Annotated in this window: 100 protein-coding genes and 2 pseudogenes (2 of these 102 only partly in view); 55 read left to right on the top strand and 47 right to left on the bottom strand. The window is 72.1% G+C overall.

The features are described 5' to 3' along the window. Both DWB77_RS05675 and DWB77_RS05670 read left to right on the top strand, forming a co-directional pair. Positions 1-484, top strand: partial view of an IclR family transcriptional regulator gene (locus DWB77_RS05675; RefSeq protein WP_120727403.1) — the 3' portion only. 287 nt of this gene lie to the left of the window's left edge; the window shows 484 of its 771 coding nt (coding positions 288-771); its start codon lies beyond the left edge, outside the window; it ends in the stop codon at positions 482-484. Then, a complete protein-coding gene (locus tag DWB77_RS05670; protein WP_120720194.1) occupies positions 478-1350 on the top strand; it encodes an SMP-30/gluconolactonase/LRE family protein in 873 nt (290 codons plus the stop codon). The genes DWB77_RS05675 and DWB77_RS05670 overlap by 7 nt, the downstream gene beginning before the upstream one ends. A gap of 84 nt (positions 1351-1434) precedes the next feature. Here DWB77_RS05670 and DWB77_RS05665 read toward each other — a convergent pair whose 3' ends face one another. The 7 genes from DWB77_RS05665 to DWB77_RS05635 all read right to left on the bottom strand — a co-directional run bounded on the left by DWB77_RS05665 (position 1435) and on the right by DWB77_RS05635 (position 9883). Continuing rightward, entirely contained in the window at positions 1435-2595 is a 1161-nt protein-coding gene (locus tag DWB77_RS05665) for an aldose epimerase family protein (protein WP_120720193.1), read from the bottom strand. A gap of 37 nt (positions 2596-2632) precedes the next feature. Then, the gene (mmsB, locus tag DWB77_RS05660) at positions 2633-3871 is read right to left on the bottom strand and encodes a multiple monosaccharide ABC transporter permease (protein ID WP_120720192.1); all 1239 of its coding nucleotides are present in this window, start codon (positions 3869-3871) and stop codon (positions 2633-2635) included. Positions 3872-3876: 5 nt separating this feature from the next. Further along, positions 3877-5397 carry a multiple monosaccharide ABC transporter ATP-binding protein gene (gene mmsA, locus DWB77_RS05655; protein WP_120720191.1) on the bottom strand — a complete coding sequence of 507 codons (1521 nt, stop codon included), beginning with the start codon at positions 5395-5397 and terminating at the stop codon, positions 3877-3879. A gap of 95 nt (positions 5398-5492) precedes the next feature. Continuing rightward, positions 5493-6602: a multiple monosaccharide ABC transporter substrate-binding protein gene (chvE, locus tag DWB77_RS05650; RefSeq protein ID WP_359835526.1), complete on the bottom strand. Its 1110-nt coding sequence runs from the start codon at positions 6600-6602 to the stop codon at positions 5493-5495. A gap of 5 nt (positions 6603-6607) precedes the next feature. Continuing rightward, on the bottom strand, positions 6608-7591 hold the full coding sequence (locus DWB77_RS05645) for a hypothetical protein (RefSeq protein ID WP_120720189.1): 984 nt from the start codon (positions 7589-7591) through the stop codon (positions 6608-6610). A gap of 121 nt (positions 7592-7712) precedes the next feature. Continuing rightward, positions 7713-8726, bottom strand: coding sequence for a zinc-dependent alcohol dehydrogenase (locus DWB77_RS05640; RefSeq protein ID WP_120720188.1), 1014 nt, complete (start codon positions 8724-8726; stop codon positions 7713-7715). Then, a complete protein-coding gene (locus DWB77_RS05635) occupies positions 8723-9883 on the bottom strand; it encodes a mandelate racemase/muconate lactonizing enzyme family protein (protein WP_120720187.1) in 1161 nt (386 codons plus the stop codon). Before DWB77_RS05635 ends, DWB77_RS05640 begins: the two co-directional genes overlap by 4 nt. Positions 9884-10118: 235 nt before the next feature. Between DWB77_RS05635 and DWB77_RS05630 the strand changes: the two genes are divergently transcribed. Both DWB77_RS05630 and DWB77_RS05625 read left to right on the top strand, forming a co-directional pair. Continuing rightward, a complete protein-coding gene (locus DWB77_RS05630; protein WP_120720186.1) occupies positions 10119-12704 on the top strand; it encodes a LamG-like jellyroll fold domain-containing protein in 2586 nt (861 codons plus the stop codon). A gap of 123 nt (positions 12705-12827) precedes the next feature. After that, a complete protein-coding gene (locus tag DWB77_RS05625) occupies positions 12828-16019 on the top strand; it encodes an amidohydrolase family protein (RefSeq protein WP_120720185.1) in 3192 nt (1063 codons plus the stop codon). Positions 16020-16073: 54 nt separating this feature from the next. On the opposite strand, the gene DWB77_RS05620 is transcribed toward DWB77_RS05625, so the two are convergent. After that, entirely contained in the window at positions 16074-16364 is a 291-nt protein-coding gene (locus DWB77_RS05620) for a DUF3303 family protein (protein ID WP_120720184.1), read from the bottom strand. A gap of 159 nt (positions 16365-16523) precedes the next feature. Here DWB77_RS05620 and DWB77_RS05615 point away from each other — a divergent pair, with 159 nt between their 5' ends. The 3 genes from DWB77_RS05615 to DWB77_RS05605 are packed head-to-tail and all read left to right on the top strand — an operon-like array spanning position 16524 to position 18810. Next, positions 16524-17204, top strand: a complete 681-nt coding sequence (locus DWB77_RS05615; protein ID WP_120720183.1) for an ABC transporter permease — start codon at positions 16524-16526, stop codon at positions 17202-17204. Then, complete coding sequence (locus DWB77_RS05610; protein ID WP_120720182.1) at positions 17201-17875, top strand: ABC transporter permease; 675 nt, start codon at positions 17201-17203, stop codon at positions 17873-17875. The genes DWB77_RS05615 and DWB77_RS05610 overlap by 4 nt, the downstream gene beginning before the upstream one ends. Next, complete coding sequence (locus DWB77_RS05605; protein WP_120720181.1) at positions 17872-18810, top strand: ABC transporter substrate-binding protein; 939 nt, start codon at positions 17872-17874, stop codon at positions 18808-18810. Before DWB77_RS05610 ends, DWB77_RS05605 begins: the two co-directional genes overlap by 4 nt. 17 nt (positions 18811-18827) lie before the next feature. Here DWB77_RS05605 and DWB77_RS05600 read toward each other — a convergent pair whose 3' ends face one another. The 10 genes from DWB77_RS05600 to DWB77_RS05555 all read right to left on the bottom strand — a co-directional run bounded on the left by DWB77_RS05600 (position 18828) and on the right by DWB77_RS05555 (position 30092). After that, positions 18828-19517, bottom strand: a complete 690-nt coding sequence (locus DWB77_RS05600) for an esterase/lipase family protein (protein WP_120720180.1) — start codon at positions 19515-19517, stop codon at positions 18828-18830. A gap of 396 nt (positions 19518-19913) precedes the next feature. After that, positions 19914-21074: an ABC transporter ATP-binding protein gene (locus DWB77_RS05595; RefSeq protein WP_120720179.1), complete on the bottom strand. Its 1161-nt coding sequence runs from the start codon at positions 21072-21074 to the stop codon at positions 19914-19916. A 67-nt stretch (positions 21075-21141) separates the two neighbouring features. Then, on the bottom strand, positions 21142-22635 hold the full coding sequence (locus DWB77_RS05590; RefSeq protein ID WP_120720178.1) for a sensor histidine kinase: 1494 nt from the start codon (positions 22633-22635) through the stop codon (positions 21142-21144). Positions 22636-22645: 10 nt separating this feature from the next. Further along, entirely contained in the window at positions 22646-23380 is a 735-nt protein-coding gene (locus DWB77_RS05585) for a response regulator transcription factor (protein WP_120720177.1), read from the bottom strand. 40 nt (positions 23381-23420) lie between these two features. Next, positions 23421-24026 carry a DUF5666 domain-containing protein gene (locus tag DWB77_RS05580; protein WP_120720176.1) on the bottom strand — a complete coding sequence of 202 codons (606 nt, stop codon included), beginning with the start codon at positions 24024-24026 and terminating at the stop codon, positions 23421-23423. Positions 24027-24055: 29 nt separating this feature from the next. Next, on the bottom strand, positions 24056-25264 hold the full coding sequence (locus DWB77_RS05575) for an ABC transporter permease (RefSeq protein WP_120720175.1): 1209 nt from the start codon (positions 25262-25264) through the stop codon (positions 24056-24058). Further along, positions 25261-26064, bottom strand: a complete 804-nt coding sequence (locus tag DWB77_RS05570) for an ABC transporter ATP-binding protein (protein ID WP_246033423.1) — start codon at positions 26062-26064, stop codon at positions 25261-25263. Before DWB77_RS05570 ends, DWB77_RS05575 begins: the two co-directional genes overlap by 4 nt. A 56-nt stretch (positions 26065-26120) precedes the next feature. Next, positions 26121-27482 carry an efflux RND transporter periplasmic adaptor subunit gene (locus tag DWB77_RS05565; RefSeq protein WP_162952445.1) on the bottom strand — a complete coding sequence of 454 codons (1362 nt, stop codon included), beginning with the start codon at positions 27480-27482 and terminating at the stop codon, positions 26121-26123. 203 nt (positions 27483-27685) lie between these two features. Continuing rightward, on the bottom strand, positions 27686-27925 hold the full coding sequence (locus DWB77_RS05560) for a hypothetical protein (RefSeq protein ID WP_120720172.1): 240 nt from the start codon (positions 27923-27925) through the stop codon (positions 27686-27688). Between the two features lie 739 nt (positions 27926-28664). After that, positions 28665-30092, bottom strand: coding sequence for an alkaline phosphatase family protein (locus DWB77_RS05555; RefSeq protein WP_120720171.1), 1428 nt, complete (start codon positions 30090-30092; stop codon positions 28665-28667). 258 nt (positions 30093-30350) lie between these two features. On the opposite strand from DWB77_RS05555, the gene DWB77_RS05550 reads away from it, so the two are divergent. Then, entirely contained in the window at positions 30351-31187 is an 837-nt protein-coding gene (locus DWB77_RS05550) for an enoyl-CoA hydratase/isomerase family protein (protein WP_120727401.1), read from the top strand. 51 nt (positions 31188-31238) lie between these two features. Here DWB77_RS05550 and DWB77_RS05545 read toward each other — a convergent pair whose 3' ends face one another. Continuing rightward, complete coding sequence (locus DWB77_RS05545) at positions 31239-32153, bottom strand: SDR family oxidoreductase (protein WP_120720170.1); 915 nt, start codon at positions 32151-32153, stop codon at positions 31239-31241. A gap of 185 nt (positions 32154-32338) precedes the next feature. Between DWB77_RS05545 and DWB77_RS05540 the strand changes: the two genes are divergently transcribed. The 7 genes from DWB77_RS05540 to DWB77_RS05510 all read left to right on the top strand — a co-directional run bounded on the left by DWB77_RS05540 (position 32339) and on the right by DWB77_RS05510 (position 39291). Beyond that, positions 32339-33307 carry an NADPH:quinone oxidoreductase family protein gene (locus tag DWB77_RS05540; RefSeq protein WP_120720169.1) on the top strand — a complete coding sequence of 323 codons (969 nt, stop codon included), beginning with the start codon at positions 32339-32341 and terminating at the stop codon, positions 33305-33307. Then, positions 33304-34485: an acyl-CoA dehydrogenase family protein gene (locus DWB77_RS05535; RefSeq protein ID WP_120720168.1), complete on the top strand. Its 1182-nt coding sequence runs from the start codon at positions 33304-33306 to the stop codon at positions 34483-34485. Before DWB77_RS05540 ends, DWB77_RS05535 begins: the two co-directional genes overlap by 4 nt. Then, on the top strand, positions 34482-35600 hold the full coding sequence (locus tag DWB77_RS05530) for an acyl-CoA dehydrogenase family protein (RefSeq protein ID WP_120720167.1): 1119 nt from the start codon (positions 34482-34484) through the stop codon (positions 35598-35600). Before DWB77_RS05535 ends, DWB77_RS05530 begins: the two co-directional genes overlap by 4 nt. 469 nt (positions 35601-36069) lie before the next feature. Beyond that, on the top strand, positions 36070-36744 hold the full coding sequence (locus DWB77_RS05525) for an ABC transporter ATP-binding protein (protein ID WP_120720166.1): 675 nt from the start codon (positions 36070-36072) through the stop codon (positions 36742-36744). Positions 36745-36928: 184 nt separating this feature from the next. Beyond that, a complete protein-coding gene (locus DWB77_RS05520; protein ID WP_120720165.1) occupies positions 36929-37798 on the top strand; it encodes a phosphatidylinositol-specific phospholipase C/glycerophosphodiester phosphodiesterase family protein in 870 nt (289 codons plus the stop codon). A 126-nt stretch (positions 37799-37924) separates the two neighbouring features. Beyond that, positions 37925-38119 carry a hypothetical protein gene (locus DWB77_RS05515; RefSeq protein ID WP_120720164.1) on the top strand — a complete coding sequence of 65 codons (195 nt, stop codon included), beginning with the start codon at positions 37925-37927 and terminating at the stop codon, positions 38117-38119. Next, the gene (locus DWB77_RS05510; RefSeq protein ID WP_120720163.1) at positions 38116-39291 is read left to right on the top strand and encodes a winged helix DNA-binding domain-containing protein; all 1176 of its coding nucleotides are present in this window, start codon (positions 38116-38118) and stop codon (positions 39289-39291) included. Before DWB77_RS05515 ends, DWB77_RS05510 begins: the two co-directional genes overlap by 4 nt. Before the next feature lie 10 nt (positions 39292-39301). On the opposite strand, the gene DWB77_RS05505 is transcribed toward DWB77_RS05510, so the two are convergent. From DWB77_RS05505 to DWB77_RS05495, 3 genes and pseudogenes are all read right to left on the bottom strand, one after another. Then, positions 39302-39706, bottom strand: a complete 405-nt coding sequence (locus DWB77_RS05505; RefSeq protein WP_120720162.1) for a DUF779 domain-containing protein — start codon at positions 39704-39706, stop codon at positions 39302-39304. A 203-nt stretch (positions 39707-39909) separates the two neighbouring features. Beyond that, entirely contained in the window at positions 39910-41361 is a 1452-nt protein-coding gene (locus DWB77_RS05500; RefSeq protein WP_120727400.1) for an amino acid permease, read from the bottom strand. A 156-nt stretch (positions 41362-41517) separates the two neighbouring features. Then, positions 41518-42473: pseudogene (locus DWB77_RS05495) on the bottom strand (hypothetical protein). A 494-nt stretch (positions 42474-42967) separates the two neighbouring features. Between DWB77_RS05495 and DWB77_RS05490 the strand changes: the two are divergent. From DWB77_RS05490 to DWB77_RS05480, 3 genes are all read left to right on the top strand, one after another. Further along, entirely contained in the window at positions 42968-45175 is a 2208-nt protein-coding gene (locus tag DWB77_RS05490; protein WP_342777916.1) for an RICIN domain-containing protein, read from the top strand. 76 nt (positions 45176-45251) lie between these two features. Further along, positions 45252-46697: a glyceraldehyde-3-phosphate dehydrogenase gene (locus tag DWB77_RS05485; protein WP_120720160.1), complete on the top strand. Its 1446-nt coding sequence runs from the start codon at positions 45252-45254 to the stop codon at positions 46695-46697. A gap of 184 nt (positions 46698-46881) precedes the next feature. After that, the gene (locus DWB77_RS05480; RefSeq protein ID WP_120720159.1) at positions 46882-48117 is read left to right on the top strand and encodes a PP2C family protein-serine/threonine phosphatase; all 1236 of its coding nucleotides are present in this window, start codon (positions 46882-46884) and stop codon (positions 48115-48117) included. Between the two features lie 103 nt (positions 48118-48220). On the opposite strand, the gene DWB77_RS37625 is transcribed toward DWB77_RS05480, so the two are convergent. From DWB77_RS37625 to DWB77_RS05465, 4 genes are all read right to left on the bottom strand, one after another. Beyond that, positions 48221-48376, bottom strand: a complete 156-nt coding sequence (locus DWB77_RS37625) for a DUF6131 family protein (protein WP_162952444.1) — start codon at positions 48374-48376, stop codon at positions 48221-48223. Between the two features lie 105 nt (positions 48377-48481). Continuing rightward, the gene (locus tag DWB77_RS05475) at positions 48482-48874 is read right to left on the bottom strand and encodes a hypothetical protein (RefSeq protein ID WP_246033422.1); all 393 of its coding nucleotides are present in this window, start codon (positions 48872-48874) and stop codon (positions 48482-48484) included. A 104-nt stretch (positions 48875-48978) separates the two neighbouring features. Then, positions 48979-49350: a VOC family protein gene (locus DWB77_RS05470; RefSeq protein WP_120727396.1), complete on the bottom strand. Its 372-nt coding sequence runs from the start codon at positions 49348-49350 to the stop codon at positions 48979-48981. 26 nt (positions 49351-49376) lie between these two features. After that, positions 49377-50342 carry an LLM class F420-dependent oxidoreductase gene (locus DWB77_RS05465; protein ID WP_120720158.1) on the bottom strand — a complete coding sequence of 322 codons (966 nt, stop codon included), beginning with the start codon at positions 50340-50342 and terminating at the stop codon, positions 49377-49379. A gap of 185 nt (positions 50343-50527) precedes the next feature. Here DWB77_RS05465 and DWB77_RS05460 point away from each other — a divergent pair, with 185 nt between their 5' ends. Together DWB77_RS05460 and DWB77_RS05455 are read left to right on the top strand one after the other, a co-directional pair. Then, complete coding sequence (locus DWB77_RS05460) at positions 50528-50800, top strand: hypothetical protein (protein WP_162952443.1); 273 nt, start codon at positions 50528-50530, stop codon at positions 50798-50800. 127 nt (positions 50801-50927) lie between these two features. Further along, entirely contained in the window at positions 50928-51602 is a 675-nt protein-coding gene (locus tag DWB77_RS05455; RefSeq protein ID WP_120720156.1) for an HAD family hydrolase, read from the top strand. A gap of 170 nt (positions 51603-51772) precedes the next feature. On the opposite strand, the gene DWB77_RS05450 is transcribed toward DWB77_RS05455, so the two are convergent. After that, positions 51773-51970 carry a hypothetical protein gene (locus DWB77_RS05450; protein ID WP_120720155.1) on the bottom strand — a complete coding sequence of 66 codons (198 nt, stop codon included), beginning with the start codon at positions 51968-51970 and terminating at the stop codon, positions 51773-51775. Positions 51971-52005: 35 nt separating this feature from the next. After that, on the bottom strand, positions 52006-52959 hold the full coding sequence (locus tag DWB77_RS05445) for an LLM class F420-dependent oxidoreductase (protein ID WP_120720154.1): 954 nt from the start codon (positions 52957-52959) through the stop codon (positions 52006-52008). A gap of 271 nt (positions 52960-53230) precedes the next feature. On the opposite strand from DWB77_RS05445, the gene DWB77_RS05440 reads away from it, so the two are divergent. From DWB77_RS05440 to DWB77_RS05420, 5 genes are read left to right on the top strand one after another with little or no spacing between them, the layout of a single operon-like run. Continuing rightward, entirely contained in the window at positions 53231-56413 is a 3183-nt protein-coding gene (locus tag DWB77_RS05440) for an FAD-binding and (Fe-S)-binding domain-containing protein (RefSeq protein ID WP_246033421.1), read from the top strand. Between the two features lie 60 nt (positions 56414-56473). Then, positions 56474-58291, top strand: a complete 1818-nt coding sequence (locus DWB77_RS05435; RefSeq protein ID WP_174248507.1) for a thiamine pyrophosphate-requiring protein — start codon at positions 56474-56476, stop codon at positions 58289-58291. Next, complete coding sequence (locus tag DWB77_RS05430) at positions 58288-59415, top strand: enolase C-terminal domain-like protein (RefSeq protein ID WP_120720153.1); 1128 nt, start codon at positions 58288-58290, stop codon at positions 59413-59415. Before DWB77_RS05435 ends, DWB77_RS05430 begins: the two co-directional genes overlap by 4 nt. 49 nt (positions 59416-59464) lie before the next feature. Further along, entirely contained in the window at positions 59465-60475 is a 1011-nt protein-coding gene (locus DWB77_RS05425) for an SDR family oxidoreductase (protein WP_120720152.1), read from the top strand. Between the two features lie 44 nt (positions 60476-60519). Then, the gene (locus DWB77_RS05420; RefSeq protein ID WP_120720151.1) at positions 60520-61053 is read left to right on the top strand and encodes a type 1 glutamine amidotransferase domain-containing protein; all 534 of its coding nucleotides are present in this window, start codon (positions 60520-60522) and stop codon (positions 61051-61053) included. Positions 61054-61269: 216 nt separating this feature from the next. Here DWB77_RS05420 and DWB77_RS05415 read toward each other — a convergent pair whose 3' ends face one another. Together DWB77_RS05415 and DWB77_RS05410 are read right to left on the bottom strand one after the other, a co-directional pair. Then, complete coding sequence (locus tag DWB77_RS05415; protein ID WP_120720150.1) at positions 61270-62364, bottom strand: carboxylate-amine ligase; 1095 nt, start codon at positions 62362-62364, stop codon at positions 61270-61272. A gap of 76 nt (positions 62365-62440) precedes the next feature. Further along, entirely contained in the window at positions 62441-62977 is a 537-nt protein-coding gene (locus tag DWB77_RS05410) for an ATP-binding protein (RefSeq protein WP_246033420.1), read from the bottom strand. Between the two features lie 289 nt (positions 62978-63266). Between DWB77_RS05410 and DWB77_RS05405 the strand changes: the two genes are divergently transcribed. Continuing rightward, on the top strand, positions 63267-64070 hold the full coding sequence (locus DWB77_RS05405; RefSeq protein ID WP_120720149.1) for a VOC family protein: 804 nt from the start codon (positions 63267-63269) through the stop codon (positions 64068-64070). Positions 64071-64170: 100 nt separating this feature from the next. Further along, positions 64171-65043 (top strand): class II glutamine amidotransferase, encoded by an 873-nt coding sequence (locus tag DWB77_RS05400; protein WP_120720148.1) that lies wholly within the window; start codon positions 64171-64173, stop codon positions 65041-65043. A gap of 7 nt (positions 65044-65050) precedes the next feature. Here the strand turns inward: DWB77_RS05400 and DWB77_RS05395 are convergent, their stop codons facing one another. Then, the gene (locus DWB77_RS05395) at positions 65051-65377 is read right to left on the bottom strand and encodes a plasmid stabilization protein (RefSeq protein WP_120720147.1); all 327 of its coding nucleotides are present in this window, start codon (positions 65375-65377) and stop codon (positions 65051-65053) included. A 163-nt stretch (positions 65378-65540) separates the two neighbouring features. Beyond that, the gene (locus DWB77_RS05390) at positions 65541-65762 is read right to left on the bottom strand and encodes a DUF6479 family protein (protein WP_120720146.1); all 222 of its coding nucleotides are present in this window, start codon (positions 65760-65762) and stop codon (positions 65541-65543) included. A 172-nt stretch (positions 65763-65934) separates the two neighbouring features. On the opposite strand from DWB77_RS05390, the gene DWB77_RS05385 reads away from it, so the two are divergent. Beyond that, a complete protein-coding gene (locus DWB77_RS05385; protein WP_120720145.1) occupies positions 65935-66117 on the top strand; it encodes a DUF6381 family protein in 183 nt (60 codons plus the stop codon). A 36-nt stretch (positions 66118-66153) separates the two neighbouring features. On the opposite strand, the pseudogene DWB77_RS38240 reads toward DWB77_RS05385, so the two are convergent. Continuing rightward, positions 66154-67291: pseudogene (locus DWB77_RS38240) on the bottom strand (proton-conducting transporter membrane subunit); the annotation flags it as partial. Between the two features lie 247 nt (positions 67292-67538). On the opposite strand from DWB77_RS38240, the gene DWB77_RS05375 reads away from it, so the two are divergent. Beyond that, complete coding sequence (locus tag DWB77_RS05375) at positions 67539-68669, top strand: AI-2E family transporter (protein WP_120720144.1); 1131 nt, start codon at positions 67539-67541, stop codon at positions 68667-68669. Positions 68670-68718: 49 nt separating this feature from the next. On the opposite strand, the gene DWB77_RS05370 is transcribed toward DWB77_RS05375, so the two are convergent. After that, positions 68719-69093 carry a hypothetical protein gene (locus tag DWB77_RS05370; RefSeq protein ID WP_246033419.1) on the bottom strand — a complete coding sequence of 125 codons (375 nt, stop codon included), beginning with the start codon at positions 69091-69093 and terminating at the stop codon, positions 68719-68721. Between the two features lie 236 nt (positions 69094-69329). On the opposite strand from DWB77_RS05370, the gene DWB77_RS05365 reads away from it, so the two are divergent. Next, on the top strand, positions 69330-70430 hold the full coding sequence (locus tag DWB77_RS05365) for a M20/M25/M40 family metallo-hydrolase (RefSeq protein WP_120720143.1): 1101 nt from the start codon (positions 69330-69332) through the stop codon (positions 70428-70430). A 69-nt stretch (positions 70431-70499) separates the two neighbouring features. Here the strand turns inward: DWB77_RS05365 and DWB77_RS05360 are convergent, their stop codons facing one another. Both DWB77_RS05360 and xylB read right to left on the bottom strand, forming a co-directional pair. After that, positions 70500-70886 (bottom strand): STAS domain-containing protein, encoded by a 387-nt coding sequence (locus DWB77_RS05360; protein WP_162952442.1) that lies wholly within the window; start codon positions 70884-70886, stop codon positions 70500-70502. 231 nt (positions 70887-71117) lie between these two features. Continuing rightward, positions 71118-72623 carry a xylulokinase gene (xylB, locus tag DWB77_RS05355; protein WP_120720141.1) on the bottom strand — a complete coding sequence of 502 codons (1506 nt, stop codon included), beginning with the start codon at positions 72621-72623 and terminating at the stop codon, positions 71118-71120. A gap of 201 nt (positions 72624-72824) precedes the next feature. Between xylB and xylA the strand changes: the two genes are divergently transcribed. Continuing rightward, a complete protein-coding gene (gene xylA / locus DWB77_RS05350; RefSeq protein ID WP_120720140.1) occupies positions 72825-73994 on the top strand; it encodes a xylose isomerase in 1170 nt (389 codons plus the stop codon). Between the two features lie 56 nt (positions 73995-74050). Here xylA and DWB77_RS05345 read toward each other — a convergent pair whose 3' ends face one another. The 3 genes from DWB77_RS05345 to thpR form a co-directional block, all read right to left on the bottom strand. Further along, positions 74051-74890 carry a helix-turn-helix domain-containing protein gene (locus DWB77_RS05345; RefSeq protein ID WP_120720139.1) on the bottom strand — a complete coding sequence of 280 codons (840 nt, stop codon included), beginning with the start codon at positions 74888-74890 and terminating at the stop codon, positions 74051-74053. A gap of 66 nt (positions 74891-74956) precedes the next feature. Next, positions 74957-75583, bottom strand: coding sequence for an ATP-binding protein (locus DWB77_RS05340; RefSeq protein ID WP_120720138.1), 627 nt, complete (start codon positions 75581-75583; stop codon positions 74957-74959). 94 nt (positions 75584-75677) lie between these two features. Continuing rightward, positions 75678-76262 (bottom strand): RNA 2',3'-cyclic phosphodiesterase, encoded by a 585-nt coding sequence (thpR, locus tag DWB77_RS05335; protein WP_246033418.1) that lies wholly within the window; start codon positions 76260-76262, stop codon positions 75678-75680. A 193-nt stretch (positions 76263-76455) separates the two neighbouring features. Between thpR and DWB77_RS05330 the strand changes: the two genes are divergently transcribed. Continuing rightward, entirely contained in the window at positions 76456-77769 is a 1314-nt protein-coding gene (locus DWB77_RS05330) for an alpha/beta fold hydrolase (protein ID WP_120720136.1), read from the top strand. A 35-nt stretch (positions 77770-77804) separates the two neighbouring features. Here the strand turns inward: DWB77_RS05330 and DWB77_RS05325 are convergent, their stop codons facing one another. Further along, positions 77805-78755: an RNA polymerase sigma-70 factor gene (locus DWB77_RS05325; protein ID WP_428985102.1), complete on the bottom strand. Its 951-nt coding sequence runs from the start codon at positions 78753-78755 to the stop codon at positions 77805-77807. 196 nt (positions 78756-78951) lie between these two features. Between DWB77_RS05325 and DWB77_RS05320 the strand changes: the two genes are divergently transcribed. Continuing rightward, on the top strand, positions 78952-79437 hold the full coding sequence (locus tag DWB77_RS05320; RefSeq protein ID WP_120727386.1) for a carboxymuconolactone decarboxylase family protein: 486 nt from the start codon (positions 78952-78954) through the stop codon (positions 79435-79437). A gap of 194 nt (positions 79438-79631) precedes the next feature. After that, positions 79632-80210 (top strand): hypothetical protein, encoded by a 579-nt coding sequence (locus tag DWB77_RS05315; protein WP_120720134.1) that lies wholly within the window; start codon positions 79632-79634, stop codon positions 80208-80210. A 28-nt stretch (positions 80211-80238) separates the two neighbouring features. Here DWB77_RS05315 and DWB77_RS05310 read toward each other — a convergent pair whose 3' ends face one another. From DWB77_RS05310 to DWB77_RS05290, 5 genes are all read right to left on the bottom strand, one after another. After that, the gene (locus DWB77_RS05310) at positions 80239-81234 is read right to left on the bottom strand and encodes an iron-containing redox enzyme family protein (RefSeq protein ID WP_174248677.1); all 996 of its coding nucleotides are present in this window, start codon (positions 81232-81234) and stop codon (positions 80239-80241) included. Positions 81235-81239: 5 nt separating this feature from the next. Then, complete coding sequence (locus DWB77_RS05305) at positions 81240-81482, bottom strand: CDGSH iron-sulfur domain-containing protein (protein ID WP_246033416.1); 243 nt, start codon at positions 81480-81482, stop codon at positions 81240-81242. Further along, positions 81466-82164: a HemK2/MTQ2 family protein methyltransferase gene (locus tag DWB77_RS05300; RefSeq protein ID WP_120720132.1), complete on the bottom strand. Its 699-nt coding sequence runs from the start codon at positions 82162-82164 to the stop codon at positions 81466-81468. The genes DWB77_RS05305 and DWB77_RS05300 overlap by 17 nt, the downstream gene beginning before the upstream one ends. Before the next feature lie 263 nt (positions 82165-82427). Further along, positions 82428-83387 (bottom strand): sensor histidine kinase, encoded by a 960-nt coding sequence (locus DWB77_RS05295; RefSeq protein ID WP_120720131.1) that lies wholly within the window; start codon positions 83385-83387, stop codon positions 82428-82430. Next, positions 83384-84250: an MEDS domain-containing protein gene (locus DWB77_RS05290; protein ID WP_162952441.1), complete on the bottom strand. Its 867-nt coding sequence runs from the start codon at positions 84248-84250 to the stop codon at positions 83384-83386. The genes DWB77_RS05295 and DWB77_RS05290 overlap by 4 nt, the downstream gene beginning before the upstream one ends. A gap of 253 nt (positions 84251-84503) precedes the next feature. On the opposite strand from DWB77_RS05290, the gene DWB77_RS05285 reads away from it, so the two are divergent. After that, a complete protein-coding gene (locus DWB77_RS05285; protein WP_120720129.1) occupies positions 84504-89084 on the top strand; it encodes a HAMP domain-containing protein in 4581 nt (1526 codons plus the stop codon). 51 nt (positions 89085-89135) lie between these two features. Then, on the top strand, positions 89136-91703 hold the full coding sequence (locus DWB77_RS05280) for a SpoIIE family protein phosphatase (protein WP_428985101.1): 2568 nt from the start codon (positions 89136-89138) through the stop codon (positions 91701-91703). A 213-nt stretch (positions 91704-91916) separates the two neighbouring features. Here the strand turns inward: DWB77_RS05280 and DWB77_RS05275 are convergent, their stop codons facing one another. After that, complete coding sequence (locus DWB77_RS05275) at positions 91917-93275, bottom strand: cryptochrome/photolyase family protein (protein ID WP_120720128.1); 1359 nt, start codon at positions 93273-93275, stop codon at positions 91917-91919. 339 nt (positions 93276-93614) lie between these two features. Here DWB77_RS05275 and DWB77_RS05270 point away from each other — a divergent pair, with 339 nt between their 5' ends. The 19 genes from DWB77_RS05270 to DWB77_RS05180 all read left to right on the top strand — a co-directional run bounded on the left by DWB77_RS05270 (position 93615) and on the right by DWB77_RS05180 (position 115077). Further along, a complete protein-coding gene (locus DWB77_RS05270) occupies positions 93615-95468 on the top strand; it encodes a transketolase (protein WP_120720127.1) in 1854 nt (617 codons plus the stop codon). A 148-nt stretch (positions 95469-95616) separates the two neighbouring features. Beyond that, a complete protein-coding gene (locus DWB77_RS05265; protein ID WP_120720126.1) occupies positions 95617-97158 on the top strand; it encodes an SDR family oxidoreductase in 1542 nt (513 codons plus the stop codon). A gap of 121 nt (positions 97159-97279) precedes the next feature. Further along, positions 97280-97690, top strand: coding sequence for an ATP-binding protein (locus DWB77_RS05260; RefSeq protein ID WP_120720125.1), 411 nt, complete (start codon positions 97280-97282; stop codon positions 97688-97690). Between the two features lie 126 nt (positions 97691-97816). Continuing rightward, complete coding sequence (locus DWB77_RS05255; RefSeq protein ID WP_120720124.1) at positions 97817-98725, top strand: RNA polymerase sigma factor SigF; 909 nt, start codon at positions 97817-97819, stop codon at positions 98723-98725. A 108-nt stretch (positions 98726-98833) separates the two neighbouring features. Beyond that, complete coding sequence (locus tag DWB77_RS05250) at positions 98834-99253, top strand: SsgA family sporulation/cell division regulator (protein ID WP_120720123.1); 420 nt, start codon at positions 98834-98836, stop codon at positions 99251-99253. Between the two features lie 79 nt (positions 99254-99332). Next, entirely contained in the window at positions 99333-99506 is a 174-nt protein-coding gene (locus DWB77_RS05245; protein ID WP_120720122.1) for a CsbD family protein, read from the top strand. Positions 99507-99611: 105 nt separating this feature from the next. Continuing rightward, positions 99612-99962, top strand: a complete 351-nt coding sequence (locus tag DWB77_RS05240) for a PRC-barrel domain containing protein (protein WP_120720121.1) — start codon at positions 99612-99614, stop codon at positions 99960-99962. A gap of 162 nt (positions 99963-100124) precedes the next feature. Next, the gene (locus DWB77_RS05235; protein WP_120720120.1) at positions 100125-100595 is read left to right on the top strand and encodes a Dps family protein; all 471 of its coding nucleotides are present in this window, start codon (positions 100125-100127) and stop codon (positions 100593-100595) included. 145 nt (positions 100596-100740) lie between these two features. Beyond that, the gene (locus DWB77_RS05230) at positions 100741-101355 is read left to right on the top strand and encodes a (2Fe-2S)-binding protein (protein ID WP_120720119.1); all 615 of its coding nucleotides are present in this window, start codon (positions 100741-100743) and stop codon (positions 101353-101355) included. Continuing rightward, the gene (locus tag DWB77_RS05225; protein ID WP_120720118.1) at positions 101352-102338 is read left to right on the top strand and encodes an FAD binding domain-containing protein; all 987 of its coding nucleotides are present in this window, start codon (positions 101352-101354) and stop codon (positions 102336-102338) included. The genes DWB77_RS05230 and DWB77_RS05225 overlap by 4 nt, the downstream gene beginning before the upstream one ends. Positions 102339-102393: 55 nt before the next feature. Further along, positions 102394-104487, top strand: a complete 2094-nt coding sequence (locus DWB77_RS05220) for a xanthine dehydrogenase family protein molybdopterin-binding subunit (RefSeq protein WP_120720117.1) — start codon at positions 102394-102396, stop codon at positions 104485-104487. 174 nt (positions 104488-104661) lie between these two features. Continuing rightward, positions 104662-105882, top strand: a complete 1221-nt coding sequence (locus tag DWB77_RS05215) for a PP2C family protein-serine/threonine phosphatase (protein ID WP_120720116.1) — start codon at positions 104662-104664, stop codon at positions 105880-105882. A 112-nt stretch (positions 105883-105994) separates the two neighbouring features. Then, positions 105995-106639 (top strand): flavodoxin family protein, encoded by a 645-nt coding sequence (locus tag DWB77_RS05210; protein WP_120720115.1) that lies wholly within the window; start codon positions 105995-105997, stop codon positions 106637-106639. A gap of 171 nt (positions 106640-106810) precedes the next feature. Further along, positions 106811-107389 carry a DUF4142 domain-containing protein gene (locus DWB77_RS05205; RefSeq protein WP_162952440.1) on the top strand — a complete coding sequence of 193 codons (579 nt, stop codon included), beginning with the start codon at positions 106811-106813 and terminating at the stop codon, positions 107387-107389. A gap of 249 nt (positions 107390-107638) precedes the next feature. Next, positions 107639-108439, top strand: coding sequence for a SigB/SigF/SigG family RNA polymerase sigma factor (locus DWB77_RS05200; RefSeq protein WP_120720113.1), 801 nt, complete (start codon positions 107639-107641; stop codon positions 108437-108439). A gap of 627 nt (positions 108440-109066) precedes the next feature. Then, on the top strand, positions 109067-110350 hold the full coding sequence (locus DWB77_RS05195; protein WP_120720112.1) for an MFS transporter: 1284 nt from the start codon (positions 109067-109069) through the stop codon (positions 110348-110350). After that, positions 110347-112224 carry a S9 family peptidase gene (locus DWB77_RS05190; protein ID WP_120720111.1) on the top strand — a complete coding sequence of 626 codons (1878 nt, stop codon included), beginning with the start codon at positions 110347-110349 and terminating at the stop codon, positions 112222-112224. The genes DWB77_RS05195 and DWB77_RS05190 overlap by 4 nt, the downstream gene beginning before the upstream one ends. Positions 112225-112427: 203 nt before the next feature. Continuing rightward, positions 112428-114362, top strand: a complete 1935-nt coding sequence (locus DWB77_RS05185; RefSeq protein ID WP_120720110.1) for a RiPP maturation radical SAM C-methyltransferase — start codon at positions 112428-112430, stop codon at positions 114360-114362. 37 nt (positions 114363-114399) lie between these two features. Then, entirely contained in the window at positions 114400-115077 is a 678-nt protein-coding gene (locus DWB77_RS05180; protein WP_120720109.1) for a DUF5825 family protein, read from the top strand. Positions 115078-115140: 63 nt separating this feature from the next. Here the strand turns inward: DWB77_RS05180 and DWB77_RS05175 are convergent, their stop codons facing one another. Beyond that, a protein-coding gene (locus DWB77_RS05175) for a YihY/virulence factor BrkB family protein (protein ID WP_120727380.1) crosses the window boundary here: on the bottom strand, positions 115141-115343 show its final stretch. The gene runs 868 nt beyond the window's last position; the window shows 203 of its 1071 coding nt (coding positions 869-1071); its start codon lies off the right edge, out of view — the gene reads right to left on this strand; its stop codon occupies positions 115141-115143.

Genomic DNA, 115343 nt, shown 5'->3' with positions numbered 1-115343 from the left:
GACCTGTGACGAGACCGTGCACGTCGCGATCCTGGAGGACACCGACGTCATCTACATCGCCAAGGTCGACTCCACCCACGCCGTCCGCATGGTCTCGGCGGCCGGCCGCAGACTGCCCGCGCACTGCACCTCGGTCGGCAAGATGCTGCTCGCGGCCCTGCCCGAGGCCGAGCTCGACGCCCGCCTCGAAGGCCGCGAGCTCCCCGCCATGACCCCGGACAGCATCACCGACCCGGCCGCCCTGCGCGCCGCGCTCGCCGAGATCCGGGCCCGCGGCACCGCGGTCGAACACCGCGAGTCCAACCCGGACGTGAGCTGTGTCGCGGCCCCCGTCAGGGACGGCACCGGCCGGGTCGTCGCCGCGCTCTCCATCTCCGTACCCATGATCCGCTGGAGCGGCGAGCGAGAGAGCGAGCTGGCGGAACTGGCCCAGAAGGGCGCCGGAGACCTCTCCGTACGGCTCGGCCACCGGGGCGCGTGGTGAGGTGGGAACTCGCGGTACGGGAGTGGGCCGAGCTCGGCGAAGGCCCGACCTGGGACGCGGCGAGCGCACGGCTGATCTGGGTGGACATCCTCTCCTCGCGGATCCACACCTACGATCCGGCCGACGGGCGCCGCACCGTCCTCGCCACCGAGCAGCACGTCGGCGCCGCCAAGCCGAGGGCCGGGGGCGGCCTGGTGGTCAACCTCCGGGACGGCGTCGCGCTGTACGGGCCCGAACACGGTGGCGGTAGCCAACTAGACGGCGGCGGGTTCCGCTGGCTGCTGCGCGAGCCCGTGGCCGGACGGCGCGCCAACGACGCGGCCGTCGCTCCCGACGGATCGCTGTGGGCCGGGACGATGCGGTACGACGAGGCGCCCGGCGGCGGCACGCTGACGCGGATCGCCCCGGACGGCACGGCGACCCCGGTCCTCGGCGCGGTGAGCGTCAGCAACGGCATCGGCTGGAGCCCCGACGGGCGCCTGATGTACTACGTCGACAGCCCGACCCGGACCGTCGACGTCCTCGACTTCGACGGCCAACTCGCCCACAACCGCCGGGAGTTCATTCGCCTGGACCCCGATGCGGGATTCCCCGACGGGCTCACCGTGGACGCGGAGGGCGGGGTCTGGGTCGCGCTGTGGGACGGCGCGGCCGTGCGACGGTACGCGGCCGACGGCACCCTCGACCAGATCGTGGCGCTGCCCGTGCGGCGCCCCACGGCGTGCGCCTTCGGCGGCCCCGGCCTGACCGATCTCTACATCACCTCCGCCCGCGTCGGGCAGGCCGCGCCGCACCCCCTCGCCGGCTCGGTGCTCGTCGTTCCCGGCGCCGGACGCGGAGTGCCGGGGCACGCTTTCGCGGGTTGACGACACGCCAGATGCCCTGTGGCCCAAGGTAGTTGGGGCCACAGGGCATCGACGGGTGGGAGTGGGTGATGGGCCGATGGGTGATCAGCGGGTCGTGAAGGAGTGGATCGTGGAGGTGCGGTACGTCGTTCCCGGGCGCAGCACCGTGGACGGGAACGCGGGGTGGTTGGGGGAGTCCGGGAAGTGCTGGGTCTCCAGGGCGACCGCGTCGCCCTGGCGGTAGGCGCGCCCGGAGCTGCCCACCAGGGTGCCGTCCAGGAAGTTGCCGCTGTAGAACTGGAGGCCCGGCTCGGTCGTGTGCATCCGCATCACCCGCCCCGACGACGGGTCGGCCAGCGTGAGCGCGTAACCGGGGGAGGCCGTGATCCCCTTGTCCAGAACCCAGTTGTGGTCGAACCCCTTGGCGCGGACCAGCTGCTCGCCGCCGGCCCGGATGTCGCGGCCGATCGGCTTGGCCCGCCGGAAATCGAAGGGCGTGCCCGCCACCCGGGACAGTTCACCGGTCGGGATGAGACCCGCGTCGACAGGTGTGTAGCGCCCGGCGGCCAGCTCCAGGGTGTGGTCGTAGATGGTGCCGCTGCCCTCCCCGGCCAGGTTGAAGTACGTATGGCTGGTGAGGTTGACGATCGTGGGCCGGTCCGTCGTCGCCTCGTAGTCGATCCGCCAGGCACCCCGCGCGGTCAGGGTGTAGGTGACGCGGACCTTCAGGGTGCCGGGGTAGCCCATCTCGCCGTCCGGGGAGACCCGGCTGAGAACGAGCCCGGTGTCCGAACCGCGCGTGAAGGGATCGATGTGCCACATCCGCTTGTCGAAGCCCTGGGTGCCGCCGTGCAGGCTGTTCTCCCCGTCGTTGAGCGGGAGTTGGTAGGTGTGACCGTCCAGGGTGAAGCGGCCCGCCGCTATGCGGTTGCCGTATCTGCCGATCAGACCGCCGAAGTACGGGCTTTTGGCGACGTAGTCGGCGAGGTTGTCGAAGCCGAGCGAGACATTCGCCAAGTTGCCTTGGCGGTCCGGGAGTTCGAGGGAGTGGACGATGCCGCCGTACGACAGGACCTTCAGGCGGGTGCCGCCGTTGGCGACGGTCCACACGTCGACCGCGGTGCCGTCGGCCAGGGCGCCGAAGTGCCGCTTCGAGGGGGCGTGGCGGGAGGCGGCCGCCGCGGTGCCGGTGGCGGTGGTGAGCGTCGTCGCGGCGAGGCCCGCCGCCGCGCCGGCCGCCAGGACCGTACGTCTGCTGGTGTTCATGGAGCGACTCCTTCGAAGAGGGGAGAACCCGAGGAACTCACGAACCGACCTTGCGTTTGTTGTAGACGTCGAAGCCGACCGCGGCCAGCAGCACCAACCCCTTGATGACCTGCTGGTAGTCGGTGCCGATGCCCACCAGGGACATGCCGTTGTTGAGGACGCCGAGCACGAGCCCGCCGATGATGGCGCCGAACACCGTGCCCACGCCCCCGCTCATCGAGGCACCACCGATGAACGAGGCGGCGATGGCCTCCAGTTCGAAGTTGACGCCCGCGTTGGGGGTGCCCGCGTTCAGCCGGGCCGCGAAGACCACACCGGCCAGGGCCGCGAGCACGCCCATGGTGACGAAGACCTGGAAGGTGATCCGCTTGTCCTTGACGCCGGAGAGCTTCGCCGCCGCCTGGTTGCCGCCGAGCGCGTACACATGGCGTCCGACGACCGCGTTGCGCATCACGAAGCCGAGGCCGATGAGCAGCGCCGCGAGCAGGAGCAGCACCACCGGGACGCCCCGGTAACTGGCCAGGGTCAGGGTGAAGGCGAGGACGGCGGCGACCATCGCCACACACTTGGCGACGAACAGACCGCGCGGCAGCACATCGAGCTCGTACTCCCGCTGGCGACGCCGGGAGCGCACCTCCTGGACCAGCACCACCGCGATCAGGGCGAGCCCCAACAGCAGCGTCGGATTGTGGTAGTTGGTGTTCGGGCCGAAGGCCGGGAGATAGCCGGTGGAGATCTTCTGGAAGCCCTCGGGGAACGGGCCGAGCGAACGCGAGCCGAGCAGGATCTGGGTGCCGCCGCGGAACAGCAGCATCCCGGCCAGCGTGACGATGAACGACGGTATGCCGACGTAGGCGATCCAGAACCCCTGCCAGGCGCCCGCGACCGCCCCGATGACGAGCGCCACCACCAGGGCGAGCACCCACGGCACATGGTGCTCGACCATCATCACGGCGCACGCCGCCGACACGAAGGCCGCGAGCGAGCCGACCGACAGGTCGATGTGGCCCGCGATGATCACGATCATCATGCCGATGGCGAGGACCAGGATGTAACTGTTCTGGAGCACCAGGTTGGTGACGTTGTTCGGCTTGAGCAGCACCCCGCCGGTCCAGATCTGGAACAGCACGACGATCAGGCCGAGCGCGACGAGCATCCCGTACTGGCGCATATTGCGCCGGGCCGCGCCGAGCAGCAGCGCGGTGGGCGTCGCCGGACGCGGCGAGCTGGGCGCCGACGGGGCGCTCCTGGGGGTGTCGGTGGTGACCGGAGCCATGGCGACTACCTCTTGTCCGTGGTCATGTGGCGCATCAGCACTTCTTGCGTCGCCTCGGCCCGCGAGACCTCACCGGTGAGCCGGCCGGCCGCCATCGTGTAGATGCGGTCGCACATGCCGAGCAGTTCGGGGAGTTCCGAGGAGATGAAGACGACCGCCTTGCCTTGGGCCGCGAGCTGGTCGATGACGGTGTAGATCTCGTACTTGGCACCCACGTCGATGCCGCGGGTCGGCTCGTCGAGGATCAGCACATCGGGACCCGCGAAGATCCACTTGCTGAGCACGACCTTCTGCTGGTTGCCGCCGGACAACCGTCCGACCTGCTCGAAGACCGTGGGTGTCTTGATGTTCATGGAGCGGCGGTAGGACTCGGCGACCCGCCGCTCCTCGTGCTCGTCGACCACCCCGCGCCGTGACACCTTGCCGAGCGCGGCGGTGGTGATGTTCCGGGCGATGCTGTCGATGAGGTTGAGGCCGTACTGCTTGCGGTCCTCGGTGACGTACGCGATGCCGTGGCCCACCGCCTCGGGCACGGTCCGCGTCCGGATCTCCCGGCCGTCCTTGTGGACCGAACCGCTGATGTTGCGCCCGTAGGAGCGGCCGAACAGGCTCATCGCGAGTTCGGTGCGCCCGGCGCCCATCAGACCGGCGATCCCGACGATCTCGCCCCGCCGTACCCGCAAGGAGACGTCGTCGACGACCTTGCGCTGCTGGTCGATGGGGTGGTGCACGGTCCAGCCGCGCACCTCCAGGGCAGGCTCCGCGCCCGGGTCGCCGGGGTGGGGCGTGCGGTCGGGGAAGCGGTGGTCGAGATCGCGGCCGACCATGGCGCGGATGATGCGGTCCTCGCTCGTCGCCGGGTCCCGCACGTCGAGGGTCTCGATGGTGCGGCCGTCGCGGATGACGGTGACGGAGTCGGCGACCGCCGCGATCTCGTTCAGCTTGTGCGAGATGACGATCGAGGTGATGCCCTGCTCCTTCAACTCCAGGATCAGATCGAGGAGATGGGCGCTGTCGTCGTCGTTGAGCGCGGCCGTCGGCTCGTCCAGGATGAGCAGCTTCACCTCCTTGGACAGGGCCTTGGCGATCTCCACCAGCTGCTGCTTGCCGACCCCGATGTCCGCGACCCGGGTCCCCGGATGCTCGCTCAGACCCACCCGCTTCAGGAGCCGGGAGGCGTGCAGAAGCGTCTCGTGCCAGCTGATGACGCCCCGGGTGGCGTGCTCGTTGCCGAGGAAGATGTTCTCGGCGATCGACAGATAGGGCACCAGGGCGAGCTCCTGGTGGATGATGACGATCCCGCGCGCCTCGCTCGCCCGGATGTCCTTGAAGGCGCACGGCTCGCCCTGGAAGAGGACCTCACCCTCGTAACTCCCGTGCGGATGCACCCCGCTGAGGACCTTCATCAGGGTGGACTTGCCCGCGCCGTTCTCGCCGCAGATCGCGTGGACCTCGCCCCGCGCCACCGTGAGCGACACGTCGGACAGGGCGCGCACCCCCGGGAACGTCTTGACGATGGAGCGCATCTCCAGAACGGGCGCCCCCGGATCGGGCACCTTCGGAGGGGGCGCCGCCTTCGGATGGGGCGCCCCCGGATCGGGCGCCGCGTGGAACCGGTCGCTCACGTCAGGTCACTCGCCTTGATGTAGCCCGAATCGACCAGTACGGAGCGGTAGTTGGACTTGTCGACGCTCACCGGGTCGAGGAGGAAGGCGGGCACGACCTTCTTCTCGTTGTTGTATGTCTTGACGTCGTTGACCTGGGGCGTCTTGTTGTTCAGGACGGCGTCGGCCATCTGCACGGCCTGTTTGGCGAGCGCCCGGGTGTCCTTGTAGACCGTCTGCGTCTGGTTGCCCGCGACGATCGACTTCACCGATGCCACCTCGGCGTCCTGCCCGGTCACCACGGGGTACGGCTTGGCGCCGGTCCCGTAACCTCCGGAGCGCAACGCCGACAGGACGCCGATGGAAATGCCGTCGTACGGCGAGAGCACCGCGTCGACGCGGGCCGAGGAGTACGCCTTGGTCAGCAGGTCGTCCATGCGCTTCTGGGCGGTCGCGCCGTCCCAGCGCAAGGTGGTGACCTGGTTGAGCTCGGTCTGGCCGCTGCGGACCACCAGCTGCTTCTTGTCGAGGTAGGGCTTGAGCGTCTTGAGGGCGCCCTGGAAGAAGTACCGGGTGTTGTTGTCGTCGGGCGAGCCGGCGAAGAGCTCGATGTTGAAGGGACCCTTGGCGCCGCCGTTCTTCAGCCCCAACTTCTCGATGATGTACGAGGCTTGGAGCACGCCCACCTTCTCGTTGTCGAACGACGCGTAGTAGTCGACGTTCGGCGAGCCGAGGATGAGCCGGTCGTAGGCGATGACCTTGATGTGCTGATCGGCGGCCTGCTTGAGGACGTCGCTCAGGGCCCGGCCGTCGATGGCGGCGACCACCAGCACGTCCACGCCCTTGGTGATCATGTTCTCGATCTGGGCCACCTGCTGGTCGACGTTGTCCTCGCCGTACTGGAGCTCGGTCTTGTATCCGAGGTCCTGGAACTGCTTGACCATGTTGTTGCCGTCGTTGATCCACCGCTCGGACGACTTGGTCGGCATGGCGATGCCGATGGTGGAACCCTTGCCACCCTTCTTGGCGTCCTTGCTGCCGCCCTCGCTGCTCTGCCCGCAGGCGGCGAGGGCGAGCGCGAGGGATCCTGCGACGAGGGCGAGTGCTGCTCTGCGGGTGCGGCGCATGGTCATCAGTCCTTCAGGGAGAAGCGGTTGAGGGTGCCGGGGAGGCGGGAGCCGAGCGGGGACATGCCGCCGTCGGCGTCGTGCCGGGCCAGCAGATCCAGCACGAGGCGGCCCCGCCGCACCCGCTCACGCGCGGTGTCCAGGGCGACGTCCCGCAGATGAGCGCCGTAGGGGTAGATCCCGGGCGCCCTGGACAGGCCGAACTTGAGGTAGAGCGGCGCGGCCCGACGGATCAGCTCGGCCGCCTCGTACATCCGCACATAGCCGCCGAGGTCGTCCGGTGCCTCGATGTACAGGTCCAGCGGGACGCCCGACACCCGCCGGATCTCGGTGAAGTGAGCCGGCGTCAGATCCGAGGGAACGTTGACGGAATCCGCGCCGAGCCGCTCGTACACCGCGACGGAAGCCGGGTTGACGGGGCCGATCAGCGCCGAGACCTTGAAGGTGGTGTCCGCCGGCAGCAGGCCCTGTTCGCGCAGCCGGTGCAGGGTCCACAGCACGCCCTCGTCGGCCACGAGCAGACATCGCACGCCCAACTCCGTTGCGCGCAGGGCGTCTTCGACGCATCCCGCGAGCGCGTCATGGCCCCGGGCGCGCAGGCCCGCGCCGCCCGACGCGCTACGGGTGGAGCCGCCGGTGTCCCAGGTGCCGCGCGGCCCGGTGAAGAGACAGAGCTCGATCGCGTGGGCGTCGCAGGCCTCGGTCATCTCGGTGATCTCGGCGTCGGAGAGCATCCAGACGCCGCTGCCCTGGCTGACGCGGTGGACGGGGACGTCCAGGCGCGCGGACTCCGTGAGGACGACGAAGAGCGCTTCGGGCCCCTCGACCGAGGGGACTTCGGTGCGCCAGGCGCCGCAGTCGGGGAAGGCGTGGGGGGAGGAGTCGGCGGGGTCCTCGGCGGGCGCGGCCAGGCCGAGCCCCGACAGGGCCCGCTCGCCGGGACGGCGTGACACCGGGGGTGTGCGGAAGGGGGCAGAGGTATCGGTCACAGGCGGGGTTCCTTGCGTGAGCGGGCCTTCGGGGCATTCGATGTTCGGTATCTCGAACGAGGTTCGGGTCATGGGGTACGGAGCGGTCGCCTCCGCCGACGCGGGTGGGGAAACCGTGGCGCTAGGGCCGCAGTAGGACCTTCCCGGTCGTGGGGTCGCCGCCGCCGACCAGGGCGAGCGCGTCGGCGTACCGCTCCAGGGGGAATTCGTGGGTGATCAGGGCCGCCGGATCGATCCGCCCGGCGGCGTACGCCCGCACGGCGAACGACCAGGCGGCCGAGGAGGCGCCGAAGACGCTGCGCACGGTGAGCTGGTTCAGCGAGAGGTGCACCGGGTCGATGCCGGTCGCGCCCGGGGCGAACATTCCGGTCAGGACGACCCGGCCGCCGCGCCGGGCGAGCAGGGTCGCGTCCGCGGCCGTGGAGGGCGCGCCGGCCGTCTCGACCACGAGATCGAAGCGGCCGCGCTCCGCGTGCGACGCCTCGGGGGTGAGGGACTCGGTGGCCCCCATCCCCAGGGCCAGGTCGGCCCGTTCCAGGCGGGGGTCGATCACCGTGAGCTCGCGGGGCGAGTAGCCCGAGACGAGCTGGACGGCGAGCAGCCCCAAGGTGCCCGCGCCCACCACGGCGATCCGCTCACCCGGCTCGGGAGCGCCGGCCCGCACCGCGGCGGCGACCACCGCGGCCGGTTCGAGCAGGGCCGCGGCACGCAGATCGGCGTCATCGGCCAGGAGGTGCAGCAGCCGGGCCGGGACCACCACGTGGTCGGCGAAGCCCCCGGCGTGTGTGAACCCGGTTTCGGCGTACGGGCCCGCGCACAGCGAGGTCTCGCCGTGCCGGCACCGCTCGCACCTGCCGCAGGCGCGGAAGCCCTCGGCGACGGTCCGGCGTCCGACGAGCGCGGGGTCGACGCCGGGCCCGGCCGCCTCAACCGTCCCGGCCCACTCATGGCCTGGCGTCAGCGGATAGCGGACGTACCCCGAGTCGCGACGGCCGTCGTACACCTCGCGGTCGCTCAGGCAGATGCCCGCGGCAGCCACCCGCACGACCACCTCGTCCGGCCCCGGTTCCGGGCGCTCGCCGGTGACCAGGCGGTGGGCGCCCGGTGCGTCGACGACGATCGCGCGGCTGCTCATCCCCGGGTCCCCGAGGGGTCGCGCTTCTCCCAGCCTTCCGCCCACAGGTCGAACCGGGCCTGCTGCTGCGGGAATTCGGCCGCCGCGTCCACGTCGAGCTCGACGCCGAGGCCGGGGGCGTCGGACAGCTCGAAGTAGCCGTCCACCACCTGCGGCGCGCCCTTGACGACCTTCTTGATGTCGGCGTCCGCGAAGTCGTTGAAGTGCTCCAGGATCTTGAAGTTCGGTGTGCAGCCCGCCACTTGGAGGGAGGCGGCGGTGAGCACCGAGCCTCCCACGTTGTGCGGCGCGACCAGGGTGTAGTGGGTCTCGGCGGTCGCGGCGAGCTTCCTGGTCTCCAGGATGCCGCCGATGTGGCCGACGTCCGGCTGGATGATGTCGACGGCCCCCGACTCGAAGAGTTCGCGGAACTCGATCCGGTCGTGGATGCGTTCACCGGTCGCGACCGGGATGTCGACCTTGGACGCGACCTTCGACAGGGCCTTGAGGTTCTCCGGCGGCACCGGCTCCTCCAGCCACGCCGGGTCGAACGGCGCGAGCTCGTGGGCCAGGCGTACGGCGGTGGCCGGCGAGAAGCGGCCGTGCATCTCCAGCATCAGCTCGGTGTCCGGACCGATCGCGTCCCGCACCGCCTCGATCAACGAGACGGCGTACAGGGACTGTTGCCGGTCGAGCTCGAAGTGTCCGGTGCCGAACGGGTCGATCTTCAGCGCCCGGTAGCCGCGCTCGACGACCGCGTGGGCGGCCTTGTGGTAGGCCTCCGGGGTCCGCTCGGTGGTGTACCAGCCGTTCGCGTACGCCTTGACGCGGTCGGTCACCCGGCCGCCGAGCAGCTGCCACACCGGGACGCCGAGGGCCTTGCCCTTAATGTCCCAACAGGCCATCTCCACCACGGCGATGCCCGACATCACGATCTCGCCGGCCCGGCCGTAGTCGCCGTACTTCATCCGCCGCACCAGGTCCTCGATCGCGAACGGGTCGGACCCGGCGATGTGGTTGACCTCCGCCTCGCGGAGATAGCCCATCAGCGCGTCGGTGCGGCCGAGCATCCGGGTCTCGCCGACGCCTGTGAGGCCCTCGTCGGTGTGGACCTGGACATAGCTGAGGTTTCGCCAGGGGGTCCCGACGACGTGGGTGGTGATTCCCGTGATTCGCAAGGCAGTTGCTCCTGGGGCTGCTGTCCGTGACGTTCGATATTTCGTCATGCGTTCGAAATGCTGGCGTGACGGTAATGACGTGCGGCCGGAGGTGTCAATGGGTCGCGCAGGAACGGTTTTCGGGTGATCCGGAGGTGTTGACGCCGGGGTGGACGAGACGGAATGCTCCCCGTCGTCGACATGCAGAACGTCGTCCGAAATCTCGAACCCCCAGCGAGAGTTGAGGAGCACCCGCATGACACGACCCACCCCGCACCCGGCCTCCGGCCCCAGTCGCAGAGCGATCGTGGCCGCGCTCGGCGCGCTGCCCCTGGCCGGCGCGGCCGGCCCCGCCTTCGCCGCCTCCCGCACCGGGACCGCAGCGTCCGCGCTTCCCTCGCCCGTCGCCCACTGGTCCTTCGACGAAGCCGCCGGGACGACGGCCGCCGACGGTTCGGGGCACGGGCACACCCTCACGCTCGTCGACGGGGCGAAGTGGGGCGCGGCCAAATCCGGTGCGGCCGCCCTCGACGTCTCGGCGGGCGGCAGCGCGACGACACCCGGCCCGGTGGTGGACACCGCCAGGAGCTTCAGCGTCGCGGCATGGGTGCGGCTCACCGGCACCACCGGATACCAGACCTTCGTCTCCGTCGACGGGGCCGCGGTGAGCGGCTTCTACCTCCAACTCCGGGACGACACCGGCACGTTCGCGTTCACCCGCCTCGCCTCGGACGCGACCTCCGCCAACGGCGGAGCGGCCGTCGCCGGAGCAGCGTCGGCGCCCGTGACCGGTGCCTGGTACCACCTGCTCGGCGTCGACGACACGGCGGCCGGCGTCGTCCGGCTCTACGTCAACGGCGTCCTGGAGGGCGAGGCGCCCTACGCCGGGGGCTGGCGCGCCACCGGCGCGACCGCCGTCGGCCGGGGCCTGTTCGGCGGTGCCCGCGTCGACCAGGCCCATGCCCTCATCGACGACGTCCAGATCTTCGACACCGCCCTCACCGCCACCGACGCGGCCACCCTCGCGGGCGTGCCCATCGACTCCACCCAGCCCCTCCTGACCGTCGACACCACCCACCCCGGCCCCGGGGTCAGCACCGAACTCGGCGGGATCTTCTTCGAGGACATCAACCACAGCGGCGAGGGCGGCCTGTACGCCGAACTCGTCAACAACCGCAGCTTCATGGCCGCCGCCACCCCGCTCCACTGGAGCGCCGTCGGCGCCGCCACCCTCACCATCGACACGGCCCAGCCACTCAACTCCGCCCTCACCCAGTCCCTGCGGGTGAACGTCACGCAGGCCGGCGGCGGCGTCGCCAACGAGGGTTTCTGGGGCATCCCGGTCCGCCCCTCCACCACCTACCGGGCCTCCCTCTACGCCAAGTCGACCGGGGGAACCGGCGGCCTGACGGTGTCCCTCACCGGAACAGACGGCCGGGTGTACGCCACCGGAACCACCGGCCCCCTGACCGGTTCCTGGCACAAACACGAACTCACCCTGCGCACCGCCCCCGGCGCCCCCACCACCGCCGATGCCCGCCTCACCGTCACCTCGCCCGCGCCCGGCACGCTCTGGCTGAGCCAGGTCTCCCTCTTCCCGCCCACCTACAAGAACCGTCCCAACGGGCTGCGCGTCGACCTGATGGAGAAGCTCGCCGCCCTGCAACCGGCCTTCCTGCGCTTCCCCGGCGGCAACTACCTCGAAGGCAACGTCGTGGCGGACCGCTTCGACTGGAAGAAGACCATCGGACCCGTCGAACAGCGCCCCGGGCACTCCAACTCCGCCTGGGGCTACTGGTCCACGGACGGCCTCGGCCTGCCCGAATACCTCCAGATGACCGAGGACCTCGGGTGCATGCCGCTGCTGTGCGTCTACGCCGGATACTCCCTGCGGGGCGACCACGTCACCGGCGACGCGCTCAAGCCCTTCGTGCAGGACGCCGTCGACCAGATCGAGTACATCACCGGCCCCACCACCTCCCCCTGGGGCGCCCGCCGCGCCGCCGACGGCCACCCCGCGCCGTTCCCGTTGCAGTACGTCGAGATAGGCAACGAGGACTGGTTCGACCGGTCCGGCTCCTACGAGGAGCGCTACGCCGCCTTCCACGACGCGATCAAGGCCCGCTTCCCCGCGCTGAAGCTGATCGCCACGACGCCGGTGGCATCACGCCCGTACGACCTGATCGACGAGCACTACTACCAGTCCGCCGCCGCCTTCCAGGCCGGCTCCCACAAGTACGACCGGCGCGACCGCACCGGCCCCAAGGTGTTCGTCGGGGAGTGGGCCGCGCAGGAGGGCCGGCCCACGCCCGACCTCAACGCCGCACTCGGCGACGCCTCCTGGCTCGTGGGTCTCATCCGCAACTCCGACCAGGTCCTGATGGAGTCCTACGCCCCGCTGTTCAGCCACGTACGGGACAACACCTGGGCCACCAACCTCATCGCCTATGACGCGCTGACCAGTTACAACTCGCCGAGCTACTACGCTCAGCAACTCCTTTTGACACGGCGCGGAACGGTCGTCCTGCCGACCGCGGTGCGCGCCCTGCCGGGGCTCAACGTCGTCACCACCCACGACCCGGCCACCCGCCGCATCCTCCTCGCGGTGGTCAACACCTCGGGCTCCGCGCGGCGAACCACCATCACCCTGCGAGGCGTCGCCCGTACCGAGGCCTCCGCGAGCGTGGTCGTGCTCGCCGGGGCGAGTCCCCAGGCCACCAACACGCTGACCGATCCCCTCGCTGTGCTGCCGCGCGGAGGCACCGTGAATGGCGTGGCTCCCACCTTCACCGCCACCTTCGGCCCGTACTCGGTCACGGTCCTGGAGGTGCGCACCCTCTGACCGGCGTTCAACGACCGGCGTCCAACGGCATGGATCCGCAAGGGGTTTGCCCCGAGATCGTACCCATCTGGCGGGAATGGCGGTGTTGCCCCTGCGCCGTGCGATGCGCGAGCGTGCGGTGTCATGGACCGTGACACCACCGCCACCCCCCTCTCCTCCCTCTCCCGCCGTCAACTCCTCGCCGCCGCGGGCGCCGCCGGGGCGCTCACCGCCGTGGGCGTCGTGCCGGCGCCCGCCCTCGCGGCGCCCCGCGCCGGGCACTCCCTGTCGTTCACGGCCTCCACCAACGGCGCCGCGAGCCTCTCGCCCACAGGGGACCGGCTGATCGCCGAGGTGCAGGACGTGCTGTGGTCGCTGCCCCGCTCCGGCGGCAGGGCCGAACCGCTGACCCCCGCCGACCTCGAACCCACCCGGCCCGTATACGCCCCCGACGGCGCGCTCATCGCGTTCTGCGCCTACCGGGGCGGCGGCTACCACCTGTGGACCATGCGGCCCGACGGGTCCGAGCTGCTCCGGCGCACCGACGGCCCCTGGGACGACCGGGGCCCCGCCTGGTCGCCCGACGGCACCCGCCTCGTCTTCTCCTCCGAACGCGGCGGCGACCCCGTGGCAGGCAGCCCGTACCGCATTCACGTACTCGACCTGCGCACCGGCGCGCTGTCCCGCCTCACCGGACGGCCGGGCCAGGACGGCCCGCTCCAGGACGCCCCCTGGGAGGACTTCGACCCGAGCTGGTCTCCCGACGGCACACGCATCCTGTTCGTCCGCGCCGGGGCCGTCACCACGCCCTTCGGGCTCTCGGTGGACGCCAGAACCGTCGCCTCCGTCCCCGCGCGGGGAGCGGGCGCGGTCACTGTGGCGTACACGGAGACCGAGAACGCCCAGCTCATGACGCCGAGCCTCGCTCCCGACGGCCGCCGTCTCGCCCTGCTGCGCACCACCGCCGCCCCCAGCGCCTCCTGCACCCTGGTCGTCGACGGCAAGCCCGTCCCGGTCACCGGCGACATCGCGCCGGTGCCGCCGCGCTGGACGGCCGAAGGGGAACTGCTCCTCACCGTCGACGGCCGGTTCACCCTCGTGCGCCCGGACGACCCGGCGAAGCCCGAGGTGATCGACTTCGAGGGCGTGCTGCCCGTCGAGCGGCCGCGCTACCAGGTCAAGTCGTACGACCTCGGCGAGGAACGGGTGCGTCCGGTGCGGGGCATCCATCTGCCCGCGCTGTCGCCCGACGGCCGACGCGTGGCCTTCGCCGCCCTCAACTCCCTCTGGATCGCCGACATTTCGGGCTCCCGCCCGCCGGAGCGGCTGCGCCAGGCCGCCCCCACCGGCTATCTCCTGGGCCCCGTCTGGGCGCGCGACGGAGGCTCGCTCGTGTACGCCGACGACCGCGACGGGCTGCTCGGCGTCTACCGCAGAGACCTCGCCGACGGCGCGGAGAGCGCGCTCGCCACGGGCGGCCGGGTCCATCCCGCGCTGTCGCCCGACGGCAGCCGGCTCGCCGCGATCGACATGAGCGGGCGACTGGTCGTACGCGACCTCGCGAGCGGCACCGAACGCGTCCTGGTGACCGCGCTCGGCGGCGGCGGGCTGCCCGGCCGGCCGAGCTGGTCGCCGGACGGCCGCCATGTCGCCCTGTGCGACCGCAACCGCCTCAACCTGCGCTTCCGCGAGGGCTACAACGTCATTCGGGTCGTCGACACCACCACCGGCGCGGACCGTCTGCACGCCGTGGCGCCCCACGTCTCCATCGCCGACCGCTACGACTCGGGGCCCGTCTGGTCGCCCGACGGCCGCTGGATGGCCGTCATCGTGGAATCCGCGCTGTGCCTGGTCCCCGTCGGCCCGGACGGCACCCCGCAGGGCCCACCGCGCACCCTCACCACCGAGCCCGCCGACCACCCCTCGTGGTCCGGCGACTCCAGGACGCTCCTGTACCTCTCCGGGACCCGGCTGCGGCTCATCGGCGTCGACGGCGGCTCCGCGCGCACCGTGCGGGTGGCGCTCGACCAGCGCAGGCCCGCCCCCGCCGACACCGTGGTGCACGCGGGGCGGCTGTGGGACGGCACGGGCGAGTCGGTGCGCGACGACGTCGACATCGTGGTGCGCGCCGGCCGTGTCGCCTCGGTCGAACCCCACCGCAGGCGCGCGGCCCGGCGCACCGTCGACGCCTCCGAGCGGACCGTCGTCCCCGGACTCTGGGACACCCACACCCATCCGTGGCAGAGCACCTACGGCGGCCGTCAGAGCGTCGGCCAGCTCACCTACGGCATCACCACCGCGGTGTCGCTCGGAGGCTTCGCCTACGAACAGGCCCGCATCCGCGAGGCGGTGGCCACCGGACAGCTCGCCGGGCCGCGCCTGCTGACCACGGGCGAGCTGCTCGACGGCTCCCGGGTCGCCTACAGCATGGGCCGCGCCCACCGCACCGGCGCGGGCCTCAGGCGTTCCCTGGAACGGGGTGCCGCACTGGACTGGGACTTCGTCAAGACCTATGTAAGGGCGCCCAGTTGGCTGATGGAGGAGGCCGCGCGGTTCGCCCACGAACGTCTCGGGGTGCGTTCGGGAAGTCACCTGATCTCCCCGGGCGTCGAGGTCGGCCAGGACCTGACGACCCATCTGTTGGCCACCCAACGCGCCGAGTTCGGGCACGCGACGTCCGCGACCGGCCGCGCCTACCAGGACGTGCTGGAGATCTACACCGCCCACGGCATCAACTTCGCCCTCATCGCCACGCCCTTCACCTCGGCGCCCCTGCTCGGTGCGGACCCCGCACTCGCCGACGACCCCCGGGTCACCGCGGTGATGCCGCCCTGGGACGCGGCGGCCGTGCGGAAGTCGGCGACACTGCCGCCCACCGCGGCCCAACTGGCCACCCTGGCAAAGGAGATCGACGTGTACCGCCGGGTCCTCGACGGGGGAGGCCTGGTCGCCCTCGGCACGGACCAGCCCCTCGTCCCCGTCGGGCTCTCCCTCCACCTCGGCCTGCGCGCCCTGCACCGGGGCGGCCTCTCACCGGCCGCGGCGCTGCGCACCGCCACGCTCCACCCGGCCCGCCTGTTCGGGCTCGACAAGGACCTGGGCACCGTCGAGCCGGGCAAGCTGGCCGACCTCACGCTGGTCGACGGGGACCCCTTCAGCGACTTCGACTCGCTGGTGCGTACCACGGGGGTGCTGCGAGCAGGGGTGCCGTACACGACCGACGCGCTGGTGGCGGAGTTCGAACCGCACGAGCGCCATGCGGCGGCCGGCGCCGAGAACTGGCTGGAGGTGGGCCGCCTGATGCGCCGCGACGGCTGCTGCGACGGGGGCCGCTGAGAGCGGCGGGCCGGGCCACGCCGTGGCCCGGCCCGCGCGTCGGTGCGGTGGCCGTCAGCCGCGAGCGGCGAGGCCCCTCGCCAGGTCTTCCCTGTTCATGACCGGTGACATCTCCACCTTGGCGCCGAGGTCCTGCATGAAGGGCTCGGTGAGCCTCGGGATGTCGGACGTGTCGGCGAGGTCGAAGACGATGATGGCCGTACGACAACCGTCCTGGGCGGTGAAGTAGGCGGCCTCGGGTCGCAGCATCTCCATCGCGGACTGCATCGTCTTCTCCATGGTCCCCCCGCGAATGGCCTCGTTGGCCTTCTCTGTGTCGAGCTTGGCCTTGAGCAGTACGCGCACGGTACTCACCTCATCCCGGCCGGGCGGGTGCGCTCGAGGTACCGGGGGACCCGGCCGAACTACCTCCAGCGTCCCCCTTTTGCCCGGGTATCTCAATGCGTGCCCCGAACAGCCCACCACGACGAGCGGCCCACCCGAGCCCCACGCTCCAATGAACGGGTGACCGCGCCCCCCGACGACTGCCTCGCGCGCAACGACTGGATCTGCGGCGCCTACCTGTCGAGCCGGCGCCAGATCCTGTGGGACGCGGTGCTCCAGCACCTCCAGCTCACGGCGGCCTCCGTGCTGCTCGGCCTGGTCATCGCCGTCCCGCTGGCCGTCGCCGCCCGCCGCTGGCGCTGGGCCGCCGGCCCCGCCCTCGGGCTGACCACGGTGCTCTACACCATCCCCTCGCTCGCCATGTTCTCGCTGCTGCTGCCGGTGTACGGGCTTTCCGCCTCGATCGTCGTCGCCGGACTCGTCCTGTACTCGCTCACCCTGCTCGTACGGAACATCCTGGCCGGACTGCGCGCCGTCCCGGAGGACACCCGGCAGGCGGCCCGAGGCATGGGCTACGGGCCGGTACGGCTGCTCCTTGCCGTGGAACTCCCGCTCGCCGTGCCCGCCGCGATGGCCGGCCTGCGCATCGCCACCGTCTCCGCGGTGTCCCTGGTGACGGTGGGCGCCATCGTCGGCTACGGCGGCCTCGGCAACCTCATCTACTCCGGCATGAACACCTACTTCAAGGCGCAGGTGCTCACCGCTTCGGTGCTGTGCGTGGTGATCGCCGTCGCCGCGGACCTGGCGCTGCTCGGCGTCCAGCGACTGCTGACGCCCTGGACGCGGGCGGTGCCCTCATGAAGACCTTCTCCGACGCCTGGTCCTGGCTGACCTCCGCCGCCCACTGGTCCGGCGAGAACGGCATCGGGCACCGCCTCACCGAACACCTCTGGCTCACCGCGCTGTGCCTGGTCCTCAGCTGTCTCGTCGCGCTGCCCGTGGCGCTGGTCCTCGGCCACCTGGGCAAGGGCGGACCCCTCGCCGTCAACATCTCCAACGTGGGCCGCGCCGTCCCCACCTTCGCCGTCCTGGTCCTGCTCCTGCTGACCCCGCTCGGCACCCACGGCGAGTGGCCCACGATCATCGCCCTGATCCTCTTCGCGGTGCCGCCCCTGCTGACCAACGCCTATGTCGGCATGCGCGAGGTCGACCGCGACGTGGTGCGCGCCGCCCGGGGCATGGGCATGACCGGACGCCAGCTCCTGCTGCGCGTCGAGCTCCCGCTCGCCCTGCCGCTGATCCTCACCGGCGTGCGCATCGCGGCCGTCCAGCTCGTCGCCACCGCCACCCTCGCGGCCCTGGCCGGTGGCGGCGGGCTCGGCCGGATCATCACCGCGGGATTCAATCTGGCCTCGACACCCCAAGTCGTCGCGGGCGCCGTGCTCGTGGCGGTGTTCGCCCTCGTCGTCGAGGGCCTCTTCGAGGCGGTCCAGCGGCTGGCTCCGCGGTGGGCGAGGGGCGGCTTCGGATGAGACCGCGCCTGCTGATCGCCGTCCTCGCCCTCGCGGCGCTCACCGCCTGCGCCACCGGGCCCAGCCTGGAGAAACAGGGCTCGGTCACCGCACCGCCCGGCGACAGCAAGCACCTGACGATCGGCTCCGCGGGATTCACCGAGAGCGACCTGCTCGCCCAGATGTACGCGCTGCTCCTCGACAAGGCGGGCTACGGCACGAAGATCCTCTCGGTGACCAACCGGGAAATCTACGAACCCGCCCTGGAGAGCGGCCAGATCGACGTGGTCCCGGAGTACGCGGCGACCTTCGCGGACTGGCTGAGCGCCAAGGCCCACGGCGCCGACGCCAAGCCCGTCGGCTCGCCGGACCTGAAGCGCACGATGACGGCGCTGCGCGCCCTGGCCGCCCCGCGCGGCCTGACCGTCCTCGATCCGGGGCGGGCCGTCGACCAGAACGCCTTCGCGGTCGCCGCGTCGTACGCCCGCGAACACCGGCTCAAGACGCTGAGCGACCTCGGCGCGGCGAAGCTCCCGGTACGGCTCGCCGCGGGCGACGAGTGTGTCCAACGCCCTTACTGCGAGCCGGGGTTGAAGAAGACGTACGGCATCGACGCGACCGCCGTCGACCCCAAGGGCGTGGGAACCACCCAGGCCAAGCAGGCCGTCCAGAGCGGTCAGGACCAGATGGTCCTGACCACCACGACGGACGCCACGCTCGACGCGTTCGGCCTGGTGCTGCTCGCCGACGACAAGCACCTCCAGAACGCGGACTACATCGTGCCGGTGGTCAACCGCTCACGCGCGGGCAGCGCGGGCGTGACCGGCGCGCTCGGCCGGCTCAACACGGTGCTCACCACCGCCGACCTCGCCTCGCTCAACGAACAGGTCGACAGCTGGCGCCGACTGCCCGAGGACGTGGCCCGCGCCTACCTCAAGTCCAAGAAGCTGATCTGATTTGGACGCCAACTCGCCTACTGCTTCAGGAAGTCGAGCACGCCCCGCGCGGTCGGCGCGTCGGTCAACAGGTCGTTGTGGGCCAGGCATCCGGCGTCGGTGTTCACGGCCCCCGACAGCGGCACGCTGCTGTTGGGCAGGATGAAGCCGTCGCAGTCCGACCAGAACGTGGCGTACCGGGTCGCTCCCGGGGTCTCGTCACCGCTCGCCAGATGGCTCTGGACATACGAGTTGGGGGTCATGTCCCGGCACCCCTGGTCCCAGATCGCACACGCCCAGGCGAGGCTGGTCCCATGGTTGGGGCCGCCGAGCGAGACCAGATGGCGCACCACGTCGGAGCCGCCGCCGAACTTCGCGTACCAGCGGGTGGGGAGGCTGCCCTGGCTGTGCGCGACGATGTCCACCTGCGCGGACCCGGTTCGGGCGCGCACGGAGTCGACGTATGCGGCGAGTTGACCGGCGAGGACCTCGTTGGTCGACCGGCTGGAGTCATAACCCCAGGCGAACAGGGCCCCCTCGGGGTAACCGGCCTCCTCGAAGCGATCCTTCATGGTGCCCCAGACACCCGGGTCGGCGTTGCGCCCGTGCACGAAGACGACCGGGACCGGGGAGGCCGCGGCCTGGGCGGGAGCTGCCTGGGCAGCAGGGGCGAGGACGATCGTGCCGGCGAGCAGTGCGAGCGCGGCGGCGGCGGTGACGAGGCGCATGGCGGCTCCAGCGGGGGTGGGTGGGGAGAGCCCCGAACGAGGGCTACCGGATGGTAACCAGGTGTCCTGCGGAAGGTAAGGGGCGGGCGGGGTCGAATTTCCGTACGCCGCCCGGCCCGGCCCAGGCCCAGCCCCGTGCCCTCCCGAGCCCGTGCGGGGCGTTACGCGCGGCGGCGCGGCGGACGCCCGACGCCACGCCGTCGTCCGCCTCTCGTGGGCAGGCGTTCCGCAGGGCGGAACGGGTGGGCACGAGTGGGGTACGGGCCGTGGGTTGAGGGGGTGGGGGTTCGGGGGCGGAGCCCCCGGCGGGGGCCGGGGCGGAGCCCCGGGGTGGCTCAGCTTTGCAACTCGGCGGAACGGGCGGGCGGGTGGGAAAACACTCCCACCGCCCCACCCTCACGCGTCGGCGACCGAGTCGAAGTCGACCTCCCCCCGCCCCACCCCCAGCGCATCCGCATCCACCGACCGCCGCAGCGCCTCGTGCAGCTTCGCGGGGGTCAGGACGCCGAGGAACCGGGCGCCGTCCACCACGGCGACCCAGCCCGCGTCGTACTGGAGCATCTCGCTGAACGCCTGCTTCAGCGGAGCCCCGAGCGGCACCCATGCCTCCATGCGCCGGGCCAGGTCGGCGACCGAGCCCGCCCCCGCGAGAGAGAGCTCGTCCGCCCCGACCCAGCCGTGCAGTTCGCCCCCTTCGTTGAGCACCACCGCCCAGCGCGCCTCCTCGCCGCGCAGCCGGGACGCGGCGGCCCCCGTCGGCTCGTCGAGGCGTACGACCGGTGGCTGCTCCAGGTCGTCCGGCTCGACGGTCGTGACCGACAGGCGCTTCAACCCCCGGTCGGCGCCCACGAATTGGGCCACGTAAGGTGTGGCGGGCGCCCCGAGGACCGACGCCGGGGTGTCGAACTGCTCGATGCGCCCCGATCCGTACACCGCCATGCGGTCGCCCATCCGTACGGCCTCCTCGATGTCATGGGTGACAAGCAGGACCGTCTTGCGCACGGTCGCCTGGAGGCCGAGGAACTCGTTCTGGAGGCGCTCGCGCACCACCGGGTCGACCGCGCCGAACGGCTCGTCCATCAGCAGGACCGGCGGATCGGCCGCCAACGCCCTTGCCACGCCCACCCGTTGACGCTGTCCGCCCGAGAGCTGCGCCGGGTAGCGCGGCCCGTACGTCGCCGGGTCCAGGCCGACGAGGTCGAGCAGCTCGGCCGCCCGGGCCCGGGCCTTGGGCCGCTTCCAGCCGATCAGCGCCGGGACGGTCGCCGTGTTGTCGAGGATCGTGCGGTGCGGGAAGAGCCCGACCTGCTGGATCACATAGCCGATCCGGCGGCGCAGCTTGACCGGGTCGAGCGTGGCGATGTCCTCGCCGTCGACGAGGACACGGCCCGACGTCGGCTCGATGAGCCGGTTCACCATCATCATCGTGGTCGTCTTGCCACAGCCGGACGGTCCCACCAGCGTGACCAGTTCGCCCTCCGCCACCTCGAAGGACAGGTCGTCGACGGCACGGGTGCCGTCCGGATAGACCTTGCTGACCTGCTCGAACCGGATCATGGGCCCACGCTAGGAGCCCCCGCCCCCGCCCGCACTCGGACCGGTCCGGGGGAGTGGACCCGCCCGCTCAGGGCGCGCCGGAGAGCAGGACCCGGAAGACCGCGCCGTCGCCCGGGGCGGTCTCCAGCTCGATCCGCCCGCCGTGCGCCCGCACCAGCGCCGAGGCGATGGCCAGGCCCAGGCCCGCGCCGCCCCCGGTCTGCCGGCTGCGCGAGGCGTCCACCCGGTAGAACCGCTCGAAGACGCGGGCCGCCTGTTCGGGCGCGAGTCCGGGGCCCGAGTCGGCCACCTCGAGGACGCCCTGCCCCTCGACGGCGCCCACCCCGATGCGTACCGCGGAGCCCGACGGTGTGTGCGCGACCGCGTTGCCGACCAGGTTGGCGACCACCTGACGCAGCCGCGCCTCGTCGCCGATGACCGGCGCCGGGCCCGGCGCGCCCGCACCGCCCGGCCCGGTCAGGGTCACCTCGCGCGTCGGATCCAGGGCCCTCGTGTCGTGCAGGGCGTCCACCGCCAGGGTGCGCAGATCCATGGGCGCGAGCTGGAGGGGCCGCTGCTCGTCCATGCGGACCAGCGTGAGCAGGTCCTCCACCAGACCGCCGAGGCGCACCGCCTCGCTCTCGATCCGGGCCATCGTGCGGCGTACGTCCGCCTCGTCGGGCAGCGCGCCCATCCGGTACAGCTCGGCGAAACCCCGGATGCCCGCCAGCGGCGTCCGCAGTTCATGGCCGGCGTCCGCTACGAAGCGCCGCATCTGCCCCTCGGACTCGGCCCGCGCCGCGAACGCCGATTCGAGCTGGGCCAGCATCCCGTTGAGGGCGCTGGTCAGCCGTCCGGCCTCGGTACGCGGCGAAGCGCCTGGCATCCGGTGCGAGAGCGGGCGGCCCGCCGCGATCTCCGCCGCCGTCGCCTCGATACGGCGCAGCGGCCGCAGCCCCGCGCCGACCGCGAACCAGCCCGCCACCCCGAGCAGCAGCGCCACCACGACACCGATGAGCTGGAAGGCGGTGGCGAGGTGGTCGACCGCGGAGGAGACCTCTTCCAGCGGCGCGGCCACGACGACTCCCGCGGGCAGCGCGGGATCGTCGCTGTCCACCGCCACCATCAGCACCCGCCATCGCCCGCCGCCGTGATCGCTGGGCACCTCGAAGGGCTTGCCCAGACGGGAGCGGAGCGCGGCCGCGTCCATCACCGGCCAGGTCGGCCGGGGGTCACCCGCCGCGACGGGCTGGCGGAACTGCTCGGTGACCGTGCCGTCGTCGGCCGCGAACGCGATCACGTACTGGCTGGGCAGCCACGCCCGTCCGCCGGAGCGGCCCGCACGCGGGGCGGGCGTGCCCTCGACGCCGACCCGGTGCGCCACCGACTCCCCGAACCGGTCGAGCTGTTGGTCCACCCGCCGCACCAACTGCCCGCGCACCGAACTCAGGACGACGGTGTCGCTCACCGTGAGCCCGAGTGCCACGAGCGCCATGGCGAGCAGCACGAGCCGTGAGCGCAGCGACAGGGCGGCGAACCGGCGCGGGGGCCACCCCAGCCGTGCCCCGATGCGTCCCGACATCGCCGGCACCTCAGGACTGCGGGCGGCGCAGCACATAGCCGATGCCGCGCACGGTGTGGATGAGCTTGGGCGCGCCGTCGGCCCCGGAGTCCACCTTGCGGCGCACATACGAGATGTAGGACTCCACGATGCTGAGATCGCCGCCGAAGTCGTACGCCCACACATGGTCGAGGATCTGCGGCTTGGACACCACACGGTCGGCGTTGACCATCAGATACGCGAGCAGTTTGAACTCGGTGGGGGAGAGCGAGACGGGCCGGCCGACCCGCAGCACCTGGTGGCCCACCGGATCGAGTTCGAGGTCGCCCGCCACCAGCCGGCCCGCTCCGCTCGGGCCCCCGGTGCGGCGCAGGATCGCGCGGATCCGGGCGATCAGCTCCTCCAGGCTGAACGGCTTGGTGACGTAGTCGTCGCCCCCCGCCGTCAGACCGCTGATCTTGTCGTCCACGCCGTCCTTGGCGGTGAGGAAGAGCACCGGCAGCGGGTCGGCGCCCAATCCGCCGCCCGGTTCCTCGCGGAGCCGGCGCACCACGGCGAAACCGGTCATGTCGGGCAGCATCACGTCGAGCACCACGAGATCGGGGCGCTCCTTGGCGACGGCGGCCAGCGCTTCGGCCCCGGTGGCCGCTGAGACGACCTTGAAGCCCACGAAGCGCAGTGAGGCCGACAGCAACTCCCTGATGTTGGGCTCGTCGTCGACGACCAACAGGCTCGCCTCGGGCGCGGCTGTGTGCGTCGGGGCCATCGGTTTCCTCCTGGTGGCGGCGTGGGCGGCGGGTGCGAGGTCAGCCCCGGCCGCCGCCGAAACCGCTCGCGCCGCCTTCGGTGACGGTGGTCGCCGCGACGTCGCCGGAGGAGTTCTGGCTGCCGCGCACGGTGACCGTCTGGCCCGGCTGGAGATCGGACACCTTGCCACTTCTGGCCTCGGTGACCTGGGTGTTGCCGGCCGTGGTGACCTTGACGACGTTGCCCTGGGCGTCGGTGACGTACAGGGTGCTGCCGTCGACGAGCTTCACCGTACCGATGGTCACTCCGCCCGCCGCGGCCGCCCCGGTCCCGCCCGTCCGGCCGCGGCCGTCCGAGCCCGCACCGAAGCCCTGCCGCTGACCGCTCGCCCCGGCGCCACCGCGGGAGGCGGTGGCGGAGGGCGTGCGCTGGCTGGCGGTGGAGGAGTCGTTCTGGCCCTTCTCCACCAGAGCGCCCCCGGCGAAGGCCAGCCCCGCGACCAGGCCGCCCGAAAGCAGCAGGGTCAGCCACGGCAGCGGCGGCCGGGGCGGCGCGCTCAGCTCGGCCGAGATGTCCCGGGCGTCCGGGGGCTCGGCGAGGATGTCCTGCGGAGCACTGGCCGGCGCGGGGCCGGCGCTCTCCACTGTGTCGGCGTTGCCGAACATGTCAGCTTCTCCCTGTCCGTACATGGGGTTCACTCGTGTCGCAGGGCTTCGATGGGCCGCAGGCTCGCGGCCCGGTTGGCCGGGTAGCCACCGAAGAACAGGCCGATGGCCACCGCGATGGCGAAGGCGCCGACCACCGATTCGGGGATGATCACCGGCTTGATGCCGACGATGGTGACGTGCGAGCCGATGACGCCGACCGCGACGCCGAGCCCACCGCCGATCAGGGACAGCAGGGTCGACTCGGCGAGGAACTGCCCGAGGATGACCCCGCGCGGCGCTCCGATCGCCTTGCGGATGCCGATCTCGCGCGTCCGCTCGGTCACCGTCACCAGCATGATGTTGGTGATGCCGATCCCGCCGACGAGCAGCGAGATCGCCGCCACCGCACCCAGCAGCACCGTGAACGTCCGGTTGGTGTCCGCCTGCGTGGTGAGCAGGGAGGCCTGGCTGCTGACCCGGAAGTCCAGCGCGCTCGGATCCTTGATGCCATGCCGGCCCATCAACACCGTGGTGATCTCGTTCTGCGCCGGGGTGGTGGCGTCGGCCGATGTGGCCTCGACGAGGATCTGGCCGATCGCGCCGAAGCCGGTGAAGGCGTTCTGCACCGTCGGCAGCGGTGCGACCACCACGTCGTCCGGGTCCTGGAACCCGGTGCCGCCCTTGGTGGCGAGCACCCCGACCACCGTGAACGGAGTACCGCCGAGCGTCATCTTCTTGCCGACCGGGTCGGCGGCGCCGAACACGTCGGTCGCCGTCGTCGAGCCGATCACGGCGACCTTGCGCGAACCGAGTACGTCGTCGGAGCCGAAGTAGTCGCCATTGGCCACCTTGCTGTTGGACGCCTTGAAGTACGCCGGATAGGTGCCGACGACCTGTCCGACGGTGTGCGAGGTGCCCTCGTACAGCGCGGTCTGGGAGGTCGTGGTCTCCGGCGCCACCGACTCGATGTGCGGCGCGGCGGCGGAATCGGCGAGCGCCTTGGCGTCGGCCACGGTCAGCGGCTTGGTGGCGGCCGAGCGCGAACCTCCGAAGCCGCCTCCCGAGGACACCGTGAGCGCGTTGGTGCCGAGCTTCTCGATCGAGTTTTTCACGGCCTGCGAGGAGCCGTTGCCCACCGCGAGCAGCACGATGACCGCGGCCACACCGATCAGCACCCCGAGCATGGTCAGCGCGGAGCGCACCTTGTTCGCCGCGAGGCCACCGAAGGCGAAGCGTAGCGTCTCGAAGGGGTTCACCGGGCGCCTCCCACAAGGGAGTTGGCGTCGCGGAGGGCGGGTGGCGGTCCCTCGAAGGGGGCCTGGCGCACATCTTCGACGATCCTGCCGTCGACCAGCCGAACCACCCGCTTGGCGTGCCGGGCCACCTCGTCCTCGTGAGTGATCAGGACGACGGTGCGGCCCGCCGCGTTCAGCCGGTCGACGACGGCCAGTACCTCCTCGGTGCTGTGACTGTCCAGGTTGCCGGTCGGCTCGTCGGCGAGCAGCATCGCGGGCGTGGTGACCAGGGCGCGGGCCACGGCCACGCGCTGTTGCTGACCGCCGGAGAGTTCGCTGGGCCGGTGGTCCATCCGGTCGGCGAGGCCGACCAGGGTGAGCGCGGCCTCGGCCCGCCGGCGCCGCTCGGCGGGCTTCACCCCCGCGTAGGCCAGCGGCAGTTCGACCTGGGCGAGCGCGGAGGTGCGCGGCACGAGGTTGAACGACTGGAAGACGAAGCCGATCTTGCGGTTGCGGACCAGGGAGAGCTGACGCTCGTCGAGCCCGCCGACGTCGAGGCCGTCCAGCAGATAGCGGCCGGAGGTCGGCACGTCGAGGCACCCCAGGATGTTCATCAGGGTCGACTTGCCGGAGCCCGAACTGCCCATCACGGCCACGAAGTCGCCTTGCTGGACGACCAGTTCGATCCCGAGCGCCCGTCCGCTGACCGGATCAACCGGACCGCTGAGGGCGTGCACGGTCGCGTCGCCCTGTCCGTACGTCTTGGTCAGCGCGCGCACCTCGATCACGGGCGCCGGCGCCCACGGACCGTCCTCGGGCACGGCGTCAGGCGTGGCATCGGGCCGCGCGGTCGCACCGCGCGGCCACCGGAGCCGCCTCATCCGCGGCCACCCCCGCCACCACCGGTGCGCGCCCCCGAGCCCCCGGAGGCGCCGCCACCGCGCGTCCTCGCGGCGCCGCCACCACCGGGGAAGGCGCCGCTGGGGAAGCCGCCGTTGCCGGCTGCGGACACGCTGGTCAGTTGCACCTTCTCGCCCTCGTCGAGGCCGCTGAGGATCTGATCCACGCTGTCCCCCTCCAGGCCCACCGTGACCGGTGTGCGCACGGTGCTGCCGTCGGCCTTGACCACGGTCACCGTGCGGTTGGCGCCGGTGCCGGTCACCGCGGCGGTCGGCACCGAGAGGGCGCCGGACGCCTCGCCCGTGACGACCTGGATGCTCGCGCTGAGCCCGGTACGCAGCTGGGCGGTGGGGCTGGTGAGAGTGAGGGTCGCCGCGTACTGCACGGCGCTGCCCGAACCGTTGCTGCCGCCGGACCCCGAACCGCTGCTGACGGGCAGTGAACTGACCGCGAGCACCTTGGCGTTGAGCACCGTGCCGGGTTCGGCGTTCAAGGTGACCGTGGCCGCCTGCCCGGGCTTCACCTTGAGCGCGTCGGCCTCGGAGAAGTTCGCCGTGACCTGCATACCGGTCGGATCGGTGAGGACCACGAAACCGGACAGGGTCGACCCGGATCCCGAACCGGCGCTGCTGGACGCCGAGTTGGACGCGTTGGAACCGCCCGCCCCGCCACCGCCCCCGCTCGGACTAGTCGCTCCGGTTCCGGGGACGGTGTCGCCCACCTTGGCGGACACGGACGCGACGGTCCCGGCCACCGGCGCCTTGAGCGTGGTCCCCTCGACCGCGCGCCGCGCCGCGTCCACCGCGTTCTGGGCCTGGGTGAGCTGGGCCTCGGCCTGCGCGAGCTGCGCGGGATCGACCGTCGGGGTCGCGGCGGGCACGGGCGCCGAACCGGCGCCGCCCCGAGTGGCGGACCCGCTCCCGGATCCGGCCGCCGTGCTCGAACTCGGCTGTCCCTCCCGCACCTTGGTGAGGTTGGCCTGGGCCGCGGTCAGCGACGCCTCGTCCTGGGCGAGCGTCTCATCGGCCGCGGTCGCGTCCACCCTGCCCAGGATCTGGCCGCGGGCGACCTTGTCGCCCGGCTTCACATCGACCTCGGTGAGCCTGCCTCCGGTGGAGAAGTTCACCCCCGCGTCGCTCGGCGAGGCCAGTGCGCCGGAACCGGACACGGTGGCGAGGACCGTGCCCTTGGTGACCGCGACGGTCCTCTCGCCGCTCCGCGCGGGGGCGCTGGCGTGGCTGGTCACCGCGGCATAGGCGCCGCCGGCGCCCGCGAGGACGGCCACCCCGAGCACCGAGTTGAGCAGGACGGCCTTGCGCCGTCGTGGGAGCACCTTCATGACGGCGGATCCTGGCCGCCCGCACTTTGCGAGCCCTGGGAGCTTCCTGGGAGTTCCCTGGGAGCCCGGGCGCCGTCGAAACCCGGCATTACGGGTGTGACGGTACGTACCCTGCCGTGTCGGGGGCCGTCGCGGGCCCGGCGGCGCACCGAAGCCCAGCCAACTCCCAGCTGGTCCCCCGGAGGCGCCCACCCGCATGGGGTTCAGTCGTGGGTCGCCGACGGCGTACCACCAGCGAGGCCGTCGTGCGCCCAACGCACCGAGGAGTCACCGGACATGACCTGGACCAAGCGCCGGCCCACCACCGCGCGTGCCGCGATCGCCGTGCGGGCCGTGGCCTGTGCGGCTGCCGTCGCGACGTGCGGTCTGCTGCTCGCGGCCTGTTCGTCCTCGGCGACGCCCGCGACCCAGGCGAAGCCGGCGGCCTCCGCTGCGCCGGGCACGGATGCCTATCGCCAGTGCCTGGCTCAGCACGGGGTCACGATGGCGCCGCGGCCGAGCGGGAGCGGGCGCCCGCGGGGTTCGGGCCGGCCCGGCGGGTTCGGCGCCGGGGCCTCTGCCGATCCTGCCCAGCGGGAGGCGGCGCAGGCGTGCGCGGGGGTGCGGCCGCGGTTCGGTGGTGACGGGTCCGCGCTCAAGGCGTTCACCGGTTGCCTCAAGGACCACGGGGTGGTTCTGCCGTCCCCGTCCCCGGGAGGTGGGGTTCTGCGAGGGCTCAACACGGCGGACCCGAAGTCGGCGAGGGCCTTCCAGACCTGCAACCCCCTACTCCCGACCCACCACCCCGCCACCCCCAGCCCCCTGGCCCCCACGCCCTGACCCCGAGCCCCTAACCCCTCTCGATCCTGCGGGCCGTGCTCGCTTCTCGCGCAGTTCCTCGCGCCCCCAAGAAACCCCATTTTCGGCTGCGGACCGCGGGTGGCTGGGCGCGCAGTTCCCCGCGCCCCTAACTGTTCGGTGCTGGCCAGCACCTTCAGCCTGTCCGGCGTTTGAGGACGAGCGCCCTTTAGGCGCGAACGGGGTCTGGGGCGGAGCCCCAGGGAGCCCCGTTTTCGGCTGCGGACCGCGGGTGGCTGGTCGCGCAGTTCCCCGCGCCCCTGGCGGTACCGGTGCTGGCCAGCATGGGACACCTCAGCCCGCCCGGCGATTGAGGACGAGCGCCCTTTTGGCGGGGGCCCGGGACTAGACGTGCGGGCGGGGGCCCGGTTCCTGGTGGGGGAAGGACTGGTCCGCGCCGGGCAGCACCGGCTCGGGCAGCGTGGCCACCTCCCGCTCCGCCTCCGCCAACCACTCCGCCGTGTCGTCCGGCAACCGCGGCGGCCGCCCCACCGCGCTGCCGAAGCGGAAGGCCGACGTCAGGTCGCCGAAGGTGCGACGACGCCACTGGCTGATGTTGGGCTCCTTGACCCCGGTGAACCCTTCGAGGAACCGCAGCGAAGAGGTGTGGTCGAAGGCCTCGCTCGCCACCCAGCCGCCCACGGTCCACGGCGACACGATGATGGCCGGGACGCGGAATCCACCGCCGATGGGAAGCCCGCCCACGAACTCGTCCGCGGTGCCCGCCCTGGGCGTCGGCGGCGGCACATGGTCGAACAGGCCGTCGTTCTCGTCGTAGTTGAGGATGAACGCGGTCTTCGCCCACACCTTCGGATTGGCGGCGATGGCCTCGATCTTCTGCGCCACGAAGTCCGCCCCCGCGGCGGGCAGATAGTCCGGGTGCTCGGACTGGTGGCTCGTCGGCATGATCCAGGAAACCGCGGGGAGCCGGTCGTTGCGGGCGTCGTCCTCGAAGGTGCCCTCGGGCTGGGGGCGTACCCCGCGCTCGTACAGCGGCGACCCGGGCTTCGCGTCGCGGAAGGACTGGAACTGCTCCAGGAGGTTGCAGCCGTAGTCGTCGTCCTGCTGGTAGACCTTCCAGCTGACCCCGGCGGCCTGGAGCCGCTCGGCGTACGTCGTCCAGCGGTACGGCTTCGGCGCGGTGTTGTTGAGCACCGGTCCGCCCTGGGTGCCGCCCGGGTCGATGCTGCCCGTCATCCAGTACAGCCGGTTCGGCCAGGTCGGGCCGAAGACCGAGCAGAAGTAGTTGTCGCAGATGGTGAAGGTCTCGGCGAGCGCGAACTGGAACGGGATGTCCTCGCGCGTGTAATAGCCCATCACATAGGGCCCGTTGGCGCCGTCCGCCTTGCGGTGCGCGGGCAGCCACTGGTCCATGGCGCCGCCGTTCCAGGCCTGGTGCTGCACCGCCCAGGCGTGGCTCGTGGACGGGATGGCCTGCGCGCTCGTGCTCCGGGTGTCGAGGTGGAAGGGGAGCAGATAGCCGCGCGGGTTCACCGCGTCGGGCTGGTAGAACACCGAACGCCCGTTGGGGAGCTTGAGCGCGTCCGGGTCGCGGAATCCGCGCACGCCCGACAGGGTGCCGAAGTAGTGGTCGAACGACCGGTTCTCCTGCATCAGCATGACGACGTGCTTGACGTCGCGCAGCGAACCGCCGCGCGGTCGCCCGGCGGCGACGGCTTCCCGCACGCTCGGCGGCAGCAGGCTGAGCGCCGCCGCACCGCCGATCGCCCCGGCCGCCGAACCAAGCAGTCTGCGTCGTGTCAACTCGGCCATGAACGCCCTTCCCAGAGCTGTCGGTTGAGGCTGGTGACGTGGACCTGTCGGCCAGTCTCGCCGCCGTCCGGTGTGGGGCGGGGGAGGGAATCGGTGAACAGGCGCCCAACGCTCAGGGGGTGTGCCGGAGAGGGAGACCCGCGTAGGCTTGATGAACCTGACGACCCGTCAGGATTGTGGGACGGATCGGGAGACGGATAGGGATACGCATCGGGATACGGATAGGTGCGAAGGTTCGGAATGGGGGAGGGGCGGGCGTTGATCGACACCCTGGACCAACGGGTCGCCGAGGGCGAGGAACGGATCCGGCTCGATGTCACCGACTCCGGCGTCGGCATCCTGACCCTGTGCCGGCCCGACAAGCTCAACGGGTGGAGCTGGGAGTCGAGCCGCCAACTGGGCCTGCTCGCCGACCGCCTCCGCTTCGACGAGACCGTCAAGGTGGTGCTGCTGCGAGCCGAGGGCCGCGCCTTCTGTGCCGGGATCGACGTCACCGCCCCCGGCGGCGCCATCACCGGCCGTTCCCCGGCCGAGCGCACCCACCGTTACTACGAGGGCATCCGCTGGGCGCACGAGCGCTTCGCCGCGTTCGCCCGGCTTCCGCAGCCGGTGATCGCCGCCGTCCAGGGCTACTGCCTCGGCTTCGGTTTCGAGCTGGCCCTGATGGCCGACATCAGGGTCGCCGCCGACGACGCCGTGTTCGCGCTGCCGGAGACCGGCATCGGGGTGGCCGTCGACGCGGGCGGCGATCTACGCATCGCACGCGACGCGGGCGCGGGCTGGGCCAAACTGCTCGCCCTCACCGGACGCCGTATCGACGCCGCCACCGCCGAGCGCATCGGATTGCTGCAACAGGTCGTGCCGGTGGGCGAGTTGGAGGCAGCCGCCGGGGCCCTCGCGGCCGAGATCGCGGCCAACGCCCCCCTGGCCGTACGGTCCGTCAAGCGTGCCATCGACACGTTCGCCGACGCGGGTCTCGCCGAGGCACTCGACCGCGCGGCGCTGGCCGCGGCCCTCACCCTCACCTCGGAAGACGCCCGCGAGGGCTACGCCGCCAAAGCCGCGCGACGCCCACCCACCTTCGACGGCAGGTAAGCCCCTGCACGGGCCCGCTTCCCACCGCCCCTCCTTGCCCGCGCGCCCCACTCACCCCGCCCGCTCCCCGAACGCCCCGCGGCCCAGCTGCTCGCGCACGCTGCTCACCGGTGGTGTCACCAGTGCCCGGCGCTGCCAGTTCGCGCCGTCCACCACCAACGTGTGGCCGCTGATGAAACGGGCGTACGGCGAGGCGAGGAAGGTGGCCGCCCAGCCGAGCTCGCGGGGCTCGCCGACACGCAACGCGGGCTGGCGCAGGGCGAGTTCGCCTTCGTCGTCGGCCCGGTCGAGGCCGGTGCGGATCGCCTCCGGCAGATCCGGGTGCGGCATCAGGCCGGGCACCAGGCCGTTGACCTGGATCCCGTACGGGCCCCACTCCACGGCCAGGGTTTCCACGAGGTTGCGCACCCCCGCCTTGGCCGCCGCCGAGTGCGCGTGACCCGGACCCCCGGTCCAGGCGTACGAGGCGCCGATGCTGATCACCGATCCCGGGATGCCGGCGGCCAGGTGACGGCGGCCGAACTCGCGGGTCATGAACCAGGTGCCGGTCAAGGTGATGTCCAGGACCGCACGCCAGGCGTTGGGCGACAAGTCCTCCGCTGGAGAAGGGAAGTTGGCGGCCGCGCTGTTCACGAGCACGGACGGCGGCCCGAGCGTCGCCTCGGCCGTGTCGAAGACCTCGGCGATCCGCTCCGGCTCCCTGATGTCGCACGCCGCGGCCACGACCCGCCCGCCGAGCCGGGCCAGCTCCTCCCGGGCCGCCGTGAGCCGGTCCATGGAGCGGCCCACGATCACGAGGTCGGCACCGAGCCGTGCGAACTCCGCCGCCATCGCCTTGCCGAGCCCCGAGCCGCCGCCGGTGACCAGCACCACGCTGCCCTCGTAGGTGCCGGGCGGCAGGGCGCACGCGCCGAGCGGGGGAGGGGCGGGCAGGCCCGGGTGCGGCCGTGCGCTGTCTTCGGTCATGGCCGCATGCGTACTCGCTCCCCGCGCAATGTGCCAGGGCCGCGCGCGGGCCTGTCGGGACATCGGACGGCCGAAAGAGGGCCAGCTGTTCCCCTGGGGGCAAGCGACCGCTTAGTATGCCGTCGGAGCATGGAACGTACTCAGCGGTACTCAGCCGTATCGCGCCCGGCGTGTGGAGGCCCCGAATGCAGGCATGGCGAGTGCACGAGAACGGCGAGCCGGGCGAGGTGATGCGGCTCGACGAGGTGGACCGGCCCGTGCCGGGCCCGGGCCAGGTGCTGCTGAGGGTGCGCGCCGCCAACATCAACTTCCCCGACGCGCTGCTCTGCCGCGGCCAGTACCAGATCCGACCTCCCCTGCCGTTCACGCCGGGCGTCGAGATCTGCGGTGAGACCGAGGACGGCCGCCGGGTGATCGCCAACCCCGCGCTGCCGCACGGCGGGCTCGCCGAGTACGTCGTCGCCGACGAGGCGGCGCTGCTGCCCGCGCCCGAGGCGCTTGACGACGCCGAGGCCGCGGCCCTGCACATCGGCTACCAGACCGGAGTGTTCGGGCTGCACCGCCGGGCGCACCTCCAGGAGGGCGAGACGCTGCTCGTGCACGCCGCCGCCGGGGGAGTGGGCAGCGCGGCCGTACAGCTCGGCAAGGCGGCGGGGGCCCGCGTCATCGGCGTGGTGGGCGGTCCCGAAAAGGCCGCTGTGGCACGGGAGTTGGGCTGCGATCTGGTCATCGACCGGCGCACCGACGACATCGTGGCCGCGGTCAAGGAGGCGACCGCCGGGCGCGGCGCGGACGTCATCTACGACCCCGTGGGCGGTGACGCGTACGCCAAGTCCGCCAAGTGCGTCGCCTTCGAGGGCCGGATCGTGATCGTCGGCTTCGCGAGCGGCTCCGTTCCGGCGCCCGCGCTCAACCACGCCCTGGTGAAGAACTACTCGATCGTCGGCCTGCACTGGGGTCTGTACGCGCAGAAGGACCCGGCCTCGATCGCCCGCTGCCACGAGCGGCTGACCAAGCTCGCCGCCGACGGCGCGATCAAACCGCTCATCAGCGAGCGGGTCCCGTTCAAGGACGCCGCGGCCGCCGTGCAGCGCGTCGCCGACGGCACGACCACCGGGCGCCTGGTCGTCCTTCCGGACGGAGCCGACCGATGACCGACGCCGCAGCACTTCGCTCCCGCACCCGCGCCCTGCTCGCCGCGCACCCGCCCGCCACCACCGAGCCCCTCGACTTCCTCAAGGCCCGCTTCGACGCCGGGCTCGCCTGGGTGCACTACCCGACGGGCCTCGGTGGCCTCGACGCGCCGCGCTCCCTCCAAACCGTCGTCGACGCCGAGCTCGCGGCGGCGGGAGCGCCGGACAACGACCCCCGCCGGATCGGCATCGGCCTCGGCATGGCCGCGCCGACCGTCCTCACGTACGGCACCGAGGAGCAGAAGCGGCGCTTCCTGCGCCCGCTGTGGGTGGGCGAGGAGGTGTGGTGCCAGCTGTTCAGCGAGCCCGGCGCCGGCTCCGACCTCGCGGCGCTCGGCACCCGCGCCGTGCGCGACGGGGACGACTGGGTGGTCGACGGGCAGAAGGTGTGGACCTCCAGCGCCCACCTGGCCCGCTGGGCCATCCTCATCGCCCGCACCGACCCCGGCCTGCCCAAGCACCGGGGCATCAGCTACTTCATCTGCGACATGACCGACCCCGGCGTCGAGGTGCGGCCGCTGCGCCAGATCACCGGCGAGGCCGAGTTCAACGAGGTCTTCCTCAGTGGCGTACGCATCCCCGACGCCCACCGGCTCGGCGAGGTCGGCGAAGGCTGGAAGGTCGCCCAGACCACCCTCATGAACGAGCGGGTCTCCATCGGCGGCATGCGCATTCCGCGCGAGGGCGGCATGATCGGCCCGGTCGCCCGCGCCTGGCGCGAGCGGCCCGAGCTGCGCACCCACGATCTGCACCAGCGCCTGCTCACGCTGTGGGTGGAGGCGGAGGTCGCCCGCCTCACCGGCGAGCGGCTGCGCCAGCAGCTCGTCGCCGGCCAGCCCGGCCCCGAGGGCTCAGGGATGAAGCTGGCCTTCGCCCGCCTCAACCAGGAGATCAGCGGTCTGGAGGTCGAACTCCTGGGCCAGGACGGCCTGTTGTACTCGGACTGGACCATGCGCCGGCCCGAACTGGTCGACTTCACCGGCCGCGACGCCGGATACCGCTATCTGCGCTCGAAGGGCAACTCCATCGAGGGCGGTACGAGCGAAGTGCTCCTGAACATCGTCGCCGAACGCGTCCTCGGTCTGCCCGCCGAGCCGCGCAACGACAAGGACGTCGCCTGGAAGGACCTGGCCCGATGAAGGCGCAGACAGCACAGACCGGCACGGAAACCACCCCCGACCTGCTGTACTCCGAGGCCGAGGACGATCTCAGGGCCGCCGTGCGCGCCCTGCTCGCCGACCGTGCCGACGCCCCCACCGTGCTCGCCCGCGCCGAGTCCGACACGCCGTACGACCCGGAGCTGTGGCGTGCGCTCGGCGCCCGGATGGACCTCGCGGGGCTGCTCGTGCCGGAGAAGCTCGGCGGCCAGGGTGCCTCGCACCGGGAGGCGGCCGTGGTCCTGGAGGAGATCGGCCGCGCCGTCGCGCCGGTCCCGTTCCTCACCAGCGCCGTCATCGCCACCGAGACGCTTCTGGCCCTGGACGCCGAGGTCGCTGAAGTGGCCTCCCTGGTAAGGGAGTTGGCGTCCGGTCATCGCACGGCCGCCCTCGTGGTGCCGTTCTCGGTGGGCCCGCACACGGTTCGGCTTCCCGAAACGCTCGCCGGGACCGTCTCGGCGGTCGCCGACGCCGCGACCGCCGATGTGCTGCTCGTGCCGACGGCCGAGGGCCTGTACGCCGTGGACGCGGCCGAGGCCGCCGTCGTCCCGCTCACCCCGCTCGACCTGACCCGCCCGCTCGCGGCGGTCACCCTCGACGGCGTGAGCGGCACCCTCCTGGCCGGCCCCGACGCCACGCTCGTCGCGGTGCGGCGCGCTCTGCTCGCCGGGGCCGGGCTGCTCGCCTCGGAGCAGCTCGGGGTCGCCGAGTGGTGCCTGACCGAGACGGTGACGTACACCCGCGAGCGCAAGCAGTTCAACCGGCCGGTCGGCTCCTTCCAGGCGCTCAAGCACCGGATGGCGCAGCTCTGGCTGGAGGTGGTCTCGGCGCGGGCCGCCGCCCGCAACGCCGCCGACGCCCTCGCCACCGACAGTCCGGAGGTGGCGCTCGCGGTGGCCGTCGCCCAGGCGTACTGCGCCAGGGTCGCGGTGCACGCGGCCGAGGAGTGCGTACAACTGCACGGCGGCATCGGCATGACCTGGGAACATCCCGCCCATCTCTATCTGAAGCGCGCCAAGTCCGCGCAGATCGCCCTCGGTTCGGCCGGGGAGCACCGCGCCGCGATCGCCGAACTCGTCGATCTGCCGACGCCCTGACACGCAAGCTCGCCCGCCCCACCCCGGCCCCGTTCCGCGTCGCCCACGCGGAGCGGGGCCGTCCGTCGTCCGCATGGGGTGCTTGCGCGGGCCGGCCGGCTTGGCGGGTCCTGCCGCGCCGTCCACGGCGGCCAAGCGCCGGTGCTGATCGACCGAGGTCCCCGGGGGGTGACAGGGTCACGGAAACGGGCGCCGAGGTGTACTCGGCGGGGCGGGCCGAGAAACTCGCCGATGTCACCAGGCCCTTCGGCGAGCCGGGTATCCACCACCCGTAGGCTCGTGGTCTGCTCGATGGCCTGCCGGAACGTTCCTTCGGCCTGGATTCCCGGCAACCCGCCGGGGCCGGGGGAACTCCCGGCGGGGTGTGCCCGCACACCCCGCCGCGAGCGGGCGGACGCGTTCCGCGGCATCCGGCCGCGGTGTGCGGCCGGACCGCCTGTCACCACGCCCCCCGGGGAGGACCCCAGCCGTGCTGGAGCTCAGCAACATCACCGCCGGCTACGAGCGGGGCCGCCCCGTCGTGCGGGACATGAGCCTGGCCGTGGCCCGGGGCGAGGCGGTCGGCCTTCTCGGGCCCAGTGGTTGCGGCAAGTCCACGCTCGCCCGGGTCGCCGCGCTGCTGCACCGCCCCGACGCGGGGACCGTGGTCCTCGACGGCACCACCGTCACCGACTACCGCCACCGCGCCCCGCGCGCCCTGCGCACCACCGTGGGCGTCGTCCTCCAGGCGCCCCGGCTCTCCGCCACCGACCCGAGGCTGCGCCTGCGCGACCTGGTCGCCGAGCCGCTCCGGGCGACCGGTCGGCGCATCGAGATCCGCGAGCGGGTCGACGAACTCGCCCAGGCGGTCGGCCTCGGCGGCGACCTCCTGACGCGCGGCATCCGCGACGTCAGTGACGGCGACCTCCAACGCGCTTGCCTCGCACGGGCGTTGGTGCTCCGCCCACGCCTGCTGATCTGCGACGACATGACCGCGGCCCTGGACGCCGCCACGGCCGCCGCCCTGATCGCCGCCGTCGAGGCCTACCGCCGAGGGACTCAGGCGTCCCTGCTGGCCGTGGGCCCCGACCCGGCCGTGCTCGCCCGCTGGTGCGACCGTACGGTCAGCTGGTCATCTCCGCCGTCGGACGCCCATCCGCTCTGACGCGGGCGGGCTCGGAGCCGGTTCACGCGCCGACAGGACAGCAACCGGGGTGTCGGCCCCCGCATCCGAAACGCCGTGTGTCGGACGGGGGAAGGTCCGGCCAACTCTCGGCAGGGGAGCGCCCGTTGCGGGGCCCGCGTCGCATACTCGGTCGCGCCCGTCCGTCGTCCCCAGGAGCGTACCCATGGACCGTCCGACCCGTCGCACTGCCGTCGCCACCCTCGCCGCGGCGCTCGCCGTGCCCGCCCTGGCCGGCACCGCCCGCGCGGCCGGGCGTCCTTCGGGGCCCCGGCCCCTGCCCCGGCCCGTGCCCCGCACCCACGCCCACAACGACTACGAACACACCCACCCCCTCTACGACGCCCTCGCGCACGGCTTCACCAGCGTCGAGGCCGACATCTTCCTCGTGGAGGGCCGTCTTCTCGTCGGTCACGACCCCACCGAACTCGACCCCAGCCGCACCCTGGAGTCGCTCTACCTCGATCCGCTCCGACGGCTGGTCCGGGCCAACGGCGGCTCCGTCTACGGCGGTTGGCGCCACTCCTTCCAGTTGCTGGTCGACATCAAGACGGAGGGCGCGGCCACCTACCGCGAACTCGACCGGCGGCTGCGCCCCTATCGCGCACTCCTCAGCTCCTGCGCGCACGGACGCGTACGCGCAGGAGCCGTCACCCCTGTCGTGTCCGGCGACCGTGGCGCCCGCGTCCCGATGGAGGCGCAGCCGGTGCGGTACGCCTTCTACGACGGGCGGCTCGACGACCTCGGGTCGGGGGCCACCGCCTCGTTCATCCCGCTCATCAGCGAGTCCTGGACCGACCACTTCACCTGGACCGGCGCCGGACCCTTCCCCGCGGACGAACGCGCCCGGCTGCGTGACCTGGTGGCCCGCGCCCACGCCGACCATCGCCGTCTGCGGTTCTGGGCCACTCCGGACCTCGCCGGACCTCAACGGGACGCCCTGTGGCGCGAGCTGTATGCCGCCGGCCTCGACTGGTTCAACACCGACGACCTCGCGGGACTCGAAGCCTTCCTCCGCCACGCCAACGGCGGGTGACGGCGGCGCGGGGTCACGCGCAGTCAACACCCGTACGGCGGACATGTCTTGGGCCGGTCGGCGGCGCCTCCTCCGCCACACTGTCGCGCGAATGCCGTGCGTCCGGTGCGGCGGAGGAGGGTCGTCATGGCTGTTTCGATCTCGGTGGTCCTGTTGCTCGTGGTCCTCGCGGTGATCTTCCTGCGGAGCGGCGGGCTCAAGGTGTCCCACGCCGTCGTCTGCGTGCTGCTCGGCTTCTTCCTGGCCGGCACGAGCATGGCCACCACCATCCAGGACGGGCTCGACGCCACGGCGGGTGTGGTCGCTAGCCTCAAGCCATGACCAAGGCCCGCCGGAAGATCACCGTCCAGGAGCGGCGCGCCCGCCTGGGCGCCCGCCATCTGCTCGCCCCCGCCGCCCGTGCGAGCACCCCGGAGGCGGTCGCCGAGGCGGTGCTCGGACTCCACGCCACCGACCCCGCCTCGGTCTACCTCGCCGCCGCCGCGCGCTTGAAGAACCCTGCCGTGGCGGACCTGGAGCGCGCACTGTACGGGGACCACACGCTGGTGCGGATGCTCTGCATGCGGCGCACCATGTTCGTGGTGCCGCGCGACCTCGCGCCCGTCGTGGACGCGTCGACCGCGCGCGCCGTGGCCGCCCGTGAGCGCAGGAACCTCGCCAAGGTCATCAAGGAGCAGTTGGGCTTCGACGACCGCTGGTTCGCCGCGACCGAGGCGGCGGTCCTGGCCGCACTCCACAAAAGCGGTGAGGCGACGGCGGCCCAACTCGCCGAGCTCGTACCGGACTTGAAGTCAGTAATCGTTCAGGCCGAGGGCAAGCCGTACGAAGCCCGGCCGCGCATCACCAGCCGCTTCCTCGGCGTGATGGCCGCCGAGGGGCGCATCCGGCGCGGTCGCCCCTTGGGATCCTGGGCCTCCAGCCAGTACCGCTGGATCCCCGCCGAACCCCACCCCGAACTGCCGCTCGACGAGGCGAAGGCGGAGCTCGCCGCGCGCTATCTGGCCTCCTTCGGCCCCGCCACCACCGAGGACGTCAAGTGGTGGACGGGCTGGACCCTCACCGACACCCGCAAGGCGCTGGCCCGTACCGAAGCGGTCGAGGTCGACCTCGACGAGGGCCCGGGCCACGCCCTGCCCGCCCAGCTCGACGCCCCCGCCGAGCCGGGGCCCTGGGCGGCGCTCCTCCCCGCGCTCGACCCGACTCCGATGGGCTGGCGCCTGCGCGACTGGTACGTCGACGCCGCCCTGACGCCCCAACTCTTCGACACCAACGGGAACATCGGGCCCACCGTGTGGTGGAACGGACGCGTGGTGGGCGGATGGGCCCAGCGGGCCGACGGCGAGATCGTCACGGAACTGCTCGTGACGGACGGCGTGGGGCGGGACGCGCGCTCGGCCATCGCCGGCGAGGCGGAGCGGCTGGCCTCGTTCTTCGCCGAGGTCCGCGTCAAGCCGAGCTTCCGCACCCCCTTGGAGCGGCGGCTCGCCTCCTAGCGGGCGGACCTCAGGAAGCGGGTTGTCGGACCAGTCGCGACCGGATGAGGAACCGCACCCCTTCCGGCGCTTCGAGCGAGAACCCGCTGCCGCGGCCCTCCACCACGTCGACGATCAACCGGGTGTGCCGCCACAGCGCGTACTGGCTCGCCGAGATCCAGAACGGCACGGGCTCGTCGAGGCCCTCCACCGCGAGCGAGGCGAGGAGTACGTCCGAGCCCCCGGTACGGAACTCGCCCCGGGGGTAGCACATGGGAGCGCTGCCGTCACAGCAGCCGCCCGACTGGTGGAACATCAGGGGGCCGTGGACCGCGCTCAGCACGCGGATCAATTCGGCTGCGGCGGGCGTGAGTTCAACGGCCGGGCTGGCCGGGTCGGCCGGGGCGTTCGGTTGCGGGTGCTCTGCGGGCGTCATCTCGGCCTCGCTCCTGCGGCCCGGACGCACCGGCCCCCGACGGGCGGTGTCGTGCGGGTCCTGGTGCCCAGCTCACCACGCTCGGGGTTGCGCGTGGGTTGCGACCCCCTCGGGCGGGCGTTGCGCTGTCGACCTCCGGGGCCGGACCCCCTTGACTCCCCAGGGAGTTGAGGGCCCGGCGCCCGGGGTGAGGACACAGCGGGTCAGATGAGGTCCATCGCGGCGACCTCATCGGGACTGCCGTAGCTGACCGGACCCTGGAAGCGGCGCCGGGCGTTGGCGAACCACCAGACGGTGGCGATGAGCAGCACCACACCGAGCGCGATCGGGGCGTAGTTGAACGAGTCGACGGTGATGGGGGAGACCTGCGGCAGCATGAACAGCACGCTGCTGAGCACGATCCACACCACGGCGACGGCCGCGACCGGCCTGCCGTAGCGGCCCAGGTTCCACGGTCCCGGCTCGAAGTCCTTCAGGCGCAGCCGCAGGAAGATCGGCACGCCGTACGCCAGGTAGAGGCCCACCACATTGACGCTGACGATGGCGGTGAACGCGGTGTGCGACCACCAGCCCGGGATGATCAGGACGAGCGCGCAGGCCGCGGCCAGCCACACCGCCTTGACGGGCGTACGGGTGCGCAGCGACACCGAGTGCCACCAGCGCGATCCGGGCATCGCCCCATCGCGCGAGAAGGCGAAGATCTGCCGGGTGTTGCTGGTCATGTTGGCGAGGCCGCAGAACAGCATGGCCCCGATCACGATCAGCAGGAGCAGCTTGGCGGTACCCATGCCGAGCGCGTCCACGAGGATCTGGACCGGCGGCGCCGCCGCCCCGATCTCGGCCGCGTAGTCCCGGATCGCGTAGACCAGGGCCAGCATGAGGACCAGCCCGGCAAGGGCCGAGTAGATGATCGCCCGCATGATGCCCTTGGGCGTGTTGACGGTGGCCCGCACCGTCTCCTCGGACATGTGGAAGCTGCCGTCGAAGCCGGTGAACGTCCAGCTCGTGACCAGCAGGCCCAGCATCGCGGCGTACAGGCCGTTGTCGAAGCCGGTGCTGTTGACGAAGTGCGTCGCGAACGAGACGGGCTGGTGCGAGGAGGGCTTCACGGTCAGGGCGACGACGATGACCACCATGCCGATCAGGAGCCACCACACCGAGATCCGGTTCACCACGGCGACCAGCTGCACGGTGTAGGTGTTGGCGAGCGCCTGCACCAGGAGGATCGCGGTGGCGATGCCGACGGTCTGCTGGGGGGTGCCTTCGTAGGAGGGCCACTGCATCGTGATGAACGCCTGGATGAAAGTGGCGGCGGCGTAGTTGGTCGCGGCGGTGCCGCCGACCTGACCGACGAAGTTCAGCCATCCCGTGTACCAGGACCAGGCGCCGCGATGACGCTTGGCCAGCTTGCCCGCCGAGAAGTACAGCGCCCCGCTGGTGGGGTAGGCCGACGCGATTTCACCCATCGCGGCGCCCACGAACAGCACCATGACGGAGACGCCGATCCAGCCGAAAATGAGAATACGGGGACCCCCGGCCCCCATTCCGAAGCCGAATGCGGAGAAGATTCCGGAAATGATGTTGATGATGGTGAACGATATCGCGAAATTGTCGAAGGCATGGAATCGCCGGGTGAGTTTCCGGGGATATCCCATCGCGTGCAGGGTGGCGTCGTCGTCGAACGCCACGGATGGTTCCTTGGCTCTGCTCGGTGGACGCGTGCGGGACTTCTGGTCGGACACAGGAGCAACCTTTCCTCGGGAGTGAAAAGACGCGTGGGTCGCGGCCGGGCCGTGGTCGCCCGGTGGTGGTCAGGCAGGCGCGGGGGTCGGAAGTCCGCAGGACCGCCTGGCCCTGGTCAGCTGTTCCCCGGGATCGCCGAACACGCTCCAGGGCATGCGCGAGGCGTAGGGGCCCATGGCCGTGAGGACTTCCCGTGCTTCGAATTCGCGCTTCGCCATGAACAGGGCGTGCGCCAGATAAGCCAGATCGAGGACCGGAGTGAACCGGTAACTGGCCGCCTGGGGAAACCAGTTGTGGTAAATGCTCATGGTGGTGGTCGCCCATTGCGGCTGTTGCCAGGTGTGATCCGCGAGGAGCGCGTTCGGGTCGTAGTCCTCGACCAGTGCGACCAGCGGAAGCAGGCGCAGCGGGGAGGTGGCCGGTGCCCGGTGGCTGAGGAAGGAGGCGACGTCCCAGCGCGCGCTCGCCGACCCGCCGTGCCGGGTGAAGAAGCAAGCCAGAAAGCGGTGATGGGCCTCGCGGTGCCAGGGGTCCAGCCGCAGGACGTGGGAGAACATCTGCCACGGCCCGGCCGGCGCCGTCAACAGGCCCCGGGGGCCGGGTCCCGGGGTCCGTCGATGCGGGCCAGGGCGAGTTGGGCCACCCACGGGGTCGGGTCCTGGGGCAGCAGTCGCGCGGCCCGCACACAGGCAGCCTGCGCTATGCGCAACAGGGTGTCGGCACGGGAGTCGCCCGCGTCGGCCATGCGCAGGGCGCGGATCATGGCCACCCGCGCCCCCAACAGGGCTGCTTCCGGGCCGGGTTCCTCCGCCATCCAGCGTTCCGCCAGGTCGGAGTCGGCCGCTTCCGAGGCCAGGACGAGCGAGCGGTGGGCGCGCAACTCGTAGTCGCCGCGCGCTTCTTTGAGGACGTTGTGGGCGCCCAGGTAGCGTCCGGCGCGCACGTCCGTGCACGCGCGGGCCAGCTCGCGATCGTCGGCCGCCGGATGCCACACGTAGTGTCCCTCGAACGAGCCGGCAGCCACGATCCTCTCCCCGTCCCCGCAGACGACACCCTGCGCCCTATGAATTCCAGCCATGCGGAATTCCGCCGGAGCCCGAGCGCTTACGCAGGTTCACCGACAGCGACCCACACCTTACTCATCCCTTAGGCGTATCGAAACTCGCCGCCCGGAATATATTGTTCCGTGCCTTTTAGGGAAGCGTCCGGGGTCCCGCTAATTCATTGGCTCCGAGTCAGTTTTCGGTGGCGCATTCCCGCTCCTTCGGCGTGAGTATGCATCTGGCATATTCACGCGAGGCTCGTGCGGGGTCGGGTCGGTGCCATGGCCCGCGCAAGCCCCGGGCCTGCGGTTACGCCTCGGTGGCGGGCCGGTGACAAAAGTCCAAGCCCGGCCGACGGATGTCCGTGGACGGTGGCTCGCCCGCTGCACAGACTGCCCAGCACGCGGTCGGCGACGCCACCGCCGAGCACCGGTCACCGCCCCACACCCGTGGGGCCCCCACCGAAGGAGTGCCCGTGTCCTCCACCGCCTTCAGAGCAGCCGCCGCGGCCGTCGGCGCCGCCGTGCTGGCACTTGCCGCCACCGTCGCGCCCCCCGCGGCGGCGGTGGCGGCCCCCGACGCCGGCTACACGATCGGCGTGGGCTCCCCCGTGCCGTACGCGCACCCGACGGACACCCCGGCCTCGACCTACATCGACAAGGACGGCACCTTCTACTTCCAGCAGTCCGCCGCGCTGTACGGCGCCAAGGACCCCCGTTACTGGGAATTCTTCACGGGCGCCGACATGGACGGCGCCACCCGGTCGGGCGCGATCAGCGACGCGGTCGACCCCGCCAACGCCCAGGACAAGAACAACGACACCACCTGGCGCTGCAACAACAGCCCGACCGGCCGCGAGGCGACGTACGCGGTCGGCAACGCGGGCTACTCGCAGAAGAACTACTGCGACCTGTCGGGGGTGTGGGTCGACCCGGACACCGGCGACTGGTACGGCCTGGTGCACAACGAGTTCACCCCGGCCCCCTTCAACGACGGCATCCACTTCGACGCGATCGACTACGCCGTCTCGAAGAACCAGGGCCGGACCTGGACCATCAAGGACCACGCCATCACCTCGCCGTACAGCACCCGGCGCGGCGACACCGCCCAGTTCCCGAACGAGACGTACTCCTACGGCGACGGCGACCAGCGCCTGTTCGTCGACACCAAGTCGGGCTACTTCTACGTCTATTACGGCTCACGGATCGTCGCCAAGGGAGGCAACTGGCAGGACAGCCTCGCGCATGTGGCCCGGTCGCCGATCTCCTCGAAGATGGCCCGGGGCTCCTGGCAGAAGTGGTACGACGGCCACTGGACGCAGCCCGGCGTCGGCGGCCTGGAGAGCAACATGGTGCCCGTCGACGCGTCGAGCACCACCGGGTACACACCCGTCGCGGGCGACTACGACCCGGCCAACCCCGGCACCGTGAGCCAGCAGATAGCGGCGGGCCAACTCCCGCCCAGATCACCGCTGTTCGTGATGAACATCGCCTATGACGCCCATCTCGGTCTCTACATCGGCGAGCCCGAGGCCGTGAACGGCACCGCGCCGCAGCGCTTCTACGCCACCGACGACCTCGCGAGCCAGAAGTGGCATCTGATCGGCGACACCGGCGGCTACACCAACAACTCCTGGTACCGCTGGTTCCTCGACGGGGCGAACCGCACCAACTCCACCATCGTCGGCAAGACCTTCCGCTCCTACTGCTCCATCGACTGCCAGGGCGGGGCCGACGGCGAGTACGTGGACGTCACGGTGGACTCCTCGACGCCCGCGGCACCCCCGTTCGACCTCGGCAGGTCCTACCGGATCGGCAACGGCGACGGCCGGGTCCTCGCCCAGGCGGCGGGGACCGCGGACACCACCTCGGGTGCCCGGGCCACCGGATCGGCCCTGGAATCCTGGGTGTTCACCTCCGACGGCGACGGCTCGTACCGCATCACCAACGCCTCCACCGGCGGGCTCCTCGGCGTCCCCACCACCAAGGCCGGACGCGCCTGGGGTGCGAAGCCGACGGTGACGGCGGCCGGCCCGGGCGGCCCCGCGGTCGGACAGCAGTGGTTCGTCGTGCCGGTGGCCAACACCGGGTCCTACCGGCTGGTCAACCGCCACAGCGGGCTGGTCATCGGCCTGTCCGCGCAGGACGGACGCCTCGCCGAGACCACGCCGACGCGCACCTGGACCAACACCACGGGCAGCGGGGTCGGCGGCTCCCGGAGCGCCGGCGAGCAGACCCTCACCCTGACCCCCACGGGCGCCGCGCCCGGCGGACCGCTCGACGGCACCCACACCCTGACGGCCTCGGGCAAGTCGCTCGACGACCCCGGCCACTCCACGACCCAGGGCACCCAGCTCGTCACCTGGAGCCCCAACGGAGGAAGCAACCAGAACTGGATCCTGACCCGGCAACCCGACGGCGGCTACCGGATCGTGAACGCCGAGTCGAAGCTGTGCGTCGATGTGAGCGGGGGCTCCACCGCGGCCGGGGCCAAGGTGATCCAGTGGGCCTGCACCGGCGGCGCCAACCAGCGCTGGGTGATCACCGCGGCACCCGGCGGCGGCTACACCCTCGCCTCGAAGGCCGGCGGGCTGCTGCTCACCACCGCCTCGGGAGCCGACGGAGCCCTGGTCACCCAGCAGCCGGACACCGGCTCGGCCCTCCAGCGCTGGACGCTGGGCTGACCGCGAGGACCACTTGAACGATCAAAATCGAAGGGGGGTTAGCATATGAGCGCCGCCTAGCTCGAAAGATGAACCTGTGACTGTCAATGACGACTCGTTCACCAACTGGAAGAACCGCGAGGAGATCGCGGAGTCGATGATCCCCATCATCGGGAAGCTGCACCGCGAGCGGGACGTGACGGTCCTGCTGCACAGCCGCTCCTTGGTGAACAAGTCGGTGGTCAGCCTTCTGAAGACCCACCGATTCGCCCGCCAGATAGCCGGCGAGGAGCTCTCGGTCACCGAGACGCTGCCCTTCTTGCAGGCTCTGACCACCCTCGATCTCGGCCCCTCCCAGATCGACATCGGCATGCTCGCCGCGACGTACAAGGCGGACGACCGCGGCCTGACGGTCGCGGAGTTCACCGCGGACGCCGTCGTCGGCGCCACCGGCGAGAACAAGATCGAGCGTCGCGAGCCGCGCGATGTCGTCCTCTACGGCTTCGGCCGGATCGGCCGCCTCGTGGCCCGCCTCCTCATCGAGAAGGCGGGCTCCGGCAACGGTCTGCGGCTGCGGGCCATCGTCGTCCGTCAGGGCGGGGACCAGGACATCGTCAAGCGCGCCTCGCTGCTGCGCCGCGACTCCATCCACGGTCAGTTCCAGGGCACGATCACCGTCGACGAGGCGAACAACAAGATCATCGCCAACGGCAACGAGATCAAGGTGATCTACGCGGGCGCCCCCTCGGAGATCGACTACACGGCGTACGGCATCAAGAACGCCATCCTCATCGACAACACGGGCAAGTGGCGCGACCGCGAGGGCCTCTCCAAGCACCTGCGCCCCGGCATCGACAAGGTCGTCCTGACGGCTCCGGGCAAGGGCGACGTGCCCAACATCGTCCACGGCGTCAACCACGACACCATCAAGCCGGACGAGCAGATCCTGTCCTGCGCCTCCTGCACCACCAACGCGATCGTCCCGCCGCTGAAGGCGATGGCGGACGAGTACGGCGTCCTGCGCGGCCACGTGGAGACCGTCCACTCGTTCACCAACGACCAGAACCTGCTGGACAACTACCACAGCGCGGACCGCCGGGGCCGTTCGGCGCCGCTCAACATGGTCATGACCGAGACGGGTGCCGCCTCGGCCGTGGCCAAGGCGCTGCCCGACCTCAAGGCGCCGATCAGCGGCAGCTCGATCCGGGTGCCGGTGCCGGACGTCTCCATCGCGATCCTCAGCCTGCGGCTCGGGCGCGAGACCACCCGCGAGGAGGTCCTCGACTACCTGCGGAACGTGTCGCTGACCTCGCCGCTGAAGCGCCAGATCGACTTCACCACCGCCCCCGACGCCGTCTCCAGCGACTTCATCGGTTCGCGGCACGCCTCGATCGTCGACGCGGGCGCCACCAAGGTCGACGGCGACAACGCGATCCTCTACCTCTGGTACGACAACGAGTTCGGCTACTCCTGCCAGGTCATCCGCGTCGTCCAGCACGTCTCGGGCGTCGAGTACCCGACCTACCCGGTGCCGGTGCTCTGACCGGACCCACCCGCGGGCCCTAGGGGCGACCCGATGCGCGCCATCGGGTCGCCCTTCGGCATGTCGCCCGCGAAGCCGCCCGGCGGGCTCGTTCCGGCGATGCCGCCTATCGTGAAAAGCACGAACATCGAAGCAGGGGACAGGCAGCAGAAGGCCGAAGAGGCGTCGCGCGGGCAGGTGCAACGTGAACGGGTCCGGCATCGACTACGAGGCGGTGTTCCGTCGGCTGCCCGCGCCAGTGGCCCTGCTGACCACCGACCTCGTGTACGCCGACGCCAACCCGGTGTATCTGACCACCATCGGCCGTACCCGGGACGAACTCGTCGGCCGCTACCTCTTCGACGTCTTCCCCGACAACCCGGACGACCCCGGCGCCAGCGGGATGAGCAACCTGGGGGCCTCGCTGCGCCGGGTCGCGGCCACCGGCGAGCGCGACGCCATGGCGCTCCAGCGCTACGACGTGGAGGACCGGGCCAGGCCCGGGGTGTGGGAGGAGCGGTACTGGAGCGCGGTCAACACCCCCGTGTTCGACGGCGAAGGCCGCGTGGTCCTGCTGCTGCACCGGGTCGAGGAGGTCACCGAGCTCATCCGGGCCCGCGGCCGGACCGGCGCGGTCGACGGCGAGCGGGCCCAGGTCCTGGAGGCCGAGCTGTACAGCCGGGCCAGGGAATTGCAGGAGGTCAACGAGCAGCTCCGCCAGGCACACGCCCGCGAGCACGAAGTGGCCCTGTCCTTGCAGGCCGCGATGCTGCCCGCGCTCGCACCCCTGGGACACCACCGCGCCGCCGTGCGCTACCGGCCGGCCACCGGAGCCCTGAACGTGTGCGGCGACTGGTACGACCTGGCGGAGCTGCCCGGGGACCAGCTCGCGGTCGCGGTCGGGGACGTCGTCGGGCACGGGCTCGCCGCGGCCGGTGTCATGGGCCAGTTGCGCAGCGCGCTGAGCGCCGCCTCCCGGGTGGCCGAGGGGCCCGCCAGCGCGCTCGACGTCCTCGGCCTGTACGCCCGCTTCGTGGACGGAGCGGAGTCCACCACGGTGTTCTCGGCCGTCATCGACTGGGCCGAGAACACCGTGGTGTACAGCAGCGCGGGCCACCTCCCCGCGGCGCTCCTTGCCCCGGACGCGACGGTGACGTTCCTGGACCGGGCGACGGACCCACCGCTGGGCGCGCGCCCCGAGCCCCAGGCGCGCCCCCAGGCCTGCCGCGCCTTCACGGAGGGGGCACGCCTGATCCTCTACACCGACGGCCTGGTCGAGCGCCGCGACGAGGACATCGACACCGGCCTCCAGCGGCTCGCGGCCTCCCTCGTGCGCCACCACGGCTCCGATCCGGAGGCCCTCGCGGACGCCGTCCTGGTCGATCTGCTGCCGTCCGGCGGCGCCACCGACGACACGGCGCTGGTCGTCATCGCGCTGTGACGCGAGCGCCCCGGAGGCGTGCCCAGCATGAGCGGGCACGCCTCCGGGGCGCGATCCGTCGACCCGGGGGAACCCTCACATCGAGGGCGCCCGTTCCGGGCCGTTACCAGTAGTGCCGCCGACCACCGACCGCGTGACCCACGGATCCCAGGAGCCACAGAATGGCGCCGATGACGACGAGGATGATGCCGATGGTCCACAGGATGGAAATGCCGGTCACGAAACCGACGACCAGCAGGATGATTCCGAGGACGAGCATGATGTCCTCCGCTCTCGTGGAAGGGTTCCCGCTCCTGGTACCAGAGTAGGTCCGCGCGACCCATACGGCCCTGTTCAGTACGGGGCGAACCGCGCGGGGGCCCCGCTAGGCGTTGGTCAGGCGGAGCTGGACGTCGACCTCCTGGTCGCCGGCCGAGGTCCCCGCGGCTTCGACGGAGAAGGCGGCGGCCAGGGTCTTGCGCAGCCGTTCCACCGCCACCGGACCGCCCTGGAGCTCGGCGGTGACCGGCCCGGACAGGAGCACCCCGGCCACCTCGCCCGGCGCGTGGTCGACGCAGAAACTGCCGGTCCAGGCGGCGGGCCGGGGCCCTTCGTCGCGATGGGGCACGACATCGGCGCGGTCGGAGGTGAAGTGGGTGCCCAGGACCTCGAAGACCGCGTCCGCGTCGGCGGGCGAGCACTCGCCGAGCATGACCTGCACCAGGTCCGGGGAGTCGGCTTCGGCCTTCGGGGAGGCGGGGGAAGTTGAGTCGTTCACGTTGTTCTCCGTGCTTCTGGCTCGGTGGCCGGTCGTCCTGACGGGCCGGGGGAGGGACGCTGGTCGTCAGAGGGCGCCCGTGCGGTCCCTCAAGGGGTGTGGCGTCATGCCCGGCAGAGACAGAAGGGGTGGCCCGCCGGGTCGGCGTACACCCGGAAGCCGCGCTCGCCGCCCTGGTCGTCCAGGTCGAGCGGGGTCGCCCCCAGCGAGAGGACCTGCTGCTCGGCCGCGTCGATGTCCTGGACGTCGAAGTCCAGGTGCAACTGCTGGGAGTTGCGGTCCCCACGCGGCCACTCCGGCGGGGTCAGACCCGGCGCCCGCTGGAAGGAGATGCGGTGACCGCCGGGGGCGTACAGGTCGTACCAGTCCTCGCCGTCGTTCTTCACTTCCCCGCCGAGGACCGCGGCGTAGAACGCGGCCAGCGCCTCGGGGTCGGGGCAGTCGAGGGCCACGAGACAGTACGTTGCGATGGGCATGCCGGTCTCCTGGGGGCCGTGGTCGTTCACAGTTCGCGCAGGGCCGGAAGCAGCTTCTTCTCGGCCCAGTCGATGAAGGGACGCTGGTGGTCGCCGCCGACCTGGACGAGGGCGACCTCGGTGAAGCCGGCCTCGACATAGGGGCGTACGGCCTCGACGAAAGTCGAGACGTCGTCGCCGCACGGAATGGCGTCCGCCACGTCCTCGGGCTTGACGAAGCTCGTCGCGCCCTCGAAGCCCGAGGGGCCGGGCAGTTCGGAGTTGACCGGCCAGCCTCCCATCGCCCAGCGGAACTGGTCGTGGGCCCGCGCGATCGCCGCGTCCCGGTCGGTGTCGAAGCAGACGGGCAACTGCCCGACGCGCGGCTTGCCCTGACCGCCGTGCCGGTCGAAGGAGTCGACCAGCTTCTTCTTGGGCTCGGTGGCGATCACCAGATCGGCGAGGCGTCCGGCCAGCGAGCAGGAACGCTCGCCGGAGACGGCGACGCCGATCGGCGGCAGCTCGTCCGGCAGGTCCCACAGACGCGCGTTCTGCACGTCGAAGTACTCGCCCTGGTGGTTGACCGTGCCGCCCTCGAACAGCGCCCGGATGACGGTGACGGCCTCTTCGAGCATGTCGAGGCGTACCTGAGGGGAGGGCCAACCGGCGCCCGTCACATGCTCGTTGAGGTTCTCGCCGGAGCCGAGCCCGAGCCGGAACCGTCCTTCGGACAGCAGTTGCATCGTGGCCGCCTTCTGCGCCACGACGGCCGGGTGGTACCGGATGGTCGGACAGGTCACATACGTCATGAGCGGGATCCGGCTGGTCGCCTGCGCCGCCGCGCCCAGCACGCTCCACGCGTACGGGGCGTGCCCCTGGGATTCGAGCCAGGGGAAGTAGTGGTCGGAGGTGACGGAGAAGTCGAAGCCCGCACGCTCGGCCGCGACCACGTCCTCGACGAGGGCGCGGGGGCCTGCCTGCTCGGTCATCATCGTGTAGCCGATTTGCACCATAATTCACCCATTGCCGATCCGCTGCGGCCAAAACCTCCGGCCGTCCCGCGGGCGGCCGACGATGCGCCGGGTACCCGCTGTGCCGTCACATACGCGGCGAGCCGTTGCCCGTACGCGGCCAGCATGCACCGCGCGGATGACCTTCGCCCGGCAGGTTTCGGGCCCGGGGGCGGGGCAACCCGCTCATGGACAGGTCTTCCCTGCTAGGAGTCGTCGTGGTTCTCGTCGCCGTATTCCTGCCCAACCTGATGCTGGTCGTCGTCCTGGCGCTGGCCCGGTACGAAGAACGCATGCGCGGGGGGAGCGACCCCGTCGAGGAGCCACGTCAGCAACTACGCCAGGAACCACAGGGACGTCACCTGGTCGCCGTTCCCGACCTGCCGTCCGCCGAGACGGCGGCCCGGCACAAGGCGCGGCCGCACAGGAGTACCACCGCCCGGGGCCGGCACGCGGCGTGAATCCGCCCCCGGCTCCCTCCGGCTCCCCGGATGTAGACCGCCGCGAATGACGGCATGATCGGCAGTGCGGCGGGACCCGGTAGGACGCAACGAACGCAAATGAACGCGCTACGAAAGGCTTGGACGCATGGCACGTGCGGCTCTGTTCGACGTCGACGGCACCCTCGTCGACACCAACCATCTGCACGTGGTCACGTGGTGGGAGGCGTTCCGCCAAGCGGGGCACGACGTGACGATGCACGACATCCACCGCGCCATCGGACTCGGCTCGGACGACCTCATCGAGCACCTCCTCGGCAAGGACCGCGACAAGGACGAGGACGAGACGCTGAGCGCCGCCCACACCTGTCTGTACGGAACCTACTTCGAGCGGCTGCCCTCCCTGGACGGAGCCCGGGGGCTGCTGCGCGAGTTGGCCTCGCGCGGCTGGCGCATCGTCCTGGCCACCTCGGCGGGCGGCCCCGAACTGAAGGCGCTGCGCCGCGCCATCGACGCGGACGACGTCATCGCGGGCGTGGCCAGCGCGGACGACGTGAGCGAGGGAAAGCCCGCCCCCGACCCGGTCCACCGGGCGCTGGAACTGGCGGAGGCCGAAGCGGGGGACGCGGTGTTCGTCGGAGACACGGTCTGGGACATGAAGGCGGCCGGGGCGGCGGACGTACGCGCCGTGGCACTGCTCACCGGAGGGATCGCCCGCGCGGACCTCGAAGAGGCCGGGGCGCTCGCCGTGTACGGGGACCCCGCCGAACTGCTCTCCCAACTGGACACCAGCATCTTCGCCCAGATGGAACGCGGGGAGTGACGCCCGGGTGAACACCGTCGGGGGGCCGGTCCCGCAAGACTTGGGACCGGCCCCCCGACAGGTGTCCACCGCTCAGCCACCGGCTGCCTCGGTCATCGACCACTCCGGTCGTCGACCGCTTCAGTCGCCGACCGCTTCAGTCGCCGACCGCTTCAGCCGTCGCCCCCGCTTCAGTCCTCGGCCGCCTCCTCCTGCGCCTCCTCGTTCGGCGTCAGGGCGTCCCCGGCCTCGCCGTCGTGGGCGTCCTCGCGTGCCGTCTCCTTCGGGTCGCGCGTCTCCGCGTCCTCGAACTCCTTGAGCACCTCGTCGAGCGCCGTGTCGGGGTGGGACGGGGAAGAGCCGTTGTCCTGCTGGTGCGGATGGGTCATGTCGCTCCCTGGTTCGCGTGCTGTGACGGGGTTCCTCAGTCGAGCTGCGGCAGCACCTTGGTGCGGTAGAAATCGAAGAACCCCTGCTGGTCCTTGCCGATCTGGTTGATGTAGACGGTGTCGAACCCGGCGTCCACATACCCCTTCACGGCCGCGACATGAGCGTCCGGGTCCGGTCCGCAGGTGACGTTCTCGCGGACCCGGTCGGCGGTGACCAGCTCGGAGGCCTGCTCGAAGTGGCTGGGGGTGGGCAGGATCTGGGGCAGCTCGCCGGGCAACTGCTCATTGGCCCACAGCCGGTGCGCGGTGCGCACCGCCTCCTCCTCGTCGGTGCCCCAGCAGACCTTGAGCCCCGCCATCACCGGTTTGGTGCCGCCCCCACTGCGCCGGAAGCGTTCGATGGAGGTCGTGTCGGGCGCCATGGTGATGAACCCGTCCCCGATGCGCCCCGCGACCTCCGCGGCCAGCGGTCCGAAGGCGGAGACGTCGATGGGCACCGGCTCGTCGGGGACGGTGTACAGCCGGGCGTTCTCGACCGTGTAGTGCTTGCCGTGGTGGCTGACCTGCTCGCCGGTGAAGAGCAGCCGCATGACCCGGACGGCCTCCTCCATCATCTCGAGCCGGACGGAGGCCTCCGGCCAGGGGTCGCCCAGGATGTGCTCGTTGAGCGCCTCTCCGCTGCCGATCCCGAGCCGGAACCGTCCGCCGAGCTGCACGGCGCTGGTGGCCGCGGCCTGGGCGAGGACGGCGGGGTGCGTCCGGATGATGGGGCAGGTGACGGCGGTCTCCACGGGCAGGGACACCGCCTGGGACAGTGCGCCGATCACCGACCAGACGAACGGGCTCTGGCCCTGCTCGCCGTTCCAGGGGTGGTAGTGGTCGGAGATCCACAGCGCCGTGAAACCGGCCTGCTCCGCCATTCTGGCCTGCTCCACCAGCTCGGCGGGGGTGTGCTCCTCGCTGGACAGGAAGTAGCCGTACTGCGTCATGGGGGACTCCTCACGGGGGTGGACGCGTCGCATCCCCTCCGGGTGGCCGAAGTACGCGCGGGGAAACCGCCCAGAGGTCCCCGAGTTCGGCGCCACTGGGCCCCCCTCCCCAGTCACCCTAGGCGCGGCCCCGGGCCCCCGCACCCGAGGACGGCCGAGTGGCGGCCCGGCCCGACCTCGGGTAGCCGTAGGAAGGGTGTGGGCACCCGGCTCAGGGGTACTGGCGGAGCGCGGCGGGGGAGCGACAGCGGAACGAGAAGGAGCGATGCACATGCCCGAGCGCCCCGCTGCGGACGGCCACGGGCGCATGCTGCCCCCACCGGCGGACCTCGACGGTGCGGATCTCGACCGCGCGGACACCGACCGTGCGGGACTCGGCCGTACGGACCTCGACCGTGCCGCTCCCGACCTCGCCACCCTCGACGTCGCGGCGCTCGAACGTGCCCTGACCGAGCGGGTCGACGGGGAGGTGCGCTTCGACGCCGGGAGCCGCGGCGCGTACAGCACGGACGGCTCCAACTACCGGCAGGTCCCCATCGGGGTGGTCGTGCCCCGCTCCGTCGACGCCGCGGTCGAGGCGGTCGCGGTGTGCGCGGAGTTCGGCGCTCCGGTCCTCTCGCGCGGCGGAGGAACCAGCCTGGCGGGCCAGTGCACCAACACGGCGGTCGTCATCGACTGGACGAAACACTGCGACGCCCTGGTCTCGGTCGACCCCGAGCGGCGCACCTGTGTCGTGGAGCCGGGCCTCGTCCTGGACGAGCTCAACCGCCAACTCGCGCCGCACCGGCTGAAGTTCGGCCCCAAGCCGTCGACCCACAGCCACTGCGCGCTCGGCGGCATGATCGGGAACAACTCCTGCGGCGCCTCCGCGCAGGCGTACGGCAAGACCGTCGACAACGTACGGCGGCTGGAAGTCCTCACCTACGACGGCACCCGGATGTGGGTCGGCCCCACCAGCGCCGAGGAGTTCGAGGCCATCGTCGCCGAGGGCGGTCGGCGCGCCGAGATCTACCAGGGCCTCAAGGACCTCGTCGACCGCGAGCTGTCGGAGATCAGGCGCGGCTATCCCAAGATCCCCCGCCGGGTTTCCGGCTACAACCTGGACTCGCTGCTCCCGGAGAACGGCTTCGACCTGGCACGCGCCCTGGTCGGCAGCGAGGGCACGCTGGTGACGGTGGTGCGGGCCGAGCTGGACCTCGTGCCCGTGCCGCCGTACGACGCCATTCTGGTGCTCGGCTACCCGGACATCTGCGCCGCCGCCGACGACGTGCCGCGTCTGCTCGAACACAGCTCCCCGGCCCAACTGGAGGCGCTGGACGGGCGGATGGCGCAGCTCATGCGCGAGGAACACGCCTATCTCGCGTCCCTGGACAACTTTCCCGAGGGCGACAGCTGGCTGCTCGTGCAGTTCACCGGCGACAGCCAGGACGACGTCGACAGCGCGGCCCACGCGCTGCTGCGCGCGATCGGCCGGGACGAGAAGGACGCGTCGGTGGCGTTCTCCGACGACACCACGCGCGAGCAGGAGATGCTCAAGGCCCGCGAGGCCGGACTCGGGGTGACCGCCCGGCCGCCCGACGAGCGGGAGACCTGGGAGGGCTGGGAGGACTCGGCCGTACCGCCGGAGCGCCTGGGCGACTATCTGCGCGCCCTCAAGAAGCTGTTCGAGGAGTTCGGCTACGACCATCCCTCCCTGTACGGCCACTTCGGGCAGGGCTGCGTCCACACCCGGATCCCGTTCGGCCTGAAAACCGCCGAAGGCGTGGCGGCCTTCCGCCAATTCCTGTTCCGCGCCGCCGACTTGGTGGCCTCCTTCGGCGGCTCCTTGTCGGGGGAGCACGGGGACGGACAGGGCCGGGGCGAGCTCCTCGTCCGCATGTTCGGGCCGTCCCTGGTGGCCGCCTTCGGCGAGGTCAAGGCGTTGTTCGACCCGACCGGGCGGATGAACCCGGGCAAGGTCGTCGAGCCGTACCGCAGCGATGCGAACCTGCGGCTCGGCGCGGGCTGGCGGCCCCAGGAGCACGTCACCCACTTCGCCTACCCGGACGACCACGGCTCCTTCAACGAGGCGGTGCTGCGCTGCGTGGGCATCGGCAACTGCCGCACCCACTCCGGCGGCGTGATGTGTCCCTCCTACCGCGCCACGGGCGAGGAGGAGCACTCCACGCGCGGCCGGTCCCGGCTCCTGTTCGAGATGCTGGGCGGCCACGCCGACTCGCCGGTGACCGACGGCTGGCGCTCCACCGAGGTCCATGACGCCCTCGACCTGTGTCTGGCCTGCAAGGGCTGCAAGTCCGACTGCCCCACCGGTGTCGACATGGCCACCTACAAGGCCGAGTTCCTCGCCCACCACTACGCCCACCGCCCCCGCCCGGCCGCGCACTACTCGATGGGCTGGCTGCCCCTGTGGGCCCGGCTGTCCCGGCTCGCCCCGCGGCTCACCAACGCCCTCGCCCACGCGCCGTACCTCGCCGGTCTCGGCAAGCGGCTCGCGGGGGTCGCACCCGAGCGGGAGGCGCCGGCCTTCGCCGAGGAGTCGTTCCTCCAGTGGTGGTCCGCGCGCGGTCTGCCCGAACCGGACCCGGCGGACGAGAAGACCGTCGTGCTGTGGCCCGACACGTTCTCCACGTACTTCCATCCCGCCGTCGCCAAGTCGGCGGTACGGGTCCTGGAGAGCGCCGGGTTCCACGTCGCGGTGCCCACCCGGGCCGTGTGCTGCGGCCTCACCTGGATCTCCACCGGTCAACTCACCACCGCCCGGCGCGTGTTGGGCCGCACCCTGGACGTGTTGCGCCCGTGGATCGAGGCGGGCACGCCCGTCATCGGGCTCGAACCGTCGTGCACCGCCGTCTTCCGCGCCGACGCCCCCGAACTGATGCCGCAGGACGAGGACGTCCAGCGGCTCACCCATCAGTTCCGGACCCTCGCCGAGTTCCTGCTCGACCGCGCCCCGAAGGAGTGGAAGCCGCCAACTCTCGCCCGCACGGCGCTCGTTCAGACCCACTGCCACCAACACGCCGTCCTCAAGGACGACGCCGACCGCGAACTGATGCGCCGTATGGGCCTGGACGCCGACGTCCTGGACGAGGGGTGCTGCGGTCTGGCCGGCAACTTCGGCTTCGAGCGGGGCCATTACGAGGTGTCCATGAAGATCGGCGAACTGGGCGTGCTGCCCGCGGTCCGCGCGGCCGCCCCCAGCACCCTGGTCGTCGCCGACGGATTCAGCTGCCGCACCCAGATCGAGCAGGGCCGCACCGGACGCCGCGCCCTGCATCTGGCCGAAGCGCTGGCGCTGGGGCTCGACGGGCCGCTGCCTGCCGACCACCCGGAGAAACTCGCCGACCGCCCCGAACCGTCGGCCACCGACGCACACCGGGCCACCACGGCGACCGGGCTGGCGTGCGCCGGCGCCGCGGTCGCCCTCTACGCCTGGACCCGACGACGGCGCAGGTGAGCCCGGACGCTCGCCCCGACCCCACCACCAGCGAAGCGAACGAGCGAAAGGCTGTCCCCCGTGACGATCAAAGTCTCCGACTACGTCCTTCAGCGGCTGCGCGAATGGGACGTCGAGCACGTCTTCGCCTACCCCGGCGACGGCATCAACGGCCTGCTCGCCGCCTGGGGACGCGCCGAGAACAAGCCCGTCTTCGTGCAGGCCCGGCACGAGGAGATGGCCGCCTTCGAAGCGGTCGGCTACGCCAAGTTCTCCGGCCGGGTCGGCGTGTGCGCGGCCACCTCCGGGCCCGGCGCCATCCACCTCCTCAACGGCCTGTACGACGCGAAACTGGACCACGTGCCGGTCGTCGCGATCGTCGGCCAGACCAACCGGAGCGCCATGGGCGGCTCCTACCAGCAGGAAGTCGACCTGCTGAGCCTCTACAAGGACGTGGCCGGCGCCTACTGCGAGATGGTCACCGTCCCCGAGCAGCTCCCCAACGTCATCGACCGCGCGATGCGCGTCGCCCGAGCCCAGCGCACGGTGACCGCCGTCATCATCCCCGCCGACGTACAGGAACTCGACTACTCGCCGCCGCAGCACGCCTTCAAGATGGTGCCCTCCAGCATGGGCATGTCCTCCTACGCGCCGGTCCCCGCGGACGACGACATCGCCCGCGCCGCCGAGGTGCTCAACGCCGGCGAGAAGGTCGCCATCCTCATCGGCCAAGGCGCCCGTAGCGCCCGCGCCGAGGTCGAGCAGATCGCCGACGTCCTCGGCGCCGGCGTGGCCAAGGCGCTCCTCGGCAAGGACGCGCTCCCCGACGACCTGCCGTATGTGACGGGCTCCATCGGACTGCTCGGCACCCGGCCCAGCTACGAGATGATGCAGGAGTGCGACACCCTGCTCGTCATCGGATCGAGCTTCCCCTACACGCAGTTCCTGCCCGAACTCGACCAGGCCCGTGCGGTGCAGATCGACATCGACCCGCAGATGATCGGCCTGCGCTACCCCTTCGAGGTCAACCTCGTCGGCGACTCCGCCGAGACCCTCAAGCGGCTCCTGCCGCGGCTGACCCGCAAGAAGCACGGCAAGTGGCGCAAGAAGATCGAGAAGGACACCGCGCGCTGGTGGGAGGTGATGGAACGGCGGGCCGCGGTGGACGCCGACCCCATCAACCCCGAGTACGTGGTGCACGCCCTGGACGCGCTGCTCCCCCCTGACGTGATCCTGGCCGCCGACTCCGGTTCCGCCGCCAACTGGTACGCCCGCCATCTGCGGATGCGCGGCTCGATGCGGGGCTCGCTGTCGGGCACGCTCGCCACCATGGGGCCCGGCGTCCCCTATGTCATCGGCGCCAAGTTCGCCCACCCGGAGCGCCCGGCCATCGCGATCGTGGGCGACGGCGCCATGCAGATGAACGGGCTCGCCGAACTGATCACCGCGGCCAAGTACTGGCAGGAGTGGAGCAACCCCCAGCTCATCGTGGCGGTCCTCAACAACCAGGACCTCAACCAGGTCACCTGGGAGATGCGCGCCATGTCCGGCGCCCCCCAGTTCCTGCCCTCCCAGTCGCTGCCCGACATCGCCTACGCCGACTTCGCCCGTTCCATCGGCCTCGACGGCGTACGGGTGGAGAAGCCCGGCGACGTCGAGGGCGCCTGGCGCCAGGCGCTGGCCGCGACCCGGCCGTTCGTCCTCGACTTCCGTACCGACCCGGCCGTGCCGCCGATCCCTCCGCACGCCTCGCTCGACCAGATCGAGGCCGCGGCCGCCTCCGTCCTCAAGGGCGACAGCGACCGCACCGGCATGATCCGGCAGGGCCTGAAGGCCAAGGTGCAGGAGATGCTCCCCGGCACCCGCCACCGCCACCCGGACGGCGGCGACCACGAGTGACGAGGACAGCCGCGCCCGGTGACGTGCCCTCGGTCGACGAGGTCGAGGCGGCCGCCTACACCCTGGCCACCGACACCCCCGAGGCCGACGGCACGCTGGAGTGGGCCAAGACCACCCTCGTGGTGGTCCACGCCCGCTCCGGCACCACCACCGGACTCGGCTACACCTATGGGGCGCCCGAGACGGCGGCGTACGTCCGCGGCCATCTGGCGCCGGTGGTCGGCGCCCGCTCCGCCTGGGACGTACCGGGCGCCAACGAGGCGATGACCCGGGCCGTCCGCAACGACGGACGCCCGGGCCTGGTGGCCGGCGCCATCTCCGCCGTGGACATCGCCCTGTGGGACCTGAAAGCCCGCCTCCTCGGCGTCCCGCTGACCCACCTCCTCGGACGGTCCCGCCCGCAGGTGCCGGTGTACGGCAGCGGCGGCTTCACCACCTACGACGACCGGCGCCAGGAACGGCAACTGCGGCGGTGGGTCGAGGACCAGGGCATCCCCCGGGTCAAGATCAAGATCGGCGAGTCGTGGGGGCACGCCGAGCACCGCGACCGGGACCGCGTCGCCAAGGCCCGCGCGACCATCGGCGACGCCACCGAGTTGTACGTCGACGCGAACGGCGGCTACACCGTCAAGCAGGCCGTCCGGATGGGCCGCTTCCTCGACGACCAGGGCGTCGGCTGGTTCGAGGAACCCGTCTCGTCGGACGACCTCGACGGCCTCGCCCGGATCAGATCCGCCACCGCCGTGGATGTCGCCGCCGGCGAGTACGGCTACACCCTGGCCTACTTCGGGCACATGCTGCGGGCCGGCGCGGTCGACTGCCTCCAGGCCGACGCGACCCGCTGCGGCGGCCTCACCGTCTGGCTGCGCGCGGCCGCCCTCGCCGAGGCCTTCGGCCTGGACGTCTCGGGCCACTGCGCCCCGCACGCACACGCGTCCGCCGCGGCCGCCGTGCCCAACCTCCGCCATCTGGAGTGGTTCCACGACCACGTCCGCCTCGAATCCCTGTGGTTCGACGGCACGTTGGACCCCACGGGCGGCAGCATCAGCCCCGGGGCCGACGGATCGCCGGGCCACGGACTGACCCTCAAGAGCGCCGACGCCGAACCCCACCGCACCGGCTGATCCGGTGGCGAGAGGGTGCCGTCCACCGTCGTGTCCCGAAAGGAAGGCCATGCCCGAGACCGTCGTCATCACCGGAGCGAGCGCCGGCATCGGCCGTGCCACCGCCCGCCTGTTCGCCGAGCGCGGAGACCGTGTCGTCCTGCTGGCCCGGGGTGAGGCCGGCCTCGACGCGGCCGCCGCGGAAGTGGAGGAGCTGGGCGGGCGGGCGCTGGCGCTGCCCGTCGACGTCGCCGACCCCGACCAGGTCGAGAAGGCCGCCGAAGTCGCCGAGGCGACCTTCGGGCCCATCGACGTCTGGGTCAACGTCGCCTTCACCTCGGTGTTCGCGCCCTTCGCGGAGATCTCCGCGGACGAGTTCCGGCGCGTCACCGACGTCAGCTACCTCGGCTTCGTGCACGGCACGCAAACCGCCCTTACGCGCATGCTTCCCCGCGATCGGGGCACCATCGTGCAAGTGGGCTCCGCACTGGGGGAGCGATCCATTCCGCTCCAGTCCGCCTACTGCGGAGCCAAGCACGCCGTCAACGGATTCACCTCGTCCGTACGCACCGAACTCCTCCACAGCAAGAGCCATGTACGTATCACCGTCGTCCAGATGCCGGCGGTCAACACGCCCCAGTTCTCCTGGGTGCGTTCGCGACTGTCCGGGCATCCCCAGCCCGTCCCGCCGATCTACCAGCCCGAAGTCGCCGCGCGCGCCGTGCTGTTCGCCGCCGACCACCCCCGGCGCAAGCAGTACTACGTCGGCGCCTCCACGGTGGCCACGGTGTGGGCCAACCGGTTCGTGCCGGCCCTCCTCGACCGCTATCTCGCCCGTACCGGATACGGCTCGCAGCAGCGCGAGGACCTGGCACCGGAGTCGTCCCGGGGCAATCTGTGGCAGCCCCTGGACCGGGCGCCAAAGGACGACCACGGCGCACACGGCATCTTCGACGAGCAGGCCCACGCCCGCTCGTACCAGGCGATGACGGCCCACCATCCCGTGCTGGCCACCGGCGCCGCCCTGAGCGCGCTGGCCGCGGCCGGCTGGGCGGTGCGCCGGTACCGCGACAAGACCTGAACCCCACCGCGAACAGCGCGGTGCACCGATGAAGGAGCGACGTCATGAAGGTGGCATTTCTCGTAGCGAAGGAAGGCATCGAGCAGGTCGAGCTGACCGACCCGTGGAAGGCCGTGGCCGACGCGGGCCACACCCCGGAACTGGTCTCCCCCGAATCGGGGCGCGTCCAGGCCTTCGACCACCTGGACAAGGCGGACACCTTCGCGGTGGACCGCACCGTCGGCGAGGCCCGCCCGGACGACTACGACGCCCTGGTGCTGCCGGGCGGGGTCGCCAACCCGGACGCGCTGCGCATGGACGAGGACGCGGTCGCCTTCGCGAAGGCGTTCTTCGACCTGGGCAAGCCCGTCGCGGCGATCTGTCACGCCCCCTGGACGCTGGTCGAGGCCGACGTGCTGCGCGGGCGCACCCTCACCTCGTGGCCGAGCCTGCGCACCGACATCACCAACGCGGGCGGCACCTGGGTCGACGAGCAGGTCAAGGTGTGCACAGCGGGCCCCAACACCCTGATCACCAGCCGCAAGCCGGACGACCTGAAGGCGTTCTGCGAGACCCTCCTCGGCGAACTCGCACCCTGACGAGCCCCGAAAGCCGGTGGGCGTTCAACCCACGGAAGGCACCCCGCCACGCGCGGGGTGCCTTCCGTATGTGGGGAGAGAGGTTTCCTCCTGGCGTGCCGTGGTAGTTCGGAAGGACGTTCCTTGCGTACGAAGGGACGAAGGCGCCGGACGGGTTGGGACCAACAGCCGCCGGCGCCGCCCGAAACCGCCCCGAGCGGTTACGGGGCGGAGCGCTCAAGGGGCGGTGGCCTCGGTGGTGATGAGGTCGAGCAGGGCCGGCATCCCACCGTCGGCCAGCGCCTTGCGCTGCCGGTCCGCGCCGTTGCCCTGGCGCAGGAGCCGGTGCATGAGGGCGCCGACCTCGCGGTCGTCGCCGGAGGCCTCAAGGGCATGGGAGATGTGCTGGGTGAGCCGGCACAGGGTGTCACCGGCGCTGTGCGGGCTTCCCGTCGCATCGATCAGGGTGCCGCCGAGGCCGTGCCGGGCGGCGTGCCAGATCGCGGCCTGGAGAAGCTCCGGCGGGCACTGCGGCTCGGGCTCCCCGCTCTTCTGCTCACGCAGGGCGGTGGCCGCGAGCGCCCGTACCAGACCCGCGAACATCACCGCGTCGTCCGCCCTCAACTGCACGTCCAGACACCGCACTTCGAGGGTGGGGTAGCGCTCGGACAGGCGCGCGTGCCAGTAGAGCTGACCGGTGTCGGCGATGGCCCCGGACTCGATCAAAGCCTTGGTGCGCCGGTCGTAGTCCTCGGCACCGGCGAACCGGGGCGGCAGGCCGCAGACCGGCCAGCGGCTGAAGACCAGGGTGCGCCAGCTCGCGAAACCGGTGTCCCGGCCCTGCCAGAGCGGGGAGTTGGCCGACATGGCGAGCAGCGTCGGCAGCCAGGCGCGGATCCGGTTGAGTACCGCCACGCCGATCTCCCGGTCGGGCATCCCGACGTGGACGTGCATGCCGTTGATGAACTGCTCGTCCACCAACTGCGGCGCCTGCACGCGCAGCGCCTGGTACCGCGGTTCCCGGGTGACCAGGGCGGGGGCGACCCCGGTGAGCGGGGCCGCCGCCGTCGCCGCGAGCCGGCAGCCGTAGCGCTCGGCGGCGGTGCCGAGCGCGTGCCGCAACCGCAGCAGATGTCCGCCCACCTCGTCCAGGGTCGAGCAGACCGGCGTGGCCACCTCGACCTGGGCCTGGAGCAGCTCGGGCTGCACCTCGCGCTCCTGCACCAGCGGCCCGAGTCCGGCGGCCGCCCGTACCTCTTCGGAGAGCGGAGCGGGCTGGCCCGAGGCGGGGTCGACCAGCACATACTCTTCTTCGACCCCCATCGTGATCATGAGCTGAGCGTATCCGCTCCGGATCGCCCCCGCCGGGTGGAAGCGGCGGCCCTTCGCCGCGGGGCGGGGCCGGACATCAGGCGTCGCTGAGGCAGCGTGCCTCGGTCCGCCGCGGGTGCGCGTGGGCCCTCAGATCGAAGTCGACCAGGACCGGGGCGCTCACCGTCGTGCTGAGGGTGGGCGTCGGCGAAAGGGGGCGCAGCGGGCGGAGCGCCTGGGGCTGGGCGGTCAGGGTGAACCAGACGACCTTGCCCTCGGGCGTGGTGTGGGTGCCCCAGCTGTCGCTGAGGTGGGCGACGAGGGCGAGGCCGCGACCGCGTTCCGCGAACGGCTGGGGCCCCTGGAGGCGGGGCAGTCGCGGGTCGCCGTCGGCGACGGAGGCGGCGAACTGCCCACGGGCCCAGCGCAGTTCGAGCACGCAACTCCCATCGCCCTCGGTGTGGCGGTGGACGTTGGTCAGCAGTTCGCACACGCCGAGGCTGACGGGCTGAAGGATGTTCTCCAACCGCCAGTGGCGCAGATGAGCGGCGACGATACGGCGGACCTGCGGAATGCGGGCCGGCGTCGCGTGCAGGCTCAGGGTGTACTGGCGGGGACTGTCGATGGTGACCACTTACGGCTCCCTTGTCGGCGGGAGCGGCTCGCCGGCCACTCCCGCGTCCGCAAACCACGCAAGGGCTACTAAAAGTAGCCAGGTGAGCACAGCGCGGATTCCTCCAGCATGACCCGTACGGCCGCATCCGCAACACGAAGCACCGCCGTCCCCCGCGCCACGGGGGTGCGCGGGGTCGCGGGCCCGGCGCCTCGCCGCTCGTCCCGCCGACAGGCACGGCCGGGCCGGCGGCGGGATAGTGGATGGTCCACGACCGGTGTGTGTCGCACCCCTGGAAGCGAGGCCCCCCTTGACGCCCCCCACGACCAACTCCACCGCCCGGCTCGGCTCCGGAGCACCGGTGTTCGGGGCGCCGTGCTGGGTGAGCCTGATGGCCCGGGACCTGCGTGCCACGCAGGACTTCTACGGTGCCGTCCTGGGATGGACGTTCCGGTCGGGGGCGCTGGGCGAGCAGTTCCGGATCGCGCTGGCGGACGGCGTGCCCATCGCCGGAATCGGCGCGCTGGCCCCGGCACTTCAGGTCGCGGTGGCGTGGACGCCGTACTTCGCGGTGGAGGACGCCGACGTCACCGCCAGCCGCATCCGGGAGCGCGGCGGCACGGTGGCGGTCGGCCCGGTCGCGCTGCACACCGGACGCGGGGCGCTCGCCTCGGACCGGGACGGCGCCGTGTTCGGCCTGTGGCAGGGGCCGCTGGTTCCCGAGTGGGAGCAGTGGCGGGACACCGCACCGGTCTGGACCCGGCTCCAGACCCGCGACGCCTTCGCCGCGGCGATCTTCTACGGAGAGGTCCTGGACTGGGCGTGCGACCGGCCCGGCTGCTGCGATGTGCGGTACGAGCACGACGAGGTCGTCCTGCGCCACGCCGGACATGTCGTCGCCCGGCTCACCTCCGGCGCGGTGGAGGCCGCCCCCGACCCCAGTCTGAGGCCGCACTGGCACACCCATTTCACCGTCGCGGACCCGCGCGCCGACGCCGAGAAGGCGCGGACGCACGGCGCCACCGTGCTGGCCGAGGGCGTCGCGCGCTCCGGGCCCTGGGTCCGCCTGAGCGACCCCGACGGTGCCACGTTCACCCTCAACACGAAGGGGTAGCCCGCGGCCGCGTTGCGCTCGTCCCCGTGGCGCGGCACGATGCCCGGGCCGGGTTCGGACCGGTGGCCGGCAGCCGGTGGTCAGCAGGGAGGTGGCAGGGATGTGCCGTCTGTTCGGACTGAGCAGCGCCCCGCGCCGCAGCCATGCCACCTTCTGGCTGCTCGACGCCCCGGACAGCCTCGCGGTGCAGAGCCACCGCGACCCCGACGGCACCGGGCTCGGGTACTTCGACCCGGACGGCACGCCCCAGGTCCGCAAGGCCCCCGACGCCGCCTATGCCGACCGGGACTTCGCGCGGGAGGCCCGCCGGATCTGCTCGGCCACCTTCCTCGCGCACATCCGGCTCGCCTCGACCGGCAGCCTCACCGCCCCCAACACCCACCCGTTCCAGCAGGACGGACGGCTCTTCGCGCACAACGGGGTCGTGGGGGGACTGCCCGCCCTGGAAGCCCACTTGGGCCCGGACATGGCCCTGGTGGCCGGGGAGACGGACTCCGAGCGGGTGTTCGCACTGATCACGCGGGAGATCCGGGAAGCGCACGGAGACATCGGGACGGGCATCGAGCGCGCGATGCGCTGGATCGCCGGACACCTGCCCGTCTACGCCCTGAACTCCGTGCTGACCACGCCGGACGAACTGTGGGCCCTGCGCTACCCCGACACCCATGAGCTGTACGTACTGGAGCGTGAGGCGGGCGGCCCGCACGGCGCCCGGCACCTGGACCACAGCGGAACCGGCGGCCGTATGCGCGTCCACTCCGGGGACCTCGCCGACACCCCGGCGACCGTCGTCGCCAGTGAGCCCATGGATGAGCATCCCGACTGGCGCCTGATGGAGCCCGGCGAACTGCTCCACGTCACGGCCGGCGGCCGGGCCGACCGGCGTTTGGTCCTGCCGGACCCGCCGGTCGACCCGCTCCGGCTCAGCGACCTCTCCGGCCGGGCGGCCCACTCCCAGACCGCGGGCGGATGAGCCCGGCTCAGCGCCCCAGGGCCTTGCGCAGTTGCTGCTTGTTCATCGACGAACGTCCGTCGATGTTGCGCTTCTTGGCCTCCTCGTAGAGCTGGTCCTTCGTCGGCCCCTGTGCGCCGCTGTGCGAACGCTCGCCGCCGCGCTGCGGCGCCGACTTCTTGTCCTGCGTCGACGTCCTGCTGGCCGTCTTGGACTCGCCGGACCTGGCGCGTTCCTTGTTGACCGTGCGCGCGGCGATCTCCTTGGCGCGCTTGGTCGAGGCACCGCGGTCCTCGGCGCTGTCCTTGATGTGCTCGTACTGGCGCTCCCGCTTGGGGCTCGAACCTGCCGGCATGGTGCTCCTCCTCGTCTTCGGTGTCCCGGCCCGTCCGGGGTGGGCGCGGACCGGTCGAGTACGGCTGGACGCCGCCTCGCGCGTGGGCCGTGGCCCACCCGCCAGTTCACTCCCGCACGTCACGGGCCGCGACATCAGGGCCGCCGGGCGGGGGAGCGAGGCGCTAGGCGCGGTGGTCCGGGTCCGAGCCCTGCGAGGCCTCGGGCGGCTGCCAGGAATCCGCCCCGGGCTGCGGCTCCTGCGGGGGCATCGGCTTACGGGTGGCGCGCCGGCTCCCGAACCAGAAGGCCCCGATCAGTACGGCGACGATGACGACGCCCACGCCCGTGAACAGCCAGGACGTGGAGGCCGCGGCGAGAGTCTGTGAAGCAGCGAAACTGGTCATGACGTGCGCCTACCCCCTGCGCGGCCGACCTGACACGCGGTCCCGGACGACTTCGGGCACCCGAAGCCGGACTCCCGGGCGCGATGACGCTGGGTGACGGTTCGGGATGCGAGGGTGCGGGGCCGCTGCTCTGCTGGAGCCATCTGTATCCCCCGATTCTCCAGGAGTGATCATGAGCGTCGCAGACGAGTTCGGTGCCCGAGTCCAGCAGATGCGTCAGAAGGCGGAGAAGCTGGAGCAGGCGGCGGAGCGCGCGGAGGACCCGGCCGAGCGCCGGCGGCTCAAGGACAAGGCCCGTCGCCTCCAGGAGCAGAGCAGGATGTCGGGCGAGAGTGGCGGCGTCCACCCCATGTGAGCGCGGAAGCTTACGGCCAAGGGAGTTGATGCTCTCTCAGCCGGTCAGGACACCCGGCAGGGCGAGGGCGCCGAGCAGGGCCGTCCCCATCAGGAGCCATGCGACGTAGTCGCCGATGTGGCCGGAGTGCAGTCGGCGCAGCGGCTCCGTCCAGGGCCGGGGTTCGCGGTGTGCCGGGGCGCGTACCGAAGCCGCCGAGAGTCCCGCGCCGAGCGCCGCCGACGCCAGGCCCAGGAGAGCGCCCAGCGGCGTCCACTGCGGCATGTGGTCCGGCTCGACGCCGAAGGCCCGGCCGACCGCCGTGCCGAGCCCCGGAACCATCCCCGCCGTCAGCGAACCGGCGAGCAGCAGCGCCGGGACGGCGACCATGGTGGCGGGCACCCGGCCGATCCAGCCCTGCGTCTCGGGCTCCTCGTCCTCGCCCTCCGTCTCGCACCCCCTCTCGTCCAGCGGCCGCGGCCCGAGCCCGAAGAACACGCGCGCCGCGACCCGCAGCACCGCGCCCCCGGTGACCGCCGAGACGGCCACGAAGAGAACGGCGAAGCCGACGCCGCCCGCTTCCTCGGTCACCGACTTGCCGAGCCCGGTGCCGAACGGCGGCAGCCCGGCCAGAGCCGCCGCGCCCACCACATAGAGAACGGCTACTGCCCGCAACTCCCGGGCCCGGCCGTGCAGTTCGTGCTCGTCCACGCTGCCGTAACGGTCAAGGAGGATGCCGGTACAGGCGAACAGGGCCGCCTTCACGCCCGCGTGGCCAAGGGCGTAGAGCGCCACGCCGCCGGTCGCCTCCGGCTTCAGCAGTCCGATGCCGACGAGGAACAGGCCGGTGTGCGCGACCGTCGAGAACGCCAGAAAACGCTTGATGTGGCGCTGCTGCCAGCACATCACGGCGCCGACCAGCGCCGTCAGGGTGCCGAGTACCACCAGGGCGCGTTCGGCGTCCGGGGCGGGCACCCCGCCGGGCCAGGAGGCCGGTCAGGACGAGGGCGAAGGCGGCCAGCACCAGCGCGTCGGGTCCGCCCTGGGCGTCGAGCTGGTGGCCGATCCGGCGCATGCCGAGCTCCCCGGTGCGCGCGTAGAGCAGCACGATTCCGGTCAACGTGGCGTACGCACCGAACGACGCCGTCGGGGAGCACCCCTGGGGGCCGGCCTGTGCGCGGCCAACCAGTACCCGGCATGTACCTGGCCAATCACCCGTCATCCGGATGGCCGCCGCACGCACCGGCATACAAGGCCCGCGCCGGGATACCTGGCTAGGGTCGGAAGCGGAAGAGGCCGACTCCGGCGCTCGCCGCCGTCGTGCCGCACGGGGCGGCCACCTTGTGGGCGGACTCCGTCCCGGCCTCGAAGAGAGGTACTGGCAGGATGCATCCTTCGCTCGCCTGCGCCTCGCCCACACCGCTGACGGCCCGGAGGCCGCGATGACGTCCTCCCGGCCTGAGGGCGAGGGCGGCCCCGAGCCCGCCCCCGTCTCCTCCGTCGCGCCCGCTGCCAAGGGCGCACGCACACCCGGGGCCCGCGTCGTGGGGGGCGGCAGATCCTGGCTCGGCATCGGCTTCGCCCTCGGCCTGGGAGCGACCCTGGCCTGGCTGACCGTCCAGACCGTCCTGGAGGTGGGCAGCCTCCTCACCCTGCTCCTGCTCGCCGTGTTCATCGCGCTGGCGCTGGAACCGGTCGTCGCCTGGCTCACCCGGCACCGGGTCCGCCGGGGCTGGGCGGTCCTCGTGGTCCTGGTCGTGCTGTTGGCGTGCTTCGCGGGATTCCTGGCGCTGGTCGTGCCACCGGTCACCGACGAGGTCGACGCGCTGATCAAGGCGGTGCCCGGCTGGCTGAAGGACCTGCGCAACCACGACTCGCCGCTCGGCCGGTTCGAGGACCGCTACCAGGTCCTGGAGAAGGTCAAGGAGCAGTTCTCGGGCGGCGGGGCGGCCGGCCTCGCCGGTGGCCTGCTCGGGGCCGGGCGGGTGGTGGTGGGGGCGGTGACCTCGGCCGCCGTCGTGATCGTCGTGACGATCTATGTGATGGCGTTCCTGCCCTCACTGAAGACGTTCTGTCTGCGCTTCGTCGCGGCCCGCAAACGCCCGCACGCCCGCGAGGTCACCGACGAGATCCTCAACCGGGTGGGCCGTTACATGCTCGGCAACGTCCTCACCTCGGTGATCGCGGGCCTCGCCACCTTCATCTGGTGCATCGTCACCGGCGTCCCCTATCCCGCCGCCCTCGGGGTCTTCATCGCCCTGATGGACCTGATCCCCATCATCGGCACCACGATCGGCGGTGTCGTCGTGAGCCTCGTGGCGCTCTCGGTGTCCTTGCCCGTGGCCCTGGCGACGGCGGGCTTCTACGTCGCCTTCCGCATCGCCGAGGACTATCTGATCGTGCCGCGCGTGATGAAGTTCGCCGTGGACGTCCATCCGCTGGTGACGGTCGTCGGCGTCCTGCTCGGTGGCGCGCTGCTCGGCATCGTCGGGGCGCTGGTCGCCATCCCGGTCGCCGTCGCGATCGGTCTGATTCTGGATGAGCACGTCTTCGCGCGGACCGATGCGTCCTGAGCGGACCGGCGCGCCCTGACTTCGCTCCGGACTTCGCTCCTGACTTCGCTCAGATCCTGGTGTCGCTGTAGCCGCACACCCAGGTCAGTGCGTCGTGCACGCCGCGCGTGAAGTCCCGGGCACCCGGCTGGGTGGTGGGGTCCTCCAGCTGGACGACGGCCGCGTCCACCTCGGCGGTGAGCAGCCGCAGATCCGGTGTGTGGGGGGCGGAGGACCCGGTCACCGGGGCCTGCGCGGCCAGGCCCAGCGCCCAGCGGTAGGCGGCGGCCACTCCCAGGGCGAGCTGTGCGGAGGCGTCGGACCGTGAGGTCAGGTACTTGAGCGCCAGGTCGACATCGCCGCGGGGCCGGACTCCGACCAGCGCCGTCGGGCCCTGCCGGGTGGCCGGCTTGTCGGACGGGGTGCGGTCCTCGGGTGCGGTCACATCACTCACCTCTGCCTGGTGATCGTCGCTGTCGTGGGGGTCTACGGGTTGTCGTGGGGGTCTACGGGTCCGGGTACCCACGGCGCGGCGCCATCGGCATGTCCCGGTTGTCCTTTTGCGACGCGGGGTACGTCGCGATGGTGCCAGGACATGCGGTCATCGCTCGGGGTACGCGCGGAGAGGCGCTGCCGGAACCTGCCGGTAAGGGACCGTTGGACCCCCACTAACCTGGCCGCATGACGACGCAGAGGGCTGTTCCGGTGAGCGTGGACGCGATGATCGAGGACCTCAGGACACTCGTCGAGGTCGAGTCGCCCTCACGCGACCGCGACGCCCTGACGGCGTCGGCCAAGACCGTGGCCGCCGTCGTCGAGCGTCGGCTCGGCGGGCACGCCGTCCTCGTCGACAGCGCGGCCGGCCCGCACGTCCACTGGTCGGGCGGCGGCGATCCCCGGGTGCTGATCCTCGGCCACCACGACACCGTGTTTCCGCTCGGCACCCTGGAGCGCCGCCCGTTCAAGGTCGAGGACGGGCATGCGACGGGCCCCGGGGTCTTCGACATGCTGGGCGGTCTGGTGCAGGCCGTCCACGGCCTCGCCGCCCTGGAGGACCGCTCGGGCGTGGAGATCCTGGTGACCGCCGACGAAGAGGTCGGCTCGCACTCCTCCCGTGCCCTCATCGAGGAGCGGGCCCTGGCCTGTGGCGCGGTGCTGGTCTTCGAGGGCGCCGCCGACGGAGGTGGCCTGAAGACCGGCCGCAAGGGGTGCGGAACGTTCCGGGTCTCCATCACCGGCCGCGCCTCGCACGCCGGGCTCGAACCCGCGGCCGGGGTCAACGCCCTGGTCGAGGCGGCCCGTCAGGTCCTGGACATCGCCGCTCTGGGACGCCCCGAGCTCGGCACGACCGTCACGCCGACGGTCGCCGCCGCGGGCACCCTCGACAACGTGGTGCCCGCGGCGGCGACCGTGGTGGTCGATGTCCGCGTCGAGTCGGCGGACGAGAAGGAACGGGTCGAAGCGGCCTTCGCGGCGTTGACCCCGCATCTCGAAGAGGCCGAGATCGAGGTCGAGGGCGGGATCGGCCGGCCCCCCATGCCCGAGTCGGCCTCGGCCGAGCTCTTCGCGCTGGCCCGGCGGCTGGTTCCCGGCATCGAGGGTATGGCGGTCGGCGGCGGCAGCGACGGCAACTTCACGGCAGCCCTCGGAGTGCCGACGCTCGACGGCCTCGGCGCGGTCGGGGGCGGTGCCCATGCCGACCACGAGTATGTGGTGGTCGACGCCATGACCGGGCGCGCGAACCTGGTCGCCGCGCTGGTGCGGGCCCTCCAGGAAGCGTAGTTCGGGGCGGGCCGCCCACGCGCTTCAGCGCCTTGCGGGCGCCGACCGGGCCCGGCGGCGGCCCGGCGATCAGGTCGGCGTTCTTCTGTCGTCGGCCACCGCGGGACCCTCGGCCAGGGCACGCGGCAGGGTGTCGAGCACCGTGAAGGAGTTGTCCAGGCGGACGATCCTCAGGATGTGGGACACCCGGGGTGTGCCGCGTATCAGCCGCAGTACGCCACCGCGTTGGGCCACGTGTTCGCGTACCGCCAGGAGCAGCCGGATGCCGCCGGCGTCGAGGAACGTCACCGCGCGCAGGTCCAGGACCACGTCGGCGGCGGCCAGGCCGATCAACGCGTGGACGCGCGGGCCGAGTTCGCGATGGGCCAGCATGTCCAGCTCGCCGTGCAGTTCGATGATGATGGTGCCGCCCACGCTGCGGGTGCGCAGCCAGAAGGGGAATTCGTCAGCGCTCACGTCGCGCCTGCCCGTCTCTTGTTCGCCGGTGCGTTCCCGGTCCCCGGATACCGCCCGACATCCGGAATCTTTCACTCTCCGTGACCTGTGGAGGGGCCACGAAGCGGGGCCGATCGACAAACCCCCTGGTAGTCCTCATGCCCTGATGATCTGGGAAACTCACCTCTGTGACGTTCCGTAATGGTACGAGTTTCGGACAACCTGTCGAGGCGCTGGCCGGAGGAGGGTGGATCAACCGCTGCCCGGGTCCGTGACGCCTCCCGGGCCGAACAGTGCGGGCGTCGCGCTCTCGATCACCGAGCCGACGCGCTCCCAGGTCGCCAAGTCCCGTTCCAGAGGCGGCAGTTCAGGGCCGGTGCCGGCCCCCCAGGCGCGGGCGAGCGCGACCGGGTCGGTGCCAAGGACGGCCGATGCGGCGAGTGCGGCAGCGCCGACGGCCACCACCTCGGTGCCGGTCGGGAGGATGACGGGCCGCCCGGACAGGCGCCGTACCGTCTCGACCCAGCTACGTCCCTGGGCGCCGCCCCCGATCAGACGCAGCGGCCTTTCGGCGACGGCGGGCGAGGCCGGGTCGAGACCGCAGGCCCGCAGCACCTCGTCGAGGGCGCGCAGTACGGTCACGGCGGCGCCTTCGTAGGCGGCGCCCAGGAGTTGACGCGGGGTGGTGGTGTGCCGCAGGCCGGTCAGCAGTCCTGACGCGGCGGGCAGATCGGGGGTGCGCTCGCCGTCCAGATAGGGGAGCAGCACGGCTTCGCCGCCGGGCTCGGCGTCGTCACGATCGAGGCCGAGCAGGGTGGCGACGCGGTCCACGGCGAGCGTGCAGTTCAAGGTGCAGGCCAGCGGGAGATGGCTGCCGTCGGTCGCCGCGAATCCGCTGAGCGCCGGGGTGGCGGGACGGGCGCGGGTCGCGGCGAAGACGGTGCCGGAGGTGCCGAGACTGAGGACGGGGTGGTCCAGGAGCCCGGCGCCGCCGAGTCCGAGGCCCACGGCCGCGCTCATGTTGTCGCCGGTGCCGGCCGCCACGACGACGGTGGACGGCAGACCGAGCGCATCGGCGGCCCCCGTCGTGAGGGTGCCCACCCGGGTGCCTCCCGTCGGCGCCACGGTGGGCAGCAACTCCGGTGCCAGGCGCAGCAGTTGGAGGAGTTCGGGGTCGTACGCCGCGGTCGCGGTGGAGTACCAGCCGGTGCCCGAGGCGTCACCCGGGTCGGTGACGGCGACTCCGGTGAGCCGTTCGGTGAGGAAGTCGTGGGGGAGGCGAACCGCCGTGCACCGGGCGGCCGTTGAGGGCTCGTTCTCGCACAGCCACCGCCACTTGGCGGCGGTCACGGCCGCGACCGGCACGGAGCCGGTGGGGTCGGTCCAGGCGCGCGGGCCGCCCAGCGCCGCGACGAGGGCGGCGGCCTGCGCCGCGGAGCGGGTGTCGTTCCACAGCAGGGCCGGGCGCAGCGGCCGCCGGTCCCGGCCCAGGGCGACCAGGCCGTGCTGCTGTGCCGCGACCGCGATCCCCGTGACGGCGGACGCCGGGACGCCGGACTCCTTCAGCCCCATCGCGACGGCCTCCCGCAGCGCCTGCCACCACTGCTCGGGATCGGTCTCACGGGCCCCGGCCGAGCCGTCGACGCGGTGCGGGGAACGGCCGACGGCGAGGGTCCTTCCGTCGGTGGCGTCCACGAAGAGGGCCTTGGTGGACTGGGTGGAGCTGTCCACGCCGATGACGACCGGGCTGTGCGGCATCCGGGACACCTTCTCTTGCGGGGCGAGGGCGGGTCTGAGAGAGGCATGGGTCATTTGACCGTGCCGGGAACAAATGCAGGACCCAAATTAGGCGAACGTCCGGGGTTACGGAAGCGATGACGATCGTGCAGTATTTGGTAAGGCAGAAAACGAATAGCTCCGACATGCGTCGGACGGTTTCGCGACAAGGCGGCGAAGAGGATGACGGAACGCTTCACCCCGACCCCCGAGGACAAGTTCTCCTTCGGCCTGTGGACCGTGGGCTGGCAGGGTCGCGACCCCTTCGGCGACGCGACCCGCCCCGCCCTCGACCCCGCCGAGTCCGTCCAACGCCTCGCGGACCTCGGCGCGTACGGCGTCACCTTCCACGACGACGACCTGATCCCCTTCGGCGCCTCGGACACCGAGCGGGAGACGCACGTCAAGCGGTTCCGGCAGGCGCTCGACGCCACCGGCCTGGTCGTGCCCATGGCCACCACCAACCTCTTCACGCACCCGGTCTTCAAGGACGGCGCGTTCACGGCCAACGACCGCGACATCCGGCGGTACGCCCTGCGCAAGACCCTGCGCAACATCGACCTGGCCGTGGAGCTGGGCGCCCACACCTACGTCGCCTGGGGCGGGCGCGAAGGGGCCGAGTCCGGCGCCGCCAAGGACGTGCGCGTAGCCCTCGACCGGATGAAGGAGGCCTTCGACCTGTTGGGCCAGTACGTCACCGAACAGGGCTATGACCTTCGCTTCGCCATCGAGCCCAAGCCCAACGAGCCGCGCGGCGACATCCTGCTGCCCACCGTCGGCCACGCCCTCGCCTTCATCGAGCGGCTCGAACGCCCCGAACTCTTCGGCGTGAACCCCGAGACCGGGCACGAGCAGATGGCCGGGCTCAACTTCACCCACGGCATCGCCCAGGCGCTGTGGGCGGGCAAGCTCTTCCACATCGACCTCAACGGCCAGTCCGGCCTCAAGTACGACCAGGACCTGCGCTTCGGGTCGGGCAATCTGCGCGACGCCTTCTGGCTGGTGGACCTGCTCGAAAGCTCCGACTACGCGGGCCCCAGGCACTTCGACTTCAAGCCGCCGCGCACCGAGGACATGGACGGCGTGTGGGCGTCGGCGGCCGGCAACATGCGCAACTACCTGATCCTGAAGGAGCGTTCGGCCGCCTTCCGCGCCGACCCCGAGGTGCGCGAGGCGCTGCGCGCGGCCCGTCTGGACGACCTGGCCCGGCCCACCGCCGAGGACGGCCTCGCCGCGCTCCTCGCCGACCGGACCGCCTTCGAGGACTTCGACGCCGACGCGGCCGGGGCGCGGGGCATGGCCTTCGAGCACCTGGACCAGCTGGCGATGGACCACCTGCTCGGCGCCCGCTGACACCACGCGAAAGCCCCGGGGGCCGGGGTGCGGTCCCCCGCATCCATCCCTCGCCGTCAGCTCCGCGCGCCGCCCGGACGGGCCGTGGCGTGCACCGAGCCGAGGAGACCGAGGGCATCGGCGGTGGGGGAGCCCGGCTCCGCGTGGTAGACGATCAGTTGCCGGCCGGGGGTGTCCCGGACGTCGAAGGCGTGGTAGGTGAGGATCAGCGCGCCCACCTCCGGGTGATGGAGCCGCTTGGCGTCCCGGGTCTTGCCGCGTACCGCGTGCGCGGTCCACAGCCGGCCGAACTCCGCGCTGTGCCGGCCGAGAACCGTGACGAGTTCACGCAGCCGCGCGCCGCTCGACTCCCAGCCGACGGCCTCGCGCAGGTTGGCGACGGTCGCCTCGGCCGTGCGCTCCCACTCCGGGTAGAAACGCCGCGCGGCCGGATCGAGGAAGGCCATGCGAGCCAGGTTGTCCACGGCCTCGAACGGTGAATACAGCGCATCCGCCAGGGCGTTGGTGGCCAGCACGTCGAGCGTGCGGTCGATCACCAACGCCGGGGTGTGCGGATAGCCGTCCATCAGCCGGCGCAGCGCCGCGCTCACCCCTGCCGGGGCGGGGCGGCGATCGTCCTCGGGGACGGCTTTGGCGAGCCGGAACAGATGCGCCCTGGCGTCCGGGTCGAGTCGCAGGGCGTGGCTGAGCGCCTTGAGTACCTGGGGCGAGGGGTTGCGCTCGCGGCCCTGCTCCAGGCGGGCGCAGTAGTCCGCGTTCACACCGGCGAGCACGGCCAGCTCCTCGCGGCGCAGCCCCGGCACCCGACGGGCCCCGTGGCTCACCATCCCGACATCCTCGGGCCGCACACCCGCACGGCGCGCACGAAGGAACTCGCCCAGGTCGTTGTCGCTCATGCGCCCAGCGTAGGACGGTACGAACCGTTGCTGCCCGGGTGTGTCACACCCAGGCAGCTGCGCCGGTCAGCCGGGTCGGCGGTCATGGACCTCGACCCCCAGGCGTGGCCATGACGAGACGAACCGGGCGAGGTTGTCCGCGTCCAACTCGATCTCGAAGTCCGGGAGTTGAGCGAGACGGAAGTGAACGGTCGTCCCCGTCGTGCCGTCGCTCTCGACGGGGGAGAGGCCGGTGGTGGGAACGCCGTGCTCGTAGCGCTGGGACCACGCGCCGTCCTCGCGGCGATTGGTGTGGACGAGCCACTCGCTGAGCGCCGCGACGACGGACATGCCACGGCGTGGATGGCCGTCGGGGAGGGCCTGCGCGTCCGGGTGGTCGAAGAAGCGGAGGTCCTTCGTCGCCATGACCGGCTTCTTGACGGCGCGGCCCTCGGCGTCGAAACGGGTGTCGGTGCCCCTGCCGTCGTCCGCCACACACACCGAACCATCGGCGAGGAGGGTGACGGCGCACCGCCCCGCGCCCCTGGACTCCGCCTCGTCGGCCGCGTAGGCGACGACTTCGAGGACCAACTGCCGCAGGCCGCCGGGCGCGAACGCGGCCGGGTCCCCGCGGATCGTGGAGAGGTGCTCGGCGTCGACGGTGTTCGCCCAGTCGTGGGTCGTGGTGTGCCAGTGCGGCGGGGGCCTGTCCATCGCCGAAGTATGCCAAGGCGGGCGGCGGTTGGGGGCTTCGGGCCCCGGCGCCGGCCGTCTCGGAGCGGTGACCGGACCCCGGCGCTGCCGGATGTCAGAGGGCGCCGGTGAACTCCCACGCCGCGATGTCGCGGTAGTGGATGGGACCGGGGCCCCGGCCGATGTTGCTCGCGACGAGGTGCAGCCGCTCGGTCGTCCACGGGCGGCCGTCGAAGCCGGCCAAATCGGCGGCGATTTCCTTGACGCCCCCGGGGTCGGCGCGGCGGGCCCGCGCCAGGGTGAGATGGGGTCGCAGGGGCCGGTCCTCGAAGGTGACACCGCACTCCCTGACCACGTCCCGGACCTCGCCGTTGAGCCGGTGCAGCCCTTCGAGGTCCCCCTCGATCCCGCTCCACAGGACCCGCTCGTCGAAGTGCCCGGCGCCGCGCAGCGACAGCCGCAGGGGGCCGTGCGCTGCCGCCAGCTCCGCCAGCGGTTGCCGCAGCAGGGGAGCGGTTTCGGCCGGGAGCTCGCCCAGGAACGCCAAAGTGATGTGCCAGTCCTCGACGCGGTTCCAACGCAGGCGCGGATACGCCTCGTACGCGGGCAGCAGCGCCCGCTCCAGCTCGTCCTTCGCGTCGTCGGGCGGGGCCAGCGCTATGAACACGCGGACGGTGGCCGGCGGGATCTCTTCGTTCACGTAGGACTTCGTACACCACCGGCGGGCGCGAGGGCCGCACAGCGTGCCCGCGGATTCAGATACGGGACCCCGCGCGGACCCCTCGCCCCTTGCGGGGGCCGGGTGGGCCCGGGAGATCATGCGGGTGCACCGCGCTCCACAGAGCAGCACCCCGTGCGCGTACCGCCGCGTCCCGTACCGACCGAGGAGTCCCATGTCCGTCGTGATCCGACAGCCGGGCGTCGTCCTGACCGACCACCTCTTCCAGGTTCCGCTGGACCACGGCGCCCCCGACGGCGAGCGGATCGAGGTGTACGCCCGCGAGGTGGTCGCGGCCGGCCAGGAAGGCCGGGAACTCCCGTGGCTGCTCTACCTCCAGGGCGGCCCCGGCGGCCGGGCGGCGCGGCCGGTGGGCCGGGACAGCTGGCTCGACCGGGCACTCAAGGACTATCGGGTGCTGCTCCTGGACCAGCGCGGCACCGGGCGTTCGACGCCCGCCACCCGGCAGACCCTGCCGTCGCGCGGCGGGGCCGCCGCGCAGGCCGAGTACCTCGCCCACTTCCGCGCCGACTCGATCGTCCGCGACGCCGAGCTCATCCGGCGCGCCCTGCTCGGCGACCGGGGCCGGTGGAGCCTGCTCGGGCAGAGCTTCGGCGGCTTCTGCACGCTCACATATCTCTCCCTCGCCCCCGAGGGACTCCGCGAGGCGCTCATCACCGGAGGCCTCGCGGGCCTGCGCAGCAGCGCCGCGGACGTCTACCGGGCGGCCTATCCGCGCGTCGCCCGCAAGAACGCCGCCCACTACGCGCGCTACCCAAGGGACGTCGAGGCCGTCCAGCGGATCGCCGAGCACCTGCTCGCCGCGCCGGCCGCGCTGCCGGGCGGCGGGACGCTGACCGTCGAGGCCTTCCAGGCACTCGGCCTGATGCTGGGCACCGGCAGCGGCTCCGACCTGCTGCACTATCTCCTGGAGGACGCCTGGATCGGCGGCGCCCGGGGCCCCGAACTCTCCGACACCTTCCTGGCCGGCGTCCAGGCGAAGCTCTCCTTCGCGGACGGCCCGCTCTACGCCGTCCTGCACGAGCCCATCTACGGACAGCGCTCGGTGGACCCGGGGCCGACCGGCTGGGCCGCCGAGCGGGTGCGCTCGGAGTTCCCCGAGTTCGACGCCGCCAAAGCGCTCGCGGACGGTTCTCCCGTCCGCCTCACCGGCGAGATGATCTACCCCTGGATGTTCGAGACCGATCCGTCGCTGCGCCCGCTGCGCGAGACCGCGGAGCTGCTGGCCCAGCGCACGGACTGGCCGGACCTGTACGCCCCCGAGGTCCTTGCGGCCAACGAGGTGCCGATGGTCGCCGCCGTCTATCACGACGACATGTACGTCGACACCGCCGACTCCCTGGCCACCGCCGACGCGGTACGCGCGGTGCGGACCTGGGTGACCGACGAGTGGGAGCACGACGGGCTGCGCGTCAGTGACGGCAGGGTCCTGGACCGGCTGATCCGCATGGCCCGGGGCGAGGCGTAACTCGCGGACGCCGACGCCCAGTTGGGCCCTCGCCTTCAGGTGGTGCGGCGGCTCAGGACGGTCTCGTCGCGCATGTACGACAGCTTCTCCGGGTTGCGTACCGCGTAGAGCTCGCTGATGCGGCCCTCCTCGATGCGTACCGCCACCACGGTGTCGACCTCGCCGTCGAGGTGGAGGACGAGCGCGGGGTGGCCGTTGACCCGGGTGGGCCGCAGCGAGGCCGCAGGGGTCCTGGCGAGACCGGCGATGAGCAGCCGGGCCACCTTGTCGGCTCCCCGGACCGGCCGCAGGACGGCCTGCTTGATGCCGCCGCCGTCGCCCATGAGGACGACGTCCGGCGCGAGGACGTCCAGGAGGGCGCGCAGATCGCCGGTGGTCGCCGCCCGCTGGAAGGCGTCGAGCGCGACCCGGGTCTCGCCCGTCGAGACGCTCCCGCGCGGCCGGCGCGCCGCGACATGGGCCCGGGCCCGGTGGGCGATCTGCCGGACCGCGGCCTGGCTCTTGCCGACGGCGCCGGCGATCTCCTCGTATTCGAGGGCGAACACCTCGCGCAGCACGAACACCGCGCGCTCGGTCGGCGCGAGCGTCTCCATCACCAGGAGCATCGCCATCGAGACGCTGTCGGCCAGCTCGACGTCGTCGGCCACGTCCGGGGCGGTGAGCAGCGGCTCGGGCAGCCAGGTGCCGACGTAGGACTCCTTGCGACGAACGAGCGCCCGCAGTCGGGCCAGCGCCTGGCGCGTGGTGATCCGGACCAGATAGGCGCGCCGGTCCCGCACCGCGCCCAGGTCGACGCCCGCCCACCGCAGCCAGGTCTCCTGGAGGACGTCCTCCGCGTCGGCCGCCGAGCCGAGCATCTCGTACGCGACGGTGAACAGCAGATTGCGGTGGGCGACGAAGGCTTCGGTGGCGGGGTCCAGGGGTTCGCCGTCGAGGGCCCGCCCGGTCGTCGTGTCCCGCGCGGCTCCGCTGTGCTCGCTCGTCACTGGCCGCTCCTGTCTGTTGGCTGCCGAGGGTGTCACGCCCACAAGATGCCGCCTCCCGCCCCGCTGTGACATCCGTTGGCAGTGGGCTGCGTCACATCCCCGGTCTGTCACAGCGTGCGGCCGGGCGGCGTCTTGTGTTCGTTCGGCGCACGGCGCCAACGACGCACCACCAACGACGATGAGTGAGGACGACGTCATGGACGCTCGATTGAACCTGTTCGAGAACGAGCTCGGCTCGAAGTTCGCCAAGCGGTTCGCCAACGCCGGCCTGGTGATCCAGCAGTCGACGCTCCCGAAGTCCACGCAGGAGCTGGTGGCGCTGCGAGCGAGCCAGATCAACGGCTGCGGGCACTGCATCGACATGCACACCAAGGAGGCCACGGCCGCCGGCGAGAGCGCGGTCCGCCTCCATCTGGTGGCGGCCTGGCGCGAATCCACCGTGTTCACCGACGCGGAGCGCGCCGCGCTCGCGCTGAGCGAGGAGGGCACCCGGCTCGCCGACGCCCACCAGGGCGTCTCCGACGAGACCTGGGCCCAGGTCCGCAAGCACTACGACGACGACCAGGTCGCCGCCCTTGTCTCTTTGGTCGCCCTGATCAACGCGGCCAACCGGCTCGCCGTGATCCTGCACCAGCAGGGAGGTGCGTACGAGGCCGGTACCTTCGCCGCCCTGGTGCACTGACCGGAGTGGGCGGGCCAAAGCGCCTTTCCTGCACAGAACGTGACGGATCGTCAGGTATGCGCCTTCCCTACGGGGTCCCGTCGTCCTGACGGGGCCCCGGTGGCCGGGAGTCTCCGTTCGCCGGTTGTCGCCACGGAGGTTCGGGCATCCTCGGTGAGGTGGGCCGCACCGCGGCCCCGCCGGAAAGGGGTGCCATGGAGTGGCAGAGCGATGAGTTCGGGGCATCGCACGCGGGCCGAGCGGGTGCGGTCCTGGCCGACGGCAGCGAGCCCGAACCGCTGTACTTCGACGCCAGCAGCGGCTCGTTCGGCTACACGTCCAGCGACTGGTGGCTCTACGACGGCACCCTGCACGCCCCGCTCGCCACCCATCTGCGCGGTGTGTGCGCCTGCGGATGGCGCGGCAGCGCCCTCTACCCCGTCGACTGGACGCAGGTGGACGACGAGCGGCCGTACGACACCGTCGTCCCCGGCCCGTACGCCGACTGGCAGAACCACATCCAGCACGTCGAGGCCCGGACCGTCCCCGTCCCGGTCGAACTGGACGATCTGGTGGGCCAGTTGGACGCCCGCCTGAGCGTGCTGGCCGACGACGCCCCGCTCGCCGCGCTGCGCGTGGTGGCCGCCCTGGAACGCCTCACCGGCCGCATCGGCATGGTGGCCGCCTTCCACACCCGGGCCGACGAGGTGTCCTGGGAATCGGTGGGCCAGGCGCTGGGCCTGACCGAGCAGGAGGCCCGCTCCCGCGTGGCCTCGTACCGCTATCGCTCCTGAACGCCGGTGCCCGGCGCGCCGCCCCGGGCTATCGGGGGCGCGCGGCCGAGACGGCGTGGCCTTCGTACAGGGCCGAACGTCCCTCTTCCCAGGCGGCGAGGAGGTGGCGGGCCAGGCGGTCCTCGACGAAGCCCGTGGCGTCCGCGCCGAAGGCGACATCGGCGTCGAGGAAGGGCTCGTCGGCGAGGAGACCGGCCACCACCTCGTGCCGGACCACCTGTTCGTGCACCGCGTCGGCCTCGACGTGCTCGGCGTAGAAGTGCTCGGCGGCCGGACCTGCCTCCAGTCGGCGCATCGCGGCGGCGAGCCGGCGCGAGCCGGGGGAGGAGGTGATCTCCACGGCCGCGAAGTGACCGACCAGGGCGCCGCGCAGGGCGCGGTGCAGACCGAACAGCGACATGAGGTTGACCGTCACCAGCGCTTCGGCCGGCGCCGCGTCGAGGTAGTGGCCGTAGTCGGTGTTCAGGCCCAGGTCGTCCATGAGGTCGGCGAAGAGCTGGGAGTGGATGCGGTCGGCCCGGCCCGCGCCGAACTCGTCGTACTCGATGGCCACCATGCCCGCCTTGGCGCGCCCGCGCAGCCGGGGCACGACCCACAGATGGGGGTCGGCCTCCTTCAAGTGGTAGAGCGAGCGCAGCATCACGTACTCCCGCATCTGCCACGACTCGCCCTCGCCGGCCAGGTGGTGGCTGACGCTGCCCGTCTGGTCGACGGGCTCGACGAGGAGCTCGTCGAGCGCCTGCTCCGCGGTGCGGCCGCCCGGGGTGTCGGCCCGCAGCGCGGCCAGGAAGGAGCGCTCCAGTTCGCGGCGCACGGCGAGCAGGGCCGGGTCCCATTCGAGCTCGTCCGGTACGCCGTCGAAGCCGCGGTAGTGCTGTTCGTACAGCGCGTACAGGGCGAGTTGGGCGTCGTCGCCATACGGATCGGCGGCGTCGACGGCGGAGGTGTCCGGCAGCCCTTCGCCCGGGCCGTCGGCCAGAGCGGTGATCACGGCGTGCGACAGGGGGCCGCGGGGGGTGGGCAGGACGGTCACGGCGTGTCCTTCGGGGCCTCGGAGGTGCGGGTGCGACGGCGGTGGCTGGTGTCGCACCAGGGTGGTGTGCGGGTGCGCCGGCAGGTGCAGACGGCGACGACGAAGCGGTCCGAGCGGGCGACCGTGCCATCGGCCGCCGTCACCTCGACGGGCCCCTCGATCAGGACGGGGCCGCCCGGGTCGACCATGACCCGCCGGGCCGTGGTGTCGGTGTCGAGCCGGTCAGGTGTGTTCGGCACGGATCACCACCAGCTCCTCCATCGTGTCGTGCGGGCCGACCAGGCGCCGGTCGCGCAGCCAGTCCAGGCGCGAGCGCAGGACCGGCCCGTAGGGAATGAGGGTCCGGTCGGCCACCTTGGCCCGCATGCCGGCCGCCTCCAGCCTGCTCACCGTCGCCTCGGTGCCGCTCAGGGCGGACTGCACCACAAGGAACACACCGTGCGGGCCCAGCAGGGCGGGGGCGGTCTCGCACAGCCGGTCCAGGACATGGCGGCCGTCGACCCCGGCGTCCCAGGCCCGCGCGGCGCCCCGGCCGGGCGGCAGGGGGTGCGGGGCGGGCACATAGGGCGGGTTGCTGAGGATCAGGTCGAAGCGCTGACCGGCGAGGTCTTCCACGCTGCCGCGGCGGGCGTCGACGGAGAGCCCCGCGCGCCAGGCGTTGATCCGGGTGCTCCACACCGCCCGGCGAGCGACGTCCAGAGCCGTCACCCGCGCGCCCAGATGGGCCGCGCACAGGGCCAGGGCGCCACTGCCCGTCCCGATGTCCAGCACGTTCATTCCGGCCAGCGATCCCTCGCGGCGCAGGGTGTCGGCAAGCAGCCGGGTGTCTTCCTGCGGGGCGTACACACCGGGCAGGCGCCACATCCGGTCCGCGGCACCGAACCGGGCCGGCGGCGCGTCGGGGGTGATCAACCGTGCCATGGCGGGCCTCGCAAAGTCCGTGGGTGAAGCGCTTGCCGTAGGAATCGAGGATTCCGAATCCTCCACCAGCGTTCCTCGCTTTCTCCACGACGTCCATTTGAGTCGTCACGGTGCGTACACCGTGTTCGACAGGTGCCCCGAGAAAGCCTGTTGATGCGGGGTGGAAGGGAGATTTCCCCTGGGGTGCGAGGAGGCGGTGGGGCAGGGGTGGCGAGGGCGCCGCGGCCGGGGCGAACGGCCCGGGCGGGCGGCGCGGCGGGGCCTCAGACGTGTGCGGGGGAGACGTGCAGACGCAGGGTGAGGCCGGTCTCCTGGGCCCGGACCTCGACGAGGTCGCAGAGCTGGTGGATCATCCACAGACCGCGACCGCCGTTGCTGGAGGCCAGCGAAGGGCGACGGCGCCCCGCCAGTGGATCGCTCAGCCGGCCACCGTCGCGGACCTCCGCGACCGCTGTGCCGCACGCGCTGGTCCACAGGCGCAGGGTGCCGCTTCCGCCGCCGTGGGCGACGGAGTTGGCGGCCGCCTCGCTGATGGCGATGACCAGGTCACCGCGGCGCGCGGGGCTCAGCTCCATCCGCCGTGCCCAGGCGTCCGCCTGCTCGCGGACCTCGCCGAGGTCACCGGCCGCGTACTCCAGACACACCTCGGCCGCATCCGGCTCGGGCAGCGGCACATCGCAGTCCGCGCACACGACCTCGGCGGCGGTATACGCGGAACTGGACCCGGTCCGGCTGTTCTCGATCAGCGTGGGATGGGTGCGTCTCGCGTCGGCGATCACCGAGGAAGGCAGACAGCTCGTGTCGTACGGGCAGAGAATCGTGGCCCTGCGGTCGTGGAACGCGGTGTTGATCAGGGCTTCGTGCCGGGTCGCCTCCAAGATCTCGGCCCGCGAACGGCCGGCCCAGATCGGCTCGCCTATGATCCGGGCGGCCCGGCCCGGGTGCCGGTCGGCGAAGCCCTGGAGGGCGGCGAGGATGCGGCCCGGGTTGCGGCCGAGCTCGGTCATGTCGGCGAAGTCGACCGAGGCGGCGTCCGGACCCAGTTCCTGGCGCAGGGCATCCAGCCGGGACGTCGGGACGGCGACGAAGACCGGCTCGTCGGCGGCGAGAGCGCCCCGGACGAAGCTGCCCGTCTCCCGTACGTACTCCTCCAGGCCCTGGTAGAAGAGGGCGGGGTGGACGAACGTCTCCGCCTCGGGGCGCGTGGTGATGGTGTCGGTCATACGGGCACCTCCAACGCGCCACACTCGTCCGGGAACAGCTGCGCGACCCGGCGCAGCGAGTAGGGCGGGTTGTGGAGCATCAGGCGTCGCCCCTGGCGGCGCAGTCGATGCGTCGCCTCGACGAGGGCGGCGACCGCCTCCGCGTCGATGAACGTCGCGTGGGTCAGGTCGAGTTGGACCGTCGGCCCCGGAATCCCGGTGATCGCGGCCAGCGCCGCGGCCAGGTCCGACCGGCTGTCGAGATCGGCGCTGCCGCTGAGCCGGACACCCGCGCCGTCCCGCAGGGCGCTGACCGTGAAGGGCCGCGGCTCGGGCTCCGCCGTCGCGGACACCGCGCTGTGGTGCGCACCGCTCAGGAGCCCCGCCAGGCGCGCGGGCACGACGCGGCGGTCGAACATGCACAGCCCCGTCACCGGCAGATCCGCGTAGACCTCGCGATCCAGACGCAGTTCGTACTCCAGCAGCCGCTCCGCGCCGGGGACCCCCCGGGCACACCAGGACTTGTCCTCGAGGACCGTCAGACCGGCGAACCCGTCGGCGATGGCCTCGGCGCACGCGGCACGCACCAGGGGGATGACCCGGTCCGGATCGAAGGGCAGATGCCGGCGGAAGAAGCCGCCCGAGGTGGCCACCCTCAGCCGCCCGCCCTCCTGGGCCGCGGTCACGTCTATGCCGCCGCTCCTCAGCACGTCGAGGACCACACCCGTCGGCTTGGCGTCGACGTCGCACAGGACCCGTCGGCCGCTGCCCAGTCCCGCGTGCACGGAACGCAGCACCACGTCCGCCCACTCGGTGTCGTCGTCGTACGCGAAGAAGGAGTGGTCACCCTCGGCGACCGGCGCGGGGCCACGGGATGTGGACACGTGGCCTCCCTTCGAGGCGTCGACACGGGCACGAAACGGTGATGAGCCTAGCGGGCCGGGCCGACATCCGCCCAGAGTGTGCCTGGTCACGACGGCCCCCAGCCGGGCCCGGGTGGTGGAGGCGGTGGGATAACCTCCTCGGCGGTGCGTGTGCCCGCCGTGTGGATCCCGTGAGGATGCCTGAGGGGGGGCAGGCGCGGACGGGACGGTAATGGTGGGCCGTTGGCCTGGGGTATGACGGAGGCGAAGTTCGATGGCTGGCTCGACGAAACCCACCGTTGCTCAGCAGCGGACCTCGGGAACGCGCGGTTCGGCTCAGGCCGGCGAATCGGAGCTGCGCCAGCTGCTGGCGGGCCTGACCGCGGTGCGCGACGGCGACTTCGGCACGCGTCTGCCCGGTGAGGCGGACGGCCTCCTGGGGGAGATCGCCGTCGTCTTCAACGGGATGGTCGACCAACTCTCGCTGTTCACCTCGGAGGTGACCCGCGTCGCCCGCGAGGTCGGCACCGACGGAAGGCTCGGCGGCCAGGCCGATGTGCCGGGTGTCTCCGGCACCTGGAAGGACCTGACCGACTCGGTCAACGCGATGGCCGGCAACCTCACCAGCCAGGTCCGTGACATCGCCCAGGTGGCCACGGCGGTCGCCCAGGGTGACCTGTCGCAGAAGATCGACGTGGCCGCCCGGGGCGAGATCCTCGAACTCAAGAACACCGTCAACACCATGGTGGACCAGCTCTCCGCCTTCGCCGACGAGGTCACCCGCGTCGCCCGCGAGGTGGGCAGCGAGGGCCGTCTGGGCGGTCAGGCGCAGGTGCCCGGAGTGGGCGGCACCTGGCGGGATCTGACCGATTCGGTCAACTTCATGGCGGGCAACCTCACCGACCAGGTCCGCAACATCGCCCAGGTGACGACGGCGGTGGCCCGGGGCGATCTCTCGCAGAAGATCACCGTCGACGCCCGGGGCGAGATCCTGGAGCTGAAGAACACCGTCAACACCATGGTCGACCAGCTCTCCGCCTTCGCCGACGAGGTGACGCGCATGGCGCGCGAGGTCGGCACCGAAGGCATCCTCGGCGGGCAGGCGGACGTCAAGGGCGTCTCGGGCACCTGGCGCGACCTCACGGACTCCGTGAACGGCATGGCCGGCAACCTCACCGCGCAGGTCCGTTCCATCGCCCAGGTGGCCACCGCCGTGGCGAAGGGCGACCTGTCGCAGAAGATCACGGTCACCGCCCGCGGTGAGGTCCTGGAGCTGAAGGAGACCATCAACACGATGGTCGACCAGCTCTCCTCCTTCGCCGGTGAGGTGACCCGGGTCGCGCGGGAGGTCGGTACCGAGGGCCGGCTCGGCGGGCAGGCCGACGTGCGTGATGTGTCGGGTACGTGGCGGGACCTGACCGAGTCGGTCAACGTCATGGCCGACAACCTGACCGCCCAGGTCCGCTCCATCGCCGAGGTGACGACGGCGGTCGCCAAGGGCGACCTCTCGCAGAAGATCCGGGTGGACGCGCGCGGCGAGATCCTGGAGCTGAAGGAGACCATCAACACGATGGTCGACCAGCTCGGCGCCTTCGCCGACGAGGTGACCCGGGTCGCCCGCGAGGTCGGCACCGAGGGCAACCTCGGCGGCCAGGCCACCGTCCGGGGCGTCTCGGGCACCTGGAAGGACCTCACCGACAACGTCAATGTGATGGCGTCCAACCTGACCGGACAGGTCCGCTCGATCGCCCAGGTCGCCACCGCGGTCGCCAAGGGTGACCTGTCGCAGAAGATCAACGTCGAGGCGAAGGGCGAGGTCGCCGCGCTCGCCGGTGTCATCAACACGATGGTCGACACCCTCTCCGCGTTCGCGGACGAGGTGACCCGAGTGGCCCGCGAGGTCGGCACCGAGGGCACGCTCGGCGGCCAGGCCCGCGTACCGAACGTCGCCGGGACCTGGAAGGACCTGACCGACAACGTCAACTTCATGGCGCACAACCTGACCAGCCAGGTACGCAACATCGCGCAGGTCACCACCGCCGTCGCCCAGGGCGATCTGACCCGCAAGATCGACGTGGACGCGCGCGGCGAGATCCTGGAGCTCAAGACCACCATCAACACGATGGTCGACCAGCTCTCCTCGTTCGCCGCCGAAGTCACCCGGGTCGCGCGCGAGGTCGGCAGCGAGGGCCGGCTCGGCGGGCAGGCCGAGGTCGAGGGCGTATCCGGCACCTGGAAGCGGCTCACCGAGAACGTCAACGAACTGGCCGGCAACCTGACCCGCCAGGTCCGTGCCATCGCCGAGGTCACCGGCGCCGTCGCCGAGGGCGACCTGACCCGGTCGATCACCGTCGACGCCTCCGGAGAGGTCGCCGACCTCAAGGACAACATCAACTTCATGGTGGAGTCGCTCCGCGAGACCACCCGGGCCAACGAGGAACAGGACTGGCTCAAGTCCAACCTGGCCCGGATCTCCGGCCTGATGCAGGGCCGCCGCGACCTCACGGTCGTCGCCGAACTCATCATGGACGAGCTCACTCCCCTCGTCTCCGCCCAGTACGGCGCCTTCTACCTCGCCGAAGAGGCACCGGAGGGGGTCTACCTCAACCTCATCGGCTCCTACGCCCGGCCGGACGCCACCCTCGAAGCCCGCTTCAAGCTCGGCCAGTCCTTCGTCGGCCAGGCCGCCCGCAGCCGGCGCACCATCGCCGTCGACGACCTGCCGGCCGACTACGTGTCCGTCTCCTCGGGCCTGGGAAGCACCCAGCCGGTCGGCCTGCTGGTGCTGCCCATCGTGGTCGAGGAGCAGGTGCTCGGCGTCATCGAACTCGCCACCGTGCACGCCTTCACGCCGATCCACCGCGACTTCCTGGAACAGCTGATGGAAGCCATCGGCGTCAACGTCAACACCATCACCGCCAACGCCCGCACCGACGAGCTGCTCGGTGAGTCGCAGCGCCTGACCGCCGAACTCCAGACCCGCTCCCAGGAGTTGCAGGCCCGGCAGGAGGAACTCCAGTCCTCCAACGCCGAGTTGGAGGAGAAGGCCGAACTCCTCGTCGCGCAGAACCGCGACATCGAGACCAAGAACCTGGAGATCGAGCAGGCCCGCCAAGAGCTGGAGGACCGCGCCCACCAGCTCTCCCTCGCCTCCAAGTACAAGTCCGAGTTCCTGGCCAACATGAGCCACGAGCTGCGCACCCCGCTCAACAGCCTGCTCATCCTGGCCCAGTTGCTCGCCCAGAACCCGAGCCGCAACCTCACCCCCAAGCAGGTCGAGTACGCCGGCATCATCCACTCCGCCGGGTCCGACCTGCTCCAGCTCATCAACGACATCCTCGACCTGTCCAAGGTCGAGGCGGGCAAGATGGACGTCAGCCCCGAGCGGATCTCACTGCGCAAGCTCCTCGACTACATCGAGGCCACCTTCCGCCCGGTGACCAGCCAGAAGAGCCTGACGTTCACGGTGAGCACCGCCGATACGCTGCCGGCCGAACTGCTCACCGACGACTACCGGCTGCGGCAGGTGCTGCGCAACCTGCTCTCCAACGCCGTCAAGTTCACCGAGAAGGGCGGTGTGGAGCTGCGGATCGAACTGCTCGCCGAGCACCTCGCCCCGGATGCCGCCCGGCGTGGCGGCCCGGTGATCGCCTTCCATGTGATGGACACCGGCATCGGCATCGCGCCGCAGCACCTGGAGACCGTCTTCGGTGCCTTCCAGCAGGCCGACGGGACGACGAGCCGCAAGTACGGGGGCACCGGCCTCGGCCTGTCCATCAGCCGGGAGATCGCCTTCCTGCTCGGCGGCGCGATCACGGCCGAGAGCGTCCTCGGCCAGGGCAGCACCTTCACCTTCTACCTGCCGGTCGCCCGGCCCGACTACGCCGACCTCAATGCCCCGGCCGGGCGCCCGGCCCTCCCGGCCGCCGCGCCCGAGGAGGAGGTCGCCGCCGAGCCCGAGCCGCACAGCGCGGCCGCCCCGGCCCCGGAGGTCGTGCAGCCCAAGCGGCTGCTGGTCGTCGAGGAGCGCTCGCGCGGACTGCTCTCGCTGGTCGCGGAGAGCGCGGTGGGCGATCTGGCCGCCCACCCCGACCTCGGGGACCCGCGCGGCCCGGTCGAGATCACCGCGGCGGTCGGCGTGAGCGAAGCCGCGGCGGCGCTCGCCGAGATGCCCTGCCACTGCGTGGTCCTCGAACTGGACCTGCCGGACGACGCGGCGCTGCGGTTCCTGGAGGAGATGGCGCGCGACGCGGCGCTGCGCGGGGTGCCCGTGCTGGCCCACAACAACCGTCGGCTCGGTACGGAGCAGGAGCAGATCCTCCAGAAGCGCGCCGCCTCCCAGCCGCTGGAGCTGATCTCCAGCCTCGACGAACTGCGCGAGCGCATCGCCCTGCACCTGAGCGCTGATCAGCCCGGGGACGTGCTCCCGCTGGTCCGGGCCGACGAGCCGGTCGCGGTCAGCCACGACGTCGACTCCTCGCTGGGCGGGCGCACGGTGCTGGTCGTGGACGACGACGACCGCAACCTGTACGCCATCACCGGCATCCTCGAACTGCACGGCATGACGGTCCTGCAAGCCGAGAACGGCAAGGTCGCGATCGACACCCTGGCCGCGCACCCCGCGATCGATCTCATCCTGATGGATGTGATGATGCCGGAGATGGACGGGTACACGGCCACTGCGGTCATCCGGTCCATGCCCCAATACGTCGACCTTCCGATCATCGCCGTGACCGCCAAGGCGATGATCGGTGACCGGGAGAAGAGTCTGGCCTCCGGAGCGAGTGACTACGTCACCAAGCCCGTGGACGCGCACGAGCTGGTCGCACGGATCAAGCGGCAGTTGAACCCCTGATCCCGTCCGGCCACCACGTCTACCTCAGTCCACCTCCCAAGGAGCGAGCTTGTGTCCAAGCCCCAACACCCCGGGGACGCGCACGGGGGCGGCAGCCGTCTGAAGCCGGGCGGTTCCCTGCCGGCCCAGACCGCGGCGTCCGGCGCGGATCCCGCGGACGGACCCGGCCCGGCGACGGGCGCCGACCTGGCGACAGGTGCCGGCCCGGCATCGGGAGCCGACGTGCTGACAGGTGACGACCTGGCGTCGGGAGCCGACGTGGCGACGGGCGCCGACCTGGCCGAGGGCGCGGGCGCCGTGGGCCGGCTCGCGGACAGCGTGCGCCGGTTGCAGGACCAGCTCCAGCGCGCCCAGGCCGAGGCCGACGGGCGCGCCCTCGTCGATCTGGCCTGCGGCATCCTCGTCGAGCGCCTGAGTTGCAGCCCCGTGGAAGCCGCGGCCCAACTGGACACCCTGGCCGAGCAGTCGGGCCTGTCCACGCTCGAACTGGCCGCCGACCTCGTCAACCAGGCGACCCGCGACAAGATCGCCGACGTGGCCCGGGAGTTCGTCACCGACGCCGTCCAGCCGGCCAGGGCCTCGGTGGGCCTGCGCCTGCGCAGCGCCGAGGCGGGCGCCCTCGCCGCCGGTGACGCGCAGTCCGTGGCGCAGTCGATCCTCCAGCACGCGCTGGCACCCCTGGGCGCGGTCGCCGTGGCCATCTGGGCCGCACACGCCGACCAGTCCCTGTCCCTGGCCGGCAGCGCCGGGTTCACCGAGGAGGAGCCGGCCCGCTGGCGCCATGTGCCGCCCGGCGTACCCACCCCGGCCCGGCGTGCCCTCGACGAACGCGCGACCGTGAGTTACGACATGCTCGCCGAAGCGGCGCTGCCCTCGATCGGGCTGCGCGAGGTGGGCGGCGGCCGGGTCGCCGTTCCGGCCGGCGCCGGCGGCCGCATCATCGGCGTACTCGAAATCTGTTGGCCCAACCGGCTCCCCGAGCAGTCCCAGTCCATCGAGCGCCAGGTGCAGGTGCTGGCCGAACTGTGCGCGATCGCCCTGGAGAGCCACTCCGCCGACGAGGACCCGCGGTCCAAGGAGCCCACCGACCCCCGGCTCACCGAACTGCTCGACCTCACCGACGGGCTCAACGACCCCTGCCTGGTGCTCCAGCCGCTCCTCGACACGGCGGACACCCCGGCCGACTTCCTGATCCGGCACGTCAACGCGAGCTTCGTCGACTTCGCCGGCCGGCCCCGCAACGCGATCGCGGGCGCCCTCCTCCTGGACGCGTACCCGCTCGCGGCGGAGCCCGGAGGACTCTTCGAAAAGGTGGAGCACGTCCTCGCCACCGGCGAACCCTTCCGCACGGAGCGGATGCGGCTCGCGGCCGTGGTCGACACCATCGCGCTGACCACACAGGCCCAGGTCAGCATCAGCCGCCAGGGCAACCACGTGCTCGTGGTGTTGCGTCTGGAGGACGGCACACCGAAGGTCGCCAGCCTGTTGCAGCACGCCCAACGCCTGGGCCGGATCGGCGGGTTCGAGGAGAACTTCCTCACCGGCGACATCGCCTGGAACGAGACGCTCTTCGAACTCCACGGCCTGCTGCCCACCGCCGAACCCATTCCCCTGGAGCATCTGGCGGCGCACGTCCACCCCGACGACGCCCACTCCATCGGCCGGTTCCTGCGCTCGCTGCTGCATCATCAGCGGCCCGCGTCCACCGCCTTCCGGCTCCAGCGCGCCGACAGCGTGGCCCGGCACATCCGGGTGGTCGCCGAGCCGGTCCTCGACGACAACCTCCGGGTCACCGCGGTGCGCGGCGCCTACCAGGACGTCTCCGCCCAGCACTGGACCGAGGTCGCGCTCGCGGCCACCCGGGACCAGCTCGCCCAGAGCCAGCAGGAGACGGCCGAACGCAACCGGCTGGCGCTCCGGTTGCAGCACGCGATCATGCCGCCCAGCCACGGACCCGTGGACCTGCACAACCTCAGTGTGGCCGTCCGCTACCGGCCCGCCGAGAAGGACCACCTCGTCGGCGGCGACTGGTACGACGCCGTGGCGCTCCCCTCGGGCCAGGTGCTGCTGTGCGTCGGCGACGTGGCCGGGCACGGCATCGAGGCGGCGACCGGCATGGTCGCGCTGCGCAACGCGCTGCGCGGCCTCGCCACCACCGGGGCCGGTCCCGCGCAGCTCCTGGCGTGGCTCAACACCGTCACCCACCACCTCACCGACAACGTCACGGCCACCGCGGTGTGCGGCCTCTACGACCCGGGCTCGCGCCAACTGCGCTGGGCCAGGGCCGGGCATCTGCCGCCCGTCCTGATGCGCGAAGGCAAGGCGGCGACGCTGCCCAAGCTCGGCGGCATCCTTCTGGGGGCCGTCCCCCAGGCCACGTACGAAGAGGGCCATACGCAACTGGAAACCGGCGACACCCTGTTGATGTACACGGACGGGCTGATCGAGCGCCGGGACCGGTCGGTGCAGGACTCCCTGGAGAGTCTGCTCCAAGTCGCCCGCAAGCCACGCCAGTTGGGGCGTGAGGGGTATCTGGAGGACCAGCTCGACCATCTGTTGCGCTACACCAACGCGGACACGGACGACGACACCTGTCTCATCGGTGTCACGGTGCGCTAGCGGGGGCCAGGCCGAGCGGGGCCGGGCCCAGCCGGGCCGGACATGGAACGGCCCCGCGCGTCCGGAGGGGAGGGACGGCGGGGCCGCAAGCCCGGACCAGGTCGGGGGGACGCCTGGTCCTGTGGGGCCCTGAGGGGGGCTTGCCTATCGAGTGCCCCGGCGCCCCCGCTCCATGCGTGTGACCTGCGACACCCCGGCGCGGGGCGCCGTCCGTCAGACCCCGCGGGCCCGCTCGAAGCGGGCGCGGCCCTCGGCGAGGTCCACGATCGGCTCGGGGTAGTCGAGCGCGGCCCGCTCCGCCGGCTCCAGCTTCCACGGCTCGTGGACGACCCCGCGTGCCAGGCCCGCGAGTTCGGGCACCCAGCGGCCCACATAGGTCCCGAGCGGGTCGAAGCGTTTGCCCTGGACCACCGGGTTGAGCACCCGGTTGGGGCGGGTGTCGGTGCCGGTCCCGGCCACCCACTGCCAGTTGAGCTGGTTGTTCGCGAGATCCCCGTCGACCAGCAGGTCGAGGAAGTGGCGGGCGCCGGTCCGCCAGTTCGCGTACAGGGTCTTGGTGAGGAAGCTCGCCGTCAGCATCCGGCCCCGGTTGTGCATCCACCCCTCGTGGGCGAGCTGCCGCATCGCCGCGTCCACCAGGGGATAGCCGGTGCGGCCCGCGCGCCAGGCGGCGATCTCCCGCTCGTCGTCGCGCCACCGGTCGCCGCGCGGCCGGTAGTCCTGGTGCGCCGAGGCGGGGCGGGCCGCGAGCACCTGGTGGTGGAAGTCCCGCCAGGCCAGCTGCCGCACGAACGCCTGCGCCCCAGGGGAGCCCTCCCGCCGCGCCGCGTGGATCAGTTCCACCGCGGACAGGGCGCCGAAGTGGAGGAAGGGCGACAGGCGCGAGGTGGCATCGCCCGCCAGATCGTCGTGGCCCTCCTCGTATCCGGCGATGCCGCCGGAGAGCCACTGCCGAAGCCGCTTCCTGCCCTCCGTCTCACCGCCCGCCATCAGACCCGGCGAGACCCCGGCCACCGAGGCGCGCCGGGGCAGGGTGCCGGGCGCCACCTCGGGCGTGGCGATCTTCCGGGGCGCCGCCGCCACCTCGCGTACGCCCGCTTCGGACCAGCGCCGTAGATACGGCGTGAACACGGTGTAGTGGTCCCGGTCCGCCGGGGTGACGGCGCCCGGCGCCAGCGCGGTCACCACGGCGTCGTGGACCGACAGCGCGCAACCGATCGTGTCGAGCGCGGCCCGCAGCCGCCCCTCGCGTCGCGCCGCGTAGCGGCTGACGCCTCCCGCGAGATGCACCTGTCGCGCCCCCGTGGCGGACACCACGGCGCAGACCTCGTCCACGACATCGCCGCTGCGGATCACCAGATGGCCGCCGCGCGCTCGCAGCGCGGCGTCGAGATCGGTCAGGCAGTCGGCCAGGAAGGCCTGGCGGTTGGGCGCGTCGAATCCGGCCGCCCGCACCCCGTCGTCGTCGACGAAGAGCGGGACCACCTGGTCGGACCCGCGCACGGCGGCGGACAGCACCGGGTTGTCGTGCACCCGCAGATCTGACGTGAACAGCACTACGGACACGGTCACTTGGTCGGCTCCTCAAGGCGTACGTCATGCGTCGGACGGGCGGTGCCGGAACCCGGGACGGGGCGCGGGTCACCGGCTGCTCCGATCCTCCTGGACGGCGGCCACCACTCGGGTGATCCGACGCGGGCGTGGCGAAGGTTGACCGATCGCCGGGAAGGCTCCCGGTTGACGACAGTATGTGACCGTTTGGCCCGGGAACCCGGGGATACCCGACGCGAGAGGGCCGCCGATCCGGGTGGACCCACGAGGTGCGCCCCGGCCGTGCGGCCGCCCCCGCCCCCGACACCACCGATCGCCCGCACCGACCGGCCCGCCGGGCCGTCGAACGCAAGGAGTGACATGCAACGCGAATCCGCGCTCGAACTCGCCGATCTGGGACAGCAGTTGAGGGTGGACGCGGTGCGCGCGGCCGCCGCGGCGAACTCGGGTCACCCCACCTCCTCGATGTCCGCCGCCGACCTGGCGGCCGTCCTGCTCGCCCGCCATCTGCGCTACGACTTCGCCCAGCCCGACCATCCCGGGAACGACCGGCTGATCTTCTCCAAGGGCCACGCCTCGCCCCTGCTGTACGCGATGTACCGGGCGGTGGGCGTCGTCGACGACGAGCAGCTGCTGACCTTCCGCCGCCGCGACAGCCTCCTGGAGGGGCACCCCACGCCCCGGCTGCCCTGGGTGGACGTGGCGACGGGTTCGCTCGGGCAGGGGCTGCCCGTCGGGGTCGGCATGGCGCTCGCGGGCAAGCGGCTCGAACAGGCGCCGTACCGGGTGTGGGTGCTGTCCGGCGACAGCGAGATGGCCGAGGGCTCCGTGTGGGAGGCCGTCGAGCACGCGGCGTACGAACACCTCGACAACCTCACGCTGATCATCGACGTGAACCGCCTCGGCCAGCGCGGCCCCACCCGGCACGGCTGGGACCTCGATGCCTACGCCCGCCGCCTTCAGGCCTTCGGCTGGCACACGATCGAGATCGACGGACACGACGTCGACGCGGTGGACGCCGCGTTCGCCGAGGCGGCGTCCACGGTGGCCCAGCCCACCGCCATCATCGCCCGCACCCACAAGGGCCGGGGGGTCGCGCGGGTCGAGGACCAGGAGGGCCAGCACGGCAAGCCGCTGCCGGACGCGGACGCCGCGATCGAGGAGCTCGGCGGCCCCCGCTTCGTCCGCGTCGAGGTCACCCCGCCGCCCACCGCCCGGCCCCGGCGCACGGCCGACGGCGGCCACCTGGAACTCCCGCGCTTCGACCTCGGGGACTCGGTGGCCACGCGTGACGCCTACGGGCAGGCGCTGGCCGCGCTCGGCTCGGCGCGCGAGGACGTGGTGGCCCTCGACGGCGAGGTCGGGGACTCCACCCGTACCGAGTTCTTCGCCAAGGACCACCCCGAGCGGTACTTCGAGTGCTACATCGCCGAGCAGCAGCTCGTCGCGGCCGCGGTGGGCTTCCAGACCCGGGGCTACCTCCCCTTCGCCTCGACGTTCGCGGCCTTCTTGACCCGCGCCCACGACTTCGTGCGGATGGCCGCGGTGAGCCGGGCCGACATCAACCTCGTCGGCTCGCACGCCGGCGTCTCCATCGGCCAGGACGGTCCCTCGCAGATGGGCCTCGAGGACCTGGCGATGTTCCGTTCCGTGCACGGCAGCACGGTCCTCTATCCGTGCGACGCCAACCAGACCGCCCAACTGGTCGCCGCCATGGCCGAGTTGGAGGGGGTGCGCTATCTGCGCACCGGCCGCGGCGAGGCCCCGGTCATCTACGGCCCCGACGAGGAGTTCCGTCCCGGTGGCTCCAAGGTGCTGCGCTCCACGGACCAGGACCGCCTGACGGTCGTGGCGGCGGGCGTCACGGTCCATGAGGCGCTGCGCGCGGGCGCACTCCTCGACCGGGAGGGCATCGCCGTACGGATCATCGACCTGTACTCGGTGAAGCCGGTCGACGCGGACACCCTGCGGGCCGCGGCCGAGGCGACGGGATGCCTCGTCACCGTGGAGGACCACCGCGTCGAGGGCGGCATCGGGGACGCGGTGGCCGAGGCCTTCGCCGACGGCCGCCCCGTGCCGCGCCTGGTCAGGCTCGGCGTGCGGGACATGCCGGCCTCGGCGAGCCCCGAGGAACAGCTCCACCTGGCGGGCATCGACGCCGAGTCGATCGCCGCGGCGGTACGCCTCCTGGTGGAACGCGCCGTCGTGCGCTGAGGCGCCCGGCCGCGCATCATCGGCACCAGGGGTGCTGTGCGGCCGTCGCCGGAGCGGGGACAGCGCCGTGCGCCCCGCCACAGCGGTGCCCGGGTCCGGCGTACGGCGCGGGGCACGCCTGGGGCCGCCCGTACGGAGAGCGAGTCCGGTGCCTTCTGGAGACGAGACACAGCACGGCGGGGCGCCGCTCACCTGTCTGGTGACCGGCGCCACCGGGTACGTGGGCGGCAGGCTCGTCCCCGAACTCCTCGCCGCCGGCCACACCGTGCGCTGCCTGGCACGTTCCCCCGAGAAGCTCCGCGACCAGCCGTGGGCCGGGCGGGTCGAGGTGTTGCGCGGCGACGTCACCGACCCGGACTCCGTGGCGCGGGCGCTGCGCGGCGTCGACGTCGCGTACTACCTGGTGCACGCGCTCGGCACCGGGGCCGGCTTCGAGAGGACCGACCGCGAAGCGGCCGAGCTGTTCGCCGACACGGCCGCCGACACCGGGGTGCGGCGGATCGTCTACCTCGGCGGGCTGACCCCCGCCGACGTGCCGGTGCGGGAACTGTCGCCGCACTTGCGCTCGCGCGCCGAAGTGGGCGAGATCTTCCTCGCCCGCCCCGTCCCGGCCACCGTGCTGCGGGCCGCGGTCGTGATCGGATCCGGCTCGGCCTCGTTCGAGATGCTGCGCTATCTGACCGAGCGGCTGCCCGTCATGGTGACCCCGAGTTGGGTCGGCACCCGCATCCAGCCCATCGCCATCCGCGACGTCCTGCGCTACCTGGTGGCCGGCGCCCGCATGCCCGACGACGTGAACCGCTCCTTCGACATCGCGGGGCCCGACGTCATGACGTACCGGGACATGATGGAGCGCTACGCCAGGGTGGCGGGTCTTCCGCACCGGCTGATCCTGCCCGTCCCCATGCTCACCCCGCGGCTCTCCAGTCACTGGATCGGCCTGGTCACCCCGGTGCCCGCCTCGATCGCACGACCCCTCGCGGAGTCGCTGCGCCACGAGGTGGTCTGCGGCGAACACGACATCGCGCGGTACGTGCCCGACGGACCGGGCGCCCCGCTCGGCTTCGACGAGGCGCTCGCCCTCGCGCTGCGGCGGGTCCGCGACGCCCAGGTCGTGACGCGCTGGTCCAACGCCTCGGTCCCCGGCGCCCCCAGCGACCCGCTGCCCACCGACCCCGACTGGGCGGGCGGCAGCCTCTACACCGATGTCCGCGAGCGCGCCGTGGACGCCTCGGCCGATGCCTTGTGGCGGGTGGTGGAGGGCATCGGCGGCGAGCACGGCTGGTACTCCTTCCCGGCGGCCTGGGCGCTGCGCGGCTGGCTCGACCGGCTGGTCGGCGGCGTCGGACTGCGGCGTGGACGGCGCGACGCGCACCGGCTGCGGGTCGGGGACTCGCTGGACTTCTGGCGCGTCGAGGAGATCGAGACCGGCCGGCTGCTGCGCCTGCGCGCGGAGATGCGGCTGCCCGGTCTCGCCTGGCTGGAGATGACGGTCGAGGACGCCGGACCGGGACGCAGCCGGTACCGGCAGCGGGCGGTCTTCCATCCGCGGGGGCTGCTCGGCCACGCCTACTGGTGGAGCGTGTCGCCCTTCCACGCGATCGTGTTCGGCGGGATGGCCCGCAACATGGCGAAGGCCGCCGAATCCGAGGCCGGACGGGTGTCGCGGGCGTCGGACCGGAGCCCCTGAGCCGGCCCCCGCGGCCCGGACGGGCCGTCCGACGGCGACCGCACACGTTCGGCCAGGGGGAAGTTGGGCAGAAGCCTCAGTACATCCACAACCACGGGCAAATCCTCTGGGGGTTTCGATCATGGCGCGCCCGCCTGCCAGCACCGGCGCTTCACCGGACACCGTCGAACTGACCACCGGGCCGGCCACACCGGCCGAGGCCCGCGACGAGGCCCGTACCTTCCTCTCCGCGCTGGCGCCCCTGCCGTCGCGGGAGAGCGCCGAGAACGTGCTGCTCGTCGTCTCCGAACTCGTCACCAACGCCCTGCGGCACGCGGGCGGCGCCACGGCGCTGCGCCTGGCCGCCGACCGCCGCTCGCTGCACATCAGCGTCCGGGACCCGAGCCCCGAACCGCCGCACGAGCGCGTGCCCGATCTTCGCGGGTACGAGGGCGGCTTCGGCTGGCCCCTGGTCCGCAAGCTGGCGCGCAGCGTGGCCGTCACGCCGAGCCTCGACGGCGGCAAGAACGTCTGCGTCGCCCTGCCGCGCTAGCGCCCCGAACATCACCTCCCAGAACACCGCCTTCGGCCAGTCGGGGGACCCGGTGCATGATCCCGATCGAAGGGGGCACCCGAGGGCTTCGACAGATGAATCACGGTGACTAGGGAGGTTGTCCTCATGGCAGCGGCGCAGGTGACGGGACCGGAGCGGACGGACCGGACGGCAGCCACGACCATGGATCCCGGGGTGGGGGAGTTGCCTTGGGTGGAGGATGCGGGGAAGGTCGCGCCGAAGGACGCCCGCGAGCTTTCCAAGGTGTTCTTCGAGCAGCTCCAGGTCTTGGAAGAGGGCACGGCGGAGTACCAGTACGCACGCAACACGCTCATCGAGATGAACCTGTCGCTGGTGCGCTTCGCGGCCGGCCGCTTCCGCAACCGGGGAAGCGGCGAGATGGAGGACGTGATCCAGGTCGGCACGATCGGCCTGATCAAGGCGATCGACCGGTTCGAGCTGTCGCGCGAGGTGGAGTTCACCTCGTTCGCCGTGCCGTACATCGTGGGCGAGATCAAGCGGTTCTTCCGTGACACCACGTGGGCCGTGCACGTGCCGCGCCGCCTCCAGGAGCTTCGCGTGGACATCGCGAAGGCCAAGGAGAGCCTGGCCCGCGATCTGGACCGCGACCCGACGGTGCGCGAGCTGGCGGCGCATCTGAACCGGGACGAGGAAGAAGTGGTCGAGGGCCTGGTCGCGGCCAACGGCTACACCGCGGGCTCCCTCGACATGTCCGCCGACGCCGAAGAGGCGGGCGGGACGGCCGGGGGCCGCAGCCGTACGCTCGTGGACTTCATCGGCGCGGAGGACCCGGGGATGGAGAAGGTCGAGAACCTCCGGTCCCTGGCCCCGCTGATGGGTGAACTCACCGAACGCGAACGCCGCATCGTCAGCATGCGGTTCGGCGAGGAGCTGACGCAGGCCGAGATCGGCGCCGAACTCGGTGTCTCGCAGATGCAGGTGTCACGCCTGCTCTCGCGCATCCTGACCAAGCTCCGTGCCGGAATGACCGAGGAACAGCCCGCACACGCCTGAGTTCAGGCGGTGCCGCGGCGGGGCCCGAGGCGGGCCGGGTCCCGCCGCGGATGGATTCCCCCACGGGCGGGTGGCCGTCCGCCCGAGCCCGGATGCTGGAGGCGATCCGTGAGTTCCCTGTGCGAGACCGTGTTCATGAACCTGGAGATCGACCAATCGGAGCGTGTCCCCGTGGTGACGCGGCTCCTCTACGAGGCCGACGACCCCTTCGCGGTCCGCGTCTGCTTCGAGCTCCAGGAGGACGTGGCCGTCGCCTGGACGATCGAGCGGGACCTGCTGGCCCGGGGCCTGTGGCAGGAGGCCGGCGACGGAGACGTCCGGGTCGCTCCGCACACCGATGCGGGCCGGCGCGAGGTGCGTATCGAGCTCGCGGGATGCGGGCTCGACGGCGAATGGGGCCGCGCGGTGTTCTGCGCCTGGGAGCCCGCCCTGCGCGACTTCCTGGAGCGTGCGTACGAGATCGTGCCCCGGGGCGCGGAAACGGTCGACGTCGATGCCTTTCTCGCCGAAGTCCTGGCCGCCGGATGACCCGCCACCCCGTTTGAAATCCGCCGAATCGGCCAGGCGCAAGCTGTACCTACGAAGAATTCATTCTGGAGGCGACGCCATGTCCGCCGAAGAGAACGCCGGTGCCAAGGCCGAGCAGGCCAAGGGCAAGGCCAAGGAACTGATCGGCCGCATCACGGGAAACGAACGGCTCACCGCGGAGGGTCGTATCGACCAGGTCAAGGGCGAAACCCGCGAGGAGAAGCAGAAGGCGAACGACGCCTACCACCGCTGATCCCGGGCGACGCGCCCACCCGACGGACGTGCGCGAGCGGCGGACGATCGGGGACGCGGCGCACGCCCGGACGCGATACCCGAAACGGAAAGAGGACATCCTGCGATGAACGAGGACCTGTGGGGTTTCAAGGACACCAGCGGCCATCTCGCCGGGGTGGATCTGCGCGGCTGGAAGGTCGAGGCGGCGGACGGCGACATCGGCAAGGTGGACAACCACTCCGATGAGGTCGGCTCCGCGCACCTGGTGGTCGACACCGGGCCGTGGATCTTCGGCAAGCGGGTCTTGCTGCCGGCCGGCACCGTCACCCGGCTCGACCAGGACGACAAGCGGATCCATGTCGCCCTCACCCGGGAACAGGTGAAGGATTCCCCGGAGTTCGAACCCGCGACCCATCTCGACGACCCCGGTTACCGCGATCTGGTGGGCCGTTACTACGGCGCTCCTCTTCTGTGAATTCCCTTGCCGCACCGCATGGTTGGTGGCCCGCCGGACATCCGGCGGGCCACCTTTCTTTTTTCCGTGCCCCCGGTTTGCGTCCCGCTTTTCGAGGAAGGCGACATATCGGACCGGTGAACGGTCCGGGTGAATAGCCGTCATGCGAAATGGAGTGAAGCGGTGTCTGTCGTGAAGAGTTCGCTGTCGGATGCGGAACTGAAGGTTGTCGGCCCGGCCCTCCAGGGCGCCCTCGTCGATCTGGTCGACCTGTCGCTCGTGGCGAAGCAGGTGCACTGGAACGTGGTCGGCCCGCGCTTTCGCTCCGTACACCTTCAGCTCGACGATGTGGTGGCCACGGCGCGCCAGCACTCGGACACAGTGGCCGAGCGTGCCTCCGCGCTCGGCGTGAACCCCGACGGGCGCGCCGCGACCGTCGCCGGGAGCAGCGCGATCGGCACGGTGCCCGAGGGCTGGATCAAGGACTCCGAAGCGGTCGAGGTCATGGTCGTGGCGCTCGGCAGGATCGTGGAGCGGATGCGCGAACGCATCGCCTCCACCGACGAGCCCGACCCGGTGACCCAGGACCTGCTCATCGCCGTGACGGGCGATCTGGAGAAGCACGCCTGGATGTTCCGGGCGGAGAGCAGCTGAGAGCCGGCGGCGCACGGAACGGGGCGATCCGGGACGGGTCGCCCCCGCCCGGGCGAAGGGCCGTCGGGATGCCGGAGGGGGCCGGCTGTACGAGGCTGGTGGTGCGGGCGGCGGCCGGCCGTCCGGATCGAGAGACAGAGGAACGATGGAAAGCAGCGAGGGGCCCCGCAGCGGCCCCGGGACGGCGGTGCGATACGCGCCCTGGCCCCGCCCCAAGGACTCCCCCTCCGGCGCCACCGGATCGCAGGTGACCCTGCGCGTGAACGGCGCCTCCCACGCGGTCGAGGTCGACCACCGCACCACCTTGCTCGACCTCTTGCGTGAGCGGCTCGCCCTGACGGGCTCCAAGAAGGGCTGCGATCACGGCCAGTGCGGGGCGTGCACGGTGCTGGTGGACGGCCGGCGTGCCAACAGTTGTCTCCTTCTCGCCGTCGCGATGGACGGCTGCGACGTCGTGACCGTCGAGGGACTGGCGGAGACGGACGGCACGAACGGCGACCTCCACCCGCTCCAGCGCGCCTTCCTGGAACGCGACGCCTTCCAGTGCGGCTACTGCACGCCGGGCCAGTTGTGCTCGGCCGTCGGCATGCTGGCCGAGGCCGAGTCCGGCGAGCCGTCCGTGGTCACCGAGCCGGAGCGGGCGCCCGGCGGCCCGGTGCCGCTGACCGACGAGGAGATCCGCGAACGGCTCAGCGGCAACCTGTGCCGGTGCGGCGCCTATCCGCACATCGTCGAGGCGGTGCGGGACGTGATCACGTGAAGCCCGTGTCCTACCTCCGCGCGCACAGCGTGGAAGAGGCCGCGGCAGCCCACGGCGGCCGCGACGAAGCCCGCTATCTCGGCGGCGGCACCAACCTGGTCGACCTGATGAAGCTAGGCGTGGAACGCCCCGAGGTCCTCGTCGACATCACCCGCCTCCCCCTGGACCAGGTGGAGGAACGCCCCGACGGCACGCTGCGCATCGGGGCGACCGTACGCAACAGCGACCTCGCCGCCCACCCCCTGATCCGCGAGCGCCACCCCCTGCTCTCGCAGGCCGTCCTCAGCGGCGCCTCCGGCCAGCTGCGCAACATGGCCACCACCGGCGGAAACCTCCTCCAGCGCACCCGCTGCCCCTACTTCCAGGACCTGGCGCAACCCTGCAACAAACGGGTGCCGGGAAGCGGTTGCGCGGCGATCGACGGCCTCAACCACGACCACGCCGTCCTCGGCCACTCGCCGCACTGCGTGGCCACCCACCCCTCGGACCTGTGCGTGGCGCTCGCGGCGAGCGACGCCGTCGTGGAACTGGCCGGACCCGGAGGCGGCAGGACCGTCCCCGTGACCGAGTTCCACCGGCTGCCCGGCGACCACCCCGAACAGGACACCGTGATCCGCCCCGGGGAACTGATCACCGGCGTCCTGGTGCCTCCGCTCCCCGACGGAGCCGTCTCCCGCTACCGCAAGGTGCGCGAACGGGCCTCGTACGCCTTCGCCCTCGCCTCCGTGGCCGCGGTGCTCCACATGGAGGACGGCGAGATCCGGCACGCCGGCATCGCCTTCGGCGGCCTCGCCCACCGGCCCTGGCGCGCCCGGCGCACCGAGGCCGCGCTCCTGGGCACCCGGCCGAGCCCCGAGGCCTTCGCGGACGCGGTGCGGGCCGAGCTCGACGAGGCCGTACCCCTGCGGGACAACGCCTACAAGGTGACGCTCGCCCGCGACCTGGCCACCCATGTGCTGGGCTCGCTGACCACTTCGGCCTGACCGCCGCCGCCTCCGACGAGGCCCGCCCCCTGACCCGTCCGGGAGGAGAACCGCCATGGCTTCGCAAGCGAACGCGCTCGGCGCACCCATTGAACGCCGCGAGGGCCACGCGAAAGTGACCGGCGAGGCGCTGTACGCCACCGAGTACACACCGCCGGGGTGCGTCCACGCCTGGCCGGTCACGGCCACCGTCGCGCGAGGCCGGGTCAGCTCGCTCGACACCGCGGCCGCGCTCGACCTGCCCGGTGTGCTCGCCGTCCTCACCCCCGACACCGCGCCCCGGCTCGCCGAATCCGACGACCCGACGCTCGCCGTCCTCCAGGACTTCCGGGTCCCGCACCACGGATGGCCCATCGCCCTGGTGGTCGCCGAGACCCTGGAGGCGGCGCGCGCCGCGGCGCAGGCCGTGCGCGTCACGTACGAGACCGAGCCGCACGCCGCCGTCCTCGACGACCATCTGGCGGACGCCTACCGCCCCGAGGAGGCCAACGGCGGCCACCCCGCGGAACGCCGACAGGGCGACCCGGAAGCCGCCTTCGCCGCCGCGCCCGTCACCGTCGACGTGCGCTACCGGGTGCCCCCTTTGCACAACCACCCGATGGAGCCGCACGGGGCGACCGCCCGCTGGCACGACGGCCGCCTCACGGCGTACGACACCAGCCAGGGCGCCGACACCGTACGCGCCGTCCTGGCCGGGCTGTTCAAGCTGGACGAGGACCGGGTCACGGTCGTCAGCGAGCACGTGGGCGGCGGCTTCGGCTCCAAGGGCACGCCCAGGCCGCACGTCGTGCTCGCCGCCATGGCCTCCCTGCACACCGGGCGGCCCGTCAAACTCGCCCTCGCCAGGCGGCTGTTGCCCGAGCTGGTCGGCCATCGCGCGCCCACCGACCACCGGTTGCGGCTCGGCGCCCAACCGGACGGCACCCTCCTCTCCGTGATCCACGAGGTCACCACCCATACCTCGCGGGTCAAGGAGTTCGTCGAGCAGGCGGCCGTGCCCGCCCGCGTCATGTACGCCGGCGGGAGCATCCTCACCTCGCACCGGGTCGCCGCCCTGGACGTCCCCACGCCCTCCTGGATGCGCGCGCCCGGAGAGGCACCGGGCATGTACGCGCTGGAGTCCGCGGTCGACGAACTCGCCGACGCCCTCGGCATGGACCCCATCGAGCTCAGGATCCGCAACGAACCGGATCAAGAGCCGGACAGCGGGCGGCCGTTCAGCAGCCGCCACCTCGTGGAGTGCCTGCGCGAGGGAGCCGAGCGGTTCGGCTGGGCGGAGCGCGACCCCCGGCCGGGAAGGCGCCGTTCGGGCCACCAGCTCCTGGGCACCGGGGTGGCCGCCGCCACCTATCCGGTCCTCGTCTCGCCCAGCCGCGCCACCGTCACCGCCCACCCCGACGGGCTCCATGTGGTGCGGGTGAACGCCACCGACATCGGAACCGGGGCCCGTACCGTCCTCGCTCAGGTCGCGGCGCAGGCGCTCGGCGTCGGCGTGGAGGCGGTCCGCACCGAGATCGGCACCACGGGCCTGCCCCGGGCACCGCTCGCCGGCGGCTCCTCCGGCACCGCCTCCTGGGGCTGGGCCGTACACGAGGCGTGCCGCTCGCTCTCACGCCAACTCCAGGAGCGCACCGGCCCGTTGCCGCCCGAGGGCCTCACGGCCTCCGCCGACACCGAGGGCTCGGCCGACGCGGAGTCCCCGTACGCCCGGCACGCCTTCGGCGCCCACTTCGCGGAGGTGGCGGTCGACACGGACACCGGTGAGGTACGGGTGCGGCGGCTGCTCGGCGTGTACGCGGCCGGGCGGATCCTCAACGCGCGGACCGCCAGGTCCCAGTTCATCGGCGGCATGGTGATGGGACTCGGCATGGCGCTCACCGAGCGCGGCAGCCTGGATCCGGCGTCCGGCGCGTTCCTCGGCAACGACCTCGCGGGCTACCACGTGCCCGCGCACGCCGACGTCCCCGCCATCGAGGCGCACTGGATCGACGAGAAGGACGACCACCTCAACCCGATGGGCAGCAAGGGCATCGGCGAGATCGGCATCGTCGGCACGGCCGCCGCCATCGGCAACGCGGTCCACCACGCCACGGGCGTGCGCCATCGGGAACTCCCGCTCACCCCCGACCGCGTACACGGCGGGCCCTGACCGAAGGGCCCGGCGTTCCCCGGATGGCCGAGATGCCCGAAGCCGGCCCGCGGCGCCGGTCCCGCACGGGCCACCGGGCCGCCCGGGCTCCCCCTCGGCCGGCCGGGGCCCCTCGCGACAGGCGGGACGGGGAGCGGGGTGTTTGACTGCCTGACAAGAGGGAGGTGGTCGGCCATGAGCGGGCACCACGCCGGGCAGGCCGGTGGCGGGGAGCGTCTCCTGGAGGAGCTGCTCGCGCAGGCCCACAGCGCCTCGCCGATGGGACTACCGGTACTGGTCAACCGCTGCGCCGAGGCGCTGGGCCTGGGCGAGGTCGTCATCTATCTGACCGACCTCCAGCAGCGCCGACTGGTCGCCCTCACCGACGGGCTGCCGGCCCTGGACATCGACGAGACCGTCGCCGGCTGGTGCTACCGGACCGTTTCGCTGCGGGTGGAGGACGTGGACACCGGCGTCCTGTGTCTGTGGCTGCCCGTGGTCGACGGAGCCGAACGGCTCGGCGTGATGGGCGTACGGACCTGCTCCACGGACACCGTACGGCTGCGCCGCTGCCGGATGCTGACCGGGATCGTGGCGATGGCCATCACCTCCAAGCGCGCCTACAGCGACAGCTTCGCCCGCCGGGCCCGCGTCGAACGCATGCAGCTCCCCGCCGAGATGCTGCGGGCCTTCCTGCCGCCGCGCACCATCGGCAACGACCACGTCGTCTCCACCGCGGTCCTCGAACCCGCCTATGAGATCGGCGGCGACGCCTTCGACCACTCGCTCACCCAGTCCACCCTGCACGCGGCGATCCTCGACGCGATGGGCCACGACCTGGCCTCGGGCCTGACGACCTCGGTCGCCCTGGCCGGATGCCGTAACGCGCGGCGGGCCGGGCTCGGCCTGATCGACCTCGTCGAGACCATCGACCAGGCGCTCGCCCAGTGGTTGCCCGACAAGTACTGCACCGGCATCCTCACCCAACTCGACCTGGATTCGGGGACGTTCCGCTGGTGCAACTGCGGACATCCGCCGCCCGTGCTGATCCGGGACGGGGGAGTGGTGCACGGGGCCCTCGAACGGACCGCCCAGCCGCCGATGGGCCTGCCGGCCCGGTTCAGCGACGAGCCCAGAGCCGTCCACGAGGTGGTTCTGGAGCCCGGTGACCGCGTGCTGCTCTACACCGACGGCGTCACCGAGGCGCGCACCGCGGGCGGCAAGGAGTTCGGCATGGAGCGCTTCACGGACTCCATCATCCTGGCCACCGCCGCGGGCGAACTGGCCGCCGAGTCACTGCGCCGCCTCATCCACGCCATCCTCGACGGCGAGGCCAGCGACCTGCGGGACGACGCCACCATGCTCCTCATCGAATGGTGGCCCCCCACCACCAAGCCCACCCCGCGCAGGGGGTGAACCCCGGCTGCTGGGCCCGGGGATCGCTCGTGTCAGCGGCAGGCCGTTCGAGCGAAATATCCTGTATGTACCACAGTGATAGGAACGCGGGAGCCGGGGAACAGGCATCCGTATGGATACGACTCAGACCCAGGCCAACGCCTCGACCCGCGTACCGCTGCGTGCCGTCGCGCTCGTGTGCACCCTCTCCCCGTCCCCCGCCCCATCCAGCTCCCAGCTCCTCGCCGAGCAGACGATGGCCGCGCTCGCCGATCACGGCGTGAGCGGCAAGGTGATCCGCGTGGTGGACCACGACGTCAAGCCGGGCATCTCGACGGACCTGGGGGACGGCGACGCCTGGCCGGAGATCCGCGACCACGTCCTGGGCGCGGACATCCTCGTCATCTCGACGCCGATCTGGCTCGGCCACCCCTCCAGCGTCGCCCAGAAGGTCATGGAGCGTCTGAACGCCGAGTTGTCCGAACAGGACGACCAGGGACGGCCGTTGATGTACGGCAAGGTCGCCGCGGTGTGCGTGGTGGGCAACGAGGACGGCGCGCACAAGGTGAGCGCCGACATCTTCCAGGGCCTCAACGACATCGGCTTCTCCCTCGCGCCGGGAGCCGTCACCTACTGGGTCGGCGAGGCCATGCAGAAGACCGACTACCTCGACCTGGACTCGACGCCCAAGTCCACGGCCGAGACCACCGTCGCCCTCGCCGCGAACGTCAGCCACTTGGCCCGGCGCCTCAAGGACGCCCCCTACCCGGCCCCCTGAGCGGGCGGGCCCGGGCGCCGCACGGCGATGGTGACGGACGGTGATCTGGAGAGGCGGGCGTCGGGGAGCCGACCTAGGATGACTCGGGTCGGGCCCTGCCCGGACAGGCGTTGACGCGCGGTCCGGATGCCGAAGCGGCCCTCATCCGATCCACGCACCCGTGGAGGTCCCATGCGAATCACCCACACCTGCGCGACAGCGGCCGCCGCCGTGGCGCTCGCCCTCACCGGAACGACCGCGGCGTTCGGCGCGGCCGGCCCCGCCACCAACCCGGACGCGGCCTTCCTCCAGGCGGTCCACCAGTCCAACCTGACCGAGATCGCCGCGGGCAAGGATGCCCGCGCACACGCCAAGAGCGACTGCGTCAAACAGGTCGCCGACGTCCTCGTGCGTGACCACACCGCGCTGGACGCCAAGGGCGCCGCCCTGGCCAAGACCAAGAACATCTCCATGCCGAAGGAGCCCAGCGCCGCGCAACAGCGCCAGCTCGCCGCGCTGAAGCCGATGAACGGCACGGCCGCCTATGACAGCGCCTGGCTGAAGGCGATGAGCAGCGGCCATCGAGAGGCGCTCACGCTGATCGACAAGGAGCTGAACTCCGGCAAGGACAAGGACATCCAGGCCGCCGCCAAGGCGGCCCGGCCGATCGTGGCCTCGCACCTGGACATGGTGAAGGACGGCGTCTGTCACGCCTCGCCGCCGAGCAGCAGCGCGTCGCCCCACAGCTCCAGCAGCCCGTCGCCCAAGTAGCGCCGGCGTCGGCTCTGCTTCGCGCGTCCCCTCACCCTTCGTGGGTGGGGGGACGCGTCGGTGTCGGCCCGGGCGCCACTGGGCCGTTTGGGTGGTGAAGGTCAGGGCAGGCGCGCTGTGTGCTTCGGAACGGAGGCACGCCCGCATGGCCGTTCTTCCGGCCCGGGGCGTGCCGTGTCCGGGTGCGTCGTCGGGGTGGGGCCCTGTGGGGGCCGTGACAGTCCGACCCGACGCCCGAGGAGTTCCGCCATGCCCACCCCCGGCCGCACGCGTACGAGGAACCACGACGACGCCCCCGACACGGTGGAGGCCTTCGCGCGTCTGACGACGCTCGAACCGGGTCCGGCGCACGACGCCCTGCGGGACGACCTCGTGGCGCAGTGGCTCCCCATGGCCCGGCGGCTCGCGGGCCGCTACCGCAACCGCGGCGCCGAGCTCGAAGACCTCCACCAGGTCGCCGCGATGGGTCTCGTCAAGGCCGTCGACCGCTACGAGGCCGCGCGCGGCGCGTTCGAGGCGTACGCGATCCCGACCATCGACGGCGAACTGAAGCGGCACTTCCGCGACCACCTGTGGGCGGTCCATGTCCCGCGCCGGGTACAGCAGTTGCGCAACAAGGTGCGGGTCGCCCGCCGCGATCTCCAGGACGTCCGGCCGGGCGAGCCCACGATCGCCGACCTCGCCGCCCGGTGCGGGCTCGACGAACAGGACGTCCGTGAGGGCCTCGAAGCGCTGGAGTCCTACCGCAGCCTGTCGCTCGACGTCGAGTCCCGGGGCGGCGACGGTGACGGGCCGGCCCTGGCCGACACCCTCGGCACACCCGAGCGGGGATTCGACACGGTCGTGGATCGCGAGTCGGTCAAGCCCGCCCTGCGCGCCCTCCCGGAACGCGAGTGCCGCATCCTGCACATGCGGTTCTTCCAGGACATGACGCAGCATCAGATCGCCGCGGAACTCGGGATCTCCCAGATGCACGTCTCGCGTCTGCTGAGCAGCACCTGCACCCGTATCCGGAACCAGGCACTCGCTGAATATCGCCACGCCGCCTGACCCGTCAACTGCGCTGTGGAAGGGCGGTAGTTGACCGAACAGGAGCCTCCTTCGAGGGCTCGTTCGCCCCCGGCGCGGCGATCCGGTGCGTACGTTTTTGGCCAATGAGCGCACCGGAGGGAACCGTTCCGCTCACGCCCGCTCCCAGGGCCCGCCGCGAGGACGCCCGAGCCGGGGCGGGCGGTTGTCGTGAGCCGCCGGCCCGGGCCCTGCCGGTGCCTGGGAACACCGGCAGGTTCGCCGCCGGGAAGGCGCATATGCCGGACGTGCTGCGCGAACTGCCGCGCGCGGGACCGATGTTCGCCGCTGCGAAGCGGAGGCGGGGGAGCGGCGGGGGTATCCGGCGGTCGGCGGTGGTCCCGCTCCTTTTCCCTTTCGTCCCGGGCGGGGCCGGGGGCGGATCGGGGCCGTCCCGGGGAGCGGGCAATCGGTTTCTTTGCCTGGCCCTTACGGAGTTCGATTCCGGCCTCGATGGCGGAACCCTTGTGAGCCGAGCGGGCGCCTGGTTAGGCTCCCGCTCGTTTCGATTCCTGCACATATTCTTCGCAACTTGACCAACTGTGGGGTGGCTGTGCGTGAACCGGAGTCCCTGGGCCTTCCAGGGACCTCTGTAGGGGCGGCGCTCTGATGGCCCCCGGCACCACGGCCGCCGACCGACGGGCGGCCCGACGGCCGATCTCCCGGGACGTCCGGCTGTTCTGGTGCGCGAGCGCCGGTGACGCCCTCGGCTCCCAGGCGTCCGGCGTCGTCCTGCCCCTGCTGCTCCTCGGGCTCGGCCACTCGGCGGCGACCGTCGGCCTGATCGCGGGGGTGTCCACGGCGGCCGGGCTGCTGCTCGCCCCGATCGCGGCCGTCCCCGCCGACCGGGGCGCGCGCAAACCCGTGATGTTCTGGTCCGCGACCGTCTCGGCACTCGCCATGGCCGGCCTTGCGGCCGCCGTGACCCGGGGGAACCCGCCGCTCGCGCTGCTGCTCGGGACGGTCCTGGTGGAACGGTTCTCCACCGCGGTGTACGAGGCCGCCGCCGCCGGCACCGTGGCGATGATCGCCCCGCCCGCCGACTGCCCCCGCGTGGTGGCCGGGCTTTCGGCCGGGGACCAGGGCGCACTGATCCTGGGCCCGGCCCTCGGCGGCGCGCTCTACCAGGCGTCCCGCGCCCTGCCCTTCCTCGCGGACGCGGTGTCGTACGCCGTAGCCGCCGGATGCGTACGGGCGTTGAGCTCCGACCTGAGGCCGCGGCACGGCACGGCCCCGAAGGACGGCGCCGCCCCCGATGCGGATCCCGCGCCCCGGACCGGCCCCGCGCGCCGGATGTGGGACGAGTTGGGGGCCGGGCTCGCCCTGGTCCGCACCTCGCCCTTCCTCCGGCTCGCCCTGACCTGGACCGCCACCGTCAACGGGGTGATCGTCGCGCTCTATTACGGCGCGGTGTTCACCCTCCAGAAGGGCGGCCACGGCGGCGCACCGATGGGCCTGGTGCTCGCGCTCTCCGGCGCCGCGGGTCTCATCGGGTCGCTGGCCGCGCCGCGTGTCGTGGGCCGGATCGGCGCGGCGCGGCTGCTGGTGACGGTGTCCTGGCTGCTCGTTCCGCTCGCCGCCGGGCTCGCCACCGCCGAGGGCCCTTGGACGTACGGCGCGCTGTTCGGGGTGTTCTGCCTGCTGATGCCGCTGGTCGCCGTCGTGCTCCAGTCCCGCGCCCTCCAGGAGACCCCGCCCGCCCTCCAGGCCCGCACGGGCGCGGTGCTGGCGAGCGCGGTGGGCGGTTCGGCGGCGCTGGCGCCGGTCCTGGCCGGGGTGTTCGTGACCCGCGCCGGGACGGCCGCGCCCGCCGCGGTCTGCGCCGCCCTGCTCGTGGCGCTGGCCTGGCGGACCACCGTCGTACGCGGCCGGCTGACGGGGGCGACCGCATGACCAGGAGCTACCAGGTCTACCGCGCGGCGCTGCCCGAGGTGTGCGCCGGTGAACCCACCAAGATGGTGTTCACCGCCGACGCCGACGGCCGCTGCGAAGTGTTCACCTGGGACGCCAGCACGCGCCGGGCCCGTCAGGTCACCGACCGCCCGCACGGCACCCTGCACGGCGCGATCGACCGGGACGCACGGGTGTGGTGGTTCGACGAGGACGCCAACGGCGTCGGGCGCTGGCGGTACCAGCCCTTCGACGGCGGACCGGACGCACCGGGCCTGCTCGGTGTGGCCGAGGGCGAGCCGCGTGGCCTCGCCGTCGGTGCCGGCGGCCGCGTCGCGATGGGGCTCGGCGACACCCGGTCGACCACCGTCCACGTGGGTCCGCGCGGTGGCGCCGCCCGCGAAGTGACGCGCGTCGACGGGCACGCCACCCTGTCCGGGACCACCCCCGACGGCCGCCTCCTCGCGCTCAGCGGCGCCGCGGGATCGGCGTGGGCCGTGACCGTCCTCGCCGACGACGGCGCCGTATGCGCGGTGCTACCCGGGGACGGCCCCGAAGGGCGGCTCTGGTCGCTGGGGTTCGCCCCCGTCGCCGACCGCGTCGAACTCCTCCTCGTGCGCGAGACCAACGACCAATATCTGCTGGCCAGTTGGAGCCCCGACAGGGGAGTGGTCACGCACTCCTGGTGCGGCTTCGACACCGAGATCACCGCCCGCTGGCACCCCGACGGCCGCTCGCTCCTGGTGCGCCAGGACCGGCACGGGCGCAGCGGCCTGCACCGCGTGCACCTGACGGAGGGCACCGTCGAGCCCGTACCGACACCGCGCGGAACCCTTCTCGACGCGGCGCCGCGCACCGGATCCGATGTGCACTTCCTGTGGACGGACACGGCGACACCGCCCCGCATGGTCTCCACCGCCGGCATCGAGCTGCCTCCCACCCACGAGCTGCCCGAGCGGGTGCCCGGCGAGCACCGGGACCTGTGGACCCCCGGACCCGACGGCCCGGTGCACTCGCTGATCAGCCTGCCCGAAGGGCGGCGGGGCGCGGTGCCCGCGGTGTTCCTGGTGCACGGCGGCCCCGCCGACCACGACCGGGACGCCTACGACGGGGTGGTCCACTCGCTGGTCGCCTCCGGCTTCGCCGTCGTCCGCGTCAACTACCGCGGCTCCACCGGGTACGGGCCGCGCTGGCGGCGGGCGTTCGGCGAGGGCGTCGGGCTCACCCAGGTCGCCGACCTCGTCGCGGTCCGCGCCGACCTCGTCGACCGCGGGGTGGTCCGCGCGGACGCGACCGGACTGTGGGGCACCTCCTGGGGCGGCTATCTGGTCCTGCTCGCCCTCGGCGTCCACCCCGGCGTGTGGCAGGCGGGCGTCGCCGTCAAGCCCGTCGCGGACTGCGCGGCCGCCCACCGCACCACCACCGCGGCCCTGCGCGCCCTGGACGAGCGGCTGTTCGGCGGCACCCCCGAGGAGGTGCCCGAGCGGTACGCGCGGAGTTCGCCCCTGCGTTACGCGGCCGCCGTCGAGGCCCCCTTGCTCGTCGCCGCCGCGACCCGGGACGCCAAGTGCCCGCCCGGCCAGGTGCGCGACTACCTCGAAGCCCTTCGGCACGCGGGCGTACGCCACGAGTCGATGTGGCTGGACACCGGCCACGACGGCTACGAGGCCGACGACCACGTGGCCGTGCTGCGCCGGGCGGTGGTCTTCCTCGACCGCGAACTGCGGCGCGGGCGGCCCGGCACCACCACCCCCAGGACAACCCGCTCCGACCGGGGCGGGGAGACCGGACGGGTGCGCTCATCGGCGCCCGCCGGAACAGGCACCACCCACACAGAGAGGAGTTCCGGCCATGCAGAAGGACATCATCCACAATGACCCGCTCGCGGGTGACGAGGAAAACCGCAAGCCGAGCGTCGGCGTGACCATCAAGGTCCCGTTCCGTAACGCCGAGGACGGCGAAGAGGACTGATCCTTGCCGGCCGGCCCGGCGGTTCGCCGCCGGGCCGGCCGGCAAGACCCCCCAACTCCGGCCCCCCGGGCCCCACTCCCTACGTCTCCGCACATCCCGAGGAGCCGACATGCGTGTCCTGCTGGTCAATATGCCCTGGTCGCCCATAGACCTTCCCTCGCTGGCCCTGGGAATCCTCAAGCGCAGCGTGGACGAACGCGTGCCCGGCGCCACCGCCGAAGTACTGCACGCCAATCTCGAATTCACCGACTGGATCACCGAGCGCACCGAATTCACCGCCGACGACTACGAGTACTACGCGCTCTCCTCCTATTTCATGGGCTGCGGCGACTGGGTGTTCTCCTCCGCCCTCTACGACGACCCCGCCTGGCGCGACGAGGAGTTCGCGACTGCGATGAAGGGCAAACTCCGCAAGTCACGCCTTCGCATGTCGCAGGAACTGCACCGCCAGGTACCGGAGTTCGTGGCGATGATCGCCCAGAGGATCGTGGAGTACGCGCCCGACGTCGTCGGCTTCACCTCCACCTTCCAGCAGAACACCGCCGCCCTCGCCGCCGCCCAGCAGGTCAAACGGCTCGCCCCGCACATCGTGACCGTCATGGGCGGCGCCAACTGCGACGGCGAGCAGGGCGAGGCCGTCCACCGCAACTTCCCCTTCGTCGACCACGTCATCCGGGGCGAGGGCGAGTCCGCCTTCCCCCAGCTGGTGACCGCCCTCGCCGAAGGGGCCGGGCGCGACGTCCTGGACAAGGTGCCGGGCCTGTGCCACCGGGACGCCGACGGCGCGAGCATCGTCAACCCGATGGCCACGAGCCCCCTGCCGCCGGCCACGATCCTCGCCCCCGACTACAGCGGCTACTTCGAGCGCCTCGCCTCCTCCGTGGCCCGCAACTGGGTCGAGCCCAAGCTGGTGGTGGAGGGCGCGCGCGGCTGCTGGTGGGGGGAGAAGCACCACTGCACGTTCTGCGGCCTCAACGGCTCGTTCATGCAGTACCGCTCCAAGAGCCCGGACACCTTCTTCGAAGAGATCATGGAACTCGCCCGCCGCCACAGGGTCCTCGACATGTATCTCGTCGACAACATCCTCGACATGGGCTACCTCACCACCGTGCTGCCCCGCATCATGGAGAGCGGCTACGACCTGCGGATGCACATCGAGATCAAGGCCAACATGCGTCGCAGCCAACTGCGGACGCTCGCCGAGGCCGGACTGATCTACGTGCAGCCGGGCATCGAGAGCCTCAACAACCGGGTCCTGGACCTGATGGACAAGGGCGTCAGCGGCTGCCAGAACGTCCGCATGCTCCGCGACGGCGCCGAGACCGGCCTCTCCGTCGCCTGGAACTACCTCCACGGCTTCCCCGGCGAGACCGCCGAGGACTACGACCCCGTCATCGCGCAGATCCCCGCACTCGAACACCTCAACCCGCCGGTCGACCTGTCCGCGCGGATCGCGATCGAGCGGTTCAGCCCGTACTTCAACCGGCCCGAGCTCGGCTTCGACGGGCTGCGCCCCGAGGAGCACTACCGCTTCACCTACGACCTGCCCGAGTCGGAGCTCTACGATCTCGCCTACGTCTTCGAGGCGCCCCAGCGCGGCATCACCGAGCCCACCGTCACCGCCCTCAACGACGCCCTCGACGCCTGGAAGAAACACCACGCCGACGCCCGGCTCACCCACACCGACCTCGGCGACCGCATCGTCCTGGTGAGCAGGCGGCGCGCCTTCGACTGGCGCGCGATGGAACTGACCGACCCGTTCGAACTGGCCGTCTTCCGACTCCTCGACCAGCCCCACACGGCCACCGCGCTCACCCGCAAGGCGGCCGCCCGCGCCCAGGGCGCCGAGCGCGAGGAGAGCGCGGTCCAGCGCCTCCTCGACTCCTGGCTCGCGCTCGGCCTGGTCTTCACCGACGGCGGCCAGTACGTCCACATCGCGCCCTCGGCCGTCAACGAGGACCTGCTGCGCCTGGACTTCATGCGTCACGCGCAGGCCGCGCTCGACGCCGAACAGCCCGCCCGGCCGGAGCCGTTGAGCGTCTGAGCCGCGTGTCCGACACAGGAGCAGGAGGACTGGACCGATGAGCACCACCCTCACCACCACGACCGAGTCCCTCACGGTCGCCGCCTGGCGCGACTACGACCCCGAGGCGTGCGCGCTGCCCGGGATGTACCTCGGAGAGCGGGAACTGACCGGCCCCATGGGCGAGGAGAGCGACCGGCTGTGGGAGAGCGGCGCCCGCCGGGTACGGCTGCCCGAACCCATCGACCTCGGTGAACTCGACGCCCCCGGCGCGGCCGAGCGCGCCGTACGCGGTCTGAGCCTGGTGCGGGACCTGACCGCGCGGGCCGTCCTCGTCGAGTGGAGACTGCGCCTCGCCCCGACGGCCGCCGACGACGCCTGGCGCACCCTCAGCCACCTCCAGCCGCCGCAACGCCTGGAGGGCCCCGCCGACGCGACCGGCGCTCTGCGCCGCTGGCGCGAGGGCCACTACCTCTGCAAGTGCCTGTGGCGGCAGGGCCCGGGCTTCGTCCAGATCCGTGACCGCCGCTGGGGTGACCTGCGCCGCTTCACCGCCGACGAGCCGGAGTACCGCCAAACCATCGAGGCCCTCGCCTACGGAGCCCCGGCGGCCTCGGTACCCGCCTCCGTGCTGGCCGACTTCACGGGGGAACGCCTGGTCCTGGAGGTCGGCGAGCTCGCCTGGTGGCTGCCGTACCGGGTGAACCGCTGGATCCAGGAGGCCATGGCGATCTGAGTGCGGCCGCCCCAATTCCCTTGCTGCACAAGGGGGTTGGGGCGGCACCATCGGGGGTGCGACTCAGGCGCCGGGTCCGCCGTGGCGGCGCTTCACCTTGCGCCGCAGTTTGTCCGGCCACGTCCGGGTGTCGCGGGGCTGCACATAGGGCTCCTCGCCCTCGGGCAGTCCGTCGCTGATGGCGCGCTGACGGGCCAGCTCCGCGTCCAGCTCCAGACCGAGCAGGATCGCCAGGTTCGACAGCCACAGCCAGATCAGGAAGATGA

The organism is Streptomyces hundungensis (assembly GCF_003627815.1).
In the GTDB taxonomy this organism is placed as follows: Bacteria; Actinomycetota; Actinomycetes; order Streptomycetales; family Streptomycetaceae; genus Streptomyces; species Streptomyces hundungensis_A.
This window is presented reverse-complemented; position numbering and strand designations above follow the sequence as displayed.

Bases quoted from the DNA above. Each gene is read 5' to 3' on its own strand.
- DWB77_RS05440 (WP_246033421.1), top strand. From the start codon at position 53,231: ATGCCCGAGCGCCCCGCTGCGGACGGCCACGGGCGCATGCTGCCCCCA.
- DWB77_RS05340 (WP_120720138.1), bottom strand. From the start codon at position 75,583: ATGGACAGGCCCCCGCCGCACTGGCACACCACGACCCACGACTGGGCG.
- DWB77_RS05595 (WP_120720179.1), bottom strand. From the start codon at position 21,074: ATGATCCGGTTCGAGCAGGTCAGCAAGGTCTATCCGGACGGCACCCGT.
- DWB77_RS05210 (WP_120720115.1), top strand. From the start codon at position 105,995: ATGGATACGACTCAGACCCAGGCCAACGCCTCGACCCGCGTACCGCTG.
- DWB77_RS05260 (WP_120720125.1), top strand. From the start codon at position 97,280: ATGGCGCGCCCGCCTGCCAGCACCGGCGCTTCACCGGACACCGTCGAA.
- DWB77_RS05465 (WP_120720158.1), bottom strand. From the start codon at position 50,342: ATGGTGCAAATCGGCTACACGATGATGACCGAGCAGGCAGGCCCCCGC.
- DWB77_RS05505 (WP_120720162.1), bottom strand. From the start codon at position 39,706: ATGACGCCCGCAGAGCACCCGCAACCGAACGCCCCGGCCGACCCGGCC.
- DWB77_RS05240 (WP_120720121.1), top strand. From the start codon at position 99,612: ATGAACGAGGACCTGTGGGGTTTCAAGGACACCAGCGGCCATCTCGCC.
- DWB77_RS05345 (WP_120720139.1), bottom strand. From the start codon at position 74,890: ATGAGCGACAACGACCTGGGCGAGTTCCTTCGTGCGCGCCGTGCGGGT.
- DWB77_RS05390 (WP_120720146.1), bottom strand. From the start codon at position 65,762: ATGACCAGTTTCGCTGCTTCACAGACTCTCGCCGCGGCCTCCACGTCC.
- mmsB (WP_120720192.1), bottom strand. From the start codon at position 3,871: ATGGCTCCGGTCACCACCGACACCCCCAGGAGCGCCCCGTCGGCGCCC.
- DWB77_RS05510 (WP_120720163.1), top strand. From the start codon at position 38,116: ATGACCAAGGCCCGCCGGAAGATCACCGTCCAGGAGCGGCGCGCCCGC.
- DWB77_RS05555 (WP_120720171.1), bottom strand. From the start codon at position 30,092: ATGGCCGAGTTGACACGACGCAGACTGCTTGGTTCGGCGGCCGGGGCG.
- DWB77_RS05530 (WP_120720167.1), top strand. From the start codon at position 34,482: ATGAAGGCGCAGACAGCACAGACCGGCACGGAAACCACCCCCGACCTG.
- DWB77_RS05500 (WP_120727400.1), bottom strand. From the start codon at position 41,361: ATGGGATATCCCCGGAAACTCACCCGGCGATTCCATGCCTTCGACAAT.
- DWB77_RS05330 (WP_120720136.1), top strand. From the start codon at position 76,456: ATGTCCGTCGTGATCCGACAGCCGGGCGTCGTCCTGACCGACCACCTC.
- mmsA (WP_120720191.1), bottom strand. From the start codon at position 5,397: ATGCGCTCCATCGTCAAGACGTTCCCGGGGGTGCGCGCCCTGTCCGAC.
- DWB77_RS05245 (WP_120720122.1), top strand. From the start codon at position 99,333: ATGTCCGCCGAAGAGAACGCCGGTGCCAAGGCCGAGCAGGCCAAGGGC.
- DWB77_RS05625 (WP_120720185.1), top strand. From the start codon at position 12,828: ATGGACCGTGACACCACCGCCACCCCCCTCTCCTCCCTCTCCCGCCGT.
- DWB77_RS05605 (WP_120720181.1), top strand. From the start codon at position 17,872: ATGAGACCGCGCCTGCTGATCGCCGTCCTCGCCCTCGCGGCGCTCACC.
- DWB77_RS05585 (WP_120720177.1), bottom strand. From the start codon at position 23,380: ATGGCCCCGACGCACACAGCCGCGCCCGAGGCGAGCCTGTTGGTCGTC.
- DWB77_RS05215 (WP_120720116.1), top strand. From the start codon at position 104,662: ATGAGCGGGCACCACGCCGGGCAGGCCGGTGGCGGGGAGCGTCTCCTG.
- DWB77_RS05255 (WP_120720124.1), top strand. From the start codon at position 97,817: ATGGCAGCGGCGCAGGTGACGGGACCGGAGCGGACGGACCGGACGGCA.
- DWB77_RS05270 (WP_120720127.1), top strand. From the start codon at position 93,615: ATGCAACGCGAATCCGCGCTCGAACTCGCCGATCTGGGACAGCAGTTG.
- DWB77_RS05180 (WP_120720109.1), top strand. From the start codon at position 114,400: ATGAGCACCACCCTCACCACCACGACCGAGTCCCTCACGGTCGCCGCC.
- DWB77_RS05600 (WP_120720180.1), bottom strand. From the start codon at position 19,517: ATGCGCCTCGTCACCGCCGCCGCCGCGCTCGCACTGCTCGCCGGCACG.
- DWB77_RS05220 (WP_120720117.1), top strand. From the start codon at position 102,394: ATGGCTTCGCAAGCGAACGCGCTCGGCGCACCCATTGAACGCCGCGAG.
- DWB77_RS05460 (WP_162952443.1), top strand. From the start codon at position 50,528: ATGGACAGGTCTTCCCTGCTAGGAGTCGTCGTGGTTCTCGTCGCCGTA.
- DWB77_RS05385 (WP_120720145.1), top strand. From the start codon at position 65,935: ATGAGCGTCGCAGACGAGTTCGGTGCCCGAGTCCAGCAGATGCGTCAG.
- DWB77_RS05520 (WP_120720165.1), top strand. From the start codon at position 36,929: ATGGACCGTCCGACCCGTCGCACTGCCGTCGCCACCCTCGCCGCGGCG.
- DWB77_RS05365 (WP_120720143.1), top strand. From the start codon at position 69,330: ATGACGACGCAGAGGGCTGTTCCGGTGAGCGTGGACGCGATGATCGAG.
- xylB (WP_120720141.1), bottom strand. From the start codon at position 72,623: ATGCCGCACAGCCCGGTCGTCATCGGCGTGGACAGCTCCACCCAGTCC.
- DWB77_RS05200 (WP_120720113.1), top strand. From the start codon at position 107,639: ATGCCCACCCCCGGCCGCACGCGTACGAGGAACCACGACGACGCCCCC.
- DWB77_RS05195 (WP_120720112.1), top strand. From the start codon at position 109,067: ATGGCCCCCGGCACCACGGCCGCCGACCGACGGGCGGCCCGACGGCCG.
- DWB77_RS05420 (WP_120720151.1), top strand. From the start codon at position 60,520: ATGAAGGTGGCATTTCTCGTAGCGAAGGAAGGCATCGAGCAGGTCGAG.
- DWB77_RS05400 (WP_120720148.1), top strand. From the start codon at position 64,171: ATGTGCCGTCTGTTCGGACTGAGCAGCGCCCCGCGCCGCAGCCATGCC.
- DWB77_RS05545 (WP_120720170.1), bottom strand. From the start codon at position 32,153: ATGACCGAAGACAGCGCACGGCCGCACCCGGGCCTGCCCGCCCCTCCC.
- DWB77_RS05185 (WP_120720110.1), top strand. From the start codon at position 112,428: ATGCGTGTCCTGCTGGTCAATATGCCCTGGTCGCCCATAGACCTTCCC.
- DWB77_RS05580 (WP_120720176.1), bottom strand. From the start codon at position 24,026: ATGTTCGGCAACGCCGACACAGTGGAGAGCGCCGGCCCCGCGCCGGCC.
- chvE (WP_359835526.1), bottom strand. From the start codon at position 6,602: ATGCGCCGCACCCGCAGAGCAGCACTCGCCCTCGTCGCAGGATCCCTC.
- DWB77_RS05190 (WP_120720111.1), top strand. From the start codon at position 110,347: ATGACCAGGAGCTACCAGGTCTACCGCGCGGCGCTGCCCGAGGTGTGC.
- DWB77_RS05515 (WP_120720164.1), top strand. From the start codon at position 37,925: ATGGCTGTTTCGATCTCGGTGGTCCTGTTGCTCGTGGTCCTCGCGGTG.
- DWB77_RS05415 (WP_120720150.1), bottom strand. From the start codon at position 62,364: ATGATCACGATGGGGGTCGAAGAAGAGTATGTGCTGGTCGACCCCGCC.
- DWB77_RS37625 (WP_162952444.1), bottom strand. From the start codon at position 48,376: ATGCTCGTCCTCGGAATCATCCTGCTGGTCGTCGGTTTCGTGACCGGC.
- DWB77_RS05540 (WP_120720169.1), top strand. From the start codon at position 32,339: ATGCAGGCATGGCGAGTGCACGAGAACGGCGAGCCGGGCGAGGTGATG.
- DWB77_RS05315 (WP_120720134.1), top strand. From the start codon at position 79,632: ATGGAGTGGCAGAGCGATGAGTTCGGGGCATCGCACGCGGGCCGAGCG.
- DWB77_RS05450 (WP_120720155.1), bottom strand. From the start codon at position 51,970: ATGACCCATCCGCACCAGCAGGACAACGGCTCTTCCCCGTCCCACCCC.
- DWB77_RS05445 (WP_120720154.1), bottom strand. From the start codon at position 52,959: ATGACGCAGTACGGCTACTTCCTGTCCAGCGAGGAGCACACCCCCGCC.
- DWB77_RS05630 (WP_120720186.1), top strand. From the start codon at position 10,119: ATGACACGACCCACCCCGCACCCGGCCTCCGGCCCCAGTCGCAGAGCG.
- DWB77_RS05285 (WP_120720129.1), top strand. From the start codon at position 84,504: ATGGCTGGCTCGACGAAACCCACCGTTGCTCAGCAGCGGACCTCGGGA.
- DWB77_RS05230 (WP_120720119.1), top strand. From the start codon at position 100,741: ATGGAAAGCAGCGAGGGGCCCCGCAGCGGCCCCGGGACGGCGGTGCGA.
- DWB77_RS05205 (WP_162952440.1), top strand. From the start codon at position 106,811: ATGCGAATCACCCACACCTGCGCGACAGCGGCCGCCGCCGTGGCGCTC.
- DWB77_RS05590 (WP_120720178.1), bottom strand. From the start codon at position 22,635: ATGTCGGGACGCATCGGGGCACGGCTGGGGTGGCCCCCGCGCCGGTTC.
- DWB77_RS05375 (WP_120720144.1), top strand. From the start codon at position 67,539: ATGACGTCCTCCCGGCCTGAGGGCGAGGGCGGCCCCGAGCCCGCCCCC.
- DWB77_RS05425 (WP_120720152.1), top strand. From the start codon at position 59,465: ATGCCCGAGACCGTCGTCATCACCGGAGCGAGCGCCGGCATCGGCCGT.
- DWB77_RS05535 (WP_120720168.1), top strand. From the start codon at position 33,304: ATGACCGACGCCGCAGCACTTCGCTCCCGCACCCGCGCCCTGCTCGCC.
- DWB77_RS05610 (WP_120720182.1), top strand. From the start codon at position 17,201: ATGAAGACCTTCTCCGACGCCTGGTCCTGGCTGACCTCCGCCGCCCAC.
- xylA (WP_120720140.1), top strand. From the start codon at position 72,825: ATGACGGAACGCTTCACCCCGACCCCCGAGGACAAGTTCTCCTTCGGC.
- DWB77_RS05300 (WP_120720132.1), bottom strand. From the start codon at position 82,164: ATGGCACGGTTGATCACCCCCGACGCGCCGCCGGCCCGGTTCGGTGCC.
- DWB77_RS05395 (WP_120720147.1), bottom strand. From the start codon at position 65,377: ATGCCGGCAGGTTCGAGCCCCAAGCGGGAGCGCCAGTACGAGCACATC.
- DWB77_RS05470 (WP_120727396.1), bottom strand. From the start codon at position 49,350: ATGCCCATCGCAACGTACTGTCTCGTGGCCCTCGACTGCCCCGACCCC.
- DWB77_RS05665 (WP_120720193.1), bottom strand. From the start codon at position 2,595: ATGAACACCAGCAGACGTACGGTCCTGGCGGCCGGCGCGGCGGCGGGC.
- DWB77_RS05295 (WP_120720131.1), bottom strand. From the start codon at position 83,387: ATGACCGACACCATCACCACGCGCCCCGAGGCGGAGACGTTCGTCCAC.
- DWB77_RS05565 (WP_162952445.1), bottom strand. From the start codon at position 27,482: ATGAAGGTGCTCCCACGACGGCGCAAGGCCGTCCTGCTCAACTCGGTG.
- DWB77_RS05455 (WP_120720156.1), top strand. From the start codon at position 50,928: ATGGCACGTGCGGCTCTGTTCGACGTCGACGGCACCCTCGTCGACACC.
- DWB77_RS05320 (WP_120727386.1), top strand. From the start codon at position 78,952: ATGGACGCTCGATTGAACCTGTTCGAGAACGAGCTCGGCTCGAAGTTC.
- DWB77_RS05640 (WP_120720188.1), bottom strand. From the start codon at position 8,726: ATGAGCAGCCGCGCGATCGTCGTCGACGCACCGGGCGCCCACCGCCTG.